Origin of the sequence: Micromonospora sp. NBRC 110009 (assembly GCF_030518795.1) — a bacterium.
Taxonomy (GTDB): domain Bacteria; phylum Actinomycetota; class Actinomycetes; order Mycobacteriales; family Micromonosporaceae; genus Micromonospora.
In genome coordinates, this window is sequence record NZ_CP130427.1 from 2,824,456 (window position 1) to 2,934,683 (window position 110,228).

The 110,228-nt window shown below is 74.0% G+C and carries 114 protein-coding genes, 1 pseudogene and 1 riboswitch (2 of these 116 only partly in view); of the genes and pseudogenes, 70 read left to right on the forward strand and 45 right to left on the reverse strand.

Annotated elements, in window-relative coordinates; all coding sequences use genetic code 11:
* On the reverse strand, positions 1-896 hold the beginning of the coding sequence (locus tag Q2K19_RS13510) for a S8 family serine peptidase (RefSeq protein WP_302771161.1). 1,549 nt of this gene lie to the left of the window's left edge; 896 of the gene's 2,445 nt are visible here — the first part of the coding sequence; the start codon lies at positions 894-896; the stop codon falls past the left edge of the window.
* 78 nt (positions 897-974) lie between these two features.
* Here Q2K19_RS13510 and Q2K19_RS13515 point away from each other — a divergent pair, with 78 nt between their 5' ends.
* Both Q2K19_RS13515 and Q2K19_RS13520 read left to right on the forward strand, forming a co-directional pair.
* Entirely contained in the window at positions 975-2,807 is a 1,833-nt protein-coding gene (locus Q2K19_RS13515; protein ID WP_302772469.1) for a glycerol-3-phosphate dehydrogenase/oxidase, read from the forward strand.
* Positions 2,808-2,892: 85 nt separating this feature from the next.
* Positions 2,893-3,369 (forward strand): hypothetical protein, encoded by a 477-nt coding sequence (locus tag Q2K19_RS13520; RefSeq protein ID WP_302771162.1) that lies wholly within the window; start codon positions 2,893-2,895, stop codon positions 3,367-3,369.
* A 3-nt stretch (positions 3,370-3,372) separates the two neighbouring features.
* Here Q2K19_RS13520 and Q2K19_RS13525 read toward each other — a convergent pair whose 3' ends face one another.
* A complete protein-coding gene (locus Q2K19_RS13525) occupies positions 3,373-4,773 on the reverse strand; it encodes an FAD-binding oxidoreductase (protein WP_302771164.1) in 1,401 nt (466 codons plus the stop codon).
* A gap of 58 nt (positions 4,774-4,831) precedes the next feature.
* Here Q2K19_RS13525 and Q2K19_RS13530 point away from each other — a divergent pair, with 58 nt between their 5' ends.
* Positions 4,832-5,164 carry a DUF4031 domain-containing protein gene (locus Q2K19_RS13530; protein ID WP_302771166.1) on the forward strand — a complete coding sequence of 111 codons (333 nt, stop codon included), beginning with the start codon at positions 4,832-4,834 and terminating at the stop codon, positions 5,162-5,164.
* Between the two features lie 50 nt (positions 5,165-5,214).
* Here Q2K19_RS13530 and Q2K19_RS13535 read toward each other — a convergent pair whose 3' ends face one another.
* Positions 5,215-5,850 (reverse strand): HD domain-containing protein, encoded by a 636-nt coding sequence (locus Q2K19_RS13535; RefSeq protein WP_302771167.1) that lies wholly within the window; start codon positions 5,848-5,850, stop codon positions 5,215-5,217.
* 74 nt (positions 5,851-5,924) lie between these two features.
* Between Q2K19_RS13535 and Q2K19_RS13540 the strand changes: the two genes are divergently transcribed.
* Positions 5,925-7,184 (forward strand): FUSC family protein, encoded by a 1,260-nt coding sequence (locus tag Q2K19_RS13540; protein ID WP_302772470.1) that lies wholly within the window; start codon positions 5,925-5,927, stop codon positions 7,182-7,184.
* Positions 7,185-7,197: 13 nt separating this feature from the next.
* Here Q2K19_RS13540 and Q2K19_RS13545 read toward each other — a convergent pair whose 3' ends face one another.
* Positions 7,198-8,460, reverse strand: a complete 1,263-nt coding sequence (locus Q2K19_RS13545; protein WP_302771169.1) for an aminotransferase class V-fold PLP-dependent enzyme — start codon at positions 8,458-8,460, stop codon at positions 7,198-7,200.
* A gap of 50 nt (positions 8,461-8,510) precedes the next feature.
* Positions 8,511-8,631: riboswitch (SAM riboswitch) on the reverse strand.
* Positions 8,632-8,653: 22 nt separating this feature from the next.
* Between Q2K19_RS13545 and Q2K19_RS13550 the strand changes: the two genes are divergently transcribed.
* Positions 8,654-10,144, forward strand: a complete 1,491-nt coding sequence (locus Q2K19_RS13550; RefSeq protein WP_302771171.1) for a PrsW family intramembrane metalloprotease — start codon at positions 8,654-8,656, stop codon at positions 10,142-10,144.
* A 21-nt stretch (positions 10,145-10,165) separates the two neighbouring features.
* Here Q2K19_RS13550 and Q2K19_RS13555 read toward each other — a convergent pair whose 3' ends face one another.
* Positions 10,166-10,333, reverse strand: coding sequence for a hypothetical protein (locus tag Q2K19_RS13555; protein ID WP_302771173.1), 168 nt, complete (start codon positions 10,331-10,333; stop codon positions 10,166-10,168).
* Positions 10,334-10,414: 81 nt separating this feature from the next.
* Entirely contained in the window at positions 10,415-10,762 is a 348-nt protein-coding gene (locus Q2K19_RS13560; protein ID WP_302771174.1) for a GroES family chaperonin, read from the reverse strand.
* Between the two features lie 88 nt (positions 10,763-10,850).
* Here Q2K19_RS13560 and Q2K19_RS13565 point away from each other — a divergent pair, with 88 nt between their 5' ends.
* Positions 10,851-12,215, forward strand: a complete 1,365-nt coding sequence (locus tag Q2K19_RS13565) for an AI-2E family transporter (RefSeq protein ID WP_368046134.1) — start codon at positions 10,851-10,853, stop codon at positions 12,213-12,215.
* A gap of 48 nt (positions 12,216-12,263) precedes the next feature.
* On the opposite strand, the gene Q2K19_RS13570 is transcribed toward Q2K19_RS13565, so the two are convergent.
* Complete coding sequence (locus Q2K19_RS13570; RefSeq protein WP_302771177.1) at positions 12,264-14,411, reverse strand: ATP-dependent DNA helicase; 2,148 nt, start codon at positions 14,409-14,411, stop codon at positions 12,264-12,266.
* A 127-nt stretch (positions 14,412-14,538) separates the two neighbouring features.
* On the opposite strand from Q2K19_RS13570, the gene Q2K19_RS13575 reads away from it, so the two are divergent.
* Positions 14,539-15,045, forward strand: a complete 507-nt coding sequence (locus Q2K19_RS13575) for a DUF402 domain-containing protein (RefSeq protein WP_302771178.1) — start codon at positions 14,539-14,541, stop codon at positions 15,043-15,045.
* A 10-nt stretch (positions 15,046-15,055) separates the two neighbouring features.
* On the opposite strand, the gene sigJ is transcribed toward Q2K19_RS13575, so the two are convergent.
* Complete coding sequence (sigJ, locus tag Q2K19_RS13580) at positions 15,056-16,009, reverse strand: RNA polymerase sigma factor SigJ (protein ID WP_302771180.1); 954 nt, start codon at positions 16,007-16,009, stop codon at positions 15,056-15,058.
* Between the two features lie 151 nt (positions 16,010-16,160).
* Between sigJ and Q2K19_RS13585 the strand changes: the two genes are divergently transcribed.
* The 3 genes from Q2K19_RS13585 (at position 16,161) to Q2K19_RS13595 (ending at position 18,903) form a co-directional block, all read left to right on the forward strand.
* Positions 16,161-17,138: a PPK2 family polyphosphate kinase gene (locus tag Q2K19_RS13585; RefSeq protein WP_302771182.1), complete on the forward strand. Its 978-nt coding sequence runs from the start codon at positions 16,161-16,163 to the stop codon at positions 17,136-17,138.
* A 132-nt stretch (positions 17,139-17,270) separates the two neighbouring features.
* Positions 17,271-17,897: a DUF47 domain-containing protein gene (locus Q2K19_RS13590; protein WP_302771184.1), complete on the forward strand. Its 627-nt coding sequence runs from the start codon at positions 17,271-17,273 to the stop codon at positions 17,895-17,897.
* A gap of 4 nt (positions 17,898-17,901) precedes the next feature.
* Positions 17,902-18,903 carry an inorganic phosphate transporter gene (locus tag Q2K19_RS13595; protein ID WP_302771186.1) on the forward strand — a complete coding sequence of 334 codons (1,002 nt, stop codon included), beginning with the start codon at positions 17,902-17,904 and terminating at the stop codon, positions 18,901-18,903.
* Between the two features lie 38 nt (positions 18,904-18,941).
* Here the strand turns inward: Q2K19_RS13595 and Q2K19_RS13600 are convergent, their stop codons facing one another.
* Positions 18,942-19,895: a Gfo/Idh/MocA family protein gene (locus tag Q2K19_RS13600; RefSeq protein WP_302772472.1), complete on the reverse strand. Its 954-nt coding sequence runs from the start codon at positions 19,893-19,895 to the stop codon at positions 18,942-18,944.
* A gap of 86 nt (positions 19,896-19,981) precedes the next feature.
* On the opposite strand from Q2K19_RS13600, the gene Q2K19_RS13605 reads away from it, so the two are divergent.
* Positions 19,982-20,812: an NUDIX hydrolase gene (locus Q2K19_RS13605; protein ID WP_302771188.1), complete on the forward strand. Its 831-nt coding sequence runs from the start codon at positions 19,982-19,984 to the stop codon at positions 20,810-20,812.
* Positions 20,813-20,877: 65 nt separating this feature from the next.
* Here Q2K19_RS13605 and pstB read toward each other — a convergent pair whose 3' ends face one another.
* The 7 genes from pstB to Q2K19_RS13640 form a co-directional block, all read right to left on the reverse strand.
* Positions 20,878-21,654 (reverse strand): phosphate ABC transporter ATP-binding protein PstB, encoded by a 777-nt coding sequence (gene pstB / locus Q2K19_RS13610; protein WP_302771189.1) that lies wholly within the window; start codon positions 21,652-21,654, stop codon positions 20,878-20,880.
* A gap of 20 nt (positions 21,655-21,674) precedes the next feature.
* Positions 21,675-22,766, reverse strand: a complete 1,092-nt coding sequence (gene pstA, locus Q2K19_RS13615; protein WP_302771191.1) for a phosphate ABC transporter permease PstA — start codon at positions 22,764-22,766, stop codon at positions 21,675-21,677.
* The gene (gene pstC / locus Q2K19_RS13620; protein ID WP_302771192.1) at positions 22,763-23,851 is read right to left on the reverse strand and encodes a phosphate ABC transporter permease subunit PstC; all 1,089 of its coding nucleotides are present in this window, start codon (positions 23,849-23,851) and stop codon (positions 22,763-22,765) included. Before pstC ends, pstA begins: the two co-directional genes overlap by 4 nt.
* A 32-nt stretch (positions 23,852-23,883) precedes the next feature.
* Positions 23,884-24,987 carry a phosphate ABC transporter substrate-binding protein PstS gene (gene pstS / locus Q2K19_RS13625; protein WP_302771193.1) on the reverse strand — a complete coding sequence of 368 codons (1,104 nt, stop codon included), beginning with the start codon at positions 24,985-24,987 and terminating at the stop codon, positions 23,884-23,886.
* 299 nt (positions 24,988-25,286) lie between these two features.
* Positions 25,287-26,213: a mycothiol synthase gene (gene mshD / locus Q2K19_RS13630; protein ID WP_302771195.1), complete on the reverse strand. Its 927-nt coding sequence runs from the start codon at positions 26,211-26,213 to the stop codon at positions 25,287-25,289.
* Between the two features lie 66 nt (positions 26,214-26,279).
* Positions 26,280-27,125 carry a polysaccharide deacetylase family protein gene (locus Q2K19_RS13635; RefSeq protein ID WP_302772474.1) on the reverse strand — a complete coding sequence of 282 codons (846 nt, stop codon included), beginning with the start codon at positions 27,123-27,125 and terminating at the stop codon, positions 26,280-26,282.
* A 170-nt stretch (positions 27,126-27,295) separates the two neighbouring features.
* Positions 27,296-28,009, reverse strand: coding sequence for a winged helix-turn-helix transcriptional regulator (locus tag Q2K19_RS13640; RefSeq protein WP_200210793.1), 714 nt, complete (start codon positions 28,007-28,009; stop codon positions 27,296-27,298).
* A gap of 252 nt (positions 28,010-28,261) precedes the next feature.
* Here Q2K19_RS13640 and Q2K19_RS13645 point away from each other — a divergent pair, with 252 nt between their 5' ends.
* From Q2K19_RS13645 to Q2K19_RS13665, 6 genes are all read left to right on the forward strand, one after another.
* Positions 28,262-29,311, forward strand: coding sequence for a hypothetical protein (locus tag Q2K19_RS13645; protein WP_302771199.1), 1,050 nt, complete (start codon positions 28,262-28,264; stop codon positions 29,309-29,311).
* Positions 29,312-29,416: 105 nt separating this feature from the next.
* Entirely contained in the window at positions 29,417-30,202 is a 786-nt protein-coding gene (locus Q2K19_RS13650; protein WP_302771200.1) for an LmeA family phospholipid-binding protein, read from the forward strand.
* A 122-nt stretch (positions 30,203-30,324) separates the two neighbouring features.
* Entirely contained in the window at positions 30,325-30,402 is a 78-nt protein-coding gene (locus tag Q2K19_RS33330) for an Ms5788A family Cys-rich leader peptide (RefSeq protein WP_368046146.1), read from the forward strand.
* 203 nt (positions 30,403-30,605) lie between these two features.
* Entirely contained in the window at positions 30,606-31,454 is an 849-nt protein-coding gene (locus tag Q2K19_RS13655) for a sulfurtransferase (protein WP_302771201.1), read from the forward strand.
* Positions 31,455-31,456: 2 nt separating this feature from the next.
* The gene (locus Q2K19_RS13660) at positions 31,457-31,798 is read left to right on the forward strand and encodes a DUF1416 domain-containing protein (protein ID WP_302771203.1); all 342 of its coding nucleotides are present in this window, start codon (positions 31,457-31,459) and stop codon (positions 31,796-31,798) included.
* Positions 31,799-31,934: 136 nt separating this feature from the next.
* Positions 31,935-32,798, forward strand: a complete 864-nt coding sequence (locus tag Q2K19_RS13665) for a hypothetical protein (RefSeq protein WP_302771204.1) — start codon at positions 31,935-31,937, stop codon at positions 32,796-32,798.
* A 9-nt stretch (positions 32,799-32,807) separates the two neighbouring features.
* Here Q2K19_RS13665 and Q2K19_RS13670 read toward each other — a convergent pair whose 3' ends face one another.
* From Q2K19_RS13670 to Q2K19_RS13680, 3 genes are all read right to left on the reverse strand, one after another.
* The gene (locus Q2K19_RS13670; RefSeq protein ID WP_302771205.1) at positions 32,808-34,862 is read right to left on the reverse strand and encodes an amylo-alpha-1,6-glucosidase; all 2,055 of its coding nucleotides are present in this window, start codon (positions 34,860-34,862) and stop codon (positions 32,808-32,810) included.
* Positions 34,859-35,239 (reverse strand): SCP2 sterol-binding domain-containing protein, encoded by a 381-nt coding sequence (locus Q2K19_RS13675; RefSeq protein ID WP_302771206.1) that lies wholly within the window; start codon positions 35,237-35,239, stop codon positions 34,859-34,861. The genes Q2K19_RS13670 and Q2K19_RS13675 overlap by 4 nt, the downstream gene beginning before the upstream one ends.
* A gap of 84 nt (positions 35,240-35,323) precedes the next feature.
* Positions 35,324-35,686 carry a DsrE family protein gene (locus Q2K19_RS13680; RefSeq protein ID WP_302771207.1) on the reverse strand — a complete coding sequence of 121 codons (363 nt, stop codon included), beginning with the start codon at positions 35,684-35,686 and terminating at the stop codon, positions 35,324-35,326.
* A 23-nt stretch (positions 35,687-35,709) separates the two neighbouring features.
* Between Q2K19_RS13680 and mtfM the strand changes: the two genes are divergently transcribed.
* A complete protein-coding gene (gene mtfM, locus Q2K19_RS13685) occupies positions 35,710-35,814 on the forward strand; it encodes a small membrane protein MtfM (RefSeq protein ID WP_046570768.1) in 105 nt (34 codons plus the stop codon).
* Entirely contained in the window at positions 35,808-36,398 is a 591-nt protein-coding gene (locus Q2K19_RS13690) for a heme-binding beta-barrel domain-containing protein (protein WP_302771208.1), read from the forward strand. Before mtfM ends, Q2K19_RS13690 begins: the two co-directional genes overlap by 7 nt.
* 87 nt (positions 36,399-36,485) lie before the next feature.
* On the opposite strand, the gene Q2K19_RS13695 is transcribed toward Q2K19_RS13690, so the two are convergent.
* Positions 36,486-37,349: an aminotransferase class IV gene (locus Q2K19_RS13695; RefSeq protein WP_302771210.1), complete on the reverse strand. Its 864-nt coding sequence runs from the start codon at positions 37,347-37,349 to the stop codon at positions 36,486-36,488.
* Positions 37,350-37,418: 69 nt separating this feature from the next.
* Between Q2K19_RS13695 and Q2K19_RS13700 the strand changes: the two genes are divergently transcribed.
* From Q2K19_RS13700 to Q2K19_RS13715, 4 genes are all read left to right on the forward strand, one after another.
* Positions 37,419-37,847: a Fur family transcriptional regulator gene (locus Q2K19_RS13700; RefSeq protein ID WP_302771212.1), complete on the forward strand. Its 429-nt coding sequence runs from the start codon at positions 37,419-37,421 to the stop codon at positions 37,845-37,847.
* Positions 37,844-38,956 (forward strand): CAF17-like 4Fe-4S cluster assembly/insertion protein YgfZ, encoded by a 1,113-nt coding sequence (ygfZ, locus tag Q2K19_RS13705; protein WP_302771214.1) that lies wholly within the window; start codon positions 37,844-37,846, stop codon positions 38,954-38,956. The genes Q2K19_RS13700 and ygfZ overlap by 4 nt, the downstream gene beginning before the upstream one ends.
* 118 nt (positions 38,957-39,074) lie before the next feature.
* A complete protein-coding gene (locus Q2K19_RS13710) occupies positions 39,075-39,902 on the forward strand; it encodes a beta-keto acid cleavage family enzyme (protein ID WP_302771216.1) in 828 nt (275 codons plus the stop codon).
* Positions 39,903-39,996: 94 nt separating this feature from the next.
* Positions 39,997-40,956, forward strand: a complete 960-nt coding sequence (locus Q2K19_RS13715; protein ID WP_302771218.1) for an asparaginase — start codon at positions 39,997-39,999, stop codon at positions 40,954-40,956.
* 96 nt (positions 40,957-41,052) lie between these two features.
* Here the strand turns inward: Q2K19_RS13715 and Q2K19_RS13720 are convergent, their stop codons facing one another.
* Positions 41,053-41,850: an alpha/beta fold hydrolase gene (locus Q2K19_RS13720; protein WP_302771220.1), complete on the reverse strand. Its 798-nt coding sequence runs from the start codon at positions 41,848-41,850 to the stop codon at positions 41,053-41,055.
* Between the two features lie 111 nt (positions 41,851-41,961).
* On the opposite strand from Q2K19_RS13720, the gene Q2K19_RS13725 reads away from it, so the two are divergent.
* From Q2K19_RS13725 to Q2K19_RS13745, 5 genes are all read left to right on the forward strand, one after another.
* Complete coding sequence (locus Q2K19_RS13725) at positions 41,962-42,576, forward strand: helix-turn-helix domain-containing protein (RefSeq protein ID WP_302771222.1); 615 nt, start codon at positions 41,962-41,964, stop codon at positions 42,574-42,576.
* Positions 42,573-43,196 carry a hypothetical protein gene (locus tag Q2K19_RS13730; protein ID WP_302771224.1) on the forward strand — a complete coding sequence of 208 codons (624 nt, stop codon included), beginning with the start codon at positions 42,573-42,575 and terminating at the stop codon, positions 43,194-43,196. Before Q2K19_RS13725 ends, Q2K19_RS13730 begins: the two co-directional genes overlap by 4 nt.
* 72 nt (positions 43,197-43,268) lie before the next feature.
* Positions 43,269-43,583, forward strand: a complete 315-nt coding sequence (locus tag Q2K19_RS13735) for a DUF2516 family protein (RefSeq protein ID WP_302771225.1) — start codon at positions 43,269-43,271, stop codon at positions 43,581-43,583.
* Positions 43,580-44,467 (forward strand): alpha/beta fold hydrolase, encoded by an 888-nt coding sequence (locus tag Q2K19_RS13740; RefSeq protein WP_302771227.1) that lies wholly within the window; start codon positions 43,580-43,582, stop codon positions 44,465-44,467. The genes Q2K19_RS13735 and Q2K19_RS13740 overlap by 4 nt, the downstream gene beginning before the upstream one ends.
* Positions 44,468-44,478: 11 nt before the next feature.
* Positions 44,479-45,216: an alanyl-tRNA editing protein gene (locus tag Q2K19_RS13745; RefSeq protein WP_302771229.1), complete on the forward strand. Its 738-nt coding sequence runs from the start codon at positions 44,479-44,481 to the stop codon at positions 45,214-45,216.
* 16 nt (positions 45,217-45,232) lie between these two features.
* On the opposite strand, the gene Q2K19_RS13750 is transcribed toward Q2K19_RS13745, so the two are convergent.
* Positions 45,233-45,904, reverse strand: a complete 672-nt coding sequence (locus Q2K19_RS13750) for a nucleotidyltransferase domain-containing protein (RefSeq protein WP_302772476.1) — start codon at positions 45,902-45,904, stop codon at positions 45,233-45,235.
* A gap of 76 nt (positions 45,905-45,980) precedes the next feature.
* Between Q2K19_RS13750 and Q2K19_RS13755 the strand changes: the two genes are divergently transcribed.
* Entirely contained in the window at positions 45,981-46,895 is a 915-nt protein-coding gene (locus Q2K19_RS13755; protein WP_302771231.1) for an SDR family oxidoreductase, read from the forward strand.
* Here the strand turns inward: Q2K19_RS13755 and Q2K19_RS13760 are convergent.
* Complete coding sequence (locus Q2K19_RS13760) at positions 46,886-47,875, reverse strand: helix-turn-helix transcriptional regulator (protein WP_302771233.1); 990 nt, start codon at positions 47,873-47,875, stop codon at positions 46,886-46,888. The two genes, Q2K19_RS13755 and Q2K19_RS13760, sit on opposite strands and share 10 nt — an antisense overlap.
* Before the next feature lie 171 nt (positions 47,876-48,046).
* Here Q2K19_RS13760 and Q2K19_RS13765 point away from each other — a divergent pair.
* From Q2K19_RS13765 to Q2K19_RS13775, 3 genes and pseudogenes are all read left to right on the forward strand, one after another.
* Positions 48,047-48,442: pseudogene (locus Q2K19_RS13765) on the forward strand (LuxR C-terminal-related transcriptional regulator); the annotation flags it as partial.
* A 24-nt stretch (positions 48,443-48,466) separates the two neighbouring features.
* Complete coding sequence (locus Q2K19_RS13770) at positions 48,467-49,258, forward strand: EI24 domain-containing protein (protein WP_302771235.1); 792 nt, start codon at positions 48,467-48,469, stop codon at positions 49,256-49,258.
* 1 nt (position 49,259) lies between these two features.
* Entirely contained in the window at positions 49,260-49,775 is a 516-nt protein-coding gene (locus Q2K19_RS13775; RefSeq protein ID WP_302771237.1) for an O-acetyl-ADP-ribose deacetylase, read from the forward strand.
* 173 nt (positions 49,776-49,948) lie between these two features.
* On the opposite strand, the gene Q2K19_RS13785 is transcribed toward Q2K19_RS13775, so the two are convergent.
* The 3 genes from Q2K19_RS13785 to Q2K19_RS13795 form a co-directional block, all read right to left on the reverse strand.
* On the reverse strand, positions 49,949-50,365 hold the full coding sequence (locus Q2K19_RS13785) for a RidA family protein (RefSeq protein WP_302771239.1): 417 nt from the start codon (positions 50,363-50,365) through the stop codon (positions 49,949-49,951).
* Positions 50,366-50,436: 71 nt separating this feature from the next.
* Complete coding sequence (locus Q2K19_RS13790; RefSeq protein WP_302771240.1) at positions 50,437-51,444, reverse strand: LacI family DNA-binding transcriptional regulator; 1,008 nt, start codon at positions 51,442-51,444, stop codon at positions 50,437-50,439.
* 15 nt (positions 51,445-51,459) lie between these two features.
* Positions 51,460-52,215, reverse strand: coding sequence for a maleylpyruvate isomerase family mycothiol-dependent enzyme (locus Q2K19_RS13795; RefSeq protein ID WP_302771242.1), 756 nt, complete (start codon positions 52,213-52,215; stop codon positions 51,460-51,462).
* A gap of 127 nt (positions 52,216-52,342) precedes the next feature.
* Between Q2K19_RS13795 and Q2K19_RS13800 the strand changes: the two genes are divergently transcribed.
* Complete coding sequence (locus tag Q2K19_RS13800; protein WP_302772478.1) at positions 52,343-53,377, forward strand: UDP-N-acetylmuramate dehydrogenase; 1,035 nt, start codon at positions 52,343-52,345, stop codon at positions 53,375-53,377.
* 84 nt (positions 53,378-53,461) lie between these two features.
* On the opposite strand, the gene Q2K19_RS13805 is transcribed toward Q2K19_RS13800, so the two are convergent.
* Together Q2K19_RS13805 and Q2K19_RS13810 are read right to left on the reverse strand one after the other, a co-directional pair.
* Positions 53,462-54,238, reverse strand: a complete 777-nt coding sequence (locus Q2K19_RS13805) for a class I SAM-dependent methyltransferase (protein ID WP_302771243.1) — start codon at positions 54,236-54,238, stop codon at positions 53,462-53,464.
* Entirely contained in the window at positions 54,238-55,002 is a 765-nt protein-coding gene (locus Q2K19_RS13810; protein WP_302771244.1) for an SDR family NAD(P)-dependent oxidoreductase, read from the reverse strand. Before Q2K19_RS13810 ends, Q2K19_RS13805 begins: the two co-directional genes overlap by 1 nt.
* 171 nt (positions 55,003-55,173) lie before the next feature.
* On the opposite strand from Q2K19_RS13810, the gene mshA reads away from it, so the two are divergent.
* From mshA to Q2K19_RS33335, 3 genes are all read left to right on the forward strand, one after another.
* Positions 55,174-56,538: a D-inositol-3-phosphate glycosyltransferase gene (mshA, locus tag Q2K19_RS13815; RefSeq protein ID WP_302771245.1), complete on the forward strand. Its 1,365-nt coding sequence runs from the start codon at positions 55,174-55,176 to the stop codon at positions 56,536-56,538.
* A 48-nt stretch (positions 56,539-56,586) separates the two neighbouring features.
* Positions 56,587-57,120: a type III secretion system chaperone family protein gene (locus Q2K19_RS13820; RefSeq protein ID WP_302771247.1), complete on the forward strand. Its 534-nt coding sequence runs from the start codon at positions 56,587-56,589 to the stop codon at positions 57,118-57,120.
* Positions 57,121-57,306: 186 nt separating this feature from the next.
* A complete protein-coding gene (locus Q2K19_RS33335) occupies positions 57,307-58,251 on the forward strand; it encodes a hypothetical protein (protein ID WP_368046135.1) in 945 nt (314 codons plus the stop codon).
* A gap of 376 nt (positions 58,252-58,627) precedes the next feature.
* Here the strand turns inward: Q2K19_RS33335 and Q2K19_RS13835 are convergent, their stop codons facing one another.
* Both Q2K19_RS13835 and Q2K19_RS13840 read right to left on the reverse strand, forming a co-directional pair.
* Positions 58,628-59,884 carry an MFS transporter gene (locus Q2K19_RS13835; protein WP_302771253.1) on the reverse strand — a complete coding sequence of 419 codons (1,257 nt, stop codon included), beginning with the start codon at positions 59,882-59,884 and terminating at the stop codon, positions 58,628-58,630.
* A 360-nt stretch (positions 59,885-60,244) separates the two neighbouring features.
* A complete protein-coding gene (locus Q2K19_RS13840) occupies positions 60,245-61,570 on the reverse strand; it encodes an MDR family MFS transporter (protein ID WP_302771255.1) in 1,326 nt (441 codons plus the stop codon).
* Positions 61,571-61,721: 151 nt separating this feature from the next.
* Between Q2K19_RS13840 and Q2K19_RS13845 the strand changes: the two genes are divergently transcribed.
* Complete coding sequence (locus tag Q2K19_RS13845) at positions 61,722-62,489, forward strand: phosphoglyceromutase (RefSeq protein WP_302771257.1); 768 nt, start codon at positions 61,722-61,724, stop codon at positions 62,487-62,489.
* Between the two features lie 56 nt (positions 62,490-62,545).
* On the opposite strand, the gene phoU is transcribed toward Q2K19_RS13845, so the two are convergent.
* Positions 62,546-63,193: a phosphate signaling complex protein PhoU gene (phoU, locus tag Q2K19_RS13850; RefSeq protein ID WP_302771258.1), complete on the reverse strand. Its 648-nt coding sequence runs from the start codon at positions 63,191-63,193 to the stop codon at positions 62,546-62,548.
* A gap of 212 nt (positions 63,194-63,405) precedes the next feature.
* On the opposite strand from phoU, the gene Q2K19_RS13855 reads away from it, so the two are divergent.
* From Q2K19_RS13855 to Q2K19_RS13865, 3 genes are all read left to right on the forward strand, one after another.
* A complete protein-coding gene (locus Q2K19_RS13855; RefSeq protein ID WP_302771259.1) occupies positions 63,406-64,698 on the forward strand; it encodes a sensor histidine kinase in 1,293 nt (430 codons plus the stop codon).
* Positions 64,699-64,720: 22 nt separating this feature from the next.
* Positions 64,721-65,404, forward strand: coding sequence for a response regulator transcription factor (locus Q2K19_RS13860; RefSeq protein ID WP_302771260.1), 684 nt, complete (start codon positions 64,721-64,723; stop codon positions 65,402-65,404).
* A gap of 848 nt (positions 65,405-66,252) precedes the next feature.
* Positions 66,253-66,840: a hypothetical protein gene (locus Q2K19_RS13865; RefSeq protein WP_302771261.1), complete on the forward strand. Its 588-nt coding sequence runs from the start codon at positions 66,253-66,255 to the stop codon at positions 66,838-66,840.
* A 70-nt stretch (positions 66,841-66,910) separates the two neighbouring features.
* Here the strand turns inward: Q2K19_RS13865 and Q2K19_RS13870 are convergent, their stop codons facing one another.
* Positions 66,911-67,564 carry an NADPH-dependent F420 reductase gene (locus Q2K19_RS13870; RefSeq protein ID WP_302771263.1) on the reverse strand — a complete coding sequence of 218 codons (654 nt, stop codon included), beginning with the start codon at positions 67,562-67,564 and terminating at the stop codon, positions 66,911-66,913.
* Between the two features lie 175 nt (positions 67,565-67,739).
* Here Q2K19_RS13870 and Q2K19_RS13875 point away from each other — a divergent pair, with 175 nt between their 5' ends.
* Positions 67,740-68,312, forward strand: a complete 573-nt coding sequence (locus Q2K19_RS13875; protein ID WP_302771264.1) for a TetR/AcrR family transcriptional regulator — start codon at positions 67,740-67,742, stop codon at positions 68,310-68,312.
* A 28-nt stretch (positions 68,313-68,340) separates the two neighbouring features.
* Here Q2K19_RS13875 and Q2K19_RS13880 read toward each other — a convergent pair whose 3' ends face one another.
* Both Q2K19_RS13880 and Q2K19_RS13885 read right to left on the reverse strand, forming a co-directional pair.
* Positions 68,341-69,015: a response regulator gene (locus Q2K19_RS13880; protein WP_302771265.1), complete on the reverse strand. Its 675-nt coding sequence runs from the start codon at positions 69,013-69,015 to the stop codon at positions 68,341-68,343.
* Positions 69,012-70,652 carry a sensor histidine kinase gene (locus Q2K19_RS13885; RefSeq protein ID WP_302771266.1) on the reverse strand — a complete coding sequence of 547 codons (1,641 nt, stop codon included), beginning with the start codon at positions 70,650-70,652 and terminating at the stop codon, positions 69,012-69,014. Before Q2K19_RS13885 ends, Q2K19_RS13880 begins: the two co-directional genes overlap by 4 nt.
* A 99-nt stretch (positions 70,653-70,751) precedes the next feature.
* Between Q2K19_RS13885 and Q2K19_RS13890 the strand changes: the two genes are divergently transcribed.
* Genes Q2K19_RS13890 through rraA form a run of 6 tightly spaced genes read left to right on the forward strand, consistent with a single transcriptional unit; the run spans position 70,752 to position 76,076 of the window.
* Positions 70,752-71,759 (forward strand): Bug family tripartite tricarboxylate transporter substrate binding protein, encoded by a 1,008-nt coding sequence (locus Q2K19_RS13890; protein WP_302771267.1) that lies wholly within the window; start codon positions 70,752-70,754, stop codon positions 71,757-71,759.
* The gene (locus Q2K19_RS13895; RefSeq protein WP_302771268.1) at positions 71,756-72,481 is read left to right on the forward strand and encodes a tripartite tricarboxylate transporter TctB family protein; all 726 of its coding nucleotides are present in this window, start codon (positions 71,756-71,758) and stop codon (positions 72,479-72,481) included. Before Q2K19_RS13890 ends, Q2K19_RS13895 begins: the two co-directional genes overlap by 4 nt.
* On the forward strand, positions 72,482-73,984 hold the full coding sequence (locus tag Q2K19_RS13900; RefSeq protein ID WP_302771269.1) for a tripartite tricarboxylate transporter permease: 1,503 nt from the start codon (positions 72,482-72,484) through the stop codon (positions 73,982-73,984).
* On the forward strand, positions 73,981-74,373 hold the full coding sequence (locus Q2K19_RS13905; RefSeq protein ID WP_302771270.1) for a universal stress protein: 393 nt from the start codon (positions 73,981-73,983) through the stop codon (positions 74,371-74,373). Before Q2K19_RS13900 ends, Q2K19_RS13905 begins: the two co-directional genes overlap by 4 nt.
* Positions 74,374-75,573 (forward strand): MFS transporter, encoded by a 1,200-nt coding sequence (locus Q2K19_RS13910; RefSeq protein WP_302771271.1) that lies wholly within the window; start codon positions 74,374-74,376, stop codon positions 75,571-75,573. It begins immediately after the preceding gene.
* Between the two features lie 17 nt (positions 75,574-75,590).
* Complete coding sequence (rraA, locus tag Q2K19_RS13915; RefSeq protein ID WP_302771273.1) at positions 75,591-76,076, forward strand: ribonuclease E activity regulator RraA; 486 nt, start codon at positions 75,591-75,593, stop codon at positions 76,074-76,076.
* Here rraA and Q2K19_RS13920 read toward each other — a convergent pair.
* Positions 76,073-76,882 carry a hypothetical protein gene (locus Q2K19_RS13920; RefSeq protein WP_302771274.1) on the reverse strand — a complete coding sequence of 270 codons (810 nt, stop codon included), beginning with the start codon at positions 76,880-76,882 and terminating at the stop codon, positions 76,073-76,075. The genes rraA and Q2K19_RS13920 overlap by 4 nt on opposite strands.
* A 73-nt stretch (positions 76,883-76,955) precedes the next feature.
* On the opposite strand from Q2K19_RS13920, the gene Q2K19_RS13925 reads away from it, so the two are divergent.
* Together Q2K19_RS13925 and Q2K19_RS13930 are read left to right on the forward strand one after the other, a co-directional pair.
* On the forward strand, positions 76,956-77,900 hold the full coding sequence (locus Q2K19_RS13925) for a Ppx/GppA phosphatase family protein (protein WP_302771275.1): 945 nt from the start codon (positions 76,956-76,958) through the stop codon (positions 77,898-77,900).
* Between the two features lie 77 nt (positions 77,901-77,977).
* Entirely contained in the window at positions 77,978-78,784 is an 807-nt protein-coding gene (locus Q2K19_RS13930) for a sugar phosphate isomerase/epimerase family protein (RefSeq protein ID WP_302771276.1), read from the forward strand.
* 43 nt (positions 78,785-78,827) lie between these two features.
* Here the strand turns inward: Q2K19_RS13930 and Q2K19_RS13935 are convergent, their stop codons facing one another.
* The gene (locus Q2K19_RS13935; protein WP_302771277.1) at positions 78,828-79,406 is read right to left on the reverse strand and encodes a CGNR zinc finger domain-containing protein; all 579 of its coding nucleotides are present in this window, start codon (positions 79,404-79,406) and stop codon (positions 78,828-78,830) included.
* Positions 79,407-79,609: 203 nt separating this feature from the next.
* Here Q2K19_RS13935 and Q2K19_RS13940 point away from each other — a divergent pair, with 203 nt between their 5' ends.
* Positions 79,610-80,530, forward strand: coding sequence for a proline dehydrogenase family protein (locus Q2K19_RS13940; RefSeq protein WP_302771279.1), 921 nt, complete (start codon positions 79,610-79,612; stop codon positions 80,528-80,530).
* A gap of 1 nt (position 80,531) precedes the next feature.
* Here Q2K19_RS13940 and Q2K19_RS13945 read toward each other — a convergent pair whose 3' ends face one another.
* Positions 80,532-80,936, reverse strand: coding sequence for a VOC family protein (locus Q2K19_RS13945; RefSeq protein WP_302771281.1), 405 nt, complete (start codon positions 80,934-80,936; stop codon positions 80,532-80,534).
* Between the two features lie 77 nt (positions 80,937-81,013).
* On the opposite strand from Q2K19_RS13945, the gene Q2K19_RS13950 reads away from it, so the two are divergent.
* From Q2K19_RS13950 to Q2K19_RS14000, 11 genes are all read left to right on the forward strand, one after another.
* Positions 81,014-81,808, forward strand: coding sequence for an alpha/beta fold hydrolase (locus tag Q2K19_RS13950; protein WP_302771282.1), 795 nt, complete (start codon positions 81,014-81,016; stop codon positions 81,806-81,808).
* Positions 81,801-82,370, forward strand: a complete 570-nt coding sequence (locus Q2K19_RS13955; RefSeq protein WP_302771283.1) for a TetR/AcrR family transcriptional regulator — start codon at positions 81,801-81,803, stop codon at positions 82,368-82,370. Before Q2K19_RS13950 ends, Q2K19_RS13955 begins: the two co-directional genes overlap by 8 nt.
* Positions 82,367-82,702 carry a YrdB family protein gene (locus tag Q2K19_RS13960; RefSeq protein ID WP_302771285.1) on the forward strand — a complete coding sequence of 112 codons (336 nt, stop codon included), beginning with the start codon at positions 82,367-82,369 and terminating at the stop codon, positions 82,700-82,702. Before Q2K19_RS13955 ends, Q2K19_RS13960 begins: the two co-directional genes overlap by 4 nt.
* Before the next feature lie 147 nt (positions 82,703-82,849).
* Positions 82,850-84,247 (forward strand): hypothetical protein, encoded by a 1,398-nt coding sequence (locus Q2K19_RS13965; RefSeq protein WP_302771287.1) that lies wholly within the window; start codon positions 82,850-82,852, stop codon positions 84,245-84,247.
* A 64-nt stretch (positions 84,248-84,311) separates the two neighbouring features.
* Positions 84,312-85,706, forward strand: coding sequence for an efflux RND transporter periplasmic adaptor subunit (locus tag Q2K19_RS13970; RefSeq protein ID WP_302771289.1), 1,395 nt, complete (start codon positions 84,312-84,314; stop codon positions 85,704-85,706).
* A gap of 74 nt (positions 85,707-85,780) precedes the next feature.
* Positions 85,781-86,698, forward strand: coding sequence for an ABC transporter ATP-binding protein (locus Q2K19_RS13975; RefSeq protein WP_302772481.1), 918 nt, complete (start codon positions 85,781-85,783; stop codon positions 86,696-86,698).
* Complete coding sequence (locus tag Q2K19_RS13980; RefSeq protein ID WP_302771291.1) at positions 86,695-87,879, forward strand: ABC transporter permease; 1,185 nt, start codon at positions 86,695-86,697, stop codon at positions 87,877-87,879. The genes Q2K19_RS13975 and Q2K19_RS13980 overlap by 4 nt, the downstream gene beginning before the upstream one ends.
* Before the next feature lie 247 nt (positions 87,880-88,126).
* On the forward strand, positions 88,127-88,336 hold the full coding sequence (locus tag Q2K19_RS13985; protein ID WP_073834429.1) for a helix-turn-helix domain-containing protein: 210 nt from the start codon (positions 88,127-88,129) through the stop codon (positions 88,334-88,336).
* A 219-nt stretch (positions 88,337-88,555) separates the two neighbouring features.
* The gene (locus Q2K19_RS13990; RefSeq protein WP_007465623.1) at positions 88,556-88,657 is read left to right on the forward strand and encodes a 30S ribosomal protein bS22; all 102 of its coding nucleotides are present in this window, start codon (positions 88,556-88,558) and stop codon (positions 88,655-88,657) included.
* A 120-nt stretch (positions 88,658-88,777) separates the two neighbouring features.
* Positions 88,778-89,851, forward strand: coding sequence for an NAD-dependent epimerase/dehydratase family protein (locus Q2K19_RS13995; protein WP_302771293.1), 1,074 nt, complete (start codon positions 88,778-88,780; stop codon positions 89,849-89,851).
* A gap of 416 nt (positions 89,852-90,267) precedes the next feature.
* On the forward strand, positions 90,268-91,068 hold the full coding sequence (locus Q2K19_RS14000; RefSeq protein WP_302772482.1) for a lysophospholipid acyltransferase family protein: 801 nt from the start codon (positions 90,268-90,270) through the stop codon (positions 91,066-91,068).
* 16 nt (positions 91,069-91,084) lie between these two features.
* Here Q2K19_RS14000 and Q2K19_RS14005 read toward each other — a convergent pair whose 3' ends face one another.
* The 3 genes from Q2K19_RS14005 to Q2K19_RS14015 all read right to left on the reverse strand — a co-directional run bounded on the left by Q2K19_RS14005 (position 91,085) and on the right by Q2K19_RS14015 (position 94,259).
* A complete protein-coding gene (locus tag Q2K19_RS14005) occupies positions 91,085-91,963 on the reverse strand; it encodes an HAD family hydrolase (protein WP_302771295.1) in 879 nt (292 codons plus the stop codon).
* Positions 91,964-92,071: 108 nt separating this feature from the next.
* Entirely contained in the window at positions 92,072-92,941 is an 870-nt protein-coding gene (locus Q2K19_RS14010) for a DUF5667 domain-containing protein (RefSeq protein ID WP_302771296.1), read from the reverse strand.
* 286 nt (positions 92,942-93,227) lie between these two features.
* Complete coding sequence (locus tag Q2K19_RS14015; protein ID WP_302771297.1) at positions 93,228-94,259, reverse strand: ECF subfamily RNA polymerase sigma factor, BldN family; 1,032 nt, start codon at positions 94,257-94,259, stop codon at positions 93,228-93,230.
* A gap of 484 nt (positions 94,260-94,743) precedes the next feature.
* Between Q2K19_RS14015 and Q2K19_RS14020 the strand changes: the two genes are divergently transcribed.
* From Q2K19_RS14020 to Q2K19_RS14030, 3 genes are read left to right on the forward strand one after another with little or no spacing between them, the layout of a single operon-like run.
* Complete coding sequence (locus Q2K19_RS14020) at positions 94,744-96,471, forward strand: AMP-binding protein (protein ID WP_302771298.1); 1,728 nt, start codon at positions 94,744-94,746, stop codon at positions 96,469-96,471.
* Positions 96,458-96,715, forward strand: coding sequence for a glutaredoxin family protein (locus Q2K19_RS14025; RefSeq protein WP_302771299.1), 258 nt, complete (start codon positions 96,458-96,460; stop codon positions 96,713-96,715). The genes Q2K19_RS14020 and Q2K19_RS14025 overlap by 14 nt, the downstream gene beginning before the upstream one ends.
* Positions 96,716-96,735: 20 nt before the next feature.
* Positions 96,736-97,386, forward strand: a complete 651-nt coding sequence (locus Q2K19_RS14030) for an HAD family hydrolase (RefSeq protein WP_302771301.1) — start codon at positions 96,736-96,738, stop codon at positions 97,384-97,386.
* 29 nt (positions 97,387-97,415) lie between these two features.
* Here Q2K19_RS14030 and Q2K19_RS14035 read toward each other — a convergent pair whose 3' ends face one another.
* Complete coding sequence (locus Q2K19_RS14035; protein ID WP_302772483.1) at positions 97,416-98,075, reverse strand: response regulator transcription factor; 660 nt, start codon at positions 98,073-98,075, stop codon at positions 97,416-97,418.
* A 32-nt stretch (positions 98,076-98,107) separates the two neighbouring features.
* Positions 98,108-99,412, reverse strand: coding sequence for a sensor histidine kinase (locus Q2K19_RS14040; RefSeq protein ID WP_302771303.1), 1,305 nt, complete (start codon positions 99,410-99,412; stop codon positions 98,108-98,110).
* 388 nt (positions 99,413-99,800) lie between these two features.
* Between Q2K19_RS14040 and Q2K19_RS14045 the strand changes: the two genes are divergently transcribed.
* The 5 genes from Q2K19_RS14045 to hemB are packed head-to-tail and all read left to right on the forward strand — an operon-like array spanning position 99,801 to position 105,485.
* Positions 99,801-100,571 carry a redox-sensing transcriptional repressor Rex gene (locus Q2K19_RS14045; RefSeq protein ID WP_302771304.1) on the forward strand — a complete coding sequence of 257 codons (771 nt, stop codon included), beginning with the start codon at positions 99,801-99,803 and terminating at the stop codon, positions 100,569-100,571.
* Positions 100,568-101,941, forward strand: coding sequence for a glutamyl-tRNA reductase (locus Q2K19_RS14050; RefSeq protein WP_302771306.1), 1,374 nt, complete (start codon positions 100,568-100,570; stop codon positions 101,939-101,941). Before Q2K19_RS14045 ends, Q2K19_RS14050 begins: the two co-directional genes overlap by 4 nt.
* Positions 101,938-102,906, forward strand: coding sequence for a hydroxymethylbilane synthase (gene hemC / locus Q2K19_RS14055; protein WP_302771308.1), 969 nt, complete (start codon positions 101,938-101,940; stop codon positions 102,904-102,906). Before Q2K19_RS14050 ends, hemC begins: the two co-directional genes overlap by 4 nt.
* Positions 102,903-104,483 (forward strand): bifunctional uroporphyrinogen-III C-methyltransferase/uroporphyrinogen-III synthase, encoded by a 1,581-nt coding sequence (locus Q2K19_RS14060; protein ID WP_302771310.1) that lies wholly within the window; start codon positions 102,903-102,905, stop codon positions 104,481-104,483. The genes hemC and Q2K19_RS14060 overlap by 4 nt, the downstream gene beginning before the upstream one ends.
* An 18-nt stretch (positions 104,484-104,501) precedes the next feature.
* Positions 104,502-105,485 carry a porphobilinogen synthase gene (gene hemB, locus Q2K19_RS14065; protein ID WP_302771311.1) on the forward strand — a complete coding sequence of 328 codons (984 nt, stop codon included), beginning with the start codon at positions 104,502-104,504 and terminating at the stop codon, positions 105,483-105,485.
* Here the strand turns inward: hemB and Q2K19_RS14070 are convergent.
* Together Q2K19_RS14070 and Q2K19_RS14075 are read right to left on the reverse strand one after the other, a co-directional pair.
* Complete coding sequence (locus Q2K19_RS14070; protein WP_302771313.1) at positions 105,479-106,642, reverse strand: hypothetical protein; 1,164 nt, start codon at positions 106,640-106,642, stop codon at positions 105,479-105,481. The two genes, hemB and Q2K19_RS14070, sit on opposite strands and share 7 nt — an antisense overlap.
* A 2-nt stretch (positions 106,643-106,644) precedes the next feature.
* Positions 106,645-107,178, reverse strand: a complete 534-nt coding sequence (locus Q2K19_RS14075) for an RNA polymerase sigma factor (protein WP_302771315.1) — start codon at positions 107,176-107,178, stop codon at positions 106,645-106,647.
* A gap of 551 nt (positions 107,179-107,729) precedes the next feature.
* On the opposite strand from Q2K19_RS14075, the gene Q2K19_RS14080 reads away from it, so the two are divergent.
* Positions 107,730-108,272, forward strand: a complete 543-nt coding sequence (locus Q2K19_RS14080) for a helix-turn-helix transcriptional regulator (protein ID WP_302771316.1) — start codon at positions 107,730-107,732, stop codon at positions 108,270-108,272.
* 32 nt (positions 108,273-108,304) lie between these two features.
* Here the strand turns inward: Q2K19_RS14080 and Q2K19_RS14085 are convergent, their stop codons facing one another.
* Positions 108,305-110,228, reverse strand: partial view of a lamin tail domain-containing protein gene (locus Q2K19_RS14085; protein WP_302771317.1) — the 3' portion only. The gene runs 1,349 nt beyond the window's last position; only the last 1,924 of its 3,273 coding nucleotides appear in the window; its start codon lies off the right edge, out of view; the stop codon is at positions 108,305-108,307.

Here is a 110,228-nt window from a genome sequence, read left to right on the forward strand (position 1 = left end):
AGCGCGAGGCCGACCAGCCAGCGCACCGGGCGCCGGCCGGCCGGCACGCCGGAGCGGCGGGCCGCGGCCTCCAGGGCGCCCAGCGCGAACCCCAGCGGCGGCAGCAGGAACAGGGCGGGCAGCTGCGCCCCGGACTGCCCGGCCCCGGCGGCGAGCAGGACCAGCGTGACCCCCGCGACCAGGCCGCCGACCAGCACCAGCCGGGCCGGCCGGGGTGGCTCGCCGACCGCGAACCCGGCCCAGAACGCCGGGTCGAGCAGGGTCCCGGCGAGCGCGCCGAGCGCGGCCGCGGCGAGGACGGCGAGCAGCGTCTCCAGGGCGCCGCCGAGCGCGCCGACCCAGGCCCAGGGCAGCAGCGAGGCCAGGCCGGCGGCGACCGCCAGCAGCGTGACCGGCCCGAACCGTCGCCCACCGGTCGGTGGGGGAACGGGGGGCCGGGCATCCGCCGGCGCGACGGCCCCGCGCCGGCGGGACAGCCGGCCGAGGACCGCCGCGAGCAGCGCGGCGGTGCCGGCCAGCGCCGCCAGGTACGCCTCCTCGTGCACCGGTGGCAGGGCCCGGAGCAGGGTCAGCGCGCCGAGCGCCAGGGTGCCGGCGAACCAGGCCCGGCCGGTGACCCGGACCGCCGGCGAGCGGGGCAGCAGCGCGAGCGCCAGCGTGGGCGCGCCCACCAGGAGCACCGTGCCCAGCGCGACCACCGGCCAGACCGGCACCACCCGGTCCAGGCCGGCGACCAGCACCGCCTGGTCCACCGCCCAGCCGACCAGCTGACCCAGCACGGTGACCAGCACCGCCCAGACCCCGGTGAGGGCGGCCGCGACCACCGGCCACGGCCCGGTCCCCGCGGGGCCGGGAACCGGCGGTGCGAGCGGGGCTGCGGGGGGACCGACCGTCATGACCAACACGGTACGGGCGGGCGCCCGCTGCGGGCGGAGCGCCGGGACGGTTACCGTGGACAGGTGCGCGACCCCAACGTGTCCCGATCCGTGGCCGGTCAGCTCTCTCCCGAGCGCCGTGCCGGCGACCTCCGCAAACTCCGCGCCGAGCGGTTCGACGTCCTGGTCATCGGCGGTGGGGTGACCGGGGCGGGCGCCGCGCTCGACGCCGCGTCCCGCGGGCTGAAGGTGGCCCTGGTGGAGGCGCGGGACTACGCCGCCGGCACGTCCAGCCGGTCCAGCAAGCTGATCCACGGCGGCCTGCGCTACCTGGAGCAGCTGGAGTTCCACCTGGTGCACGAGGCGTTGACCGAGCGCGGCCTGCTCGCCACCCGGCTCGCCCCGCACCTGGTCCGCCCGGTGCCGATCCTGGTCCCGCTCCCCGCCGAGGGCCGGCTGAGTGACCTGCCCGGGCGCTTCTTCCGCCGGTCCTACTACGGCGCCGGCGTGGCTGCCTACGACGCGTTCGCCGGGGTCTTCGGCGGCGGGCGCGGCATGCCGCTGCACCGGCACCTGACCCGGGAGGGCGCCCGCCGGGTCTTCCCCAGCCTGCGCGCCGACAAGCTGGCCGGGGCGATCCGCTACTTCGACGGGCAGGTCGACGACGCCCGCCTGGTGGTGACGCTGGCCCGCACGGCGGCCAGCCTCGGGGCCACCGTGGTGACCAGCGCCCGCGCGGTCGGGCTGATCCGGCAGGCCCGCGAGGTCACCGGGGTCCGGGTCCGCGACCTGGAGGCTCCCGCCGGCTCGCCGGACGCCGAGTTCGAGGTACGCGCCCGTACGGTGATCGCCGCCACCGGCGTGTGGAGCGACGACATGTCCCGGATGCTCAACGACGTCGGGCTGCGGCCCGGCATGCGGGTCCGGGCCTCCAAGGGCGTCCACCTGGTGGTGCCCCGCTCGGCGATCACCGGCGAGGCCGGCCTGATCCTGCGTACGGCGACCAGCGTGCTCTTCGTCATCCCGTGGGGCGGCCACTGGATCATCGGCACCACGGACACCGACTGGCGGCTGGACCGGTCCCACCCGGCGGCCACCGCGAAGGACATCGACTACCTGCTGGCGCAGGTCAACGCGGTGCTGGACCGGCCGCTGACCACCGACGACATCGAGGGCGTCTACGCCGGGCTGCGCCCGCTGCTGGCCGGCGAGGCGGACTCCACCTCAAAGCTCTCCCGGGAGCACGCGGTGGTGGAGCCGATGCTCGGGCTGCTGCTGGTGGCCGGCGGCAAGTACACGACGTACCGGGTGATGGCGTCGGACGTGGTCGACCGCGCGGTCCACCGGCTCGGCTGGACCCGTCCGTCGCGTACCGCCGACCTGCCGCTGCTCGGCGCCGACGGGTACGCGGCGATGTGGCGGGACCGGGCCGACCTGGCCCGCCGGCACGGCATGCCCGTCGGGGTGGTCGAGCACCTGCTGGAGCGGTACGGCACGCTCACCCGCGACCTGCTCGCCCTGGTCGACGCCGACCCGCTGCTCGGCTCCCCGCTCGCCGGGGCCCCGGAGTACCTGGCCGCCGAGGTGACGTACGCGGCCCGGGCCGAGGGGGCGCTGCACCTGGAGGACGTGCTGACCCGGCGTACCCGGATCTCCATCGAGACCAGCCATCGCGGCCTGGAGTCGGCCGAGCACACCGCGGAGCTGATGGGCGCGGTGCTGGGCTGGGACGCGGCGACGCGCGCCCGCGAGGTGGCCCACTACCGGGCCCGGGTGGAGGCGGAGCGGCTGTCGCAGGCGATGCCCGACGACGTGGCCGCCGACGCGGCCCGGCTCGGCGCGCCGGACGTGCGCGGCTTCGCCGCCGACCGGGGTGCCGACGGCGGCAGCGCCGCCGGGCTGCCGCCGTCTTCGCAGGTGACCGGCGGGTAACGTCGTTCCGGAGGGTACCGGGCGCTACCTACGGAAGTGTAGGTTTCCGTGCGTGGTTCGCCCCTCCTGGTCGCGCATGGTTCCGATGACCGCCGGCGTCCTGTTGGCGCTCGCGCTGACCGGCTGTTCCCTGTTCGGTCGGGCCGAGGGTGCCACCACACCGGGTAGCCCGGGCCCGACCGTGTCGGCGGAGGCGGGGCGGCGGGTCTCGCTGGTGCAGCGGGTCGGGGCGGACGGTGCGCCCCGCACCCTCGACGTGGATCCGAGCGGCCGGTGGCAGTGCCGGGACTGCGCGGGCGACGGGGTCGACTCCACCGGCCAGCTCACCGCCGAGCAGACCCAGCGGTTGCAGCGGATGCTCGCCGATCCGGCCCTGGCGACCGAGACCGACGAGGCCCGCCAGTACAAGCAGGGCTGCATCGACGCGCTGACCTCCACCCTGCTGATCCCGCCGGGGCTGACCATCACCTCGCAGGACTGCCCGGGCGAGGAGCGGCCAGCGGTGGGCTACCAGGTCCTGCTGCTGCTCACCCAGGCCACGCCCGCCGAGGACAAAAGCTGAGCGTCAGCACACCTTGCCGGGGTTGAGCAGCCCCGCCGGGTCCAGGGCCGCCTTGATCGCCTGGTGCACCCGTACCCCGACCGGGCCGATCTCCCGGGCCAGCCAGTCCCGCTTGAGCAGCCCGACGCCGTGCTCGCCGGTGCAGGTGCCGCCGAGTTCCAGGCCGAGCCGCATGATCTCGTCGAAGGCCCGCCGGCCCCGCGCCACGCTGGCCGGGTCGGCCCGGTCGACCACGATGTTCGGGTGCATGTTGCCGTCGCCGGCGTGCCCCACCACGCCGATCGGCACGGCACACTCCGCGGCGATCCGGGCCACCCCGTCCAGCAGCGCCGCGAGCGCCCCCCGGGGCACCGCCACGTCATCGATGACCAGGCCACCGTTGCCGTTCGGGAAGGCCTCGGCGGCGAACCTCTCCATCGCCGGGTGGGCGAGCCGGCGGGCCTGGAGCAGGGCGGCCGCCTCCGCCGCGTCGGTGGCCGCGTAGACCTCGTCGGCCCCGGCCGCCTCGCACACCTCGGCGAGCCGGGCCAGGTCGTCGGCCGCCCGTACGCCGGTGTCCACGGCCGCCAGCAGCAGCGCCTGCGCGTCGGTGCGCAGCCCCATCGGCCGGTACGTTTCGATGGCCCGCAGGTGCGTCCGGTCCAGCAGCTCCAGCAGGCTGGGGGTCAGCCCGCGCTCGGCGAGCCCGGCGACCGCCGTGCCGGCCGCCGCCGTGGTGGGGAAGACGGCGACCAGGGTCAGCGACTCCTCCGGTGCCGGCCGCAGCGAGAGGGTCACCTCGGTGATCACGCCGAGGGTGCCCTCGGAGCCGACGAAGAGCCGGGTCAGGTCGTATCCGGCGACCCCCTTGGCGGTGCGCCGGCCGGTCCGCAGCACCTCGCCGGAGGCCAGCACCACCTCCAGGCCGAGCACGTACTCGGTGGTCACGCCGTACTTGACGCAGCACATGCCGCCAGCGTTGGTGGCGACGTTGCCGCCGATGGTGGAGGACTCCCAGGAGCCCGGGTCCGGCGGGTAGTACAGCTGGTGTTTCCGGACCGCGCCGGCCAGCGTCGCGTTCACCACGCCGGGCTGCACCACGGCGATCCGGCTCACCGGGTCGATCTCCAGGATCCGGTCCATCGCCACGGTGCTCAGCAGCACGGCGCCGTCGACCGCGTTCGCCGCGCCGGCCAGCCCGGTCCGCGCCCCCTGCGGCACCACCGGTACGCCGTGCCGGCCCGCCGCCCGGACCACCGCCGCGACCTCCTCGGTGCTCCGCGGGCGCACCACGACCAGCGGGCTGCCGGCGTCGCAGAGGTCGGCCTCGTCCCGCGCGTGGATCCGCAGCAGGTCCGGGTCGGTGAGCACGGCGGTGTCACCGAGCGCGGCCCGCAGTTCGTCGAGGAGGAGGTTGGCGGTCATGCCGGGAAGGCTAGGCCGTGCGGATCGTGATCATCAACCGGGCGTACCGTTGCTGAACGTGCTCTACCTGGACCGCCCCTCGGTGCCCTGGCGGGGCCGGCTCTGGTCGCACCTGATCAGCGACGTCTCCTACGCCGAGCTGCACGCGTTCGCCGAGGCGTTGGGTGCGCCCCGACGCGGCTTCGACCGGGACCACTACGACCTGCCCGCCGAACGCTTCGCGATGGCCGTCTGGCTCGGTGCCCGGGTCGTCCCGTCCCGCGAGATCGTCCGCCTCCTTCGCGCCGCCGACCTCCGCCGCCCCAAACACCTCCACCGTCCCCGCCCCGTCGCACCCCGCACCCCCGCCGACCCGCGCGATCTTGCACTTTCCGCCCGCACCTCGGACTGATTCGCCCCCTTTGCCCGGGCAGGAACTGCAAGATCGCGCGGGTGGGGGGGTCAGGTCAGGGTGGTTAGTTCGCGGGTGAGGTTGGCGCGGGCGGGGGGTTCCCAGCGGGTGTGCGGTTCGGGTAGGCGGTAGAGGGCGGGGAGGGCCAGGAGAGCGGTCAGCACCCGGGCGCGGCCGGTGCGGAAGTCCGGGTCGGGCACGTGGGCGTACTCGCGGCGGATGGCGGCGGCGTACCGGTCGTACTCCTCGGCCGGGGCGGCCAGGATCGCCAGGTCCGCGTCGCAGAGCAGGGCGCCGTCCGGGTCGCCGGCCGGCACCAGATGTCCGGCGGTGAGCAGCACCAGCCGGCGTACCTCGGTCACCGCCTCCGCCGGCAGCCCGGCGTCCGTGAGCAGCTCGCCGGCCAGGTCGGCGCTGGCCCGCTCGTTGGCGTCGCCGCCGGCCCGCGGGTCGTAGACCGCGTCGTGGCACCACGCCGCCAGCCGGACCAGCTCCGGCCGGCGCGCCGACCCGGCGTACGCGTCGACGACGTCCAGCACCGCCCGCAGGTGCGGCACGGCGTGGTAGCGCCGGTGCGGCTCCCGCCAGGCGGCCAGCAGCCGCGCCCCGGCCCGCTGCACGCCGGCCGGGTCTGCCGCCCCCGCCGCCCGGGCCGCGTCCCGCCACCGCTCGATCAGCTCGTCCACCCGGAGCAGTCTGCCCCACCGCCACCGGACGGGAGGATTCACCGGATGCGGGACGGGTAGTCCCGGCCATGGCCGTGGCCCGGGACCGACGACCGCCGTTCCTGCGGCGCGCCCCCCTGCGTGAGGGGCTGGTCGACCTCGACGGACCCCGGATCGCGGAGGCGATGGACGAACTCCGGGACCGCAGCAAGGCCACCCTGCACGACCGCCTCCACCGGGTCCGGACGGCCACCGGCCTGGCGGTCCAGGCCGGTCTCGCCGCCGGGCTGGCCTACCTGGTCTCCCACCGCCTGCTCGGGAACCCGCAACCGGTGTTCGCGCCGATCTCCGCGGTCGGCACCCTGGCCGCCTCGGTCGGCCAGCGGTTCCGCCGGACCGTGGAGCTGATCATCGGGGTGGCGGTCGGGGTGGCCGTCGGCGACTTCCTGATCTACCTCCTCGGCACCGGGGCCTGGCAACTCGGCCTGGTGGTGACCGCGGCCATCCTGCTGACCATCTTCGCCGGGGCGAGCGTGGCCATCGTCATCCAGGCGGCGGCCACCGCCGTGCTGATCGTGACGCTCAGCCCGTCCACGCAGAACCTGGAGATCCCACGCTTCGTGGACGCGTTCATCGGCGGCGGCATCGCCCTGCTGGTGACCGCGATCCTGTTGCCGCTCAACCCGTTGCGCGTGATCAACCGGGCCGCCCGGCCGGCGCTGGACCTGCTCGCCGGTCAGCTCGACATCTGTGCGGAGGCGCTGCGAAAACGGGACCGCCGCACCGCGCAGCAGGCGCTGTACCGGCTGCGGGAGAACAAGGACGAGCTGGCCGCGCTCTCCGAGGCGATCGAGGGCGCCAAGGAGACCATCACCATCTCCCCGGCCCGCTGGCACCGGCGCAGCGAGCTCACCCACTACGCCGACGCGGCCGACCCGATCGACCGCGCGATGCGCAACAGCGGCACCCTCATCCGGCGTTCCGTGACCATGATCGAGGACGAGGAGCCCGTCCCCGACCCGATGCCCGACTCCATCTCCCACCTGGCCGAGGCGGTACGCCTGCTCCGGCACGAGTTCGCCGCCGGGGAGGAGCCGGACCAGGCCCGGGAACGGACGCTCCGCGCGGTCAGCGAGGCCGGCCGGGCGTACGGCGAGGGGGTCGGCTTCTCCGGCAGCGTGGTGATCGCCCAGGTGCGGACCACCGCCAGCGACCTGATGGTCGCCTCCGGCATCGACCAGGAGGAGGCGAACCGGCTGGTCCGGCAGGCGTTCGGCGAGCGGGAGCAGCGCGGCGGCGGCGCCACCGAGCAGAGCCCCGCCCCCAAACCCCCCACCGCGCCCCCCGTCGGCTGACCCCCAGCGGGGTTCAGCGGAGGGCGGCGAGGGCGGTGAGGAGGGCGTCGACGTCGAACCGGGTGGTGCCGAGGCCGAGGCTGGCGCGCAGCGCGGTGGGCGGCAGGTCGTCCCGGCCGCTGCGGGCCGCCGCCTCGGACAGCAGTCGCCGGGCCAGCGGGTGGGCGCAGAAGAGCCCGTCGCGTACCCCGATCCGGTGCTCGGCCGCCAGCCGGGCCGCCACGTCGGCGGAGTCCCAGCCGGCGACCACGAAGGAGACGATGCCGACCCGTGGCGCGGCCGGCCCGAACGTCCGCAGCTCCACCACGTGCGGCAGGGCGGCGATGCCGTCCCGCAGCCGGGCCAGCAGCGCCTGCTCCCGGGCGTGCAGCGCGTCCCGGTCGGCGTCGGCCAGCGCGGCGCAGACCGCCGCGAGGGCCACCGCGCCGAGCAGGTTCGGGGTGCCCGCCTCGTGCCGGGCCGGCCCGGTGGCCCAGCGCACCTCGTGGGTGGCCGCGCCGACGTGGCTGGTGGCCCCGCCCCCGGCCAGGTACGGCGGGGCCGCGTCCAGCCAGTCGCCCCGCCCGACCAGCACGCCGGCGCCGAACGGGGCGTACAGCTTGTGGCCGGAGAGGGCCAGGTAGTCCACGTCCAGCGCGGCCAGGTCCACCGGGGCGTGCGGGGCGAGCTGGGCGGCGTCCACCAGGATCCGGGCACCGTGCCGGCGGGCCACCCGGGCCAGCTCGGCCACCGGCCAGCGCTCCCCGGTCACGTTGCTCGCACCGGTCACCGCGACCAGCACCGGCAGGCCGGGCCGGGCGTCGCGGGACAGCTCGGCGAGGGCGGCGTCGAGCGCGCGGACCGCCGCGCCGGGGCTGTCGGGGACCGGGAGCCGGACCGAGCCACGCGGCCAGGGCAGCAGGTTGGCGTGGTGCTCGCCGGCGAAGGTGACCACGGTGGTGCCGGCGGGCAGCGCCCGGGCCAGCAGGTTGATCGCGTCGGTGGTGTTCCGGGTGAAGATCACGTGGTCGCCCGGGCGGGCGCCGAGGAAGTCGCCGACCGTCTGCCGGGCCCGCTCGTAGGCCAGCGTGCAGCGCCGCGACAGCGCCCCGGCGCCCCGGTGCACACTCGCGTACCAGGGCAGCAGCTCGGCCACCGCGTCGGCCGCGGCCCGCGCGCACGGCGCGCTGGCGGCATGGTCCAGGTTGATCTGCCCCGGCACGCCGAGGACGCCGAGCGGGTCCGGCCCGGTCGGCGCCGGCAGCACGGGCAGCGAGGGTACGAGGGTGACGGTCATGCCGGAACCTCCCGGGTCCAGGGGACCCCGGGGTATGGGCACCGGGACGGGGTCCGCGCTTGCCCAGCACGCGGTTCGGGCTGGGCCCGGTCATCACCCGGGGCACCCCACCGCGAACTCGACGAGGGTTGCCGGCCAGCAAGCCGGGGCTTGACGCTGGCGCTCGTGACCTGCCCGGAGCATAGCGGGCGGAATGCGGCCGGACCAGAGGGCCACGGGTGACTACGCTGACCGCATGGCCGACACCCCGCCCGGCGGAGCCCTGCCGCCGCCGCCGACCGCGCCCGCCGCCTCCTCGCCGGCCCCGTCGACCCCCACGATGCCGGTGCGCCGGCTCGGTTGGCGACGGTTCCTGGCGCTCGCCGGGGTGGTGCTGCTGATCGCCGCCGGCGCGGTCTTCATGGTCTTCACCCTCGGCGAGAGCCTCGGCGCGGCGGCCCTGCTGGTCGGCGTGATCGCGGCGATCCTGCCGGTGCCGGTGCTGGTCTCCTGCTTCCTCTGGCTGGACCGGTACGAGCCGGAGCCGATGAAGTATCTGATCTTCTGCTTCGCCTGGGGGGCGTTCGTCTCCACCGCGATCTCGCTGAACGTCAACGAGTTCTTCGCCGGCCTGTTCAAGCACCAGGGGCTGCCCACGGCGCTGACCGCGGTGCTGGTCGCCCCGTTCATCGAGGAGCTGACCAAGGCGGCCGGGCCGATCCTGCTGCTGATCTTCCGGCGGCGGGAGTTCTCCGGGATCACCGACGCGCTGGTCTACTGCGGGCTCTCCGCGATCGGCTTCGCCATGGTGGAGAACATCCTCTACCTCGGCGGGTACGGCTACCGCACCGGCGTCGAGGAGTACGGGCCGGCCACCGGCGCCCAGCAGGTGATCGCCATCTTCATCGTGCGGATCCTGCTCTTCGGCTTCGCCCACCCGCTGTTCACCTCGATGACCGGGGTGGGGCTCGGCATCGCCGCACGTACCGCCGACCGGCGGGTGCGCTTCCTCGCCCCGATCGCCGGCCTGCTGCTGGCCATGATGCTGCACGGCACCTGGAACCTGCTGCCCTCGCTGGCCGCGGCCACCGGGCAGCCGGTGATCGTCCTGTACGGCTACATCGGCGTGATGGTGCCGATCTTCTTCGGCATGGTCGGGCTGGCGATCTGGCTGCGGGCCTGGGAGGGGCGGCTCACCGAGCGCACCCTGCCGGACTACGTCCGGGCCGGCTGGCTCACCCCGCCGGAGGTGGCCGCGCTGGGCAGTCTCGGCCGGCGGCACGCGGCCCGGACGTGGGCCCGCCGGGTGGCCGGCGACGGCGGGGTGAAGGCGATGCGGGGATACCAGTTCGCGGCCACCCGGTTGGCGCTGCTGCGGGACGGGATGCGCCGGGGGCTGGACCGCAAGCCGGCCGAGCGGGACCGGACGGCGCGGGAGGAACGGGAGTTGCTGGAGGCGATCGGGGCGTACCGGGCGTTCTTCGTGGGCCGCGACCCGCAGACGCCGGTCGGGGTGTGGGACGGGCAGCGCTACCACCTGCGGTTCCCGGACGGGTCGCGTCGGGCGGTGGAGGCCCCGGACGAGCCGGTGGTGCCGATCCCGGTGGTGCTGGCCCCGCCGCCGCCCCCGGCCTTCCCGGCCGGCTACGGCCCGCCCGGCTGGTACGGCCCGCGCCCGGCCGCACCCTGGCCCCCGGGCGCCTGACGGCGGCCCGCCGGGCGGCGGTCAGGTCATCAGGCCGGTCATGAAGTCGCCGAGGCCCTGGAAGATGGCCATCAGCGCGGCCCCGATCGACTTGAACGTCTGGGCCGCGCCGTCTGGTCGGAAGGCCATGAAGTAGATGATGAACGCCAGGAACCCCCAGGCGAGAATCTTCTTGATGACTACCGGCATGGTCCCTCCCCAGGGCGCGCTGAGGTGCCTGGGCTTCCCGCCGGAAAGCGGTGCAAACGACGCCGGGGTGCGGCGGCGGCGCTAGAGGTAGAGGCCGGTCGAGCCGGTCGGCTCCTTCTCCACCCGCTCGGCGGCGACGGCGTGCACGTCCCGCTCGCGCAGCAGCACGTACGCCCGGCCGTGCAGTTCGACCTCCGAGCGGTCGTCGGGGTCGAAGAGCACCCGGTCGCCGGCGACGATGGAGCGCACGTGCGGGCCCACTCCCACGGCGGTGGCCCAGGCCAGCCGCTTGCCCACCGCAGCGGTGGCGGGGATGACGATGCCGGCGGTGGATCGGCGCTCACCCTCGCCGTTCTCCGTCCGCACCAGCACGCGGTCGTGCAGCAGGCGGATGGGCAGCCCGGAGTCGAGGTTCTGGTCGGCGGTCACGCGAAGACGCTACCCCGTGCCCCGGGGGCGGTCGTGCGGTGGTTGAGCCCGGACGCGCGGGGGCAATGTGTGGCGACGCCGCTCTAGGGTGGTGCGGACAGACGTATCCTGTCCCCCCTGTGACGTGGGCGGGCCAAGTTTGCGGGAGGTGCGCTTGAGCCGCTTCGAGGAGCTGCGCGGACGGCTCCGCCGCGCGTACGAGTCCGGCCGGGAGTCGGCGCGGGCCAACCGGTTCGACCCGGACGACGCGCCGGGCGAGTCGGGGGTGGCCTCGCCCTCCTCGCCGGGCCCGGCGGCCCCGGCCGCGGCGACGGTGGTCGGCGCGGAGCCGCCCGCCGCCATGCACGCCACCACCGCCAGCCGGGACGACGCCGAGGTGCCGCACGCGCTGCGGATGGCCGCGGCCTGGTCCTGGCGGCTGATCGTGGTCGGCATCGTGACCTGGTCGCTGCTCAAGATCGTCGGCACGATCCGCATCGTGATCCTCCCGTTGGCGGTGGCCCTGCTGCTCTCGGCGCTGCTCGCCCCGGCGGTCGGCTGGCTGCTCAAGGCCCGCTTCCCCCGGTCGCTGGCGACCGGTGTGGTGCTGGTCGGCGGCCTGGCCGCGGTGATCGGCACGCTGACCCTGGTGGTGAACGAGTTCATCCAGGGCGTGCCGGAGCTGAGCGAGAAGTCCTCGCAGGGCGTCCGGCAGATCCAGAACTGGCTCAAGACCGGCCCGCTGCACCTCTCCGACAGCCAGCTCAACCGCTACATCGACGAGGCGCAGAGCTGGGTCGACGCCAACACCAAGACCGTCACCAGCGGTGCTCTCTCCACCGCCGCCACCCTGGCCGAGGTGCTCACCGGCACCATCCTGGTGCTCTTCGCCACGTTCTTCTTCCTCCGCGACGGCAACAAGATCTGGCGCTTCCTGGTCCGGCTGCTGCCGGTGGCCGCCCGCTGGAAGGTGGACGACGCGGGCCGGGCGTCCTGGTCGACGCTCGGCGCGTACGTCCGGGCCACCGTGCTGGTCGCCTTCATCGACGCCGTCGGCATCGGGATCTTCCTCGTCATCTTCGACATCCCGTTCGCGTTTCCCCTGGCCGCGCTGGTCTTCCTCGGGGCGTTCATCCCGATCGTCGGGGCCGCGCTCTCCGGCGGCGTGGCCGTGCTGGTCGCGCTGGTCGACAGCGGCCCGGTGACCGCGTTGATCATCCTGGGCGTGGTGATCGGCGTGCAGCAGCTCGAGGGGCACGTGCTCCAGCCGCTGATCATGGGCCGGGCGGTGGCCATCCACCCGCTCGCCGTGATCATCGGCATCGCCGCCGGGGTGGTGCTCGCCGGGATCGCCGGCGCGCTCGTCGCGGTGCCGCTGATCGCGGTACTCAACACCGCCATCCGCCGGCTCGCCGCGCGGACCGTGCCGGACACCCCGCCGGACGCCGTGGTGGTCGCCTCCCAGGCGCCCTGAGGCCGGCCGTCCGACGCCCGCGCGGCCCCGCCCGGGGCGGCGCGGGCGTCAGCTCTTCCCGAGCCGCTCCAACGCGCCCCGGGCCACGTCGGGGCGGGTGGTGTACCAGAACGGCGGCAGGCTGCGCCGCAGGAACGGGCCGTAGCCGCGGGCGGTCTCCAGCCGGGAGTCGAGCACCGCGACCACGCCCCGGTCGCCGGTGGCCCGGATCAGCCGGCCGACGCCCTGGGCCAGCCGGACCGCGGCGATCGGCACGCTGACCGCCGCGAAGCCGGAACCGCCGTTGGCGTCGACCGCGGCCGCCCGGGCCGCGGCCAGGGGCTCGTCCGGCCGGGGGAAGGGCAGCCGGTCGATCACCACGAGCTGGCAGGAGTCACCGGGCACGTCCACCCCCTGCCAGAGCGACATCACCCCGAACAGGCAGCTCGCCCGCTCCTCCCGGAACCGCCGGACCAGCAGCGGCAGCGCCTCCTCGCCCTGGAGCAGCACCGGCAGGTCGGTCCGCGCGCGGAGCAGCTCCGCGGCCTGCTGCGCGGCCCGTCGCGAGGAGAAGAGCCCGAGGGTACGCCCACCGAGCGCCTCGACCAGCCCCAGCAGCTCCTCGCCGGCCGCCGTGGGCAGCCCCGAGACGCTCGGCCGGGGCAGGTGCGCGGCCACGTACAGGATGCCCTGCCGGGCGTAGTCGAACGGCGAACCGACGTCGAGCGAACTCCAACCGGGCCCCTCGGTGGCCGGCACGGTGCCGACGGCGGCCCGGCTGCCCTCGGTGCTCGCCACCGGGGCGCGGCCGGCGGCGGTCGCCCGGCCGGCGGCGGCCGCGGTGGCCAGCGCGGCCGCGGCGGGGGACGGCGGGGCGGGCGGCGGCGCCTCCAGCCCCAGCGCCCGGGCCACCGTGTCGAAGCGGCCGCCCAGCGCCAGGGTGGCCGAGGTGGCGACCACCGTCCGCTCGTCGTACAGGTGGGTGGCGAGGGTGCCGGCGACCGAGAGCGGCGCGACCACCAGCGCCCGCCGGCTGCCGTTCTCCGGCTTCTCCACCCAGGCGACGTCGTGGTCGGCCTCCTCCAGCAGCCGCTGCGCGGTCGTGGAGAGCTCGTCCAGGACCGCCTTCGCCTGCTGCTTGCGGACCGGATCCGGGTCGTCGGCCTTGACCTCGCCGATCGCCTCCAGGGCGGCCCGGGTCGCCGAGTCGAGCAGCGTGCACGCCTCGCGCAGCGCCGGGGGCAGCCCGGCGGTGAGCCGCCCGGCCGGCGCCTCGGCCAGCCCCACGGCGAGGGCGTCGCCCGCCTCGGTGAGCCGCTCGGCGACCTCCGGGCGCAGCAGCGGGCGGGCCCGGCGGGCGGACCGGTCGATCAGCTCGGGGACCAGCTCGGCCTGCGCCGCCGAGGAGACCCGGTCGGCCAGCTCGTGCGCCTCGTCGACGACGAGCAGCTTGTGCGGCGGCACGATGTGCCGGCCGGCGAGCATGTCGACCGCGAGCAGGCTGTGGTTGGTGACCACGATGTCCGCCTCGCGGGCCCGGGCCCGCGACGCCTCGGCGAAGCATTCCTGCCCGAAGGAGCAGCGGGTGGCGCCGACGCACTCCCGCGCCGGCATCGAGACGGTCCGCCAGACCTGGTCGTCGACCCCCGGGTCCAGCTCGTCCCGGTCGCCGGTGGCGGTCTCCTCCGCCCAGTCGCGGACCCGCTGGATCTGCTTGCCCAGCCGGCCCGCCTCGCCCAGCCACTTCGTCCCGCCGCCGGGCCGGGGCGCGTCGAAGAGGCTGTCCTTCGGCTCCTCCTCCGTGGAGTTGTCCAGCCGGGCCAGGCACAGGTAGTGGTGCCGCCCCTTCAGCACCGCGAAGGTGGGGCGGCGGCCGAGCAGCGGCTCCACCGCGTCGGCCAGCCGGGGCAGGTCGTGGTCGACCAGCTGGGACTGCAACGCCAGGGTGGCGGTGGAGACGACCACCGGCCCGTCCACGGTCAACGACGGGGCCAGGTAGGCCAGCGACTTGCCGGTGCCCGTGCCGGCCTGGACCAGCAGGTGCTCGCCGGAGGCGACGCTCCGCTCGATCGCCTCGGCCATCTGCTGCTGACCCGGGCGGGCCGCCCCGCCGGGAACCGCGCCGACCGCCGCGGTCAGCAGCTCCTCGCCGCTGGGCCGGCCGCTTCGGCGCTTCTTTCCGACGGCGGGACCGGTGGCGGTGCGGGGCGGGGTCACCGTGCGACCGTACCCGCCGGGCCCGACACGGGCCGCGTCGCGCCACCGCGTGGCGCGGTTCCGATCGGGTCGCGTCCGGTTACCTGCCGATCGCGTCGCGTGGCCGGAATCGGCTAGGGTGCCAGTCATGCCGAGCGACGTGGTCCGCGTGATCTACCGCAAGTACGACGGCAGCGCTCACCGCGACTACCCGGCCCGCCGGCTCGCCGAGGACGATCTCGGCGTGTGGCTCGGCGTACCGGCCGGCACCGAGTCGGTCTACCACGGCCGGCCCTCGGTCGAGCAGATCCCGTTCGTCCTGCTGGTGCCCCGGCACAGCTGGTGGACCGGCATGTTCAACCCGCCGCCCCGGACCAGCGAGGTCTACTGCGACATCACCACCCCGGCCCGCTGGCAGGGGGAGGACACGGTCCACCTGATCGACCTCGACCTCGACGTGGTTCGCCGCCGGGCCACCGGCCTGGTGGAGCTGCGCGACGAGGACGAGTTCGCCGAGCACCGCGAGCGTTTCGGCTACCCCGACGACGTGGTCGCCGAGGCCGAGGCGGCGGCCGGCTGGCTGTTCGGCGCGCTCGCCGACGGCACCGAGCCGTTCGCCACCTCCTACCGGAAGTGGCTGGCCCTGGTGGTCTGAGCCAGCTCACCTAGTGCGGCGGCCAGCCGGCCTGCGCTCCGATCGCCGGCAGTCGGGTCACCTTCTCCGGGTTGAGCTGGTTGAAGACCCCGGTGACCCGGCCCTCGTGCATGGCGAACGAGGTGACCATGCGGATCAGCCGCCCGTCCCGGTAGACGGTCTCCGCCTGCCAGCCCAACGTGCCGTCCACCAGCACGGGCCGGGCCAGCACCCGCTCGCCGTACCGGGCGGCCTGGCCGAACAGACCGAGGATGAACCGGCCCACCATCTCCGCGCCGACCACCGGCCGGCGGGCCGCCGGGAAGTGCCCGCCGCTGTCGCCGATCAGCACCACGTCCGGGGCGAGCACCTGGACCAGCCGGTCCAGCTCGCCGGACTCCACCGCGGCGGTGAAGGCGGCCAGCACCCGCCGCTGCTCGGCCAGGTCGGCGGTGTGCCGGGGGACGTCGGGGCCGCTCACCGCCCGGCGACCGCGCGAGGCGAGCTGCCGGGCCGCCTCCGGCGTGGTGCCGAGCACGTCGGCGACCGTGGCGAACGGCACCGCGAAGACGTCGTGCAGCACGAACGCCACCCGCTGCTCCGGGGTCAGCCGCTCGAGCACCACCAGCAGCGCGGTGCCGAGCTGGTCGGCGCGCACCGCCCGCTCGGCCGGGTCGGGGGCGAACCCGTCCGCCGTGGGCAGCTGGCTGACCACCGGCTCCGGCAGCCACTGGCCGGGGTACGCCTCCCGGCGGACCCGGGCGGAGCGGAGCACGTCGAGGCAGATCCGTGAGCAGGTGGTGGTCAGCCAGGCGCGCAGCTCCCGGACCTGGGCGCGGGCGGCCGGGTCGGCCAGCGCGGACGCGTACCGGAGCCAGGTCTCCTGCACCGCGTCCTCGGCCTCGCTCCGGCTGCCCAGCATCCGGTACGCGACCGCCAGCAGGTGCGCGCGTTCCGCCTCGAACTCCGCCGCCAGATCCGTCACGATCCACACCCTCCCCGTCGGAGCTCACATTCTCCCCACACCTCTGGACGCTTCGCCGCCCCGACATGTGACATCGCGTGGTGCCACTCGGCGGTTCCGGGCGCGAGGTGCTCGGGAGGCGGGGCGGCGCGGGGTGGGCGAGGATCGGAGGATGAGCGCAGTCGACGAGGTGGTCCCGCCGGCGGGCGGGTCGATGCGGGAGCTGCTGCGGGTGGCGCCCGTGGGAGCGGACCTGACGGCGATCGACCCCCGGTCGACCCCGGGCCTGCCGGTGGCGGCCGGCCGGGGAAAGGAACGGAAGGAGTGGGCGCGGGGGCAGGTCGAGCTGCTCGGCGCGGAACTCGGCCGCCAGCAGGAGATGCTGTACGCCGCCGCGAAGAGCGCGGCCGGGCCGGACGTGCCGGCCAGTGCCCCCACCCAGGCCGGCGCGGACCTGGACGGCCACCGCCCGCGGCGGCTGCTGCTCGTGCTCCAGGCGATGGACTGCGGCGGCAAGGACGGCACGATCAAGCGGGTGGCCGGCGCCATGAACCCGCTGGGTCTGCACATCCGGTCGTTCGGCCCGCCCACCGAGGAGGAGCGGCGGCACGACTTCCTCTGGCGGATCCGGCGCGCCCTGCCGCCCCCCGGGTACGTGGGCGTCTTCAACCGCTCGCACTACGAGGACGTGCTGATCGGCCGGGTCGAGGAGCTCGTCGACGAGCCCACCTGGCGGGCCCGGTACGACATGATCAACGACTTCGAGCGGGAACTGACCGATCATGGGGTCACCCTGGTGAAGGTGATGTTGCACATCTCCTACGCCGAGCAGGGCGAGCGGCTGGCGGAGCGGCTCAGCGACTCGACGAAGTACTGGAAGTACAACCCCAGCGACCTGGACACCCGGGCCCGCTGGGACGACTACCAGGCCGCGTACGGGGACGCCCTGCGCCGCTGCGGCACGGACGCCGCGCCCTGGTTCGTGGTGCCGGCGGACCGGAAGTGGTACCGCGACTGGGCGGTGGCGCACCTGCTGCGGGAGACGTTCGACGGGTGGCATCTGGGGTATCCGGCTGCCGATTTTGACGTGGAACGGGAGCGCCAGCGGTTGCGGAGCGCGAACGAGAAGGTCAAGGTGAACGGCGGGTGAACAAGCGGTGAATCGGGCCTGACCAGGGGTGGGCCGGCGGATGCCCGGTTCCGCGGGGTACCTAGCATGCCCAGAGCACGCGCCCTTCGGGGCGACGGCCACCCTTCCACCGACACTGACGAGGTCCGTGCTGTGAAGTTTTCCTTCCGTCCCACCGAGGGCGCTTTCTACGAGCTCTTCACCAGGGCCGCGCAGAACCTGGTGCGGGGTACCGAGCTGCTCAACGAGCTGGCGCTGCCCGGCGTCGACGTGCAGTCGGTCAGCGAGCGGCTGACCGAGGTCGAGCACGACAGCGACCAGATCACCCACGAGCTGTTCAAGAAGATCAACTCTACCTTCATCACCCCGTTCGACCGGGAGGACATCTACCGGTTGGGCTCGCTGCTCGACGACGTGATGGACCACCTGGAGGCGGTCGGCAACCTGCTCTACCTGTACGGCCTGACCAAGCTCCCGGCGCTGCCGCGCGAGCTGCACGACCTGGTCAACGTGCTGGACCAGCAGGCCAAGCTGACCGCCGACGCGATGCCGCAGCTGCGGTCGATGAAGAACCTCGAGGACTACTGGATCGAGTGCAACCGCCTCGAGAACGACGGCGACCAGGTGTACCGGATGCTGCTCGTCCGCCTCTTCTCCGGCGAGTACGACGCGCTCACCGTGCTGAAGATGAAGGAGGTGGCCGACGAGCTGGAGGCCGCCTGCGACGCCTTCGAGCACGTGGCGAACACCGTCGAGACCATCGCGGTCAAGGAGTCCTGATCCCGTGACTCCCGAACTCATCGCCGTGCTGGCGGTGATCGTGGTCGCCATGGCGTTCGACTACACGAACGGCTTCCATGACGCGGCCAACGCGATCGCCACCAGCGTCTCCACCCGGGCGCTGACCCCCCGGTTCGCCCTCGCGCTGGCCGCCGTCGGCAACTTCGTCGGCGCGCACTTCGGCGCCGGGGTGGCCAAGACCGTCGGCGACGGACTGGTCACCCTGCCCACCGGGGTGACCAGCCTCGGGGTGGTCTTCGCCGGCGTGCTCGGCGCCATCGCCTGGAACCTGATCACCTGGTACTTCGGCCTGCCGTCGTCCTCCTCGCACGCCCTCTTCGGCGGCCTGGTCGGCGCCACCCTCTTCTCCGGCGGCGTCGTGCAGTGGGGCAACATCATCGACAAGGTCATCATCCCGATGGTGCTCTCGCCGGTGGTCGGCCTCGTGCTCGGCTTCCTGGTGATGCTGGCGATCCTCTGGCTGTTCCGGAAGGGCCAGCCGGGCAAGCTGAACCGCGGCTTCCGCGTGGCGCAGACCGTCTCGGCCGCCGCCATGTCCGTCGGCCACGGCATGCAGGACGCCGCCAAGACCATGGGCATCATCGTCCTGGCCCTGTACACCGGCGGCTTCCAGCACGACAAGACGCACATCCCCGGCTGGGTGTTCTGGACCTCGGCGGCCATGCTGGCGGCCGGCACCTACGCGGGCGGCTGGCGCATCATCCGGACCCTCGGCCGGAAGATCATCGACCTGGGCCCGCCGGAGGGCTTCGCGGCCGAGACGGTGGCCAGCGCGGTGCTCTACTTCAACGCCCTGGTGCTGAAGGCCCCGATCTCCACCACGCACACGATCACCTCGGCGATCATGGGCGTGGGCGCGACCAAGCGGCTCACCGCGGTCCGCTGGAACGTGGCCGGCAACATCGTGATCGCCTGGATCATCACGTTCCCCGCGGCCGCGGCCATCGCCTGCCTGGCGTACCTGCTGGTCCGCCCGCTGTTCTGAGCTGACCGGAGGGGCCCCTTCCGACGGGGCCCCTCCGGTCACGCGTACGAGAGGCCGATCCGGGCCCGGATGTCGTCGAGCAGGGCCATCACCTCCAGGGTGGCGGCGTGCGGCACCAGCGGGCTCTCGCTCAGTCCGGCGGCCAGGCAGCGCTGCACCTCGATCGCCTCGTACTGGTAGCCGCCGCCGGTCAGGTCGGCCGGGATGGTCTGCGGCTCCGCGCCGAGCCGATGCAGCACCGCGGCGCCCGGCCGGTAGAACGGCTCGGGCAGGTCGATCCGGCCGGTCGTGCCGGTGATCGACGCGGTGACCGCGGCGGGGCCGATCATCCCGCAGCCCAGCGTCGCCACCGCGCCGGAGTCCCAGCCGAGCACGACGCCGGTGTTCTCGTCCACGCCCTCCGGGCTCAGCTTCGCCCAGGCCCGCACCTGCTGCGGCACGCCGAGCAGCAGGTGGGCCAGGCTCACCGGGTAGACCCCCAGGTCGAGCAGCGCGCCCCCGCCCAGCGTCCGGGCCCGCATCCGGTGCTCCGGCGGGAACGGCCCGGCCACCCCGAAGTCGGCCCGCACGCCGGTCACCTCGCCGATGGCGCCGTCCGCGATCAGCTCCAGGACCCGGAGGATCAGCGGGTTGGTCCGCATCCACATGGCCTCCATCAGGAAGAGGCCCCGCGCGCGGGCGGTCTCGACCAGCTCGGTGGTGGTCGCCAGGTCGAGCGTGCACGGCTTCTCGACCAGCACCGCCTTCTCGCCGGCCAGGCAGGTCAGGGTCGCCTCGTGGTGGGCGGCGTGCGGGGTGGCCACGTAGACCACGTCCACGTCCGGGTCCCGGGCCAGCTCCGCCCAGGAGGCGTACGCCCGGGGGACGTCGTGCCGGGCGGCGAAGAGCTCGGCGCTCTCCCGGGTCCGGGAGCCGACCGCGACCAGCTCCGCCCCCGGCACCCGCCGCAGGTCCTCGGCGAAACGGCCGGCGATGTGCCCGGTGGCGAGGATTCCTCAACGCGTCATGCCGGCACGCTATCCCGGACCGCCCGGCCGTCGGGCGGATGATCCACCGGTCGGGAACTAGGCTGCTCAGAATGACGATCGACGGCTTCGCCGCACCCCCCGCCCTGGTGGAGCACGCCCGCCGGTTCCAGGCCGAGGGCGGGGTCCCGGCCGTGCCGCGGGTCGCGGCCACCGTGCTGCTGCTCCGCCCGTCCGGCGCCGGGTTCGAGGTGTACCTGATCCGCCGGGTCGCCGCGATGACCTTCGGCGGGATGTACGCCTTCCCCGGCGGCGGGGTGGACCGTTCCGACTCGCAGGCGCACCTGGACTGGGCCGGCCCGGAGCCGGCCGCCTGGGGTGACCGACTCGGCCTCGCCCCGGACGCCGCCCAGGCGGTGGTCTGCGCGGCCGCGCGGGAGGTCTTCGAGGAGGCCGGGGTGCTGCTGGCCGGCCCGGACGCGGCGACCGTGGTCGGCGACGTCAGCGGGGACGACTGGGAGAGCGCGCGGCAGGACCTGGAGGCCCGCCGGACCGGCTTCGCCGGCCTCCTGGCCGGACGACGGCTCACCCTCCGCTCGGATCTGCTGCTGCCCTGGAGCCGGTGGATCACCCCGGAGTTCGAGCCGCGCCGCTTCGACACGTACTTCTTCGTGGCCCTGCTGCCGGAGGGGCAGCGGACCCGGGACGTCTCCGGCGAGGCCGACCACACCTTGTGGCTCCGCCCGGCGGACGCCCTCGCCCGGGCGTCGGCCGGCGAGCTGACCATGCTGCCGCCGACGATGGTCACCCTGGCCGAGGTCGCCGCCGCCGGCGACCTGGCCGGCGTGGCGGAACTCGCGGCGTCCCGCGACGCGGCCACCCCGGTCACCCCCCGCCTCGACCTTCCCGACGACGGTGAGCCGCGCTTCGTCCTCGGCGGCTGACCACGGATACGCGGAGGGCCCCGGTCGGGATCGACCGGGGCCCTCGCGGACCGGGAACCAGCGGCTCAGCCGAAGCGGCCGGTGATGTAGTCCTCGGTCTTCTTCACGCTCGGGTTGCTGAAGATCTTCTGGGTGTTGTCGTACTCGATCAGCCGGCCCGGGTCGCCGGTCTTCTCGATCGAGAAGAACGCGGTCCGGTCCGACACCCGGGCGGCCTGCTGCATGTTGTGCGTGACGATGATGATGGTGAACTTGTCCTTGAGCTGGAACATCAGGTCCTCGATGGCCAGCGTGGAGATCGGGTCGAGGGCCGAGCAGGGCTCGTCCATCAGCACCACCTGCGGCTCGACCGCGATCGTGCGGGCGATGCAGAGCCGCTGCTGCTGACCGCCGGAGAGGCCGGCGCCCGGCTTGCCCAGCCGGTCCTTCACCTCGTCCCAGAGGTTCGCCGAGCGGAGCGCCTTCTCGGCCGCCTCCTCCAGGATGGACTTCCGCTTCACCCCGTTGAGCCGCAGCCCGGCCACCACGTTCTCGAAGATGCTCATGGTGGGGAACGGGTTGGGCCGCTGGAAGACCATGCCGATCATCCGCCGGACCGCGGTGACGTCGACGTCCCGGTCGTAGATGTCCTGGTTGTCGATCGTCAGGCTGCCCTCGACCCGGGCGCCGGGGAGCACCTCGTGCATCCGGTTGATCGAGCGCAGGAAGGTCGACTTGCCGCAGCCGGACGGGCCGATCAGGGCGGTCACCGTCTTCGGCTCGACGGTCAGGTTGATGTTCTCGATCGCCTTGAAGCCCCCGTAGTACGCGGTGACGTTCGTGGCTTCGATGCGCTTGGCCATGGTGGCGGTACCTCCGGGGTTCATCGGGCGAGCCGGTTGCGACGGGCCAGCAACTTCGCCGCGATGGTCAGGATGAGAACGAGGGCGACCAGGGTCAGCGCCGCGGTCCACGCCCGCGCCGGCGAGTACTTCGAGGCATCGCCGGCCTGCTGGTAGACGAAGAGAGCCAGCGACGACTGGTTGTTCTCGAACGGGTTGAAGTTGATCGCGGCGCCGCCGCCGGCGACGAGCAGCACCGGGGCGGTCTCGCCGGCGGCCCGCGCGATGGCGAGCATCACGCCGGTGACGATGCCCGGCAATGCCGTCGGCAAAACGACCCGCAGGATGGTCTTCCACTTCGGCACGCCGAGGGCGTACGCGCCCTCGCGCAGCGGCGCCGGGACGAGGCGGAGCATCTCCTCGGTGGAGCGGACCACGGTCGGCAGCATGAGCACGCTCAGCGCCAGCGCGGCGGCGAAGCCGGAGAAGCCCGGCCGGCCGTCGTTGAACACCGGGGAGACGATCAGCACCCAGAAGGCCAGGATGAAGAGGCCGGAGACGATCGACGGGATGCCGGTCATCACGTCCACGAAGAAGCGGATCGTGAAGGCGAACCGGCCCCGGCCGTACTCCACCACGTAGATCGCGCAGAGCACCCCGAGCGGGACGGTGATCAGGGTGGCGATGCCGACCTGCTCCAGCGTGCCGACGATGGCGTGGTAGGCGCCGCCGTTGGCGTCCCGGGCCCCGATGTTGTTCATCGAGGTGCCGAAGAAGTTGCCATCCAGCCGCTCGACACCCTTGCTGACCAGGGTCCAGACCACCGAGGCCAGCGGCAGCACCGCCAGCACGAAGGCGGAGTGGATCAGCGCGCTCCAGGTGCGGTTGCGGGCGGCCCGCCGGCCCTCCACCGCGTTGGCCGCGAGGAAGAGGCCGGTCAGGTAGAGCAGGGCGGCGACGACCACGACCAGGACCGGGCCGCCGATGCCGGCGCCGTAGACGATGCCGGCGGCGGCCAGCAGGGCCACGACCGCGATCGTGGGCGCGGCGTACGCCGGAAGCCGCCGGGCCCGCAGCGTGGCCGGCTGCGCCGGCGGCCGCGGGCGGTGGTTGGTGACGGTGGTGGTGGTCATGCGGCCGACTCCGTGAACTCGCGGCGGCGGTAGATGATCGCCCGCGCAGTGATGTTGACGATCAGCGTGATCGCGAAGAGCACCAGGCCGGAGGCGATGAGCGCGCCGCGACCGGTGTCGTTCGCCTCGCCGAAGGCGTTGGCGATGTTCGCGGCGATGGTGTTGCCGCCGTTCTGGATCACGTTGAAGGAGATGCCGAAGGTGATGCCGAGGGTCATCGCCAGGGCGATGGTCTCGCCGAGCGCCCGGCCGAGGCCGAGCATGACCGCGGCGATGATGCCGGGCCGGCCGTACGGCAGCACGGCGGTGCGGATCATCTCCCAGCGGGTGGCGCCGAGCGCCAGGGCGGCCTCCTCGTTGGCCTGCGGCGTCTGGAGGAAGACCTCGCGGGAGAGTGAGGTGATGATCGGCAGCACCATGATCGCCAGGACCAGGGCGCCCAGCAGGATCGACCTTCCGAACGGGCCGTCGCCGCCGAAGATCGGGATCCAGCTGAAGTACTTGTTCAGCCAGACCGAGAAGTCCCGCACCGGGTTGATGAAGATGTCCCGTCCCCAGAGACCGAAGACCACGCTGGGCACGGCGGCCAGCAGGTCGATCAGGAAGCCGAGCGCGGTGCCCAGCCGGCGGGGTGCGTAGTGGGACAGGTAGAGGGCGATGCCCAGGGCCACCGGCACGGCCATGAGCAGCGCGAGGGCCGAGCTGAGGACGGTGCCGAAGGCGAGCGTGCCGATGCCGAACTTCGGCTGGGCCTGGTTCGGCGACCAGCCCTCGTAGGTCCAGAAGTTCTCGGTGTTCGCGCGCAGCGCCGGCACGGCTTTGGAGATCAGGAAGACCGCGATGGCCGCGATGATGACCAGCACGGCGGTGCCGGCGGCCACGGTGAGGCCACGGAAGGCCTTCTCCGCGCCGAACGCCCGGGCCCGTGGCAGCGCGCCGCCGCCGCCGAGGCCGTTGTCAGGCGTACGAGGGGTTCCGGGGATCTCGGCCACACGCGCCGAGGCACCGGCGGACCACCCGTCACTCCTGGTGACGGTGTGGCCGCCGGTGCCGGCGTGCGCCGAGCGTTGAGGGGTCTGACCCATCTGCTCGCTCGCTTCGAAAGTGGTGGTTACGGTCAGGAGAGGTTCTTGACCGCGGCCTCGACCTTGGTGCGGACCGAGTCGGGCAGCGGGGCGTAGCCGAGCTCGGAGAGCTGGGTCTGACCCTCGCTGCTGGCCGCGTAGCCGAGCAGGCCCTTGACCAGGGGGAGCTTGTCGGCCGCGAGGCCCTTGCTGCAGGCGATCTCGTAGGTCACCAGGACGATCGGGTACGCCCCGGCCTCCGTGGTGTTGTAGTCGATCGACATCTTCAGGTCGTCGCCCTGGCCCTCGACCTTGGCGCCGGCGATGGTCTTGCCGGCGGCCTCGCCGGTCAGCTCGGTGAACTCACCGGCGCCGTTCTTGATCTTGGCCTTCTTCAGCCCGGAGTTGTCGGCGAAGGAGAGCTCCATGTAGCCGATCGAGCCGTCCGCGCCCTTGACCGCGCTGGCCACGCCGTCCGAGCCCTTGGCGCCGGTGCCGCCCGGGGCCTTCCAGGCCTTGGCGTTCTCGAAGGTCCAGTCCGCGCCGGCGGTCTTCGCCAGGTACTTGGTGAAGTTGTCGGTGGTGCCCGACTCGTCCGAGCGGTGGACGGTCTGGATGGTGGTCGACGGGAGCTTGGCGTTCGGGTTGTCGGCCTTGATCGCGGCGTCGTCCCACTTGGTGACCTTGCCAGCGAAGATCTTGGCCAGGGTGGCCGGGCCGAGCTGGAGGTTGTCCACGCCGCTCACGTTGTAGGCGACCGCGATCGGGCCGATGACCATCGGCAGGTGGATGGCCTGGCCGCCGGCGCACTTGGCGTCGGCCTGCGGCTGCTCCTCCGGCTTGAGGGCCGAGTCGGAGCCGGCGAAGTCGGCGGTGCCGGCGATGAAGGCCTGGATGCCGGCGCCCGAGCCGGAGGGCTCGTAGTTGATCGTGGTGCCGGCGCACTTCTGCTGGTACGCCTTGATCCACTCGGCCATCGCGTTCTTCTGCGCGGAGGAGCCCTGCGCGTTCAGCGTGCCCTTGCCGCAGTCGGCGGCGGCGGCGGAGCCAGAGGCGGAGGTGCCGGTCGGCTCGTTGTTGTCCGAGCCGCAGGCGCTGAGACCGAGCACCGCGGTAAGAGCGAGGCAGGCAATGGCGCCGTGCCGCTGGAGCTTCACCTGAAAGGTTTCCCTTCACGTCTTTGGTCAGGTCGCCCGGGGCTCGCCCGGGTGCCGGCGCTGACCGGCTGACACGAAAGGTAGAAGTGCCAGGTAGACGGTTCGCCGGTCGGAAGTGAACGGGAGATGAACAGGTGCGGCCGGCGGGGTGGCCGTGGGCTGAGGAGGGGTTGTCCGTTACGTGAACTCGCGGCCGGCTATCGCTAATAATACGATTTATCCGGGCGGTTGTTACTCGGCCGAGTCCACCGCGTGACGCTGCCGTGACCGCTGCACGGGACGGGGATCGGCGGTCGGGCTCAGCCGAGCTGGTAGTTGACGTGGGCCGACCAGCGGGCGAAACCGAGCCGCTCGTAGAGCGCCACCGCGGCGGTGTTGGACTCGTCGACGTAGAGCATCACCCGGTCCAGCCCGCGCCGGTCCCGCAGGTATGCCAGCCCGGCCGTGGTGAGCGCCCGCCCGAGCCCACCCCGGTGCGCGGTCGGCGCCACCCCGAGCACGTAGACCTCGCCGATCCGGGCCGAGCCGGGCCGTTCGTGCACCTTGGTCCAGTGGAAGCCGAGCAGCCGGCCGGTCGCGGACTCCACCGCGAGCAGGAAGCCGGCCGGGTCGAACCACGGCTCGGCGAGGCGTACCCGGAGGTCGGCGAGGGTCCACCGGCCCTGCTCCGGGTGTTCGGCGAAGGCGGCGTTGTTGACCGCGAGCCACGCCTCGTCGTCCTCGCCGGGGCGGAAGGCGCGCAGCTCGACGCCGTCCGGCAGGCCCGGCTCGCCGACGGCGGCGGTCAGCGGCCGGCGTAGCTGCCAGAGCACCCGGGCCCGGGCGAAGCCCAGGTCGACCGCGAGCGCGGCGGCCGACGGGTGATTGCCGTGCGCCCAGGCCCGCAGCGGCCCGGACGCCGCGGCCAGCACGCCGCGGGCCAGCGCCCGCCCGGTGCCCCGCCGCCGGTACGCCGGATGCACCACCAACTCGACCCCGATGCCGCCGGTCGGGTCGGTGGTGTCGAGGTGGGCGTAGCCGGTGAGGGTGTTGTCGGTGGCCCGGGCGGTGAGGTGCACCGCCGGCGCCTCCGGGTCGCGCAGCCGCAGCAGCACGTGCTCGTCGAGCGGGTCCGCGCCGTCGGCGTCGCCGGCGGTGCGGGCCAGCGCCAGCACCTCGGCCACCTCGACCGGCGCCAGCCGGTCGGCGCGGGCGACCCGATCGGCGGTCGGCGGGGTGCTGCTCATCCCGTCACCGTAGCGGCCGGCGGGCCGCCGATCATGCCGGACGCGGGGACGGCCGGGTGGTGGTCGTCACGTGGTGCCGGTGGGCAGGGCCTCCAACTGGAACCGGTCCAGCAGCGCGGGCAGGAGGTAGTGCAACGCCGCGACCGTGCCCGACCGGTCGCCGCCGGCGTCGTGCATCAGCACGATCGAACCCGGCCGGGTCTCGGTCAGCACCGTCGTAATGATCTTCTGAGGGCCCGGGAGCTGCCAGTCGGTCGGGTCGACCGCCCAGTGCAGCGGGGTCATGCCCAGCTCCTCGGCGACCGACACCACCGGGTGGGTCCAGTTCCCGCCCGGCTGCCGGAAGTACGCGATCCGCGCGTTCGGCACCGCGGCCCGGATCGCGTCGCTGGTCCGCAGCAGGTCGGCCCGGATCGTGTCGGGGGAGCGGCTGCCCAGGTCGACGTCGTGGCTCCAGGAGTGGTTGCAGACGGTGTGCCCCTCGGCGACGATCGCCTGGATGAGGTCGGGGTGCTCCTGGGCGTTCTGCCCCACCACACAGAAGGTGGCCTTGACGCCGTACTCGTTGAGCAGGGCGAGGACCTGCGGGGTGTACTGCGGGTCCGGTCCGTCGTCGAAGGTCAGCGCGACCCGGGAGGTGCCGGTGGTGATCCAGCTGCCGTCGGGTCCGTCGCCGTCGCCGCCCGCCTGCTGCGGCTCCGCGGACCGGCTCGGGCTCACCGTGGCCGGGGCGGGAAAGTCGGTGGCGGGCGGCTGCTCGGCGTAGTGCTGTTGGTTCCGGCTGGCCGTGACCCCATTGCTCCGCTGCGGCTGCTCGGGGACCAGGCTGCGGCCGAGCGCGTACGCCGAGCCGAGCAGCGCGGCCAACACCAGGATCACCGTCCCGGACGCCCGAACCTTGGTGGCCCGCATCACCGGGCCCGTCCGTTCGGGTCCCGGCACGGACCTGTCATCGCCCCCGTGGTCACCGCACGCACCGTCGCCCCCTTTGCGCCCGTCCAGTCCGGCACCGAGAATAGAACCGGCCGATAGGGCGAAAAGGGGCGAATGGTGAAGAGCCCTCCGAAGAGGGAGGGGAGCGCTCAGACCGGCAGCGGGGCGGGCTCCGACTCCGGCAGCGAACGCGACGGCGGCACGACGAACTTGTAGCCGACCTGGCGCACCGTGCCGATCATCGACTCGTACTCCGAGCCGAGCTTGGCGCGCAGCCGCCGGACGTGCACGTCGACGGTGCGGGTGCCGCCGAAGTAGTCGTACCCCCAGACCTCGCGGAGCAGCTGGTCCCGGGTGAACACCCGGCCCGGGTGCTGGGCCAGGAACTTCAGCAGCTCGAACTCCTTGTAGGTGAGATCGAGCGGGCGCCCCTTGAGCTTCGCCGCGTAGGTGTCCGGGTCGATGGTCAGCTCGCCGGCCCGGATCGAGCCGCCGGCGCCGGCCGTCGCGTTGCTCAGCCGGCCGACCGCGAGCCGCAGCCGGGCCTCCACCTCGGCCGGCCCCGCCCCGGCCAGGATGACGTCGTCCACGCCCCAGTCCGCGTTCAGCGCGATCAGGCCGGCCTCGGTGACCACCGCGACCAGCGGGACACCGAGCCCGGTGGCGTGCAGCATCCGGCAGGTGGCGCGGGCCTCGCTCAGCTCGGAGCGGGCGTCCACCAGCACGGCGTCCGGGCTCGGGCCGGAGACCAGCGTGCGCACGTCGCGCGGCGCGGTGCGGACCGAGTGCGGCAGCAGGTCGAGCGCCGGCAGCACCGCCGAGGGTTCACCTGCGCGCGCGGTCACCAGCAGCAGGAGCTCCACACGATCACCTCCGTCCCGGCGGCCCTCCGGCCGCGCGCGACCAGCGGCACTCCTGGCAGGGGTGGCGCTGAGCACTAGCGTGGGTCCCGGCGTCGCTGACGGGCGGGTAACGGCTTGAGCGTAACCGATTGCCCGCCCTTCACCTCCGTGCGCCTTCCTGTTTGTCCGATCTGCCCCCGATCACGGCGCAGGTTTTAACGTTGCCGAAACCGTGACCTCCGCCCGGGCGACCCGGTCTGGCACGATCGGGGCGTGTTTCCCTCGACCTCGCCCGAGACCGGCCGCGACCCGTGGACCGACGACGCGCGCCCGGGGCCGGCCGGCCCCTCCCATGGCTACCCGCCGGGTCCGCGTACCGGTCCGGCCGACGACGGTGGGGAGCGGCCCGAGCGGAAGGGCCCGCGCCGGCTCCGCAAGGGCGGCCCGGGGCGGCGCCCCGACGACGAGACCGACGAGGCGCCCGAGGAGGAGGTGCCGCCGGTCCCGGTCCGCCGCCCGCTGGCCCTCGCCGTGGCCGGCTTCGCCGCGCTGCTGGGCGTCGGCCTGGTGCTCGGCGCGCAGACCGCCGGCCCGGGGCACCGGCTGCCCTTCGCGTTCATCATCTTCGGCGTCCAACTGCTCTTCGTGCTCGCCTGGACGATGGCCATGCGCCCGCCCGCGCTGCTGGTGGTCGCGCTGGTCAGCGCGGGGGCGGCGGCCATCGCCGACGCCGCGGCGGTGCAGTCCGAGATCGCCGGGCTGGCCCCGCTCGGCTACGCGGCGGCCGCGGGCTTCGTGCTCGGCGTGCTCGGCCAACTGGTCCGCCGGGTGGACCGGGTCCGGGTGACCGACTCGCTCGGCGGCACCCTGCTGATCGTGGTCGGCGTGGTCGCCTTCGCCACGCTGATCGTGCTCAGCCGGATCCCGAAGGGCACCCAGGCGATCACCGTCTGCCTCACCGCCACCGGCGTCGCCCTCCTGGCGGCCCGGCTGACCGACGCGATCGCGCCCTGGCCGCGGCTCGCCCCGCAGGTGCCCCGGGGCGCCGCCGGCGTGGTCGCGGGCGCCATGCTCGGCACCCTGACCAGCGCGCTGCTCGGCAGCTACCTGGTCGGCTTCACCCCGACCAGCGCCGCCCTGGTCGGGCTGGTCACGGCGGCCACCGCCGTGCTGGCCGACCTCGCGGTCGGCTATGCGGAGGCAGGTCGGCTGATGGCCGGCGAGCCGCCCACCATGTGGGTCGCCCGGCACATGCAGGGCCCGCTCGGCGGGTTCGCCCTCGCCGCGCCGGCCGCGTACGTCATGTGCGTGCTCTTCCTCTGAGCGCACGGTTGGGGAATCGACGCCTCGGGTAAGTACCGTTGCGCCGGGAGGCGGCCACGAGGTCGCCCCGCCGGACGGTGACCGGCAGCGTGGACAGGAGGCGACGTGGCAGAGGCCTACCCGGCGTACGAGGAGCGGCCCCGGCGGCGTGGCCGGAAGTTGCTGATCGGTTTCGTCGTGCTGCTCCTGGTCCTGGCCGGGCTGCTGGTCGTCGCCGACCGGGTGGCGGTCGGGGTGGCCGAGCGGGCCATCGCCGACCAGGTGAAGCAGCAGGTCGCCAAGCAGGACGCGCAGTCCGCCCCACCCAAGGTCGAGGTGGGCGGCTTCCCGTTCCTCACCCAGGTGCTCGCCGGGAAGTACCAGCACATCTCGATCGTGCTGACCGACGTGCAGGGCAAGGTGCAGGGCGACGCGGTCAGCGTGCCCCGGCTCGACGTGGACGCCCGCGACGTGAAGGCCTCGCTGGACACCCTGCGTTCCGGGCGGGGGGACGTGGTCGCGGAGCGCGTCGACGGTCGCGGCACCGTCACGTACGACAGCCTGGCGAAGCTGCTCGACCGGCCCGGCCTGAAGCTGGCCGAGCAGAACGGCAAGCTGGCGGTCACCGCGCCGGCGGACATCCTCGGCGTGAAACTCACGATCAACGGCACGGCCGACGTGACGGTCGCCAACGGCAAGGTGGCCCTGCGCTTCAACGATCTCAGCGCGGAGGGCCTGCCGAACCTGCCGCTGGCCAAGACGATGCTGGCCAACTACGCCAAGGGCATCTCGATCGACGTGCCCCTGCCGGCGTTGCCGTTCCAGCTCAACGTCCGCAAGGTGGAACCGAAGCCGGAGGGGCTGGTGGTCACCGCCGACGCGAAGAACGTGCCGATCAACTCCGTACGCTGACGGAATCCCTGCTCACGGCCCGGCCACCGGTCGGGCCGTCGGCATCCTCCGGGCCGGTGGGCCGTCCCGGATGCTGGTCGGCCCGGTGGCTTGGTCCGGACGGGCTGGTAGTGTCCCTCCCCATGGGGACGCTCCTCACCAAGCGGCGCGCGGTCGACCTGTGCCGCGTGACCACCTGCCTGTGTCGCCCCGTCATCTGACGGCGGGGCTGTCCTCGGCCGCCTAGGCGGCCACCGGCACGCAGGGTCCGCGTACCCTCCGGTGTCTCCCTTCTCGCCCGGCAGCGGCGCCGTCGCACGTACCCGTGATCCGTTCCTAGTCCTGGGTCCCGCGCGTGGTGCGACAGTCATCAATTTCGATCTCCGCGCGCAGGCTCACCTCCATCCTCACAGGGAGTGATCTGATGAGTCGCGACACCGCACTCGTCTCGGCCGAGTGGGCCGAGAAGAACATCGACGCCGCGGGCGTCGTCTTCGTCGAGGTCGACGAGGACACCTCGGCCTACGACACCGGCCACATCGCCGGCGCCGTCAAGCTCGACTGGCGCACCGACCTGCAGGACCCGGTCCGCCGGGACTTCGTCAACCAGGCGCAGTTCGAGGCGCTGCTCTCCGCGCGCGGCATCGGCAACGACGACACCGTCATCCTCTACGGCGGCAACAACAACTGGTTCGCCGCCTACGCGTACTGGTACTTCAAGCTCTACGGCCACCGCGACGTGAAGCTGCTCGACGGCGGCCGCAAGAAGTGGGAGCTGGACGCGCGCCCGCTGGTCACCGACGCGGTGCAGCGCCCGGCGACGACCTACGTCGCGCAGGAGCCGGACGCCTCGATCCGCGCCTTCCGCGACGAGGTGGTCGCCGCGATCGGCACCAAGAACCTGGTCGACGTGCGCAGCCCCGACGAGTACGCCGGCCGGCTGCTCGCCCCCGCCCACCTGCCGCAGGAGCAGGCCCAGCGGGCCGGCCACGTGCCGACCGCGATCAGCGTGCCGTGGTCCAAGGCGGCCAACGAGGACGGCACCTTCAAGTCCGACGACGAGCTGCGCAAGATCTACGCCGCCGCCGGGCTGGACGACAGCAGGGAGACCATCGCCTACTGCCGGATCGGCGAGCGCTCCTCGCACACCTGGTTCGTGCTCCAGGAGCTGCTCGGCCACCGCAACGTGAAGAACTACGACGGCTCCTGGACCGAGTACGGCTCGCTGGTCGGCGTGCCGGTCGCGCTCGGCGACGAGCCGGGGGAGGCGTGATCATGACTGCTCCCATCGCAGCGGCAGCTGCCACCGCCGCCGGTTGCGCCGCTCCGGACCAGGCCGCCCCGCTGCCGGCCAGCCTGGACCTGGAGAAGGAAACCGTCATCACCGGCCTGGTCAAGGCCGAGTCCGGCGAGACCGTCCCGGGCGCGTACGTCCGGCTGCTCGACTCGACCGGCGAGTTCACCGCCGAGGTGGTGACCTCCCCGGCGGGCCAGTTCCGGTTCTTCGCCGCGCCGGGCTCGTGGACCCTGCGGGCGCTCTCCCGGCACGGCAACGGCGACATCGCCGTCACCGCCGCCCGCGGGATCAACGAGCTGACCGTCACGGTCGCCGACTGACCCACGCTCTGATCGTGGCCCGTCACCCCGTCCGGGGTGGCGGGCCACGGGTCTGTCCGGGCCCCGGCGGAGCGGGTGACGACGGCGGACCCGAGGGGCGGCCGGGCGGGTCGTCGCCGCGTGACACGATGGCCCGGTGAGTGGTGCCGTCCAGACCGGGTACGCCCCGCCGTTCCGTCCCGACCAGCCGGCGTCGGGCCGGCGCTGGCTGCGCTGGCTGGTGGCCGCGACGGTGGCGTGGGCGGTGCTGCTCGCCGGGGTGACCTGGTGGTCGGTGCGGCACGACCCGCCGACCGTGAAGGAGCAGCGCGCGCTGGACCAGGCCGGGCCGGTGGTGGACCGGGCGATCGGCCGGCTGACCGCGGCCGTCGGGCGGGACGGGGTGCCGGCGATCGTGCCGGACCGGATCGAGCGCGGCTGCCGGGTCACGCCGCTGGCGGACGGCGCCGAGCTGATCCGCGGCGTGGAGGTCGTCGTTGCCGGCGACGACGTACGTGATCTGCTCCAGCGGGTGGCCGACCGGCTGCCGGCGGACTGGCGGGCGGGCGTCGCGGCGTCCGCCGGCGGGCCGGTGCTGCGCGCGGACGCCGGCGAGTTCGTCGCGGTCGAGGGCCGCGCCGGCGCGGCCGGCCGGGTGCTGCTCACCGTCGCCACCGGCTGCCGGCCGGTGGGCGCGGGCTACCGGCCTCCGCCGGCCGACGCCGGGGCCGAGACCGCGGAAGCCCGCCGGGCGCTGCGCCGCTGGGGCGGTGCGGCCGGGCCGGTCCAGGTGCTCGTGGCGTCCTGCCCCGACGGCGGTACGGCCCGCACGGCGCGGGCGGAGACGGCCGGCGGGCCGACCGGGTCCCCGCTGTCGGCGGCCTTCGTGGACGCCGCCGACGGCTTCCCGGTGCTGCTTGACTCCGCGGCGGAGTACGCCCTGCGGGGCACCTTCGGGGTGCTGGCCGAGCGGGTCGACGACCGGGTCCGGGTGGCCGTCACCAGCCCCTGCCGGGCCTGAGCCGGCCGGTCAGTGCCCGCGACTTTCGTCGTGCGGGCTTCGGCTGCGGCCCAGCGCGTCCACCCGGCCCCATCGGCCCGGGATGTCGAGCAGCTCCACCCGGCCCATCCCGTCCGGCACCGCGGGGTCGATGATCAGGTGCTCGCCCTGCGGTTCCAGGCCGAGCATCACCCGGAGCAGCAGCAGCGGGGTGCCGGCGGACCAGGCCTGCGGGCTGCACGCGGTCGGATACTGCACCGGGTAGTCGGTGAGTTCGCGCTCGTAGCCGGCGAACGCCTCGGGGAGCCGTCCCTGGAAGTAGCGGGAGGCGCCGAGCATCCCGTCACAGAGCCGGCCGGCCTCCACGCGGAAGCCGTACTTCGAGAGTCCCCACGCGATGATCGAGTTGTCGAACGGCCAGACGGTGCCGACGTGGTAGCCGATCGGGTTGTAGCGGCCCTGGTCGTCGGCGAGGGTCCGCACGCCCCAGCCGGAGAAGAGCCGCGGCCCCAGCAGGTGCCGGGCGACCGCGGGCGCCCGCGCCTCGTCGACGATGCCGCTCCACAGCAGATGCCCGATGTTGGAGGAGAGGGCGTCCACCTGCCGCCCGTCCGGGTCCAGGGCCAGCGCGTAGTACTCCCGGTCCGCGATCCAGAAGTCCCGGTTGAACCGCTCCTTCAGCGCCGCCGCCTCGCGTTCCAGCCGGTCGGCGTACGCGGGGTCGTTCCAGAACGTCCGGGCCAGCCGGGCGCCGCGCAGCTTGGCGTCGTACGCGTACCCCTGGAGTTCACAGGTGGCCCGGGGGAAGGCCGGCAGCCGGCCGTCGGAGAAGGAGATCGAGTCCCAGGAGTCCTTCCAGCACTGGTTCGGCAGGCCGGTCTCCGGGTTGCGGGTCAGGTACGAGACGTAGCCGGTGCCGAGCAGGTCCCCGTACGTGTCGAGCCAGGCCAGCGCCGCCCGGGTCTCGTGCTCCAGCATCCGGACCAGCTTGCCGTCGCCGGTCCACCGCTCGTACTCGTCGAGCAGGATCACGAAGAGCGCGGTGGAGTCGGCCGAGCCGTAGTACGGGGAGTGCGGCTGCTCCTCGAAGCCGGCGGTCTCGCCGTACCGCAGTTCGTGCAGGATCTTGCCCGGCTCCTCGTCCCGGAAGTCGTCCAGTCGGCTGCCCTGCAGGCCGGCCAGCATCAGGATGGTGGGCGGCACCAGCTCGGGCAGGAAGGGCAGCACCTGGAGCGAGGTGAAGATGCTGTCCCGCCCGAAGAGGGTCATGAACCAGGGCAGGCCGGCGGCGAGCAGCCGTACGCCGAGCGCGATCGACTCGTAGCGGAGGGCGGCCAGGTCGTTGAGGCTGCGCCGGTACGCCCCGGCCAGCGGCTCGCAGTCGCAGCCCAGCTTCGGGGCCCGCTCGATCAGCTCGTTCTGCTCGGCGTGGATGTCCGCGACCGAGCGGTGCCCGCCCAGCGGCAGGGTGGCCCGGATGTCCTCGCCCCGGGCGCCGTAGATGACCGTGGCGATGTGCAGCCGGGTGGTCCATTCGCCGTGCGGCCCGACCCGGATCCGGTAGGTCATGCCGCCCTCGTCGATGTCGGCCGGCGTGGTCGTGCTGACGACGGCCTCCCGGTGGAAGCCTTCCCGGCGGTAGGTGAGCCGTAGCTCGTTCTCCCCGACGGTGGGGGTGGTGCGGCCCTTCTTCTGCCGCTGGTGCTTGATCTCGAACAGGTCGGCGAAGTCGGCGCCGATCTCGAGCCGAAGGACGAACTCGACCTCCTGCTCCGCGTGGTTGAGCAGGGTCAGTTCCTCGTCGAAGCTGCCGCCGATCGACCGGCTGCGGATGACCGAGACCTTGGCGTCCAGGTAGTGCGTGGGTTCGCCGGGGACCATGAAGAACCGCGTCCGGTACGACTGCGAGTCGTCGATGGAGAGGGCGTGCAGCCTCTCCCCGTTGAGGGTGAGGATCCAGGTGGAGATGAACCGGGTGTCGAAGGAGAAGAGCCCGGTGGGGAAGTCGAAGGACGGCTCGATGTTGCCGCGGCGGTCGCTGACCAGGAACGTGTTGCCGTCCAGGATGCTGACCCGCTCCTTCATTCCGACCGTCCGACGTGCTCGCGAGCGATCTCCCGGGGGTCACGGGTGCCGGGCGGGTCGGGGAAGAAGCGGCGGAAGAGCAGGAACAGCAGGACGTTGCCGCTGAACGTGGCCTCGTTGCGGAACACCGCCGCCACGCCGGCCTCGCGCCCGTCGGCCAGTTCCTCGAACAGTTTGGCGCTGACCGTGAAGGTGGCGTCGGCCGGGCACCGCTCGCGGGTGACCTGGACGGAGCCGGGGGCCAGCCGCACGTACCAATGTTCGGTCCGGTTACCTTCGGTCAGGTCGACCTGGAGGGTGCCGCTGGCCGGGCCGCGCAGCACCGCCGGGGCACGCACCGGCAGCGACGCGAAGAACTCCTCGATGGCCCCACCCACAGGGGAATCGTAGGCAGCGGTCGGACATGTCGGGCCAATATCGGCGCTCCGCCCAGACCGGACAGGCTGCGCGGTCGGCCCGGGTCAGTAGACCAGGGCCTGGGCGCCCTCGGCCATCGCCTCCTCGACGAAGACCGCGGCGCCGGCGATGCGTACGCCCTGGATGACGTCGTCCTGGCCGATGTCCCGGCGGGCGGCGCACTGGGTGCAGGCGGTCACCTTGCCGGTGGTGAGGATCACGTGCAGCAGTTCGCCGAGCGGCGCGGAGTGCGGCAGCTCGAACTCCTGGGCCCGGCCGGGCAGCGCGAACCAGGTCGACTCCCCGGTCAGCCAGAGCGACACGTCGACGCCGGCGGCGGCGGCGGTGGCGGCGACGGTGAAGGCCTGTGCGCAGCGCTCGGGGGCGTCCGCGCCGGCGGTGGCCTTGACGACGAGAGTGCGGGACATGGGGCCAGCATAGGATGACCGGGATGGTTACCGAGATCGGGTTCGTCAGCCTGCTGGTCGCCGGCCTGGGCGCGCTCGCCGGTGGCCTGGTCTATCTCGCAGTCCGCATTTCGAGAGGTAAGTGGTGAGTGAGAACCCGCTGCAGCCGCCGTGGCTGAACGCGCCGCCGGTCGACCCGTACCCGTACGAGGAGAGCCACGACCTGCGCGTCGGCCCGAAGCTGCACCGGAGCCTGGACGGCCTGCTGCCGTACATCGGGGTGTGGCGCGGGCGGGGTCGGGGCGGATTCCCCACCATCGAGGACTTCGACTTCGCGCAGGAGATCCGGATCAGCCACGACGGCCGGCCCTTCCTGTTCTACGAGTCCCGCGCCTGGATCCTGGACGAGCAGAGCCGCCCGGTCCGCCCGGCCGGTCGTGAGGTGGGCTGGTGGCGTCCGGTGTTGGACGGCGACCGGGTCACCGACGAGCTGGAAGCGCTGATGACCACGCCGACCGGCGTGATGGAGCTGCACATCGGCAAGCGCACGGGCACCCAGATCGAGTTCGCCACCGACGCGGTGGTCCGGACGGCCACCGCCAAGGAGGTCACCTCCGGCGCCCGCCTCTTCGGCATCGTCGAGGGCGCCCTGCTCTACGCCCAGGAGATGGCGGCCATGGGTCAACCCCTCAGCCCGCACCTCTCCGCCCGCCTCACCCGCGTAGCCGGCTGACCTCCCAACCCCGGCCCCACCCGCTGGGCAATGTTGATCAAGAGGTTTGCGGCGGAATCGATCTCCCGGCAGACGCAGACCTCCTGATCAACGCGCGCCGGTGTCGGGCCGGGGGAAGCCGAGGAGGGTGAGTAGGGCCGGGGTCAGGGGCGAGGAGGAGTGGGGGACGCCGTCGAGGGAGCGGACCTGCGCGAGGCCGCGGAGCGACGAGGTGAGCCAGGCGGCGTCCGCCGTTTGCAGCGCCGCCGGGGTGATCAGGCGTTCCTCCGCCGTCAGGCCCAGGTCGCCGGCGTGGTCGAGGAGCCAGCGGGCGGTCACCCCGGGCAGCACCCCGGTCTCCGCCGCCGGCACCGTGCGGAGCGTCGTGCCGGTCAGCCACACCACGTTGGCGCTCGGCGCCTCCAGCACGAACCCGTCGGTGGAGACCCAGAGCACGTCGTCCACGCCGTGGCCGGCCGCCCAGCGGCGGGCGGCGGTGCTCACCCCGTACGAGGTGGACTTCACCCCGGCCGGGAGCCAGCCCAGCCCGGGGCGGGACCGGGCGGCCACCCCGAGCGGCAGGGTGGCCACCGTCACCCCGTCCCGCCGGGCCCGCTTCGCCGCCGCCGGCACCTCGCCCAGCGTGGCGTAGACGGTCGGCGACCCGCCGCCCTCCGGGCCCCGGGTGCAGACCAGCCGCAGCGCCCCCTCCACCTCGGGCGGCCACCCGGCGCGGATGGCGTCGAGCAGCTCGACCAGCGCGTCGGTGGGCGGCAGGTCCAGCTCCACGGCCGCCGCGCCGGCCCGCAGCCGGGCCAGGTGCGCGTCCCGCAGCCAGGGCTCCCCGCCGCGCAGGTGCAGGGTCTCGAAGAGGCCGTCGCCGTGCAACACCCCCCGGTCGTCGCCGCGCAGCACCGCCTCCCCGGCCGGTACGACGCCCCGGCCCAGCACGGCCACCCGCGATGCCACCACGAGCGTCGAGCGTAGTGGCGTACCACCGCGGCGGCCGGTCCGGCGCGGCGGCCGAACTATGATCGGACGGTGTCCGAATCCTCGCTCGCGGAACTGCTCCGCTCCCGTGGGCTGCGGCTGACGGCGCAGCGGCAGCTGGTCCTCCAAGCGGTCCTGGACCTGGGGCACGCCACGCCGGAGCAGGTCCACTCGGCGGTCCGCGAGGTGGCCGCCGGGGTCAACATCACGACCATCTACCGCACGCTGGAGCTGCTGGAACGGCTCGGCCTGGTGACCCACACCCACCTGTCGCACGGCTCGCCGACCTATCACGCGGCGGGCGAGCACCAGCACGTCCACCTGGTCTGCCGGGAGTGCGGCGCGATCGACGAGATCGAGCCCGAGCTGCTCCGCCCGCTGGCCGACCAGTTGGCCGCGCAGCGGGGATTCCAGGTGGACATCGGGCACGTGGCGCTGTTCGGGGTCTGCGGCAGGTGCGAGGACGGGGGAGAGAAATGATCGACATCGCGGGTGCGGTGGCCGCCGAGGCGATCGACGAGGAGACCCGGGACCAGCCCGAGCCGGCCCACCGGGCGGCCGGGGTCGGCCCGGTCGCCGCGCACTACGGCGACCCGATGCGCGAGCAGCGCACGCTCGCCACCGGCGTCGGCCTGGTGGACCGCTCGCACCGGGGCGTGGTGGCGGTGCCGGGCGAGGACCGGATCAGCTGGCTGCACACCCTGACCAGCCAGCACCTCGCCGGGCTGCGCCCCTGGCAGGGCACCGAGCTGCTGGTGCTCTCCCCGCACGGGCACGTCGAGCAGCACGCCATGGTCGCCGAGGACGGCGAGACCACCTGGTTGGACACCGAGCCGGGGATGACCACCGGGCTGCTGTCGTACCTGGAGAAGATGCGGTTCTTCAGCAAGGTCGAGCCGCGCGACGTCACCGCCGACCACGCCCTGCTCTCGCTGGTCGGGCCGGAGGCCACCGGCGCGCTCGACACCCTCGGCGTCACCGGGCTGGCCGCGCCCGACCTGGTCGCGGTGCCGGGCCCGAAGTTCCGCTCCGGCGAGCTGCCACCCCGGCCCGGCGTGGTGTACGACGTGAAGCCGCTGCCGGGCGGCGGGTGGGCCCGGCGGGTGGCGCTCGGCGTGGACCTGCTGGTGCCCCGGGACGCGATGGGCCGGCTGGTGGACGAACTGCGCGGGGCGGGCGTGCCGGTCGCCGGGCTGTGGGCGTACGAGGCGGTCCGGGTGGCCGCCCGGCGGGCCCGGGTCGGGGTGGACACGGACCACCGCACCATCCCGGCCGAGGTGGACCTGATCGCTCCGGCCGTCCACCTGGACAAGGGCTGCTACCGGGGGCAGGAGACGGTGGCCCGGGTGCACAACCTGGGCAAGCCGCCGCGCCGCCTGGTCCTGCTGCACCTGGACGGGGTGACCACCGACCAGCCGCCGGTGGTCGGGACGCCGGTCACCCTCGACGGCCGGGCGGTCGGCTTCGTCGGCACCGCGGTGCACCACCACGAGCTGGGCCAGATCGCCCTGGCCGTGGTCAAGCGCAACGTCGCCGACGACGCCCGGCTGATGGTCGGGGAGACGGCCGCCGCCATCGATCCTGCGTAAGGGATACCGTCGCGACGGCCAGAAGGCGGAAAATTTTCCGTTTTTCGGGGTCGGTGCGCCGGATTCTGTTGGACTCCGCCTGTCGACCGAAGGGGAGTCGGCGGTCTAGGATCCCGGCATGAGCACAGGGACGTTGATCACGGTTGCCCCGACCGGCGCGGAGTCGGCCAAGGCGGAGGTGCCGGCGCTGCCGGTGACCCTCGACGAGTTGCTGCTGACCGCCAAGGAGTGCGAGGCGCTGGGCGCCGCGGTGATCCACGTCCACATCCGCGACGACGAGGCGAAGCCGACCCTCGACCAGGGCCGGCTGCGGGAGACCGTGGTCGCGCTGCGGGAGAGCACCGACCTGATCGTGCAGCTCTCCTCGGGCGGCGCGGTGACCGACCCGGAGGCCGACCGGCTCGCCGTGCTGGACGCCGGTCCGGACATGGCCTCCTGCACGATGGGGACGGTCAACTTCGGCGACGACGTCTTCCTGAACCGCTGGGAGTTCATCGTCGACCTGCACACCCGGATGCAGGACAAGGGCGTCGTCCCCGAGTACGAGATCTTCGAGCTGGGCCACCTCACCGCCCTCCAGCGGCTGCTCGGCAAGTACGGCCTGCCGCACGGCGGGCACGTGCACGTCGACTTCGTGATGGGCGTGCCGGGCGGCATGCCGGGCACCACCGCGACCCTGGTCGCCGCCGAGCAGATGCTGCGCGACCTGCCGGAGGGCACCACCTTCTCGGCCACCGGGATCGGCCGCAGCACCATCCCGGTGATGCTGGCCTCCCTCTCGGCCGGTGGTCACCTCCGGGTCGGCATGGAGGACACGGTCACCTACGCCAAGGGTCGGCCGGTCGAGTCCAACATGCAGCTGGTGGCCCGCGCGGTCGGCTTCGCCCAGCTCGCCCAGCGTCCGCCGCTGACCACCAGCGAGGCTCGGCAGCTGCTCGGCCTGTAAGTCTCGGCCCGCGCGGCACCCCTGTACGCCCGGGGCCGACATCGCTGGTCACCCCGCTGCCGGGCCCGCCGAGCCCGTCGGTACCGTCCACCTCGTGGGAAAGACGTACGAGGGCGGCGTGCCGCTCGCCGAGGTGGTCCGGTCCGGGTTCGTGGAGGGTGTCCACCGTGGTTCGGTGGTGGTGCTCGACGCCACCGGCGCGCCGGTGGCCGGGGCGGGGGACGTCACCTCGCCGATCTTCCCGCGCTCGTCCAACAAGCCGATGCAGGCGATCGGGATGCTCCGGTCCGGGCTGCCGCTGACCGACCCGGCCGACGTGGCGCTGATCTCCGCCAGCCACGCCGGCGAGGAGTTCCACGTGGAGCGGGTCGGCGCCCTGCTGCGCCGGGCCGGCCTCGACGAGGAGGCCCTGCACTGCCCGCCGGACCTGCCGGTCGGCGAGGCGGCCCGGGAGGCCGTGCTGCGGGCCGGGGGCGGGGCGCGGCGGATCCAGATGAACTGCTCCGGCAAGCACACCGGGATGCTGCTGACCTGCCTCGCCGCAGGCTGGCCGCTGAACGGCTACTGGCAGCCCGAGCACCCGCTCCAGCAGCGGCTGAGCGCCGCGATCGAGGAGTGCACCGGGGAGCCCGCGGCGGCGGTGGGGGTGGACGGCTGCGGCGCGCCCGTGCTGGCCGTCTCGCTGACCGGGCTGGCCGGGGCGTATCTGCGGCTGGTCTCCGCTGAGCCGGGCACCGTCGAGCGGACGGTGGCCGACGCCATGCGGACGTACCCGGAGTTGGTCGGCGGCACCCAGGCGGACGACACCCGGCTGATGCGCGGCGTACCCGGGCTGCTGGCGAAGGTGGGCGCGGAGGGCGTCATCGCCGCGGCGGTCCCCGGCGTCGGGGCGGTGGCCCTCAAGATCGACGACGGCGCCGGACGGGCCCGGATGCCGGTGCTGGTCGCGGCGCTGCGCCGGCTCGGCGTCGAGGCCCCGGTGCTGACGGAGTACGAAGACGTGCCGCTGCTCGGCGGCGGCCTCCCGGTGGGTGCGGTTCGCCCGGTCTGGTGACCCGGGCGCCGGTTGCGGTGGTGGCGCCCGCGCGGTCGCGGGCCCCGGTCTCCGTCGCCCGGGTCAGCCGGGCGGACCAGGGCCCGCCGAGTTCGCTCAGGGGAGGAAGTCGAGCAGGGCCGCGTTGACCGGCTCGGGCTTCTCCAGCGGCAGCAGGTGGGCGGCGTCCGGGACGTCCGGCAGGCGGATGCCGTGCGGCGCCTCCGCGGCGATCCGGTCGGCCAGCCGGCGGATGTCCGCGAGATCGTCCGCCCCGGCGCCGGCCAGCACCGGCATCCGCAGCTCGCCCAGCCGCTCGATCGCCGGCGGGTCGAGCTCGCCCACCTCCACCGCGCTGAGGGCCAGCTCGGCGGCGAGCGCGCGGCGGTCCATCTCCTCGGCGAACCGGATCAGCTCCGGGTCGACGTCCGCCGGCTCGCGGGTCGGGCCGACCACCCAGAACCGGACCTCGCCGGCCGCGGTGGCGGTGAAGTCCTCCGGGTCCACGTCGCCGACCAGCTCCTCCCAGAGCTGCTCGGTCTCCTCGGACCACTCGTTGCCGGAGACCGGGGCGCCGAGCAGGGCCAGCGCGGAGACCCGCTCCGGGTACGCCAGCGCGGTGTCCACCGCCACCTTGCCGCCGAACGAGCAACCGACCAGGGCGGCCCGCTCGACGCCCAGGGCGTCCAGCAGCCCGATCACGTCGTCGTGGTGCGCGAAGGCGGCGGGCGGCAGCTCGGAGTCACCGTAGCCGCGCAGGTCGGGAACGATCACGCGGTGCCGGGCGGCGAGCGCGTCGAGCTGTCCACGCCACATCCGCCGGTCCGCGATGCCGGCGTGCAGCAGCACCACCGCGCTGCCGCTGCCGGCCTCGTCGTACGCGAGCTGGGCGCCGTTGACTTCGATCTTGGCCACGGGGGAACGGTACGGACCCGGCACCCGGTATGCAACCGGCCGTTCGTGACCTCGCTAACTCCGGCAAGCATTCTGCTTGCAGCAGCTAGCACCGCGCGCTAGCGTGGAGTCATGGCCACCGGTAAGGACCTTCCCGACGTCGGCGGGTTCATTCGCGATCTGCGCCGCAACGCGAAGATCTCGCTGCGCCAGCTCGCCGAGCAGGCGGGCGTCAGCAACCCGTACCTCAGCCAGATCGAGCGCGGCCTGCGCAAGCCGAGCGCCGAGGTGCTCCAGCAGCTCGCCAGCGCCCTGCGCGTCTCCACCCCGGCCATGTACCTGCGGGCCGGGCTGCTGGACGACAAGGAGGGGCAGGGCGTGCTCGCCGCGATCGCCGTCGACCCCGAGCTGACCATGGCCCAGAAGCAGTCGCTCACCCAGATCTACGAGACGTTCCGCCGGGAGAACGCCCGGCTCGCCGAGGCCACCGCGGCGGCGCAGGCCGCCGCCGAGCCCGCCCCGCCGGCCACCGAGCCGGCGAGCGCGCCGCAGGCCCCGGCCACCGTCACGCCGGCCGCGACCGGCCCCACGACACCGGACGGCACCCCGACCGAGGCGGTCCTCGAGTCGGTCGCCGTCACCGAGGCGGGGGCCGCCCCCGCCCCGACCACCACCGCCCCCCGGAAGAAGACCGCCCGCAGGGTGGTCCGTGAGGCCGCCGGTGCGGCCGAAGAGGAGAAGTCATGACGCAGCCGAAGACCAACCGCATCCCGGCCCCGATCTACGCCGCCGCCGGCGCCGGTGAGCTGGCGCTCCAGCAGCTCCGCAAGCTCCCCACCGTGGTCAGCGACCTCGGCACCCGGGTCGTCGCCGAGTTCGGCGGCAAGGCCGTGGTCACCGGTGTCGAGCTGCGCCAGAAGGCGACCGAGACGCTGAAGACCGCCAACCTGACCGCGACCGGGCTGCGGGAGAAGGCCGGTTCGACCGACCTCGACGTGGACAAGCTCCGCGAGGCCGCGGCCCGCAACGCCGCCGCCGTGCTGGCCGGCGCCCAGGCCGCGCAGGCCCGGGCCCTCGCCACCTACGCTGAGCTGGTTGCCCGCGGTGAGCGGGTCGTCGGTGCCGGCGTGCTGGAGGCCGCCGACACGGTGAACGCCGACATCGAGGCCACCGAGGCCAGCCCGGTCGCGAAGCCGGCCGAGGCGCCGAGCCCGGTCGAGGTGGCCGAGGCCGCCGAGGCGAAGCCGGCCGCCGTGAAGCGGACCCGGGCCACCAAGGCCACCGCCGCGAAGGCCGCCGAGAAGTCCGCCACCCCGTCGGCGAAGCTGCCGAAGACCACCAAGCGGACCCGCCCGTCCGCCGAGTGAGTCGAGCCTGGACCGAGACCCCGGACGGCGTCCTGTCGGACGTTGCCGGGGTCTCGGCATAAGCTTGCCGACATGGCCTACGCCGCGCCGCTGTTCTACCACGACGTCCGCTTCGTGATCGAGCTGATCCTGCTCGTCTTCGCCCTGATCATCGAGGGGGTGGCGCTGGTGCACGCGATCACCCAGCGGTCGGACGCGTTCGCCGCGATCGGCACCCTGCCCAAGGGCGCCTGGATCGCCATCCTCGGGGTCTGCCTGCTTCTCACGCTGCTCGGCTTCGGTGTGCTCAGCCTCTTCGGCCTGATCGGCATCGCGGCCGGCCTGATCTACCTGCTGGACGTCCGGGTCGGGCTGCGCGACCTGCACGACGGCCGAGGCTTCTGGTGAGAAGCTTCCGCTGGCCACCGCCGCCGGACGGCGGCCCGCGCACCTGGGGCCCCGGCCCCGGCGCCCCGCGCACCGGTCGGCCGGCACTGCCCGAGCCGGAGACCGAACTGATCACCACCCCGCACGGGGTACGGCTGGAGCGGCTGGTCACCGGCACCGGCGACCCGGTGACGGTGTTCGCCCACGGGCTGGGCAACGGCATCGCCACCACCCGCCCGTTCGGCAGCGCGGTGACCGGCCGCAAGGTCTTCTTCCAGTTCCGGGGCCACGGCCGCTCCGACTCGCCGCCCGGTCCGTGGACCTATCTGGACCTGGCCCGCGACCTGCGGGCGATCGCGGACCTCGGCGGTGCGAGCCGGGCCTTCGGGGCCAGCCTCGGCGCGGGCGCGCTGTGCCGGCTGCTCGTGGAGAGCCCGGAACGCTTCGACAAGCTGGTCTTCTTCCTCCCCGCCGTGCTGGACACCCCGCGCGGCGAGGTCGCCCGGGCCCGGCTGACCGACCTGCTCGACGCGGTGGCCGACGGCGACGCCTCCGCGCTGGCCGACGTGGTGTCGCTGGAGCTGCCGCCGTCGGTCCGTAACACCCCGGCCGGCTGGGCGTACCTGCGGCAGCGGCTGGACCAGCTGCTCCGGGACGGGCTCGCGCCGGGGCTGGCCAGCCTGCCGGAGCAGGCCCCGCTGCGGGACGCGAAGGCGCTCGCCGCGGTCACCGCGCCGGCGCTGGTGATCGGCTGCGCCGGCGACGACCTGCACCCGGCGGCGGTCGCCGAGCAGTTGGCCGCCGCGCTCCCGCACGCCACCCTGCACGTCTACGACCGGCCGGGCGTGCTCTGGTCGGAACGCGCCGACCTCCGGGAGCGGATCTCGACGTTCCTGAACGGGTAACGTCCCCGGTCATGGGCGTCACACATCACGGCCGTACGCACCGCCTCGACCTCGCCGACCCCACCCTGCGGGAGTGGGAGTGCACGGTGCTGGCGGCCGACCCCGAGCAGGGCATCGTGCTGGACCGGTCGGCCTTCTACCCGGGCGGTGGCGGGCAGCCGCCGGACCACGGGGTGTTGCTCTGGCAGGGGGTGCAGACCCGGATCGTGGGCACCCGCAAGGGCGACGACCTCTGGCTCATCCCGGCCGAGGGTGACCCCGTGCCGCCGGTCGGCACCGCCGTCACCGGCGCGGTCGAGGACGCCCGGCGCACCATGCTGATGCGGACGCACTCCGGGCTGCACGTGCTCTGCGGGGTGGTGTTCCGCGACTTCGGCGCGCTGGTCACCGGCGGCAACATGGAACCCGGCGAGGCCAGGATGGACTTCAACCTTCCCGAGGTGCCGCCGGACTTCAAGTCCCGGATCGAGGAGCTGGTCAACGCCGAGGTGACCGCCGACCGCTCGGTCGCCGTCCGGGTGCTGCCCCGGGCCGAGGCGCTGGCCCTGCCGGACATCATCCGTACCCAGTCGAACCTGATCCCGCCGGACGAGCAGGAGGTGCGGATCGTCGACATCGTCGGGCTGGACGTGCAGGCCGACGGCGGCACCCACGTCGCCTCCACCGCCCAGATCGGCAAGGTCCAGGTGGTCAAGGTGGAGAGCAAGGGCCGGGCCAACCGCCGGGTCCGCGTCCGCCTGGCCGACTGAGGTCAGCAGTGGCGGGTCAACCCGGCAGGTGAGCCGCCCGGACGTCGAGCAGCCAACGTTCCACGGTCTCCTCGTCCGGGCGCTCCGGCAGCGGCGAACGGACCCGGTCGAAGTCCCGCTCCGCCGCCGCCACCAGCGCCTCCGCCTCGGCCAGGGCACCGCCCGCGACCCGCTCGCCGAAGGTCCGGAACCACTCCGGGTCGGCCAGCCGGATCTCCAGCACGCCGGTCTCGTAGAGCACTCGCCCCTGGTGCAGCAGCCGGGCCAGGTGCCGGGCGTGCTTCGCCGACCGGCGCCGGCCACCCTGCGACGAGTCACGGGTGGTCAGCTTCCGGAACTGTTGGGTGGCGTACCCGAGGTAGGCGTCGCGGACCCGGGGCGCGCTGAGGAAGGCCCGGCGGATCTCGATCAGCCGCTCGCCGAACTCGGTCCGGGTCTCGTAGCAGTCGTCGGGCAGCCACATCAGCTCGGTCGCCGTGGGGTTGCCGCTCAGCGCCAGCCGGCAGTACTTCGCACACTCGTGCAGAGTCAGGTCGGGCTCGGTGGTGACCACCGACTCCCGGGGCGGATGCAGGCCGTGGAAGGCCACCGTCGGCGCGGCGAAGACGCCGATCCGGTCCACGTCTGAGCCGGGGCCGGCCAGCCCGTAGGCGACCGAGCCGACGATCCCGGAGAGCAGCAGGTGCATGCCGGCCATGATGGCGGATCCGGATCACCCGGAAAACCGGACTTCGGCTGTCAGGTATCGGTGCCACGGTGGCCACATGACAAAACCGCTGACAGGGAAGATCGCGCTCGTCGCCGGGGCGACCCGGGGCGCCGGCCGGCAGATCGCCGTCCAGCTCGGCGCGGCCGGGGCCACCGTATACGCCACCGGCCGCTCGACCCGGCAGGGCCGCTCCGAGATGGACCGGCCGGAGACCATCGAGGAGACCGCCGAGCTGGTCACCGCGGCCGGCGGCACCGGCATCGCCGTGGCGGTCGACCACCTCGACCCCGACCAGGTACGCCGCCTGGTCGAGCGGATCGACGCCGAACAGGGCCGGCTGGACGTGCTGGTCAACGACGTCTGGGGTGGCGACCCGCTGACCACCTGGGAGAAGCCCGTCTGGGAGCAGCCCCTCGACGCCGGCTTCCACCTGCTCCGGCTGGCCGTGGACACCCACATCATCACCAGCCACTTCGCCCTGCCGCTGCTGATCCGCAACCCGGGCGGCCTGGTCGTCGAGATCGGGGACGGGACCAAGGAGTACAACGACGCCACGTACCGGCTCTCGGTCTTCTACGACCTGGCCAAGGTGTCGGTGAACCGGCTCGCCTTCAGCCAGGCGCACGAGCTGGCGCCGCACGGCGGCACGGCGGTGGCGCTGACCCCGGGCTGGCTCCGCTCGGAGGCGATGCTGGAGCACTTCGGGGTCACCGAGGCCAACTGGCGCGACGGCGCGGCGAAGGACCCGCACTTCGTCATGTCGGAGACGCCGGCCTTCGTCGGGCGCGCGGTGGCCGCCCTGGCCGCCGACCCGGACCGGGCCCGCTGGACCGGGAAGTCCGTGGACAGCGGCGGGCTGGCCCAGGTGTACGGCTTCACCGACCTCGACGGCACCCGCCCGAACTGGGCGCGGTACCACGAGGAGGTGGTCAAGCCCGGGAAGCCGGCGGGCGACACCGGTTACCGCTGAGCCTCCGACCCCACGTCGTAGAGCGCCGCCGAGCGACGGGCCGCCTCGGCGAAGCGCGCCCGCAGCTCGGGCGGGTCGAGCACCTCCACCTCCGGGCCGAGCCCGAGCAGCACGGTGTACGCCACCGGCACGGACTCGACGGGCAGGTGGGTCACCACCCACCCCTGCCCGTCGGGTTCGCCGGCGCGGGCCACCGCCTCCACGTACGCGAAGGGGGCCTCCGCCACGTGCCGCAGCGCGCGCAGGCCGGCGGGGCTGAGCCGGACGGTGACCTCGGCCCGCAGCATGCTCCGCAGGAACGCCTCCGCCTGCTGCCGCCAGTACGCCCCGAGGTCGAAGCCCTCGTCCCGGGCGAAGGTCTCGTCGCCCGCCGCCACGCCGATCACCCGGTCCACCCGGTACGTCCGGTACCCGTCGCCGACCCGGCCGACCAGGTACCAGACGCCGCTCTTCAGCACCAGCCCGTACGGCTCGACCGTGCGGGTCACCTCCCGGTCGCCGCGCCGGTAGCGGAGCCCGACCACCCGGTCCCGCCAGACGGCCTGGGCCAGCTCGGCCAGCCACGCCGGCGGCGCCGACTCCCGGAACCAGCCGGGCACGTCCAGGTGGAACCGCTGCCCGGTCCGGGCGGGCGCGTCCCGCAGGCTCGGTGGCAGCGCGGCGAGCACCTTGAGCTCGGCGGCGGCGACCGCGTCGGCCAACCCCATGTCGCCGGCCGGCCCCGGGAGCCCGGCCAGGAAGAGCGCCTCCGCCTCGTCCCGGGTCAACCCGGTCAGCCGGGTCCGGTAGCCGCCGAGCAGGCGGTAGCCGCCGGCCCGGCCCCGGTCCGCGTAGACCGGCACCCCGGCCGCGGAGAGCGCCAGCACGTCCCGGTAGACGGTGCGTTCGGAGACCTCCAGCTCTCGGGCCAGCTCGGCGGCGGTCATCGTCTCCCGCGACTGGAGCAGCAGGACCAACGAGATCAGCCGGGACGCGCGCACCCGACCATCCTGCCGCGCGCCGGCCACGGTAGGGCTGTCCCCACCCCGCAGATACGGGGCGACCGTGTGTCGCCCGGGCCGCCCGGTGACGAGGCTGAGGACATGCGAATTCACGGAGCGGGGCGGCCGGTCGTCGAACTGGTCGATGTGGTGCGGAGATACGGCGGCGGCCAGTACGTCGAGCGGGCGTACGCCGCCGACCTGCTGGCCGACGGCCGGGGCGGAGTGGGTTACCTGCTCAAGGACCGGGTGACCGCGCTCGACGACTTCCTGGACGCGGTGGACCGGGTGGCGGCCGGCGGAACGGTGATGGACCCGGAGGTGGTGCGGCAGCTCTTCACCCGCAACAGCCGGCGTTCCGGCGTGGACGCGCTCACCCCGCGCGAACGCGAGGTGCTGGGGCTGATGGCGCAGGGCATGTCGAACTCGGCGATCTGCGCGGCGTTGGTGCTCGCCCCGGTGAGCGTGGAGAAGCACATCACCAACATCTTCGCCAAGCTCGACCTGCCGCCCGCCGACGACGCGCACCGCCGGGTACGCGCCGTGCTCGCCTACCTGAACGGCTGATCCGCCCGACTAGGCTGTCCGCTCGTGGACGTACCCCGCCTCGCCGCGCCGGTGACCGGCGCCGCCACCCGTTTCCTCTCCGGCGCCGGCCTGCTGCTACGCGGCCTCGGCCTGTACGTCCGCAGCCCCGGGCTGATGCTGCTCGGGATCGTGCCGGCGCTGATCTCCGGCGCGCTCTTCGTCGCCGCGTTCGCCACCCTGCTGTACTTCGTGGACGACCTGGCCGCGCTGGTCACCCCGTTCGCCGACGACTGGTCGGCGACCTGGCGGGCACTGGTCCGGGTGGTTGCCGGGCTGGCCGTCGTCGGGCTGGCCGGGCTGCTCGGGGTGCTCACCTTCACCGCGGTCACCCTGGCCATCGGCGACCCGTTCTACGAGAAGATCTCCGAGCGGGTGGAGGACCGGCTCGGCGGCACCCCGGGCGCCGTCGAGGTGCCGTTCTGGGCCTCGCTGCGGCGCAGCATCCGCGACTCGCTGCGGCTGGTGGCCCTCTCCGCGCTGGTCGGCGTACCCCTCTTCGCGGCCGGCTTCATCCCGGTGGTCGGTCAGACGGTCGTCCCGGTGATCGGCGCGGTGGTGGGTGGCTGGTTCCTCGCCCTCGAGCTGGTCGGCGCCCCCTTCTACCGGCGTGGCATGCGGCTGCCGGAGCGGCGGTCGATACTCAAGGCGGATCGGCCGACCACCCTGGGCTTCGGGACCGCGGTCTTCGTCTGCTTCCTGATCCCGCTCGGCGCGGTGCTGGTCATGCCGGCGGCCGTCGCCGGCGCCACGCTGCTGGCCCGCCGGTCGCTCGGGCAGTCCATCGAGGAGGGCTGACATGGAGATCATGCTGGTCGAGGGGGACATCACCGCCCAGCCCGTCGACGCGATCGTCAACGCGGCGAATTCCTCGCTGCTGGGCGGCGGGGGAGTGGACGGCGCGATCCACCGCAAGGGCGGCCCGGCGATCCTGGAGGCGTGCCGATCGCTGCGCGCCACCCGCTACCCGGACGGCCTGGGGGCGGGCCAGGCGGCCGCCACGGTCGCCGGTCGGCTGCCGGCCCGCTGGGTCATCCACACCGTGGGGCCGGTCTTCTCGGCGGCGGAGGACCGGTCGGCGCTGCTGCGCGGCTGCTACGCGAACAGCCTGGCGGTCGCCGACCAGCTGGGGGCGGTGGCGGTCGCCTTCCCGCTGATCTCGGCCGGCGTCTACGGCTGGCCGGTCGACGACGCGGTCCGCCAGGCGCTCGCCGTGCTGCGCGGCGCCACGCCGACGCACGTCACCGAGGCCCGGCTGGTGCTCTTCGGCGCCGAGACGTACGAGGTCGCCGCGCGGGTCGCCGCGGCGGGCTGAGCCTCGTTCAACGGCCGGAGTCGGGTGAGCTCGCGCAGGCAGGACCACTGGGTGGCGACCGGGCGGTAGCCGAGCCGGGTGCCCTCGACGCCGTGCACCAGATACGGGTGGACCAGCGCGCGCAGCGCCACCACGGCGGGCGCGTCCGCGGGGCGGGCCGGACGGACGGCCACTCAGCTCACCTCCGCCCGGACCGCGGCGACCGCCTCGACCTCGACGAGCTGGTCGGGGTAGCCGAGCACGGCCACCCCCAGCAGGGTGCTGGGCGCATCGTGGTCCCCGAACGCGTCCCGGACCACCTGCCAGACGGCCACCAGGTCGGCGCGGTCACCGCTGGCCACGTACACCGTGGTCTTGACGACGTCGGTGAGCCGGGCCCCGGCGGCGGCCAGGGCCACCGCCAGGTTGGCCATCACCTGCCGGGCCTGGGCGACGGGGTCGCCGGGCGCGACCGTCCGCCCCTCGGCGTCCAGCGGGCAGGCGCCGGCGGCGAAGACCAGCCGGGCCGGCGGGGCGACCTCGGCCGCGTACGCGTACTCGGCGACGTCGGAGAGCTGGGGCGCCCGGATCAGGCGCACGATGCCGGTCACCGGGCGACCGTAGCGCCCGGGCCATGTCGTCGCGACCGGTTAACCGCCCCGGCCGCGGCCGGCGCCGACGCTCAGGCGGAGTCGCGGATCACCAGCTCGGTCGGCAGCATCAGCGCCAGCTCGACCGCCTCGCCCGCGGCGATCCGCAGCAGCTGCCGGGTCATCGCCCGACCCAGCTCCACTATCGGCTGCCGGATCGTGGTCAGCGGGGGCTCGGTGTACGCCGCCGTCTCGATGTCGTCGAACCCGACCACCGCGACGTCGGCCGGCACCCGCCGCCCCGCCTCGCGGAGGGTGCGCAGGGCAGCGTGCGCCATCAGGTCGGACGCGGCGAAGACCGCGTCCAGGTCCGGGTGCGCGGCGAGCAGTTGCCGCATCGCCGCGGTGCCCGACTCCCGGGTGAAGTCGCCGTACGCCACCAGCTCCGGCAGCCCGGCCTCGGCGACGGTGTTCCGGTAGCCCTGCAGCCGCTCGATGCCGGCGACCATGTCCTGCGGCCCGGCGATGGTGGCGATCCGCCGCCGGCCGCTTTCGATCAGGTACCGCACCGCCCTGGCCACCCCGCCGACGTGGTCGATGTCGACGTACGGCACCTCAACGCCGTCCAGCGGCCGGCCGCTGCACACCACTGGGATGCCCAGCCGGGCCAGCTTGCCGGGGAGCGGATCCGCGCCGTGCAGCGAGGCGAAGAGCACCCCGTCCACGTGCCGGCCGGTGGTGTACCGCTCGACCCGTTCGTGGCCGGCCGGCGAGCCGGCCAGCATCAGCACGAGCTGCTTGTCCGCCGCCTCCAGCTCCTGCGCCGCGCCCCGGATGATGCCCGGGAAGACCTGGTCGTCGGAGAAGACCCGGGTGGCCGCCTCGGGCAGGACCAGGGCCACCGAGTCGGTGCGCTGGGTGACCAGGCTGCGGGCGGCGAGGTTCGGGACGTACCCCAGCTCCTCGACCGCCCGGCGGACCGCCTGCTGGATCGGTGCCGCCACGGTGGTGGCGCCGTTGACCACCCGGGAGACCGTGGCCCGGGACACTCCCGCCCGCCGGGCCACCGCCTCCAGGGTCGGTCGCTGTGCCGTCGTCATCCCCGTTCCCACCGGTCAGCCCACCCGCAGCCCGTCCAGCAGGCTGCGGTCGCCGGCCACCCCGAGGGCGTCGAAGCTGATCCGGCCCATGGCCGCCAGCAGGAGGTCGCTGGCGGTGCCGGTGACCTGCACCCGGGCCCGGTGGTCGTCGTGGTCGAGGATGGTCGCGGTGTCCAGCAGGGCCACCCCCTCGCCGCGCAGCCGCAGGTACCACTGCTGGGCCGCGTCGGTCGCGGTCAACTGCACCACCCCGTGCCACTGACCCGGCGCGATCCGGCGCCCCGCCGGCAGCCAGGTGTCCAGCACCTCGCTCACCCCGTCGGCCGCGAGCTTGGCCTCGATCGGCTCCCCGGCGCCGATCGCGAGCTGGGCGTCCCAGCGGTGCACCGCCGTCTCGTGGGCCATCCGGCGCGGCCAGAACCCCGCCTTCTTCGGCTGCGGCGCGAAGTTCCACGCCGGGGCCTCCGGGTCCAGCCCCTCGAACAGCGTCATCAGCCGGTCGTGCTCGCGGCGGAACGACTCGACGGGGGTGAGGTCGGCCGCCGGCTCCGGGTCGTGCCGCTCCGGCCGGGTGGCGGTCCCGGCGGTCACCACCGTGCGGGCCCAGACGTAGACCCGGGTGAGGTGACGGGCGAGGTCGGAGACCGTCCAGCCGGGACACGAGAGCACCGGAGTCTCCGGGGGTGCCTCAGCGACGGCCGCGGCGAAGGCGGGGCCCTCCGTCCGCAGCGCGCCGATCCAGAAGTCCTTCGTGCCGTGCAGTCTGCTCATCGCAATCCTCCCGGGGGTGACCGGGCCACCAGTGGGTGCCGCGGCTACCCCTCAGCCTAGGGTGAAGGGCGTGTCAGACGTCTACGCCGAACCGGCGACCGGAGCCGACCCGACCGACCCGGCCACCCTGGCGCGCTACACCACGCTCCGCCTCGGTGGCCCCGCCGGCCGACTGGAGACCGCCACCAGCGCCGAGGAAATCGTACAGAAGGTGCAGGAAGCGGAATCGCGGGACGAAGCGGTCCTCGTCCTCGCTGGCGGCAGCAACGTGGTGATCGGTGACCAGGGCTTCCCCGGCACCGTCGTGCTGATCCGCTCCCGGGGCTACCGGGTGGTCGCGGAGGACGCCGGCACCGTCACCGTACGTGTCGAGGCGGGTGAGCCCTGGGACGATCTGGTGGCCGCCACCGTCGCGCAGGGCTGGTCGGGGCTGGAGTGCCTCTCCGGCGTCCCCGGCTCGGCCGGCGCCACCCCCATCCAGAACGTCGGGGCGTACGGCCAGGAGGTGGCCGAGACGATCACCGCCGTGCAGGCGTACGACCGCACCCAGCGGAAGGTGGTCCTGGTCGCCGCCGCCGACTGCGGGTTCGCCTACCGGGGCAGCATCTTCAAGTACAGCGACCGGTGGGTGGTGCTCTCGGTCGACTTCCGGCTCACCCGCTCCCCGCTCTCCGCTCCGGTGCGCTACGCCGAGCTGGGCCGCGCGCTCGGCGTCGAGGTGGGCGACCGGGTGCCGCTGGCCGACGCCCGGGCCGCCGTGCTGCGGCTGCGCGCCGGCAAGGGCATGGTGCTCGACGCGGACGACCCGGACACCTGGTCGGTGGGCTCGTTCTTCACCAACCCGGTGCTCGAGCGAGAGGCGTACGAGGTGCTCCGGGAACGGGCGGCCGACCTCGGTGAGCCGCCCTCCTGGCCCTGCCCGGGGGACCGGGTCAAGCTCAGCGCCGCCTGGCTGATCGACAAGGCCGGCTTCGGCAAGGGCTACGCCGGCCCGGAGGGCGTGGCGATCTCCAGCAAGCACACCCTCGCCCTGACCAACCGCAGCGGCACGGCCCGTACCGCCGACCTGGTCGCCCTGGCCCGGGAGATCCGCGACGGCGTCCACGACCGCTTCGCCGTCACCCTCCACCCCGAACCCGTCCTCATCAACTGCGTCATCTGACCCACCCTCCCTTTCGCCCCGTTGATCGTGAAGTTGGCGGCGACAAATCGGGCAGAACGCGCGGCCGGCAGGCGGCAGGGTGGGTCAGGTGGGGGCGATGGTGGGCCAGGGGACGGTGAGTTCGCCGTGGCGCAAGCGGCGGGGGCGGGTCAGCACGGGCCAGTCCTGTTTGAGTGACTTGACCGTTTCCAGCCAGCGCTGCCGGGGGCCGAAGGGGGCGTAGCCGGCGGCCGACTGCCAGGCGCTCTCCAGGGCGCGGAGCAGGTCGTGGATCGGCTCGCCCGGGACGTTGCGGTGGATCAGCGCCTTCGGCAGCCGCTCGGCGAGCTGGGCCGGACTCTCCAGCGTGGTCAGCTTCGCGGCCAGGGTCAGGGTTTGCGGGCCGGCCGCGTCGAGCAGCACCCAGCTGCCGAGCCGCCCCAGCTCGTCGCAGGTCCCCTCGACCAGCAGCCCGCCCGGGGCCAGCCGCTCGGTGACCGTACGCCAGACGGCCGCGACCTCGCCCTCGTCGTACTGGCGCAGCACGTTGAACGCCCGCACCAGGGCGGGACGCAGCCCGGCCAGCTCGAAGCCGCCCCGGGCGAAGGTCAGCCCGGGCGGGTCGGCGGCCGGCTGGGCGGCGGCCACGCGGACCGGATCGATCTCCAGCCCGACGACGCGGACGTCGGCGCGGACCCCGGCCGCGAGCCGGGCCCGCAGCTCGACGGCGGTGATCGGGGTGGCGCCGTAGCCGAGATCGACCACCAGCGGGTCGGCGGCGGCGCGCAGCGCGTCCCCGCAGGTCTCGACGATCCAGTTGTCCACCCGCCGGAGTCGGTTGGGATTCGTCGTCCCGCGGGTGACGACGCCCAGCGGTTTCATCAGCTCACCCGGTGCACCTTGTGCTGGGCGGCCTGGGCCAGCGGACGGACCACCAGCTGGTCGATGTTCACGTGGTGCGGGCGGGTGGCGCACCAGGCGACGCAGTCGGCGATGTCCTCGGCGACCAGCGGCTCGGCCACCCCGGCGTAGACGGCCGCCGCCTTGTCGGCGTCGCCGCCGAACCGGACCAGGCCGAACTCCTCGGTGCGCACCATGCCGGGGTCGATCTCGATCACCCGCACCGGTCGGCCGCACAGCTCCAGCCGGAGGGTGCCGGCGACCGCCGTCTGCGCGTGCTTGGCCGCGGTGTAGCCGCCCCCGCCCTCGTAGACGACCTGACCGGCGGTGGAGCTGATGATCACGATGGTGCCGGCGCCGGACGCCTCCAGCGCGGGCAGCAGCGCCTGGGTGACCCGGACCGTTCCCAGCACGTTCACCTCGTACATCCACTGCCAGTCGCCCACCGAGGCGGACTCCACCGGGTCCAGGCCGCGGGCCCCGCCGGCATTGTTGACCAGCAGGGTGACCGGGCCGGGCGCGGCGGCGGCCGCGGCGGCGAGGCCGGCGACCGACTCGTCCGAGGTGACGTCGCACTCCACCGCGGTGGCCGCGCCGCCGGCCGCCGCGATCTCGGCGACCAGGCCGGTCAGCCGGTCGGTACGCCGCGCGGCGGCGAGCACGTGGAAACCCTCGGCGGCGAGGCGGCGGGCGGTGGCGGCGCCGATCCCGCTGGAGGCACCGGTGACGATGGCGACAGAGGTCATCCGGTCATTGTCTCCCGGCCCCCGCCCGGGCGCGGTGATGAGGTCCGTCACGCCCGGACCCGGCAGTGGCGCATTTCCGAAGCCCGATGGGGAAGATGACATCCGGCGCGGAGGTTGACCGAGAAGCGCCGGTCGTGCGGGACGGCATCAACCGTGACAGAGGGAGCGGACGTGGCGGAGTTGCACACCGGTGTCGGTCGTCAGCGAGGTGCCCTGCCGTGGCCGCGGCCACGGCGGATCGCCACCCTCTCCGTGCACACCTCGCCGCTGCACCAGCCCGGCACGGGCGATGCCGGCGGCATGAACGTCTACATCCTCGAGGTCGCCCGGCGGCTGGCCGAGGCGGACGTCGAGGTGGAGATCTTCACCCGGGCCACCTCCGGTGACCTGCCGCCGGTGGTCGAGATGGCGCCCGGCGTGCACGTCCGGCACGTCACCTCCGGCCCCCTGGAAGGGCTGACCAAGGAGGAGCTGCCCGGCCAGCTCTGCGCCTTCACCGCCGGCGTGCTGCGCGCCGAGGCGGCCCGCCCGCCCGGCCACTACGACCTGATCCACTCGCACTACTGGCTCTCCGGGCAGGTCGGCTGGCTGGCCAAGGAGCGGTGGGGTGTGCCCCTGGTGCACACCGCGCACACCCTGGCGAAGGTCAAGAACGCCCAGCTCGCCGCCGGGGACCGGCCCGAGCCCAAGGCCCGCGTGATCGGCGAGGAGCAGGTGGTCGCCGAGGCGAACCGGTTGGTCGCCAACACCCGGGTCGAGGCCCGTGACCTGATCGACCGGTACGAAGCCGACCCCGGCCGGGTGGCCGTGGTGGAGCCCGGCGTCGACCTGGACCGGTTCCGCCCGGCGGCCGGCGACCGGGACGCCGCCGTACGCGCCGCCCGCCGCCGTCTCGGCCTCCCCACCTCCGGCTACGTGGTGGCCTTCGTCGGCCGGATCCAGCCGCTCAAGGCTCCCGACGTGCTGATCCGGGCGGTCGCCGCGCTGCGCGAGCGGGATCCCGCGCTCGCCGACGAGGTGACTGTGGTGATCTGCGGCGGCCCCAGCGGCAGCGGCCTCGACCGGCCCACCGCGCTGATCGAGCTGGCCGATTCGCTCGGCGTCGCCGATCGGGTGCGTTTCCTGCCGCCGCGCACCGGCGAGGATCTGCCCGCCCTCTACCGCGCCGCGGATCTGGTCGCGGTGCCGTCGCACAACGAGTCGTTCGGGCTGGTCGCGCTGGAGGCGCAGGCCTGTGGCACGCCGGTCCTGGCCGCTGCCGTGGGCGGTCTGGTGACCGCCGTGAAGGACGGGGTCAGCGGCGTGCTCATCGACGGCCACGACCCGGTCGACTGGGCCCGTACGCTGGCCCGCCTGTTGCCGGACCGGCTGCGCCGGCTGGCCCTGGCCCGGGGCGCCGAGCGGCACGCCCGCGACTTTTCCTGGCACCGCACGGCCGCCGGGCTGCTGGCCGTCTACGGCGAGGCGATCGCCGAGCAGCGGGCGCGGCTGGCCGGCCAGCTCTCCGGCGACCCGGCGCTCTCCTGTTCCTGGTGACCGGTCGCGGCACGGCGGGGCCGGGGCAGCGACCGTAGAGTGGGTGCGATGAGCCGCAGGAGTGAGGTCGCCGCGCTTATCGAGTCGGTCTGCGCCGAGCGTGAGCTGGAGTGGGAGTCCACCGGCGAGACGTCGTACGCGGTCACCCTGCCGGGGACGCACAAGCTCAAGACGATCTGCAACCTGATCGTCGGCGAGCACGCGCTGCGGGTCGAGGCGTTCGTGATGCGCCAGCCGGACGAGCGCCGCGAGGAGCTCTGGGCCTGGCTGCTCCAGCGCAACGCCCGGATGTACGGGGTGTCCTTCTCCATCGACGCGGTCGGCGACGTCTACCTGACCGGGCGGGTCAACCTGGCCGGGGTGGACGAGGAGGAGCTGGACCGCCTCCTCGGCGCCGTGCTCACCTACGCCGACGAGTCCTTCGACAGCATGCTGGAGATCGGCTTCGGCACCGCCATCCGCCGCGAGTGGGAGTGGCGGGTCAAGCGGGGCGAGTCGACGGCCAACCTCGCCGCCTTCGCGCACCTGTTCCCGCCGTCGGCCGGCGCGACCTCGGGCCTCGGAGGTTCGGACCCGTCCTGACGGGTATGCCGCACCGCGCGGTGCGGCACTGGGACCCACCGCGGGCCGAGGACGGACTGTCGAGGAGCGTGTCCCATGGCTCAGCGCATCAGCTCAGGTCGCGGCACGACTGCGACCAGGACCAAGCGGCAAGCCGGCAACCAGGCTCCGAACACGCCGGAAATCTCCGAATCCGCGATCTCCCGGATGAAGGTCGACGACCTCCGGGGCCAGCTCCGCCGACGCGGGGTCTCCGGGATCTCCGCGCTGCGTAAGCCGGAACTGGTGAAGACCCTGGCCCGGACCCTCCGGGCGGAGAGCCGTGGTGGCGGCGCGGCACGCCGGGCCACCGGGCCGGCCGGGCGGCCCGCGGCCACGAAGAAGGCGGCGGCCAAGAAGGCGCCGGCCAAGCGGGCCGCCGCGGCCAAGGCGGCACCCACCGCGAAGGCCACGGGTGCGCGGGCCAAGAAGGCCGCCCCCGCGAAGCGGGCCCCGGCGAAGAAGGCCCCGGCGGCGAGGAAGACGGTCGCCGCGAAGAAGGCCCCGGCGGCGAGGAAGACGGCCGCTGCGAAGAAGGCGCCGGCGGCGAGGAAGACGGCCGCTGCGAAGAGGGTGCCGGCGGCGAAGAGGGCGCCGGCGGCGAAGAAGGCGCCGGCCGCGAAGAGGGCCCCGGCGGCGAAGAAGGCGCCCGCCGCGAAGAGGGCGGTCCCGGCGCGGAAGGCGGCCGCCGCGAAGGCCGCGCCCGCCAGGGGCGCCGGTACGGCGGCCGCGCCGGCGACGGGCATCCGTGGCGGCCGGTCGTCGTCCCGTTCGGTGCTGTCGTCCCAGCAGATCACGTCGCTGGCGGATCGTCCGGAGCGTCCCGGCCGGAGCCTGGTGACCGCAAACCACGAGGTGATCCAGCGTTGGGCGCGGGCGCGGGGGGCCAGGCCGGCCACCATCGCCGGCACCGAGCGCGAGGGCCGGGCGGGCGTGCTCACGTTCAACATCCCGGGTTACCGGGAGAGCAGCCGGATCCGGGAGATCAGCTGGGATGACTGGTTCCGGACCTTCGACCTGCGCGGCCTGAACCTGATCTACCAGGAGCAGATGCGGGACGGCCGGCAGAGCAACTTTTTCCGGACCGAGAACCCAAATCGCGAGGACGGCTGAGGTTTACGGGAATGGCTGGCGGGGATCCACTGTTGGCCATCCCGAGGCCCGGAGTAGGGACAGCTGGATTTCCGACACAGGGGCTGTGACGGGCAAGACAGCGAACTGGGTTGAATCCGGAATCCGGGCGAACTAACTTTATTGCACCGCGCCACGCTTGGAATCGTTCGGGGGAGCGGCGGATCGATCAGATCCGCGCAAGCGAGGCGCGAGGGATCGGGTGGAGCACACCGTTGGGGGACGGTGCCACCCGTGGAACCGGCGGCGCGAGCGGGCGACGCTTACGGGGGTGAGTGTCGCCCGCCGCCGCCGGGCGTACGGTGCGAGCGCCCATCCTGACGGGGGTCAGGGTGGGCGCTCGACGCCGTTTACGAGCTCAGCGGCCCCTGGCCAGCGCCTCCTCGCGGTCCGCGGCGGCGGCCCGCAGCGCGGCGACCCGGCGCTCCCGGGACGGACCGGCCAGCAGGTGGCCGGCCGCCGCCACCAGACCCAACCCGCCCACCACGAGCCAGTGCCGCTCGCCCAGGTGTTCAAGGCTGAGCCCGCCCAGTGCCGGCGCCACGAACGACGCCGCCGGGAAGGTCAGGTAGAAGACCGACTGGTAGCGGGCGCGCAGCTCCGGCGGCGCGAGGTCCGCGTTGATCTGGGCGTTCGGCGGCGCGGCGAGCATCTGCCCAACCGTCCAGACCACCGCCGCGCCCAGGTAGACCGGCAGGTGGTCGGCGACGGTCAGCGCGCCGAAGCCGAGCGCCATCAGGCCGGTGGAGACCGACAGCACGGTCGCCTTCCGGTAGGGCGCGATCAGCCGGGGCACGAAGAGTTGCCCGGCGACGATGAGCGCCCCGCCGAGCGCCACCACCACGCCGTACGCCGACGGGCGCAGGCCGTCGGCCCGCATCGCCAGCGGCATGATCGTCGAGGTCTGCATGGTGAGCACGGCCAGCAGGAAGGTCAGCCCGACGAAGACGAGGAAGACGCGGTCGGTCAGCGCGGTGTGCAGCCCCGGCCGCCGGCCGCCGGAGGGGACGCGGATCCTGGTGCGGCTGGTGAGAGTCTCGGGGACCTTCAGGGCGATCACCGCCGCCGCCGCCAGGGTCGCGGCGGCGTCGACCAGGAAGAGCGCGAGGAAGCTCGCCTCGGCGAGCACGCCCGCCAGCAGCGAGGCCACCGCCATCCCCAGGTTGAACGCCCAGAACTGGAGGTTGAACGCGCGGGCCCGGCGGTCCTCGGGCACCACGTCGACGATGGCCGCCACGAAGGCCGGGCTGGGCATCGAGTGCACCACGCCGACCAGCGCGGCCAGCACGGCGATCACCGCCAGGTGCCGGCTGAACGCCAGCGCCACCATCAGCCCGGCCGCGCCGAGGTGGGCGGCGAGCAGGGTGGCCCGGCGTCCCCAGCGGTCGGCGAGCACCCCGCCGAGCAGGGTGCCGACCGCGCCGCCCGCCCCGTACGCCCCGACCACCAATCCGGCGAGCGACGCCGAGGCGCCCCGCGCGGCGGTCAGGTAGAGCGAGAGGAAGAGCATCGCGAAGGCGCCGGCCCGGTTGATGAGCAGGCCGGACCAGAGGTACCAGAAGGTGGCGGGGAGCCCGCCGGCCGTGTCGTCCCACCAGCGCCGCAGGCCGCGCACCCGTCCTCCAGAAAGGTTTGTTAACTGCTCCCTCCCGGACCCTAGGGAGCGGGGCCGTCGGGCGCCAGCGTGGCCCTGGTCACCAGGGCCGGCAGGCTGCTCGCGAGCGCCTGTGGAGCTGATGTCGCCACCGAATCATCTCGGAGCGAGCGGCAGGGACGAATCAGACAAGGCCCGATCAACCGGGGGTACGCCGTCTCCGGCCCGCCCGGTGGCTGTCGGGGTGTTGAGTCGTTTGCGACATCAGCTCCACAGCCGATGTCAGGCCAGGTGCCGGCCGCGGCGGGAGCGGTGCGTCGTCGGTGCCGGTGGGCCTGTGGCGGTGTCGGAGCAGGTGCCGGGCGGGCGTCGGGCCGTACGTCAGGAGGCGGCGGGGACCGGCTCGGCGGGTGCGGTGGCCGCGGCCTCGCCGGCCTCGGGGGCCGGCGTCCGGGCCACCGTGACCGGTCGGACCGGGGTGCCGGCGGTGCGGAGTTGCGCGGCGCGGCGCTCCCGGGCCGGGCCGGAGACCAGGTGGGCCACCGCCATCACGCCGCCGATCGCGGCGCAGCCGAACCAGAGCGCGGTGTTGCCGGCGTGTTCCCGGACCAGGCCGCCGAGAATCGGGGCGGCCGCCCCGGCGACCTGCCAGGAGAGCGAGAAGACGCCCTGGTAGCGGCCGCGCAGCGCGCCGGGGGAGAGCTCCGCGATGAGGGTGGCGTTGGAGGGCGAGTTGAGCATTTCGCCGACGGTCCAGATCAGCACGGTGAGGCCGTAGAGCCAGGCGGCGTCGGCGAACGCGGTGAGCCCGAAACCGACGCCCGTCACGAGCGCGGCCAGGGCCAGCACGTGCGATCGGCTCCGACCCTTGATGAGCTTGGGTACGAAGAGTTGACCGATCACGATCAGCACGCCGTTGAGCGCGATCACCGAGCCGTACGTGGCGGGGCTGAGGCCGGAGTCGCCCATCGCGATCGGCAGCATCGAGATGTGCTGGAGGAAGACCAGCGCGGCGAACAGGTTGAGCGCCACGAAGCCGAGGTAGACCCGGTCGGTGAGGATGGTCCGCAGGGCGCCGGCGGGGGCGCTCCCGTCCTTGTGGACCGCGGCGGCCGTGGTCGACCGGGTCTCGCCCACCCGGGTGAAGATGATCAGCGCGGTGACCAGGGTGGTGGCCGCGTCCACCACGAAGAGCAGCAGGTAGCCGGCCTGGGCGGCGAACCCGGCGAGGACCGCGGCGCAGGCGAACCCGAGGTTGATCGCCCAGTAGTTCAGGGAGAAGGCACGCAGCCGGTCCTTCTCCGGCACCACGTCGATCATCATGGCGCCGAACGCCGGTCGGGCGGCCTCGGCGAAGGTCCCCAGCAGCAGCGCGCCGAGGGCCACCGCCCAGAGCGGCCGGGCCAGGCCGAGCGCGAGCATCATGGTGGCCGCGCCGACGTGTGCGGTCAGGAGGGTCGGCCGGCGCCCCCACCGGTCGGTCAGGGTGCCGCCGACCGTGGTGCCGAACGCGCCGCCGACGCCCCAGAGCCCGATGACCAGGCCGGCCTGCGACGCCGAGAAGCCGCGCGCCTGGGTGAGGTAGATGGCCAGGAAGACCAGCACGAACGAGCCGAGCCGGTTGATCAGCGTGCCGGTCCAGAGGTACCAGAAGGCCCGTGGCAGCCCGCCTGTCGTGTCCCGGAACCAGCCCCGCACCGTCCGCATCCCGACGCCCCCGTTTCGGTAATGACCGATCTATCTCGGACGCCTTACAACCTAGTGCCGCCCGGGAGGCCGGGTCATCAGCTTTTCCACGTGGTGGTCGTCACCACCGGTCCCCGCGTGTCCGTCCGCGACGTACGGCAGGATGATCCGCATGACTGCGAGCGAGGGGCCCACCGTCGGGACGCTGGTCCTGCTGCGGCACGGCGAGAGCGACTGGAACGCCAAGAACCTCTTCACCGGCTGGGTCGACGTCGACCTGACCGCCAAGGGGGAGGGCGAGGCGCGGCGCGGCGGCGAGCTGCTCCGCGAGCACAACCTGCTGCCCGACGTGGTGCACACCAGCGTGCTGCGCCGCGCGATCCGCACCGCCGAGCTGGCGCTGAACGCCGCCGACCGGCACTGGATCGCGGTGCGCCGGTCCTGGCGGCTCAACGAGCGGCACTACGGCGCCCTCCAGGGCAAGAACAAGAAGCAGACCCTGGACGAGTACGGCGAGGACCAGTTCATGCTCTGGCGCCGCTCGTACGACACGCCGCCGCCGCCGATCGACGACAACGACGAGTGGTCGCAGGTCGGCGACCCCCGGTACGCGCTGCTCCCCACCGAGCTGATGCCGCGCACCGAGTGCCTGAAGGACGTCGTCGAGCGGATGCTTCCCTACTGGTACGACTCGATCGTGCCGGACATCCTGGCCGGCCGGACGGTGCTGGTGGCCGCGCACGGCAACTCGCTGCGCGCCCTGGTCAAGCACCTCGACGAGATCTCCGACGAGGCGATCGCCAAGCTGAACATCCCGACCGGCATCCCGCTGCGCTACGACCTCGACCCCGACCTGCGCCCGCAGGTCCTCGGCGGGACCTACCTGGACCCGGAGGCCGCCAAGGAGGCCGCCGCCGCGGTCGCCAACCAGGGCCGCTGAGCGAGACGGCAGGGCCCTGGTCGACGCCCGGCGCCGACCGGGGCCCTGCCCGACGCTCAGGACTGCGCGGTCTGGCCGGTGATCAGGTAGACCACGTGCTCGCCGGCGTTCACCGCGTGGTCGGCGAAGCGCTCGTAGAAGCGGCCCAGCAGGGTGGCGTCGATTGCGGTCTCCACCCCGTACGGCCAGTCGTCGCCGAGCAGCACGCCGAACAGGCTCTTGTGCAGGTCGTCCATGGCGTCGTCGTCACGGTCCAGCTCGGCGGCGAGGTCGGCGTCGGGCTTGGCCAGCACCGAGGCGATCTTCTCCGCCATCCGGTCCGCGATGGCGGCCATGTCGGTGAAGACCGACCGCAGCTCGGCCGGCACGGCGGGCGAGGGGTGCCGGCGCAGCGCGGTCTTGGCGACGTGGTCGGCCAGGTCGCCCATCCGCTCCAGGTCGGCCGCCACGTGCAGTGCGGTGATCATGGCGCGCAGGTCGGAGGCGACCGGCGCCTGTCGGGCCAGCAGGTCGCAGACCCGCTCCTCCACGTGCCGGTAGAGGTCGTCGATCTCGGCGTCCCGCGCGATCACGGTCTCGGACGCCGCCCGGTCGGCGGTGAGCAGGCCCTTGGTGGCCTGGCGCATCGCGGCGCGGACCCCCTCCGCCATGTCGACCAGCAACTGGCTGACAATCTGCAGATCGGCCCGGAACTCGTCGCGCATCGTCACTTCCTGGGGTCGGTGGCCGCCGGCGGCCGGGAGGGCGCGCGCGTGCGGCGTGAGCAGGTGCGCGACCCACGGTAGGCCGGGGGAACCGGCGTCAAGGTGAACGCCGGTTAACGACGCGGGACCCGGGAGTGAACTTCTCCGAAAGTGAGAGTGGTTCGTCCCGTTCTGCCCGATAGCCAGGTAAACAATGACTCTACGATCGCCGGGTGGAATGGGCGGTGGCGGTCGTGGTGGCCCTGGCTCTGGTGGCCGGACTGGTCGCCGGGTTACTGCTGTCCCGGCCCTTCCGGGAGTGGCGGCGCCGGTCGGTGTCGCCGGGGAGCAGGGGCTCCCGTTGGAGTGCAGGGAGGCCCGCGATTCCGGACGACCAGCAGGGCGGGCTCTCCGGGCTCGGCCGCAAGACGGTGGACGCGCTGCGCGCCGGCGTGGTCGTGCTCGGCCCGGACGACGTGCCGGTGCTGGTGAACCCGGCCGCGCGGGCGATGGGCCTGCTCCGCACCGGGGCGACGCCCGGGTCGATCGCGGCCCACCCGTTGATCCGCACCCTGGCCGGGCAGGTCCGCCGCACGGGCGTGCGCCGCGAGATCGAGCTGGACCTGCCGCGCGGCCGCGACAGCGCGGGAGACAACCCGCTCGGCGTGCACCTGCGGGCGATGGGACTCGGTGGCGGCTACATCTCGATCGAGGCGGCCGACGTCACCGAGTCGCACCGCCTGGCCCGGGTGCGGCGGGACTTCGTGGCCAACGTCAGTCACGAGCTGAAGACGCCGATCGGCGCCCTCCAGCTGCTCGCCGAGGCGCTGGTGGACGCCACCGAGCCGGCCGGCGAGGCCGCCGCCGACCTCTCCGAGGACATGATCGCCGCCCGGCGGTTCGCCGAGCGGATCCAGCACGAGTCCACCCGGCTCGGCCGCCTGGTCCAGGAGCTGCTGGAACTCACCCGGCTCCAGGGCGCCGAGCCGCAACCCGCGCCGGAGCCGGTGTCGGTGGACTGGGTGATCGCCGAGGTGATCGACCGGACCCGGACCGCGGCCACCGCCCGCGGGGTGGAGATCGTCGTGGACGGCCAGCGCGGCCTCACCGCGTACGGCAGTGACAGCCAGCTCGCCACCGCCGTGGCGAACCTGGTGGAGAACGCGATCAACTACTCGGGCGAGGACACCCGCGTCCGGGTGACCGCGCGCACCACCGACGAGCACGTCGAGATCGCCGTGGCGGACCAGGGCATCGGCATCGCGCCGAACGAGGTGGACCGGATCTTCGAACGGTTCTACCGGGCCGACCAGGCCCGCTCCCGCGCCACCGGTGGCACCGGCCTGGGCCTGGCCATCGTCAAGCACATCGCCAACAACCATGGCGGTCGGGTGGAGGTGTCGAGCACTCTTGGTGGGGGGTCGACGTTCACCCTGCGGCTGCCCGCCAGCCCCCCGGACGACCTGGAGGCGACACTCTCCTCCGCTGGGATCGAGGCCGGCCCGGCCGAGCTCCGGCAGGCCTGACCGACAGGAAAGGAAACACCCGTTGAGCCGCGTACTGGTGGTCGAGGACGAGGAATCGTTCTCCGACGCCCTGTCCTACATGCTCCGCAAGGAGGGCTTCGAGGTGTCCGTCGCCGCGACGGGTCCCTCCGCCCTCACCGAGTTCGACCGGGCCGGCGCCGACATCGTGCTGCTCGACCTGATGCTGCCGGAGATGTCGGGCACCGAGGTCTGCCGCCAGCTCCGCCAGCGGTCGCACGTCCCGATCATCATGGTGACCGCCCGGGACAGTGAGATCGACAAGGTGGTCGGCCTGGAGATCGGGGCCGACGACTACGTGACCAAGCCGTACTCCCCGCGCGAGCTGGTGGCCCGGATCCGGGCGGTGCTGCGCCGACAGAGCACCGAGGCGAGCGAATCCGGCGCGCCGACCCTGGCCGCCGGCCCGGTCCGGATGGACATCGAACGGCACGTGGTGACCGTCGAGGGTGCCGCCGTCCAGCTGCCGCTCAAGGAGTTCGAGCTGCTGGAGCTGCTGCTGCGCAACGCCGGCCGGGTGCTCACCCGGGGGCAGCTCATCGACCGGGTCTGGGGCGCCGACTACGTGGGCGACACCAAGACGCTGGACGTGCACGTCAAGCGGCTGCGCTCGAAGGTCGAGCCGGAGCCGTCGGCGCCGCGCTACATCGTCACCGTGCGGGGGCTGGGTTACAAGTTCGAGCCGTGACCTGTGGTGGTTGCGGTTGTCGCTGGTCGCTGTTGTCGGGTGTGGGCCGCCGTGCCCGGCTCCGGGCGGTCAGGCTTGATCGCTGCGCCGGTCGCGGCGGGCCGCCACCCGCGTCGTGGTCCGGCGGCGTTCCGGACCGTGCGGCCTGCGCGGTCGGCCCGGACTGTACGGCCTGCACGGTCCGCCCGGACCATGCGGCCTGCGCGGTCGGCGTCGGATGTACGGCGGAATGTCCGTTTCCAGGATGTCCGGCTCCAGGTCCTCAGGCGGCGGGCGCACGCCGCGCGGCGTTCGGCCGGCGGGCGCAACTCTCCCAGCGCCGCCACGATGGTCAGGCGCCCCGGCCCGTCATGCCGCTGCTTTCCTCCGCCCCCGGCGCTGCTGCCGCCCTGCTCCGCACGGGGCGCGGGCCGTTTTGTCCGGTTGTGGGCTGGCTGGGTGGGCTGGGTGGAACGTCATGGCTGTCTCCGGGCTCCGGTGACCTCCATGGTGTTCCACTGACCGCGCCGCAGCCTGCGCGGCCGCTGGCTGTGACTGGGTGGTGTGTCCGGTTTCCGGGTGTGACCGGCGGCATCCCGGGGCCGGAATCGTGGGCGGGCCGGGGTCGTTGAACCGGGTGAACGACCGAGGAAGACGCCCCGCCGAGGCGGGTGCGTGGCCGCCGGAATGATGGTGGGCCGCCGGTCGTTACACATGGTCCCGGCGCCGCGAAGAGGCGTTCCCCCGATGCCCCGCGGGCCTGCCGGTCGAAGACTTTCCCCCTTTGCTTGTGGGCGCCTGACGGTGCTTGCGCACGATGCCGACCCCCCCCTCGGCGTGTGCGCCAAACCCCCGAATGGAGCTTTGTGATGAACTCGATGCTGCGTAAGAGCGTGCTGGGTGTTGCTGGTCTGGCTTTCACCGGTGGTGTGTTCGCCGGTCCGATCGCCGCTCACGCCGGCACCCCGACGGTTGCCGGCAAGCCGGTCGCGGCCGTGCAGGCCGACAAGCCGGATATGGGCAAGCTGGTTCCGCATGGTGTGCAGGGCGCCCAGTCGCGCATCGACCTGTCGGATGAGCAGGTCGGTAATGCGAAGGCGATCATTGCGGCGACGAAGAAGGCGGGTCTGCCGGAGCGGGCCGCGGTGATCTCGATCGCCACGAGCCTGCAGGAGTCGAAGCTGGAGAACCTGGGCCACCTCGGCGACGCCAACGACCATGACTCGCTGGGCCTGTTCCAGCAGCGCCCGTCCAGTGGTTGGGGTACGCCGGAGCAGATCACCAACCCCGAGTACTCGACGGTTGCGTTCGAGAAGGGTCTGAAGCAGGTCGACGGGTGGCAGGACATGCCGCTGACCGAGGCCGCCCAGACCGTGCAGGTCTCGGCCTACCCGGACGCCTACGCCCAGTGGGAGCAGCAGGCCGCCGACCTCGTCGCCCAGCACTGGAACAGCTGACAACCACACAAGCGCACCAAGCCGCTGGCCGGCACCCGAACACGGGTGCCGGCCAGCGGCATCTCCACGATCAGCGGACGATCTTGAAGTTGAAGTCGGCGGTGCCGAGCCGGCCGTAGAGGCGCAGCCAGACCGGCAGCAGCATCTCGGTGCCCCGGGCGGTGGTGATGTCGCCCAGGTCGATCACGTCGGTGTGGCCGAAGCTGGTCAGCAGTTCGGTCACGACCTTCTTGGCCTCCGCGTCGTCGCCGGAGACGAAGACGCTGTGGTCGCCGTCGGCGAGCTGCCGGGGGTGCGCCATCAGGTCGGCGGTCAGCGTGTTGAGCGCCTTCACCACCCGGGTGCGCGGGAACGCCCGCTGGATCCGCTCGCCCAGCGAGTCGTCGTTGAGCACGGACAAGGTGGGCGGGAGGCCCTTGCTGAAGTCGAGCGGGTTGGCGATGTCGAGGAGCACCTTGCCGGCCAGGTTCTCCTCGCCGGCCGCGGTCAGCGCGGGCAGGGAGCCGTCCCCGCTGGTCGCGTTCACCACCAGTTCGGCGTCGGCGGCGGCCTCGGCGTAGCCGGCCAGGCCGACCTGCGGGTGGGACGCGGCCCAGTCGGACCAGTCACCGGCCCGGGTGGCCGCCGCGTCACGGGTGCCGACGACGACCTCGTGTCCCAGCTCGGCCGCCCGGGCGGCGATCGTCCGGCCGACCATGCCAGTGCCCAGTACTGCGATGCGCATGTCGTTTCCGTCCTCCGCTGATCGCGCGACGCCGATGCACCGCGCTCGATGCAGCGAGACTAACAGACAGGTCTGTCTGCTGCGCCAGCCCTGACCGGGGTGAGTGGCGTCACGCGCTGCGGGGAGGGTGGACGGACCAGTCTGTAGACTCTGCTGGTCAACCCAGGGAGGACTGATGACGCGTACGCCCGCCGGGTCCGCCCGGGAGCGCATCCTGGACACCGCGTTCCGACTCTTCTACGCGCACGGGCCGCGCGGCGTCGGCGTGGACACCGTGATCGCCGAGTCGGGGGTCGCCAAGGCCACCCTGTACAAGCACTTCCCGAGCAAGGACGACCTCGTGCTGGCGTACCTGGACAAGGTCGACCAGGCGTGGTTCGGGGCGCTGCGCGCCGCCGCCCGGGACGCCGGTGACGACCCCCGGGAGCAGCTCGTCGGCATGTTCGACGCCCTGGTCGGGGCCTGCCGCCGGGACGGGTACCACGGCTGCGCGTTCATCAACACCGCCGCCGAGTCACCCGCCGGCAGCCCGGTGCACGCCCGTACCGTCGAGCACAAGAACGTGGTTCGGGCCTGGGTGACCGACCTGGCCCGGCGGGCCGGTGCGGGCGAGCCGGAGCTGCTGGCCCGCCAGCTCACTCTGCTGCTCGACGGCGGCCTGGCCGGCGGGGTGCTCGACGGCGACCCGGCGGTCGCCGAGGCCGCCAAGCGTTCCGCCCGCGCCCTCGTCGACGCCGCGCTCGGCTGAGCCGGGCCGCAGCGACGGGGCGGCCCGGTCAGGCCACCCAGGCGTAGCGGCGCTCCGGGCGGCCCGCCGCGCCGTACTTCAGGCTCACCTCGGCCCGGCCGGTGCCGGCGTAGTGCTCCAGGTAGCGGCGGGCGCTGACCCGGGAGATGCCGACCCGGTCGGCGCACTCGCTGGCCGACAGCGTCCCCTCGTGCTCGCGCAGGGCGCGTTCCACCAGCTCGGCGGTCTCCGGGCTGAGGCCCCGGGGCAGCGCCGGGGCGGTGGCCACCGAGCCGCTGCGGGAGAGCACCCGGTCCACGTCCGCCTGGTCGGCGACGACCGCCGCGCGCAGTGCGGCCCGGCGGGCGGCGTACTGCTCCAGCCGGGTGCGCAGCTCGTCGAAGCCGAACGGCTTGAGCAGGTAGTTGACCGCGCCGTAGCGGACCGCCCGGCGGACCGCCTCGGCCTCCCGGGCGGCGCTGATCACCAGCACGTCGCAGTCGTGCCGAGCGGCGCGGATCCGGGTCACCACGTCCAGGCCGAACATGTCCGGCAGGTAGAGGTCGAGCAGGACCAGGTCGGGGCGGAGCTGGTCCACCGCGGCCACGGCCTGTTCGCCGGTGCTGGCGGTGCCGACCACGCGGAAGCCGTCGATCCGCTCGACGAAACCGCGGTGGATCCGCGCCACCATGAAGTCGTCGTCGACGACCAGTACGTCGATCATCGCGCCTCCTCCATCATGCTGGCCAGCACGGACATCCGCGCGGTGAACATGGCGCCCTCGTCGGTGTTGGTCACCGCCACCTCACCGCCGCGACGGTGACACACCAGCCGGGTGAGCGCCAGGCCGATGCCGCGCTCGCCGCTGTGGGCCGCCTTGGTGGTGAAGCCGTGGGTGAAGACCTCCTGCGCCAGTTCCGGCGCGACGCCGGGGCCGGAGTCGCGGACCACGATCTCCACCGAGGAGGCGTCCTGGCGCAGCTCGACCTCCACCCAGGCGGGGCGGTCGGACGAGTCCCCGGCCACCGCCTCGACCGCGTTGTCGACCAGGTTGCCCAGCACGGTGGCGACGTCCGCCGCCAGCTCGGGCGGCAGCCGGTCCAGCCCGGTCCGCTCGGAGATCCGCAGTTGCACCCGGCGCTCCGCGGCGACCGCCGACTTGGCCATCACCAGCGCCGCCACCGCGGTGTCGTGGATCCGGCTGGTGACCGTGAGGTCCAGCGACGCCCGGTGCCGGCTCAGCGCGTCGACGTAGCGGACCACCTCGTCGTGCTCGCCGATCTGGATCAGCCCGGAGATGGTGTGCAGCTGGTTGGCGAACTCGTGGGTCTGCGCCCGGAGCAGCTCCGTGGTGCTGCGGAACCCGCCGATCTCCTGCTCCAGCCGGGCCAGCTCGGTCCGGTCCCGCAGCGTGGTGACCGAGCCGAGCCGGCGGCCGTCCTTGCGGACCGTCATCCGGTTCATCACCAGCACCCGGCCGCCCCGGACCACCACCTGGTCCCGGGCCTCCGGGCCGCCGCCCGCGCCGGCCAGGACGTCCCGCAGTCGGCCGTTGATCCGCAGCTCGGCGAGGCTGCGGCCGAGGCAGTGCTCGGGCAGGTCGAGCAGCCGCCGGCCGACCGCGTTGACCAGGGTGACCCGGTGCTGCGGGTCGAGCGCGATCACCCCCTCGGCGATGCCGTGCAGCAGTGCCTCCCGGTGCTCGGCCAGCCCGGCGATCTCGCGTGGCTCCAGGCCGAGGGTCTGCCGCTTGATCCGCCGGGCCAGCAGCCACGACCCGACCACCCCGAGGCCGCAGGCGATGCCCAGGTAGGTGAGCAGGTATGACGACGCCCCGACCAGCCGCTGCGACCAGGTACGGGACGCCTCGCCGACCACCACCACGCCGAGGTTCCGGCCCAGGGTGGTGCCGGGGTCGTCGCCGAGCACCGGCACCTGCGCCACCAGCTCCCGTGACCCGTCCACCTCCAGCTCGCCGGACCAGCTCCGGCCCCGCGCCACGGCCGGGTCGCCGAGCCTCACCGGGCTGCCCACCAGCGTCGGGTTGGTGGAGGCCACCACCCGGCCCCGGGCGTCCGCCACGGTCACCGAGGTCACCCCGGACTGGTTGAAGATGTTCTGCACCAGCGGGGCGATCGCCTCGGCGGGCGCCGGCTGGTCGAGCTGGTCGCGGAGCAGCGGGCTGCCGGCGAGCTGTTCGCCCAGGGCGGCGACCCGACGCCCCTCGACCCGGTTGAAGGTCGCCGCCGACTGGGCCAGCGACACGGCGGCCACCGCCACCAGCACCACGACGATGATCGCGAGCTGGAGAACGAGCAGCTGCCCGGCGAGGGTACGACGCCGGGACGTGACCGCGACCACAAAGACCTCAACTTCCGCTGGTGACACAACGCAGACAAGCTGCCCACGTGGAGGCCACCATCTTGCCGCTGGACTCATTCGAAACGGAAGAGAAACAAGATGGCAACTAGGAGAAACGTGCTGGTCATGGGGGTCGCCGCCGCCACGGCGCTGGCCCTGGCTGCCTGTGGCGCCACCGCCGACAAGAACGAGGGCGGCTCCAGCAACGACGGCAAGCCGGTGACCGGTCTGCGGATCATGGTCCCGAACACCCCGGGTGGCGGATACGACACCACGGCCCGGACCGCCGCGAAGGTGATGGAGGACGCCAAGATCGCCACCGGCGTGCAGGTGTTCAACCTGCCCGGCGCGGGCGGCACGGTCGGCCTCCAGCGGACCGTGAACGAGAAGGGCAACGGCAAGCTCGCCATGCAGATGGGCCTGGGCGTGGTCGGTGCCTCGTACACCTCCAAGTCCGCGGCGACGCTGACCCAGACCACCCCGCTCGCGAAGATGATCGAGGAGGCCGGCGCCATCGTGGTGCCGAAGGACTCCCCGTACAAGACCATCAATGACCTGGTCGCGGCCTGGAAGGCCAACCCCAAGGGCATCGCGGTCGGCGGCGGCTCGTCGCCGGGCGGCCCGGACCACCTGCTGCCGATGCAGCTCGCGAAGACCGTCGGGATCGACCCCCGCCAGGTCAACTTCGTCTCGTACGACGGCGGCGGCGAGCTGCTGCCGGCCGTGCTCGGCGGCAAGGTGGCCTTCGGCGCCAGCGGCTTCGGCGAGTTCCTCGACCAGGTCGAGGCCGGCCAGATCCGCGTCCTCGCGGTGACCAGCGAGGCGCCGATCGAGGCCCTCAAGGACGTGCCGACCCTGAAGTCGTCCGGCATCGACCTGGTCTTCACCAACTGGCGGGGCATCGTCGCGCCCCCCGGCATCAGCGACGCCGACAAGAAGGTCTGGATCGACGTGCTGACCAAGATGCACGAGTCGGAGGAGTGGAAGGCCGAGCTGAAGAAGCGCGGCTGGACCGACGCGTTCGTCACCGGCGACGAGTTCGGCACCTTCCTGACCGAGCAGGACAAGGCAGTCGCCGACGTGCTCAAGCAGCTCGGGTTGGCATGACCGGGATGACGACCCGGCCGGACCGGGGCGGCGACCCGCCGTCCCGGCCCCCGGCCGTACCGAACGTGCCGGAACAGGCGGCGCCGCCGGACCGGGAGACGGGCGGCCTGCCCCCCGCGCCCGCCCCGGTCGCGGACCCGCCGGCCGTCGACCCGGCGGGGCAACCCGCCGGGTCGGCGGCACCACCGGCGGACACCGGGCCGGACGGTGAAGGGGCGGCGGAGAGCCCAGCGCCCAAGCGGGACCGGGCGCAGTACGGCGTGTGCGCCTTCCTGGCCCTGGTCGGCGGGCTGGTCATCTTCGACGCGACGACCCGGATCGGGAGCGCGATCAACACCGCCGACCCGATCGGCCCGAAGCCGGTGCCGATCCTGCTCGGCGTGCTGCTGCTGATCATCGCGGCGATCTACGCGGTGGACGTGGCCCGCGGCGGCGCCGGCGAGCCGGAGGCCGGCGAGGACGTCGACCTGACCATGCCCATCGACTGGCGGACCGTGCTGCTGCTGATCGGCGCGTTCCTGGTCAACGCCGTGCTGATCGAACCGCTCGGCTGGGTGATCAGCGGGACGATCCTCTTCTGGGGCTCGGCCTACGCGCTCGGCAACCGCCACTACGTCCGGAATCTGCTGATCGCCGTCGCGCTGTCGCTGATCACGTTCTACACCTTCGCCATCGGGCTCGGCGTCGACCTGCCCGCCGGCGTACTGCAAGGGATCCTGTAGATGGACAACCTCGCCAACCTGCTCGACGGGTTCGGCCATGTGCTGACCCCGATGAACCTGCTGTTCGCGCTGCTCGGCGTGACCATCGGCACCGCCGTCGGGGTGCTCCCCGGTATCGGGCCGGCGATGACCGTGGCGCTGCTGCTGCCGGTCACCTACGGGATGGAGCCGGCCCAGGCGTTCATCATGTTCGCCGGCATCTTCTACGGCGGCATGTACGGCGGCTCGACCACCTCGATCCTGCTGAACACCCCGGGCGAGTCGTCGTCGGTGGTGACCGCGATCGAGGGCAACAAGATGGCGAAGGCCGGCCGGGCCGCGCAGGCCCTGGCCACGGCGGCGATCGGCTCGTTCGTCGCCGGCACCATCGCCACCCTGCTGCTCGTGGTGGTCACGCCGCCGGTGGTGTCGTTCGCGATCAGCCTCGGCTCGCCCGACTACTTCGCGCTGATGCTGCTGTCGTTCGTGTCGGTCACCGCGGTGCTCGGCGCGTCCCGGGTACGCGGGTTCGCCTCGCTGCTGCTCGGCCTGGTGATCGGCGTGATCGGCATCGACCAGTCCGGTCAGCAGCGGCTCACCTTCGGGTTGCCGCAGCTCGCCGACGGCATCGACATCGTCGTGGTCGCGGTCGGCATCTTCGCCGTCGGCGAGGCGCTCTGGATCGCCGCGCACCTGCGCCGCAAGGCCGGCGAGGTGATCCCGGTGGGCCAGCCGTGGATTGGGCGGCAGGACTGGAAGCGGTCCTGGAAGCCGTGGCTGCGCGGCACCGCGTACGGCTTCCCGTTCGGTGCGGTGCCCGCCGGTGGGGCGGAGATCCCGACCTTCCTGTCGTACGTCACCGAGAAGAAGCTGTCGAAGCACCCGGAGGAGTTCGGTCGGGGTGCGATCGAGGGAGTCGCCGGCCCGGAGGCGGCCAACAACGCCTCGGCCGCCGGCACGCTGGTGCCGATGCTGGCGCTCGGCCTGCCCACCAACGCCACCGCCGCGGTGATGCTCGCCGCCTTCGAGGGGTACGGCATCCAGCCGGGGCCGCTGCTCTTCTCGAAGGAGTCCACCCTGGTGTGGACGCTGATCGCCAGCCTTTTCATCGGCAACCTGCTGCTGCTGGTGCTCAACCTGCCGCTCGCCCCGGCCTGGGCGCGCCTGCTGCGGATCCCGCGCCCGTACCTCTACGCCGGGATCCTCTTCTTCGCGTCGATGGGCGCGTACGCGGTCAACGCCCAACCGTTCGACCTGTTCCTGCTGCTCGCCCTAGGTCTGCTCGGCTTCGGCATGCGACGCTTCGGGCTGCCGATCCTGCCGCTGATCGTCGGCATCATCCTCGGCCCGCGCGCCGAGCTGCACGGCCGGCGGGCGCTGCAGCTCTCCGGCGGTGAGCTGCACGGGCTGATCGGCGGCTGGGTGTCCTGGGTCATCTACGCCACGATCGCGGTGGTGCTCCTCTGGCCGCTGATCGGTCGGTTCGTGGTCCGTCCGCTGCGCGGAAAGGTGGTGACCGCATGACGGTGCTGGTGGGATACGTGCCCTCCCCGCTCGGTGAGGCGGCCCTGCAGGCCGCCATCGAGCAGGCCCGGTTCCGCGACGAGCCGTTGCTGGTGGTGAACACCTCGCGCGGCGACGCGTACGTCGATCCGCGCTTCGCCCAGGAGCCCGACCTGGAGCGGCTGACCCGCGAGCTGGTCGCCGCCGGGGTGCCGCACAACGTCCGGCAGCTCATGCGCGGGCGGGACGCGGCCGAGGAGATCGCCGAGATCGTCGAGGCGGAGGAGATCTCGCTGGTCGTCATCGGGATCCGGCACCGCACCCCGGTCGGCAAGCTGATCATGGGGTCGACCGCGCAGGAGATCCTGCTCCGGGTGCCCTGCCCGGTCCTCGCGGTGAAGGCCGACTGAGTGGCGCCCGGGGACCTCGCCGGCCCCGGGCGCGCCCAGACCGTGCTGCTGCTCGTACACACCGTCGTGGTGCAGGCGGTCACTTTCATGCTCCGGCCGGCGTCCGCCTACCGGGCGTTGGAGCTGGACGTTCCGGGGGCCTGGCTGGGCGTGCTCGGCGCCAGCTTCGCGGTCGTACCGCTGCTGCTGGCCGTCCCGTCCGGACACGCGGTCGACCGGTTCGGCGAGCGCCGGATCGCGCTCGCCGGGTCGACCCTGCTCGCCGCCGCCGGCCTCGGCTTCGTGCTGCTGGCCGGCTCGGTGATCGGGCTGGTGGTGGCCAGCATGCTGCTCGGCACCGCGCACCTGTGTGCGGTGGTGGCCCAGCAGGCGCTGGTCGCCAACCGCACCCCGGCCGACCGGTACGACGCCGCCTTCGGCTACTACACCTTCGCCGCGTCGCTGGGTCAGGCGCTTGGCCCCGGCCTGATCGTGCTCTTCGGCGGGGACCGCTCGATCCCGGACACCCGGGCCATCTTCCTCGGCGCCACCGCGGTGGCGGTGCCGCTGCTCGTCGTCGCCCTGTTCCTGCGCCCCTCCGGACACCACCGGGAGGCCGCCGCCGGGCCCGGCGCGGGCGGGCTGCGCGACCTGCTGCGCCAGCCCGGCCTGGTCCGCGCCCTCACGGTCAGCTGCGTGGCCCTGGCGGCGGTCGACATCAGCCTGGTCTACCTGCCCGCCCTCGGCACGGAACGCGGTATCGCCGCCGGTTCGATCGGCGTGCTGCTCGGCGTCCGGGCGGTCGCCTCGATGGCGTCCCGGCTGCTGCTCGGCCGGCTGGTCGCGGCCCTCGGGCGGCGGGTCGTGCTGGTCGGCACCGTGGCGCTCTCCGCCGTCGGAATCGGCCTGCTGCTGCCGCCGCTGCCGTTCCCGGTGCTCGTCCTCGTGGTGACCGTCGCCGGGCTGGGACTCGGTGCGGGCCAGCCGCTGACCATGTCGTTCCTGGCCGAGGTGGCCCCGCCCGGGCTGCGGGGCCGGGCCATGTCGCTGCGGCTCACCGGCAACCGGCTCGGCCAGGTCCTCATCCCCAGCGCCGCCGGGGTGCTCGCTGCGGGAGCCGGCGCGGCCGGCGTCCTCGGCTGCACCGCCGCCGGCCTCGGCGCGGCGGCCGTGGCCGCCACCCGCCTGCACCGCCCACCGCCCGCGAGTCCCAGCCCCTGACGGAGAGAAGGACGCCCATGGAGACACCGACGACCGCCGACCTCTACGACCGGTACGGCGAGGCCCTCGGCTCGTGCGACACGCAACTGCGCCAGTTCGGTGCGGTGCGCGCCTTCGGCGGACCGGCCGTCACGGTGCGCTGCTTCGAGGACAACGCCCTGGTCAAGTCGATCGTCTCGGAGCCCGGGGAGGGCCGGGTCCTGGTGGTGGACGGCGGCGGCTCCCGGCACACCGCCCTGATGGGCGACCTCATCGCCGGCACGGCGGCGGAGAACGGCTGGGCGGGCGTGGTGATCAACGGCGCGGTGCGCGACGTCGCCGCCCTGCGCACCCTTTCGATCGGCATCAAGGCGCTCGGCACGAACCCGCGCAAGAGCGCCAAGACCGGTGCCGGTGAGCGGGACGTGCCGGTGTTCTTCGGCAACTGCGTCTTCACGCCCGGCGCCGAGGTCTACAGCGACGACGATGGCGTGGTGGTCCTGCCGGTGGTCGGGCGGGACTAGCCCTCGCTGGCCGGGTGCGGGGCGACCTGGCCCTGGCGGAGGCGGGCGGCGCAGAGTTCGGCCAGCTTCGCGTACGCGGGGGCGCCGATCAGCGCGGTCAGCTCCGGGCCGTACGAGACGTACATCGGCTCGGCGCCGACGTGCGCGTCCGTGGAGGAGGTGCACCACCAGTCCAGGTCGTGCCCGCCCGCACCCCAGCCCCGCCGGTCGAACTCGCTCAGGGTGGAGATCAGCACCTTGGTGTTGTCCGGCCGCTTGTGCCACTCCTGGTCCCGGCGGATCGGGAGCTGCCAGCAGACGTCCGGCTTGTACTCCAGCGGGTGCACCCCGTCCCGCAGCGCCTGGGCGTGCAGCGCGCAGCCGCCCCCGCCGGGGAAGTCGGCGTCGTTGAGGAAGACGCACGGCGCGTCGACGTCCCGGGTGGCCGTACGCCGGGCCGGGTTCTTCCCGTCGATCGTGTCGTTTTCGGTCCAGTTCTTGAAGCCCCGGCGGAAGTGCTGCCAGGTCTGCGGGGTGAGCCGCTTGACCGCCGCCCGGACCCGCTTCTCGTCGTCGGCGTCGGTGAAGAACGCCCCGTGCGAGCAGCAGCCGTCGGCGGCCCGGCCGGCGATGATGCCGTGGCAGCCCTTGCCGAAGATGCACGTCCACCGGGAGAGCAGCCAGGTCAGGTCGGCCCGGACCAGGTGCTTCTCGTCCGCCGGGTCGAGGAACTCGATCCACTCCCGGGGGAAGTCCAGCTCCACCTCCCGGCTCCGCGGGTCGTCCGGGTCGTCCACCAGCACCTGCAGCTCGATCTGCCCTGTCACCCGGACCAGCGTACGCGGGGTGACCCGGGCCGGCCGGCGAGCCGGCAAAACGTGTTGGCCCTAGGGTCGACACATGCGACTGGGTGTCCTCGACGTCGGTTCCAACACGGTGCACCTGCTGGTGGTCGACGCCCACCACGGCGCCCACCCCTGGCCGGCGCACTCGGAGAAGGTGGTGCTGCGGCTGGCCGAGCAGATCGGCCCGGACGGCGCGCTCACCGACGCGGGCGCCGACGGGCTGGTCAAGGCGGTCGGCATGGCCCGGGCGGCGGCGGACGGGCTGGCCGCCGACGATCTGCTGGCCTTCGCCACCAGCGCGGTCCGCGAGGCCACCAACGCCGGCGAGGTGCTGGCCCGGGTCCGCGACGAGACCGGCGTACGCCTGGAGGTGCTCTCCGGCGCGGACGAGGCGCGGATGACCTTCCTGGCGGTGCGGCGGTGGTTCGGCTGGTCCGCCGGCCGGCTGCTGGGGATGGACATCGGCGGCGGCTCGCTGGAGCTGGCCGCCGGCATCGACGAGGACCCGGGCGTGGCGATCTCGCTGCCGCTGGGCGCGGGGCGGTTGAGCCGGGAGTGGCTCAGGGTCGACCCGGCTGGCGCCGTGCCGCCGCCCGCCGAGGCGGTGGAGGAGCTCCGGGAGTACGTCGACGCCCAGCTCGAACCGGTGGTGAAGCAGCTCACCGAGGTCGGCTGGGAGCGCCCGGTGGCCACCTCGAAGACGTTCCGGATGTTGGCCCGGCTGGCCGGTGCGGCCCCCTCCGGCGCCGGGCTGTGGGCCCGGCGCAGCCTGACCCGGACGGGGCTGCGGCAGGTGCTCGGGTTCATCCGGCACATCCCGCCGGCCCAGCTGCCCGAGCTGGAGGGGGTCAGCGCGCAGCGGGCCCACCAGCTCCTCGCCGGGGCGGTGGTGGCCGAGGCGGTGATGCGCCGGCTCGACGTGGACTGCCTGGACATCTGCCCGTGGGCGCTGCGCGAGGGGGTCATCCTCCGCCGGCTTGATCAACTTGCCCCGATGTGATCCCGGCGGGCCGATGTCGTCCGCTTTGCGGATGCTCGTCCCGATGCTCGGTGGCGGGTGCGGTTACCCTGAGGGACGTGACTTCGCGCGTCCCGGTGCTCCTGTCCAGTTCCTCGGTCTTCCCTGAGCGGACCGCGGCGGCGTTCCAGTTGGCCGCCGCGCTCGGCTACGACGGCGTCGAGGTGATGGTCTGGACCGACGTGGTGAGCCAGGACCCGGGCGCCCTGCGCGGCCTGGCCGACCACTACGGCGTGCCGGTCCTCTCGGTGCACGCGCCCTGCCTGCTGGTCACCCAGCGGGTGTGGAGCCCGGACCCGTGGGAGCGGCTCCGCAAGGCCGCCGAGCTGGCCGAGACCCTCGAGGCGCCCACCGTCGTGGTGCACCCGCCGTTCACCTGGCAGCGCGACTACGCCCGCAACTTCGCCGAGGGCCTGGCGACGATCGAGGAGCAGTTCGGCGGGCTGCGGTTCGCGGTGGAGAACATGTACCCGGTGCGGATGGCCGGCCGGCAGTTCGTCCCGTACGTCCCGGGCTGGGACCCGACCGACACCGGCTACGCCTCCTACACCCTGGACCTGTCGCACTGCGCCGCCTCGCACACCGGCGCCCTGGCGATGGCCGACCGGATGGGCGCCGGGCTGGCGCACGTGCACCTGGGTGACGGCACCGGCGAGGGACGCGACGAGCACCTGGTGCCCGGGCGGGGCGGGCAGCCCTGCGCGGAGCTGCTCCGCTCGCTGGCCGGCCGCGGGTTCACCGGCTCGGTCGCGGTGGAGGTGACCACGCGGGGCGCCAAGAGCCGCGCCGTGCGCGAGGACGACCTGCGCGAGGCGCTGGAATTCGCCCGCGCCAACCTCACCGCCCCCTCCCCGGTCGACGCCTGACCGGCGACGGCGCCAGGTCGCCGGGCTGGAGTCCTCGGGCGGGTCAGCTCACCGGGGTGAGGGTCTCGGCCGCCTGGGCGGGCACCGCCACCTGCTCGCCGATCGCGGCCCGCTTGCGGGCCCGGTGGGCGGCCACGTGGGAGCGGGTCGCGCAGCGCTCCGAGCAGAACCGCCGGCAGCAGTTGGAGGACGTGTCCAGGTAGACGTTCCCGCAGCGCTCGTCGGCGCAGACGCCGAACCGGGCGCTGCCGTATTCGCAGAGCCAGACCGACAGGCCCCAGACCGCGCCGGCCAGGTATTCCGAGCTGACCGAGGCACCCCGGCTGGTCACGTGCATGTGCCAGTCGCTCGAGTCGTGGCCGGAGATGCGCGGCTGCACCGGGAACGCCTCCAGCAGCGTGTTCAGCTCGGACACCGCCTCGGTGTCCCGGCCCGAGGTGCCGTACTCGAAGATGTCACGCAGGCGCTTCTGCGCCCGCCGGAAGATCGCCAGGTCCCGCTCCGCGACCTCGTCCCGCATCCACGCGTTGTCGTCGGGGAAGAGGGCCCGCAGGTCGTCGAGGTCGTCCAGGCGGGCGTTGACAAGATCAACGCCGGTCCGGGCGTACGCGTCGAAGTTCACGACACCAACGGTAGACGACTCACGGCGTGTGCGGCGCGTCGATGTAGTGGGGCAGGAACCGCGCGTAACCGTCCGTGATGAGGCTCTCGCTCTCGCGTTGATCGTTTGTCGTCGACCGCCGCCCCGATGCCTGTCCGAACGCTGGGTGACGGTTGGCCGCCGCCCCCCGGCGCGGGGCCACGGCCGGGCGTTACGCTCAGCTCATGCTCCGTTCCGTCATCCTCGCCGCCTCCCGGTCATCCCAGGTCGAGCGGCTCGTCGCGACGGCCCCGTTCACCCGGGACGTCGTCCGCCGGTTCGTCGCCGGCGCCGGCACCGACGACGCGCTGCGCGCGACCCGCGCGCTCGTCGCCGACGGCCAGACGGTCACCCTCGACTACCTCGGCGAGGACACCGTCACCCCCGAGCAGGCGAACGCCACCCGGGACGAATACCTCAAGCTGCTGCGGCTGCTCGGCGCCGCCGAGCTCACCCCGGCGGCCGAGGTGAGCGTGAAACTCTCCGCCCTCGGGCAGATGTTCGACGAGCAGCTCGCGTACGACAACGCGCGGGCGATCTGCGCGGCGGCCGACGCGGCGGGCACCACGGTCACCCTGGACATGGAGGACCACACCACCACCGACTCGACCCTGGACATCCTCGCCAAGCTGCGCAAGGACTACCCGTCGACCGGCGCGGTGCTCCAGGCGTACCTGCGGCGGACCGAGTCGGACTGCCGGGAGCTCTCCGGCGCGGGGTCCCGGGTGCGGCTGTGCAAGGGCGCCTACAAGGAGCCGGAGTCGGTGGCCTACCAGTCCGCCCGCGAGGTGGACAAGTCCTACGTGCGCTGCATGAACGTGCTGATGGCCGGGGACGGTTACCCGATGCTGGCCACTCACGACCCGCGGCTGATCGCGATCGGCGAGGACCGGGCCCGCTGGTTCGACCGCGGCCCGGAGCGGTTCGAGTTCCAGATGCTGTACGGCATCCGCCCCGAGGAGCAGCGGCGGCTCGTCGGCGAGGGCTACACGGTGCGCACCTACGTCCCCTACGGCGACGAGTGGTACGGCTACCTGATGCGCCGGCTGGCCGAGCGCCCGGCGAACCTGATGTTCTTCGGCCGCGCGCTGGTCTCCAAGAAGTGACTCAGCCGTTCGACCAGGCCCGGGTGCAGAGCACCAGGCGGTAGCCGTCCGGGTCGGCGAACGTGATCCCCCAGCGGTCCCAGTACGGGCCGGCGGAGACCCTGGTCCCGCCGGCCCGTTCCAGTCTCGCGACCAGGTCGTCGTCGGCCGGCCCGTCGAGGTAGAGCACGAACAGGTCCTCCGCGGTCGGGCTCGGCGCGACGATGAGGTGCTCCCCACCGACCAGTTCCAGGTGCCAGGCCGCGCCCGGCCAGCCCAGCATCACCAGGTCGTGCTCGCCGGGACCGTCGGCCGCCCCTCGGTACAGGACGTCCAGGCCCAGGCCGTCGGCCCAGAACCGTTCGGCGGCGGCCAGGTCCTGGCTGGGGCGGGCGAGGCGGACATGGGTGTCTGCGGTGAGGGGCATGGGCAAGATCGTCCGACCTCGACCCGGCTTCAGGTCAACCCTTGACGCGTAAAGCTAATAGTATTAGCTTTACGGCTATGACGATTAGCCAGGTGTCGCGGGACGGCGGAAGCATCGCGTACGAGGTGCACGGCGAGGGGCCGCTCGTGCTCCTCTCGCACGGCATGGGGGAGAACCGGGCCGCCTTCCGGCACCTGGTGCCCCGGCTGGTGGCGGCCGGCTACCGGGTGGCCTCGGTCGACGTCCGCGGCCACGGCGATTCCAGCGCCCACTGGCCCACGTACGCCCCGGCCGAGGTGGGTGCCGACCTGCTCGCCGTGGTCCGGGCGCTCGGCGGTGGCCCGGCCACCCTGGTGGGCAGCTCGTCCAGCGCCGCCGCCGTGGTCTTCGCCGCCGCCGACGCGCCCGAGCTGGTCAGCGGCGTCGTGCAGGTCAGCCCGTTCGTGGCGCAGCTCAAGCCGAACCCGATGATGCGGCTGGCCCAGGCGGTGGTGCTGCGCAGCCCCCGGCTGTTCGGCATGTTCCACCGCACGCTCTTCCCGTCCGGGCGGCCGGCGGACGACGCCGCGTACCGCCGCGAGCTGGTCGCCAAGCTGCGCGGCCGGATGGCCGCGGTGCGCGGGGTGGTCGCGCCGGTGGACCCGCATTGGACCGCGCGGGCGCGCGACGTGCGGCAGCCGGTGCTGGTGCTGATGGGCACGAAGGACCCGGACTTCCCCGACCCGGGCGCCGAGGCGCGGGCCGCCCGGCGGCTCTTCGCCACCGCCGAGGCCCGCATGATCGCCGACTCCGGCCACTACCCGCACGCCGACCAGCCCGACGCCGCCGCCGCGGACCTCGTCGAGTTCCTGGCGGTGACCACCCGTGCCTAGGGCCGGCCTGACCCCGCAGACCGTGGTCCGGGAGGCGGCCGTGCTCGCCGACGAGGTCGGTCACGACCGGCTCACCCTGGCCGCCCTCGCCGGCCGGCTCGGTGTCGCGCTGCCCAGCCTCTACAAGCACGTCAAGGGCGTGGACGCGCTGCACCAGAAGCTGGCGGTGCTGGCCACCGCCGAGGTCGCCACCGAGCTGACCACGGCCGCCGCGGGCCGGGCCGGCGGCGACGCCCTGCGCGCGGTCGCCGCGGCGTTCCGCGACTACGCCCGCCGGCACCCCGGCCGCTACCCGGCCACCCAGCGCGCCCCCGACCCGGAGGATCCCGAGCACGTCGCCGCCGCTGAGCGGGCGGTCGGCGCGATCTACGCGATCCTGCGCGGGTACGGCCTCGACGGCGACGCGGCCGTCGACGCCACCCGGATGTTCCGGGCCGCGGTCCACGGCTTCATCAGCCTCGAGGCGGCCGGCGGGTTCGGGCTGCCCCGGGACATCGACCGCTCCTTCGACCAGATGGTGGCCGCGCTGGACACCGCCTACCGGGACTGGAGGTCCTCATGAAGGGCGCCCTGCTCGCCGTCATCTTCCTGCTGGAGCTGGCGCTGCTCGTCGCGGTCGGCTGGTGGGGCTTCACCCTCGACGCCGGCTGGCCGGTACGCCTGCTCGCCGGCCTCGGGGCGCCGCTGCTGATCGCCGTCGGGTGGGGTCTGTTCTGCTCGCCGAAGGCCAGCGTGCCGCTGCCCGCGCCGGCCAAGCTCGCCGCCCAGGCCGCCTGCTTCCTCACCGGCGGGGTGCTCCTCGCGCTGGCCGGGCGGCCGGTGCCCGGCGCCGTGCTGGTGGCCCTCTGGGCGGTCGACAAGGCCCTGCTCACCGCCCTCGGCGACCCGGTCTGACCGACCGCCGCGCCGGCCACCCCGGAGATCGTGGCAGGATCCGGCCCCGCCCGGGGCCATGCGCTGCCAGGATCTGCTCGTGGTGATGCCCCGTCGACGCGCGGATGGGCTCTGGCCGGAACGCCCGGTTGGCCGTACCCTTCGCCGGTGACCGACGGTGACGTGCGGCCCCCTGGCCCGGCGGTGAGCAGCGGCGAGCCCGCCACCGCGACCGCGGGGTGTGACGAGCCGGCCACCCAGCCGGCGCCGGAGGTCGGCGGCGCGCCGGCCGCCGTCCCGTCCGCTCCGCCGCGTGGCCGGCGACGTCGGCCGCTCTGGATCGCGATCGCCCTGGTCCTCGTGCTGGTGGCGTGCGGTGTTCCCGGCGTACTCCTGCTCGGCCTGGTGGGGGACGCGGTCGGACGTCCCGCCGCCGGCCGGGCCGACGACCCGGCCGCGGCGACCGCGCGGCGCCTCGGCCAGCGAATGACCGCCCAGCTCGACCGCCAGGCCGCGGCGCTGCTCGGCGGCGACCGCACCGGCTTCCTCGCCGTCGCCGATCCGGCAGCCCGACCCGCCCTCACCCGCCGGTACGCCGCGCTGCGTGCGCTGCGGGTGACGGTGTGGCGGCCGGCGGCCGACGGCCTGCCGACGGCCGTCGACGGCCGGCCGGGGGAGTGGCGGCTGCCGGTCCGGGTCGGCTACTGCTTCGTGGTGCCGGGCTGCACCCCGAGCACCGTGGCGATCGGCACCCGGTGGCGGCTGGCGGGGGAGGAGGAGCCCCGGCTGGTCGCCGTCGAGGAGTCCGCGGCCCGGCCGGCCGGCGCCCGGCCGTGGGAGGTGAGCGACCTGGCGGTGGCGGTGGGGAAGCGGACCCTGGTGGCCACCACGCCGACGCTGCGGGGCAAGCTTCCCGGCCTGCTCGTGCAAGCCGAGGCCGCCGCGAGGGTCGCCGACCGGTACGCGGTCGGCACCGCCCCACCGGACCGCTACCTCGTCTTCTACGCCGGGCGGGCCGAGTGGCAGCGCTGGTACGGCGGCGGCCGCCCGAAGTGGACGGCCGGGTACGCGGTCGGCGTCGGCGGCGGGCACCACGACGTCGTGCTGAACGCGCAGAGCCTCTCGCCGGCCGGGGTCGACGACCTGCTCCGGCACGAGCTGACCCACGCCGCGTCGCTGCCCGACCGGGGCTACGCGGACCGGTCGAGCTGGTGGCTGGTGGAGGGCCTGGCCGAGTACGCGGGCGCCGACGGTCAGCCGGTGGGCCGCTACGAGGGCCTGGCCGAGGTGCGCAAACTCCTGCACGGCGGGTGGGCCGGCCGGCTCGACGCGCTGGCCCCCGCCGACGACGCGGCCGACGACCGGGTCGGCGGTGCCTACGGCGTCGGCTACCTGGCCGTCCGGCACCTGGTGGACCGGTACGGCGAGCAGCGGGTGCTCGACTTCTTCCGGGTCGTGGTGCACGAACGCCGGCCGGTGGCCGCCGCCGCCGAGGAGGTGTTCGGCGACCCGTGGCCCGCCCTGCACGACGACTGCGTCGGATACGTCCGCGCGGTGGCCGGCTGACGCCGGTGGCGGCCTGACCGGCCGGTGCCGGCGGGCAGGTCGACGGTCGCCGGCGGGTCGTAGCATGAGCCGCGTGCGCCGCCCCCACCCGCCGCGGCTGCCCGCGGCCACCCGCCCCCGCCTGCTCACCGCCCTGCTCGCCGTCGTCGCCCTGACCGGCACCACCGCCGCCTCCTGCGGTGACGACAGCTCCCCGGTCACCGTGGCCGAGGTGGGCCGCGCCGAGGTGGCCGAGGTGATCGACGCGCCCGCCACGGTGGCCGCCCGGGCCGCCGCCACCCTCACCGCCCCCGCCGACGGCACCCTGACCAGCCTGCGCGTCCCACCCGGACATCGGGTCGCCCGGGGCCAGGTGCTCGCCGTCATCGACTCGCCGGCGGCGCAGGACCGGCTCCGGCAGGCGCGGGAGGCGCTGCGCGCGGTGAAGCGGGCCGGCCGGGGCGTCGGCGCCGGCGACCTGGGCGGCCGGCTGCGCGGCACCGACCAGGCGGCCGCCGAGGCGTTCGACGCGGCGCGCCGGGCCGCCGGGAAGATCGGCGACCCGCAGCTGAGGTCGGCGCTGCTGCTCCAGGTCGAGTCCGCGCAGCGGCAGTACGAGTCCGCCGCCCGCGCCGCCGACCGGGCGGTCGCCGCCGTGCAGCGCGGGCTGGCCGGGCTGAACAGCGCCGTCGGCGCGCTGTCGACCGCGCAGCGCCTCCAGGCCCAGCAGGCGTACGACCTGGCGAAGGCGACGGTCGACGCGTTGACCCTGCGCGCCCCGATCGCGGGGGTGGTGCAGCCGGGCGGGACGCGAGCCGGCGGGTCGACGGACCTGTCGGCGCTGCTCGGGGCGGCCGGCGGCGCCGCGGCGGGGGTCGGCCCGTCGGCGGTCGGGTCGGCCGGGCAGGGCGGGCCGCCGCCCGGGGTGGACGACGCGGTGCCGCAGGGCGGCCGGGTCACCGCCGGGACGCCGGTGCTGACCGTCGTGGACACCGCTCAGCTCGGTCTGCTCGCCGAGGTCGACGAGACCGACGTGCTGCTGGTCCGGGCCGGCCTGACCGCCGCGGTGGAACTGGACGCGGTGACCGGCGCGAGCTACGACGCCACGGTTCGCTCGGTGGACCTGCTGCCCACCACCTCCGCCCGGGGCGGGGTGAGCTACCGGGTCCGGCTCAGCCTCGGCGCCGGCCGGCTCGGCGAGGGGGAGCCCGCGCCGGCGCCCCGGCCCGGCATGAACGCCGTGGTCCACCTCCGGGTCCGCGCGGCCACCGACGCGGTGGCCGTACCCGCCTCGGCGGTCTTCTCCGCCGACGGCCGGGACGCGGTGTGGGTGCTGCGCGACGGCCACGCGGACCGGGTGCCGGTCACCGTCGGCGTGCAGGGGCAGGACCTGGTGCAGATCGTCGACGGGGTGCAGGCCGGTGACCGGGTCGTGGTGCGCGGCGCCGACCAGGTGCACGACGGCCAGGAACTCCGGTGAGCGCGAGGAGTGAGCCGGTCCTGCCAGACCCGCGGTCGGGACCGAAGACCGGCTCGGTGACCCCGGCCGCCGGGGTGCCGGCGATCGAGGCGGTCGACGTGTCCCGCACGTACGAGCTGGACGGGGTGTCGGTGCCGGCCCTGCGCGGGGTGTCGCTCACCATCGACCCGGGCGAGTACGTGGCGGTGGTCGGCCCCTCCGGCTCGGGCAAGTCCACGTTGATGCACCTGCTCGGCGGGCTGGACCGGCCGACCGGCGGCCGGCTGGTGATCGGTGGCCGGGACGTCGCGACCCTCGCCGCACCGGAGCTGGCCGCGCTGCGCAACCGGACCATCGGCTTCGTCTTCCAGGCGTTCCACCTGCTGCCCCGGACGTCCGCCGTGGACAACGTGGCGCTGCCCCTGGTCTACCGGGGGATCGGGGCGCGGCAGCGGCGCGAACGCGCCGCGGCGGTGCTCGGCCGGGTCGGGCTGGGGCACCGGCTGGACCACCGCCCCAACCAGCTCTCCGGCGGCGAGCAGCAGCGGGTGGCGATCGCCCGGGCACTGGTCACCGACCCGGCGGTGCTGCTCGCCGACGAGCCCACCGGCAATCTCGACACCGCCACCGGCGAGGCGGTGCTGGAGCTGCTGGAGCGGTTGAACGCCGAGTCCGGGGTGGCGCTGGTGATGGTGACGCACGACCAGGAGGTGGCCGCCCGGGCCCGCCGGCGGATCGCGGTACGCGACGGTCTCATCCGGTCGGACACCCTTCATGATCGACCGCTGTCCGGCGCCGGCGGCCGACCTGAGACACTGGACGACGCTCCCAGCGCGGAGCCCCGGTCCGTGTCCGGAAACGGCCCGGGGCACCCGTCCGGTGGCTCCGGTGGCGCCACCGGAGCCACCGGACGCCTTCCGCGTACGACGGGCGCGGGCCGGTCCGGCGACGAGCCGGACCGTGCGGACGCTCCGCAACCCGACGCGGAGGCGGCGCCCGGGGGTGCCGGATGAGGGTCGCCGAGGCCTGGCGGGTGGCGCTGGACGCGTTGCGGGCCAACCGGATGCGCAGCGCGCTGACCATGCTCGGGGTGATCATCGGGGTCGCCTCGGTGGTGGTCCTGATCGCCATCGGCACCGGCACCAAGCAGCAGGTCGAACGGCAGGTGGAGGGGCTCGGCTCGAACCTGCTCCTGGTGGTCCCGGGCAAGATCGACGTGGGCACCGCCCCGGTGGTCTCGCCGCTCGACCTGAAGGACGTGGACGCCGTGTCCCGGGTGGTCGGCGACCCCGGCCGGGTGGCGGTCACCATCGCCTCCGGTGCCACCGCCCGGGCCGGCAACCGCTCCGACTTCACCACCGTGCAGGGGGTGCTGGAGACCACCCCGCGGGTCTTCACCCGCTCGCTCGCCCGGGGCCGTTACCTCACCGGGGCCGACGTGGACACCAGTCGCCGGGTGGCGGTGCTCGGGGCGTCGGTGGCGCGGGCGCTCTTCCCGGACCGGGACCCGCTCGGCCAGCAGGTCGCCCTGGCCGGGGTGCGGTTCCGGGTGATCGGGGTCTTCGCCCCGCTCGGCCAGAGCCTCGGCGTGGACCGGGACGACGAGGTGCACATCCCGGTGACGGCGGCGCAGCGGCTCTGGGGCACCCAGCGGATCGACGGCATCGCGGTCAAGGCCCCCGACCGGGAGCGGATCGACCAGCTCGGCGACCGGATCGTCGCGGAGCTGTCCCGCCGGCACCCGGACACCGAGTTCAGCGCCGTCACCCAGCAGCAGATCCTCGGCGTGCTCGGCGACATCCTCGGCGTGCTGACCGGGGTGCTGGCCGCCATCGCCGGCATCTCGCTGCTGGTCGGCGGGGTCGGCGTCTCCAACATCATGCTCGTCTCGGTACGCGAGCGGACCCGGGAGATCGGCCTGCGCAAGGCGGTCGGGGCGCGACCCCGGGACATCGGCGTGCAGTTCCTGCTGGAGGCGATGCTGCTCACCTCGCTCGGCGGGTTGACCGGGATGGCGCTCGGCGTGGGCACGGCGCTGCTGGTCGACGCGGTCTCGCCGATCCCGGCGGCGATCACCTGGTGGTCGCTGGCGCTCGCGTTCGGGGTCTCGGCGGCGGTGGGCATCGTCTTCGGCGTGGTGCCGGCCCAGCGCGCCGGCCGGCTCGATCCGGTGGTGGCGCTGCGGGCCGAGTGACGCGGGGAGACCGGTGCGACCGTCCCGGCCGCGGGGCAGCCTCCCGTGAACGGGACGCGGCGCTCCCGCGGAAGGAAAACGGCAGGTCAACGCCGGGGAAACGGCTGATCTCCCATGATCATTCACAGGAAGGGATCGCGCCGGTCACAGGCGTCCCGCTACCGTACTGGTAACACGCGCGTTGCCCGTCGTGGCCGGATCAACCTGCCCGGTGGCACGCGCCGGGCATGGGATGGGTCGGTGAGCCATGGCCGGGTCGCAGTCCGACGGTCGGCTGTCGGATGTCAGGTTCCTGACCGTCGCCGAGGTGGCGACGGTCATGCGGGTCTCCAAGATGACGGTCTACCGTCTCGTGCACAGCGGTGAGCTGACCGCGGTGCGGGTCGGCCGGTCGTTCCGGGTGCCCGAGCACGCGGTGCACGAATACCTCCGGGGCGCGTTCCAGGAATCCGCCTGACGCACCGGTGGCCAGGCCGTCGAGTGCGACGAAAGGGGCATCGACGGGGGCGCGTTGGTCCTGCTGACGCACTCCGGCTACCCTGGACCCCGACCGTGACCGCACCCTGGTGTGCCCTGCCCACCACGCTGGTCCGGTCCGTTGTCCGCAAGCGGTCACGACGCCACCCCCGGTGGTGTCTCCCGGTCCGCCCCGCACGTTGCATCGAAAGGCTGTCGTATGGGCTCGGTGGTCAAGAAGCGCCGCAAGCGCATGGCTAAGAAGAAGCACCGCAAGCTGCTGCGCAAGACCCGCGTCCAGCGTCGCCGTCTCGGCAAGTGACCGGGGCCGGGCCCTGGCCCGGCACCCGGCACCACCTGCCAACTGTCGACCCTCGGAGGCTCAGGTGATCAGGCCGTGGACGTCCCGGCTCGATCCCGCCTGCCGCGCAAGGCGCACGACATGACCCCCGGTGGCACCACAGGTGCTCCGGGGGTCGTCGTCGTGACTGGCGTCGGCCGCTACCTGGGCGCGCACGTCGCCGCCCGCCTCGCCGCCGACCCCCGCATCGACCGGGTCATCGGCGTCGACCCGGCCACCCCCAATCCCGAGTTCACCGACCTGCTGAGCGGGGTCGAGCGGGTCCGCCTCGACCTCGACTCGCTCGGCGGCCTGCTGGTCGACCTCGACGTCGACGCCGTGGTGCACCTGGCCCTGGTCACCGCCCCCGACCCGCAGCACGGCGGCCGGGCGGCGATGAAGGAACAGAACGTCATCGGCACCATGCAGCTGCTCGCCGCCTGCCAGCGGGCGCCCCGGCTGCGCAAGCTCGTGGTGCGCTCCTCGACCGCCGCGTACGGGGTGTCGTTCCGCGACCCGGCCGTCTTCACCGAGGAGACCGAACCGCGCGAGGTGCCGCGCGGCGGTTTCGGCCGCGACATCCTCGACCTCGAGGGGTACGTCCGCGGGTTCCGCCGCCGGCGCCCCGACGTCACCGCGACCGTGCTGCGCTTCGCGCCGTTCATCGGCTCCACCGCGGACACCACGCTCACCCGCTACTTCTCCCAGCCGGTCGTGCCGACGGTTTTCGGCCGGGACCCGCGCCTGCAGTTCGTCCACATCGACGACGCCCTGGAGGTGCTGCACCGCTCGGTCGCCGAGGACCACCCGGGCACGTACAACGTCGCCGGTCCGGGGGTGCTCTCGCTGTCCCAGGCGATCCGCCGGGCCGGCCGGGTCGGCTTGCCGGTGCTCGAACCGGGCCTCTCCGGGGCCGCCGCGATCGCGCGCAGCCTCGGCTTCGGCCGCTACGGGCTGGACCAGGTCGACCTCTTCGTGCACGGTCGGGTGGTGGACACCACCAGACTGGAGCGGGAGTACGCCTTCACGCCCCGCTCGACGGCCGCCGCCTTCGACGACTTCATCCGGGCCCACCACGGTGGGGTGGTGGTGACGCGGTCGCAGCTCGCCGCCGCCGAGCATTTGGTGCTGGAGAGCATCCGGCAGGTCCGGGCCGCCGTGCGGGAGCGCTCGTGAGCGGGGCGGAGGAGCGGGGCGAGGCCCGCTACGACGTACCGCTGCCCACGCCCGCGCCGGACGCGGAGCCGGCGCGGCGCAACGGGCACCGGCGGGCCACGGCGACCGCCGCCGACCCGGTGGCGGCGGGCGACCCGGCCGCCGACGAGCCGGACACCTCCACCGACGAGCCGGCGCGGGCCACGACCGACGACCCGGGCGCCGCCGGTCCGCCGCCGGTCGCGAAGAAGGCCGTCGCCAAGAAGGCGGTCGCCAAGAAGGCGGTCGCCAAGAAGGCGGACGCGGCGGCGACGAGCGGGCCGGGCCACCGCGCGGCGGACGAGCGGCAGGGAACGGCCGGGACGCCGACCGGCCGGGCGGTCGCGGACCGGCCGGGGGACCACTGGGACCGCAAGGTCGCCAAGGGGCTCGCCTTCCTGCGTCGGCGGCTCTCCGGCGACTACGAGGTCGACGAGTTCGGCTTCGACCCCGACCTGACCGCCGCCGTCTTCCACCCGCTGGTCCGGCTGCTCTACCGGGACTGGTTCCGCACCGAGGTCTTCGGGGTGGAGCACATCCCCGACGCCGGTGCCGGCCTGGTGGTCGGCAACCACTCCGGCACCGTGGCGCTGGACGCGCTGGTGCTGGCCACCGCGCTGCACGACCGGCACCCGGCCCACCGCTACCTGCGGCTGCTCGGCGCCGACCTGGTCTTCCGGATGCCGGTCGTCTCCGAGCTCGCCCGCAAGACGGGCGGCACGGTGGCCTGCAACCCGGACGCGGAGCGGCTGCTCGGCAACGGCGAGCTGGTCGGCGTCTTCCCGGAGGGCTTCAAGGGCGTCGGCAAGCTCTACGCCGACCGCTACAAGCTCCAGCGGTTCGGGCGGGGCGGGTTCGTCTCGGCGGCGCTGCGTACCGGCACGCCGATCGTGCCGGTGGCGATCGTCGGCGGCGAGGAGATCTACCCGATGCTCGCCGACATCAAGCCGCTGGCCCGGCTGCTCAAGCTGCCGTACTTCCCGGTGACGCCGACCTTCCCCTGGTTGGGGCCGCTGGGCATGGTGCCGCTGCCGAGCAAGTGGCTGATCGAGTTCTGCCCGCCGATCCCCACCGCGCACCTGCGCGACTCGGCCGACGATCCGCTGGTCGTGTTCAACCTCGCCGACCAGGTGCGGGAGACCATCCAGCAGACCCTGCACAAGCTGCTCGAACGCCGCCCCGACCCGTTCGGCCCCTGACCCGGCGGTCGCGCGGTCAGTCGGCGCGCTGGCGGCGGCGGTGCAGCGCCAGGCCGGCGGTGACGGCGCCGGCGAGCAGCCCGGCAGCGGCCGTCGACGGTACGGCGATCTTGACGGCCCGGCGGCCGGTGCGGAAGTCGCGGACGTCCCAGCCCCGCTCGCGGGCCCGGCGGAGCAGCGCCGGATCCGGGTTGATCGCCACCGGGTGACCCACCGTGGAGAGCATCGGCAGGTCGTTGGCCGAGTCGCTGTAGGCGGCGCAACGAGCCAGGTCCAGCCCTTCGACCGCGGCGAGCTGGGTGATCGCCTCGGCCTTGGCCGGCCCATGCATCAGGTCGCCGACCAGCCGTCCGGTGTACGCCCCGTCGACCACCTCGGCGACCGTGCCGATCGCCCCGGTCAGGCCGAGCCGGGCCGCGATCACCCGGCCGATCTCCACCGGGGCGGCGCTGACCAGCCACACCCGCTGCCCCCCGGCCAGGTGCCGCTCCGCCAGCTTGCGGGTGCCGGCCCAGATCCGCGGGGCCATCAGCTCGTCGAAGATCTCCTCCGTCAGCCGCTCCACATCGTCCACCCGCCAGCCCTCGATGAAAGCGAGCGCCGCCTCCTTGGCCTGCGACATGTGCCCGGCGTGCTCGGTGGCGAGCAGCCGGAACTTGGCCTGCTGCCAGGCGAACCGGGCCAGGTCACCGGTGGTGAAGTAGTTGCGGGCGGCCAGCCCGCGGGCGAACCAGTAGATGGACGCGCCCTGCATCATCGTGTTGTCCACATCGAAGAAGGCGGCGGCGGTGCGGTCGGGCGTCGGGGTGATCGGGGGTGCCTCCGGGGTCTCCGACCAGCCGGCGGTGTGCCCGTGGACGTCGGAGCTGACCGTCACCTTGCGGGTCCGGGCCACGGCCGCCTCCCTCCCCTCCCGATCGGGTACGCCTCCCACCGAGCCTATCCGGCGGTGTGTGACGGACGGATGTCCGCCGGGAGAAGTGTGGCGGCTCTCGCCCCGCGGTCAGCGGCCCGCGGGGCAGGAGACCGGGGCGGGACCGAGGGCGTCGCTGGCCACCGGGGCCGGCAGCCCGCAGGCGATCGCCGCCCGCAGCCCGTCGGCCCGTCGGCCGACGGCGTCGAGCAGGGCCAGCGACCGGCGGGTCCGGTCCTGCTCGACGTGGTCCGCCCGGTCGAGCAGGCCGCTGACCGCCTGCCGCTGGCCGGTGACGAACCCGTCGATCGCGTCCAGGCCGGCCGGGTCGGAGCGCTCGGCCGCCACGGTGGTCAGCAGGCGTACGCCCTGCCGGGTGTCGGCGTCCATGTCGTCGAGGACCGCGCCGAAACCGAGCCGGTCACCACGGACGGTGGCCGCCTCGTCGAGCCGGGTCCGGGCGAAGTCCAGGAATAGCTGGCCGCGGCTGATGTCCGAACTGGTCAGGGCGAGCTGGGCGCGTTCCGTGGAGCGCTTCATGCCGTAGAGGGCGTCGCCGGGCAGCGCGTTCTCGCTGGCGGCGGAGATGCCGGAGAGGGCCACCGCCCCGGCGGCCACGCCGACCAGGATGGCGCCCCGGGCCCGGGCCCGCCGCCCGGTCACCGCCGGCAGCAGGGAGCCGCGCAGCCCGCTCGACGTCGTGGCCGCCTCGGTCTTCGCCGCGGCCCCGACGCCCTCCCGCTCGGCGGTGGCGACCAGCATGGCGCGCAGGCCGGTGCGGAACTCCGCCTCGACCTCGACGGTCGGCTGGTCGGCGGTGAGTCGCCTGCTCACCGCCACGAGGGCGGCGAGTTCGTCGTCGGACCGGGAACGGGCGTGGTGCCGCCGGCCGCCGTTGGCCTCGTCGAGGAGTTGCGCGAAGCGTTCGGCACGCCGACGGGAGAAGAGGTTGCTGTCCACCGCAGGCACCCCCTCTCGCTGGTGACGGCCGGTTGGCCGTCGTCGTCACCAGCGACCGGTGGCAGCGTGACGCCGACGGTCGGCCGAGGCGGCCGACCATGCCCGCCGGACGGGTGGCCCGGGAGACGCCGGACAACCACTGGTCGCACCCGGAGAAACGGACCGCGGCGGGTACCGGTTACGGGGCGGGCCGGGGCGAAATCACCAAGCGTGATCGTCGTCACGGGACGGCGGAGGTGCGTATACCCGCCCGACGAATGGCCGGGCGGGTCGGATGGCGGAGGGCTCAGGGCTGGAAGCCGTCGGGCAGGAGCCGGGCCAGGGCCCGGACCGCCCGGTACTGCAGGGCCTTGATGGCGCCCTCGTTCTTGCCCATCGCCCGGGCCGTCTCGGCCACCGAGAAGCCCTGGAGGAAGCGGAGCACGATGCACTCCTGCTGCTCCGGGTTGAGCTGCTTGACCGCGGTGAGCAGTGCGACGTTGGTGATGTGCTCGACGACCGCCGCCTCCGGGCTGCCCTCCGGCCCCCGGTCCTCCCGGTCGGCGTCGAGCACGTCGCCGGTGGTGACCTCCAGGCGGTAGCGCCCGGACTTGAAGTGGTCGGCGACCAGGTTCCGGGCGATGGTGACCAGCCAGGCGCCGAGGTCGCGGCCCTGCCAGGTGAAGCTGCCGATCCGCTTGAGCGCCCGGAGGAAGGTGTCGGAGGTGAGGTCCTCGGCGAGCTGCCGGTTGCCGACCCGGAAGTAGACGAAGCGGAAGACCGTGTCGACGTACCGGTCGTAGATCAGGCCGAACGCCTCGGCCTCGCCGGCCTGCGCCCGCTCCACCAGCGCCCAGACCTCGGTGGCCGGGTCGGACGGGTCGGGCCGGCTCGGGAAGCCGGTGGCGGGGGCCTCGGCGGGCACCTTCGGCAGGACGGCCGTGTCGGCGGCCGGGATGGCCGGCAGCACGGCGGTCTCGGCGGCCGACGGCTCGGGGTTGGCCGGGGTCTCACCGCGGCGACCCTGCGCCGGCATGGTCGGCCGGGCCGGCGCGCCCAGCCGGCCGGCGGCGGGCTTCGCGTTGCTCCCGGGCACCGCCGGGCGCGGCGGCGCCTCGTTGTGGTGCGGGCGGTTGCGGCCCCGCCGCGTCCCCTCACCCCGCACCGCGAGGCTCCACATCCCCTCGGCGGAGGCGCGCGGGGCCTCCGACAACTCCAACTCGGTGCGTCTGACGCCGCGCGGCCGGGAACCGTCGGCTTCCAGCCGCTCGTTGACCGGCGTGCGCTGGATCGGACCGGTCACCCCGGCCGGGCGTTCGGCGTAACCGAAGGTGGTCACCGCGCCTCCCCGGTCCAGGCGGGGCGCGGCCGCGCCGGCTGCCGCGGCGTCGCGGCGGGACCGGGTGCACCCCGGCCGGGCAGGGCCGTTCCGGGACGTGCCGACGGGCGGCAGATCCCCTTGAGGTGCTGGTCCAATGCGCTCACAGGCACGGGGAGCCTCCTCGGGCTGAGGGGTGTCGACTCACGGCGAACGGGGTGAGCCGACCGCCTGATGATAGGGCCAACGTCACCCGCGCGTGGCAAGTCCGTTACACAGAGCGGAAGTATTTCCCGCCCTGTCGCACGGATGGCGGACCCGTTGTCCGTCGTGTGCGGTTGACTTTCAGGCCAAAAGCTGGTCCGGAGTGGAAAGTCCTGGTCGGAGCTAATTTGGTACCCCGTTCGGCGTGTCGCGGCGACCGTGTCGCGGCACCACTTCCGGCTGTCCGGAGCGGACGCGTCGCGCCGTCGCGGGGGCCGGCTCCCGGGAACGGGAATCCCGGATGGACCGGCGCGCGGTCCCGTGCGGGGGACGGCCCGACCGGACCGGCGGGGCCGTCGGGCGTGGCCCGGCGGACCGGGCTGTGCCAGACTCAGCCACCGTGCAGGACGCAGCCGACAGCTCCGCGCCGAACCTCGCCGACCGGCTCCGCCGGGCGGCCGACACTCAGGGTGATCGCCCCGCGCTGCACTGGCGCGACCGGACGATGACCTGGTCCCAACTGGACGCCGCGGTCACCGCCACCGCCCGGGCGCTGGCCGTCACGGCGCCACCGGCGCCCGGTGATGCCCACCCGCCGCGGGTCGCGATCGCCTTCGGCAACACCCCGGACTTCGTGGTCACGTACCTCGCCGTGCTGCGTGCCGGCCTGGTGGCGGTGCCGGTGAACCCCGGCTTCACCGCCCGGGAGCTGCGGCACGTGCTGGCCGACTCGGGCGCCGCCGTGCTGGTCTGCGCCCAGGAGGTCCGGGACCGGGTCGCCGCCGACGAACTGCCCGCGCTGGCCGCCGTGCACACCGCCCCGCCGGTCACCGACGGTGACGGCCCGGCCGGGTTCCCGGTGCGGGCCGGGGACGACCTCGCCGTCCTGCTCTACACCTCCGGCACCGAGGGCCGGCCCAAGGGCGCGATGCTGTCGCACCGCGCCCTGGCCGCCAACCACGAGCAGGTCGGCCGGATCGACCCGCCGGTGGTCGGCCCCGACGACACCGTGCTGCTCGCCCTCCCGCTCTTCCACGCGTACGGGTTGAACTCCGGGCTGGGGGCCGTCGTGCACCACGGGGCGACCGGGGTGCTCGTGGCCGAGCCGGGCCCGACCGGGGCGCTCGACGAGATCGCCCGGCACCGGGTCAGCGTGCTCGTCGGCGTACCGTCGATGTTCCTGACCTGGGCCGAGGCGGACGGCGCGGCGGCGCTTGCCTCGGTGCGGGTCGCGGTGTGCGGCGCGGCGCCGCTGCCGCCGCCGGTCGCGGCCCGCTTCACCGAGGCCACCGGGCATCCGGTGCACGTCGGGTACGGGCTCACCGAGACCGCGCCGGTGCTCACCTCCACCCTGGTCGACGGGGAACCCAGGCCCGGTTCCATCGGCCGCCCGCTCCCCGGGGTCGAGCTGCGCCTGGTCGGGGCGGACGGCACGGAGCTGTGGCGGGACGGCGTGCCGGCGGCCGAGGAGGACGGCGACGAGCTGGACCTCTCCGACGACGCCTCGGGCACCGACCCCGGGCAGATCGTGGTGCGTGGCGACAACCTCTTCGCCGGCTACTGGCCGGACGGGCGGGGCGGGCCGGACGCGGACGGCTGGTGGGCCACCGGCGACGTCGCCTACGCGGACGAGGACGGGGACCTCTACCTGGTCGACCGGCTCGGCGAGCTGATCCTGGTGAACGGCTTCAACGTCTACCCGCACGAGGTGGAGCTGGTGCTCCAGGCGCATCCCGGGGTGGCCGAGTCGGCCGTCCTGGGGGTGCCGCACCCGCGGACCGGCGAGACTGTCCGGGCGTACGTGGTGCGGGCGGCCGGCTCGACGGTGACGGGGGAGGAGCTGCTGGGCCACTGCGCGCGTAACCTGGCCCGGTTCAAGTGCCCGACCGCCGTCGAGTTCGTCGACAGCCTGCCCCACTCGGCGATCGGCAAGGTACGCAAGACCGAGCTCCGCCCGGCGGCGCCTCCGGTGCCGTCACCGGCGCCGCCGACCGAGATCCGCACGGAGGTACCCGATGTCCAGCAGTGACGCCCGGCTCACCCTGATCACCCGGCCCGGCTGCCACCTCTGCGAGGACGCGAAGGCGGCACTCGACCGGGTGGTGGCCGTCACCGGCGACCGGTGGATCGAGAAGGACGTCACCGGCGACGTCGAACTGGAGCGCGAGTACGGCGACCGCCTGCCGGTGGTGCTGCTCGACGGCAAGGAGCACGGCTACTGGCGGGTCGAGGAGGACCGGCTGCTGCGGGACCTCACCACCCCGCAGCTCTGACCGGCCCTTATCGTGCAGCGATGACCTCTGTGCGCCGCCACCTGGTGTGGGACTGGAACGGGACCCTCCTCGACGACCTCGACCTGGTGGTCTCGGCCACCAACGTGGCCTTCGCCAGCGCCGGCGGCCCGGTGGTCAGCGCCGACGAGCACCGGGTACGGTTCCGCCGGCCGATCGCCGACTACTACGCCGAGATGCTGGGGCGGGCGATCGACGACGAGGCGTTCGGCGCCCTGGACGGGATCTTCCACGACGCGTACCGGGCCGGGCTGACCAGCTGCGCGCTGGCCGCCGACGCGACCACCGCGATCGCCGCCTGGCCGGGCAGCCAGTCGCTGCTGTCCATGTGGTTCCACGACGAGCTGGTCCCGACGGTCCGGACGTACGGGCTGACGCCGCACTTCACCCGGGTGGACGGGCTGCGGTCCGCGGTCGGCGGCGGGCACAAGGCCGAGTGGCTGGAGAAGCACCTCGCCGAGCTGGGCCTGGACGGCCGCGAGGTGGTGCTGATCGGCGACTCGCTCGACGACGCCGACGCCGCCGGCTCGGTCGGCGCCGCCTGCGTCCTCTACACCGGCGGCCTCTCCGACCCGGCCCGCCTGCGCGCCTCCGGCCACCCCGTCGCCGACACCCTCACCGAAGCCGTGACCCTCGCCCGCACCCTCCCCTGACGCCCCGCCCCGGCGAGGCGGGTGGCGGGTCAGGCGCGGAGGTGGGTGAGGACCGCGAGGACGCGGCGGTGGTGGGTGGCGGCGTCGGCGGGAAGGTCGAGCTTGGTGAAGATGTTGCGGACGTGCTTCTCCACCGCGCCGTCGCTGACCACGAGCGCGCGGGCGATGGCGGTGTTCGAGCGGCCCTCGGCCATCAGGGCCAGCACCTCCCGCTCGCGCGGGGTCAGCGCCGCCAGCGGGTCGTCGCGCCGGCGGCGGACCAGCAGCTGGCCGATCACCTCCGGGTCGAGCACCGTGCCGCCGGCGGCCACCCGGTTCAGCGCGTCCAGGAACTCGTCGATCGCGGCCACCCGGTCCTTGAGCAGGTAGCCGATCCCGCCCCCGCCGGCCCCGCCGGTGGTGGCGAGCAGGTCGTCCGCGTACGAGACCTCGACGTACTGGGAGAGCACCAGGACGGGCGTACGCGGCACCCGGCGGCGCGCCTCCACCGCGGCCCGCAGCCCCTCGTCGGTGTGCGAGGGCGGCATCCGCACGTCGACCACCGACACGTCCGGTCGGTGCGTCACCACCGCCTCGACCAGGGCGTCGCCGTCGCCGACGGCCGCCACCACCTCGTGCCCCGACTCGGTCAGCAGCCGGACCAGCCCCTCCCGGAGCAGCACGGCGTCGTCCGCGATCACCACCCGCATAGGTCCGGTGTCTACCACGTCCCCGTCGGGATTCATCGCGGCAGCTCGGCGTGGACCACGGTCGGGCCGCCGGCCGGGCTGGTCACCTCCAGCGCGCCCCCGATGGCCCGGACCCGGTCGGCGATGCCGCTCAGGCCGTGTCCCTTGGCCAGATGGGCCCCGCCCACCCCGTCGTCCCGGACGCTGATCTCCAGCCGGCCGACCCGGCGGGTCACCGCGACCCGGCAGGTGCCGGCGTGGCTGTGCTTGGCGACGTTGGTCAACGCCTCGGCCACCACGAAGTACGCGGTGCTCTCCAGCGCCGGGTCCAGCCGGCCGCCGGGCGTACCCAGGTCGTCGTCGACCACCAATTCGGTGGGGATCAGGGCGCGGGCGGCGAGGGCGGCCAGGGCGCTGGGCAGGCCCCGGTCGACCAGGATCGGCGGCGCGATGCCCCGGGACAGGGCGCGCAGCTCGTCGAGGGTCTCCCGGGTCTGGGTGACCGCCTCGTCCAGGGTCCGCCGGGCCGCCTCCGGGTCCGCGGCGAGCTGCTGGCGGGCCCGGCTGAGGTCCATGGCGAGCCGGACGAGGCGCTGCTGCGGGCCGTCGTGGATGTCCCGCTCCAGGCGGCGCAGGGCGGACGCCTCGGCGGAGGCGGCGGCCCGCTTCTGCTCCTCAAGGGTGCTGATCCGGCTGCGCATCTCGGCCACCCCGGTGAGCAGGGAGCGGGCCAGGCCGGCCTGGAGCCGCGCGCCGGCCCGGGCCACCAGCGGCAGGGTGAGCAGGCAGAACAGCCCGATCGAGGTGTTCAGGGCGACCCGCGCCCCGGCCCCGTCGCCCATCCCGAGGAGCTGGCTCAGGTCCTGGTCGTCCGGCCCGCGCGGGATGGCCCAGTCGTACGTGACGTAGAGGGTGCCCGCGACCGCGACCGCCCACCAGACCAGCACCACGACGAACGTGGGGAGGGTCACCAGCAGCTTGACGAAGGCGTGCAACAGGTCCAGCCACGACTGCAGGTCGCGCACCGGCGTGAGGATCCGGCGCCAGTAACCCGCCCGCGGCGCCGGGGCCAGGTAGACGGGGCGGACCCGGGGCTGGCGGAGCACGGCCGGGAGCCGGAACCGTTCGAGGTCGGCCAGCGCGCGGGCCGCGTACAGGGTGCCGGCCAGGACGGGCAGGCCGAGGGTGGTGACCAGCAGGCCGGCGGTGAGGGAGATCCCGGCCACCGCCACCACGAAGCCGACCAACGCCAGCGGCAGGCCGAACAGCACGTAGCCGGAGTCGCGCAGGAGCTGCCGGGCGAGGCCCGGGGCGGGGGTGGTGGGGGCGGGCGCGGTGGCCAGCGGCACGGCGGTCATGTCCCGAGGCTATGGCCCGGCACTCCCCGGACCCATCCCGTGCACCGGCCTCTCCGGGGTGGGGTTGTCCCTACCCGGGCGTGACCCGCGCCTCGCCACGCCGATGACACAGCGCGACTGGGCGCGTGCGATTGGTCAGAGAAGTCGGGATTGAGCAATAATCGCCGGGCGCGCCGAGGAAGCGCGGTCTATCGATCTTGTCGGGCTGGAGGTGCAGGTGGCGGCGCGTCGCGGGTCAGCAAGATCGCGATTTGTGCACCTCTTCACAAGCGCCTACTCTGTAGTTCCGACGCGCCCTGCTAGCACAGCCGGCAACATCGGTCGCCAGCGGGAGTCCCGAAACGACCCGCCACCGTCGCTGGTCGAGGATCGCACCGCACGGAGTCTCATGAGTCAGCACCGTCACCCAGGCGCGCCCGGCCGCGCCGGTGCCGTACCGGCGCTCCCGGACCTGCCCGAGGCCACCGTGGCGCGGCTCCCGGAATATCTCCGTGCCCTGCACGCGCTCGCCGAGACCGGCCACGAGACGGTTTCCAGCGAGGGGCTGGCCAACGCCGCCGGGGTCAACTCCGCGAAGCTCCGCAAGGACCTCTCCCACCTCGGCTCGTACGGCACCCGGGGCGTCGGCTACGACCTCGCGCTGCTGATCGAACAGATCGAGTTCGTGCTCGGGCTGACCCAGCGGCGGGCCGTCGCGCTGGTCGGCGTGGGTAATCTCGGTCACGCCCTGGCCGGCTACGACGGCTTCGCCAGCCGCGGCTTCCGGATCGCCGCGCTGCTCGACGCGGACCCGTCGCGGGTCGGCGAGGAGATCAACGGGCTGGTCGTGCGGCACATCGAGGAGCTGCCGCAGGTCGCCGCCGAGGAGTCGATCTCGATCGGCGTGATCGCCACCCCGGCCCCGGCCGCCCAGGCGGTGGCCGATCAGCTGGTCGCCGTCGGCGTGACGAGCATCCTGAACTTCGCGCCGTGCGTACTCTCGGTTCCGGAGGGGGTCGACGTGCGCAAGGTCGACCTCGCGATCGAGCTGCAGATCCTGTCCTTCCACGAGCACCGCAAGGCGTCGCTGACCGCGCTCCCCGCCACCGGCGGGTCCGCCCTCACCGCCCTGCCCGGCGGGCTCGCGACCACCGACAACCAGGAGGCGATCGGCACGTGAAACTGCTCGTCGTCGGCGCGTCCTACCGCACCGCCCCGGTCGCGACGCTGGAGCAGCTGGCGGTCCCGCCCGCGGACCTCACCCGCACCCTGGACCGCCTGGTCGCCCAGCCGTACGTCGCCGAGGCCGTGCTCGTCTCCACCTGTAACCGGGTGGAGGTGTACGCGGCCGTCTCCGGTTTCCACGGCGGCCTCGGGGACATCTGCGCCGTCCTGGCCGAGCAGGCCGGCTGCGCGCCGGCGGCGCTGGCCAACCACCTCTACGTGCACTACGACGCCGCCGCCGTGGACCACGTCTTCCGGGTCGGCGCCGGGCTCGACTCGATGGTGGTCGGCGAGGCGCAGATCCTCGGCCAGCTCCGGGACGCCTACCACTCGGCGTCCGGCGCCGACTCGGCCGGGCGGCTGCTGCACGAGCTGATGCAGCAGGCGCTGCGGGTCGGCAAGCGGGCGCACGCCGAGACCAACATCGACCGGGCCGGGCAGAGCGTGGTCACCGCCGCCCTCGACCTGGCCGCCGGGCTGCTCGACGGCGACCTGGCCGGCCGCCCCGCGATGGTGGTCGGCGCGGGCGCGATGGGCTCGCTGGGCGTGGCCACCCTCTCCCGGCTGGGCGCCGGGCCGCTCACCGTCACCAACCGGGGCGCCGACCGGGCCGTCCGGCTGGCCGAGTCGTACGGCGCGACCGCCGTGCCGATGACCGAGCTGGTCGACGCCCTCGCGACGGTGGACGTCGTCGTGGCCGCCACCGCGGCTACCGAGCCGGTCCTCACCCTCGACGTGGTGACCCGGGCGTCGGCCCGGCGGGGCGCCGACCGCGGCCCGCTGGTCCTGCTCGACCTGGCCGTCCCGCGCGACGTCGAGGCGGGCGTGGCCGCGCTGCCCGGCGTCGAGGTGATCGACATCGACCGGATGGCGGCGATCCTCGCCGACGGCCCCGCCGCCGCCGACGCCGCCGAGGTGGGCCGGATCGTGGCCGCCGAGGTCGAGGCGTTCCTCAGCTGGCTGCGCGGCGCCGACGTGGCGCCCACCGTGGCCGCGCTGCGCGGGCGCGCCGACGACGTGGTCACCGCCGAGCTGGGCCGGCTCGCCCAGCGCCGCCCCGACTTCAGCGACGACCAGCGCGCGGAGGTCGCCCGCACCGTGCACCGGGTGGTGCAGCGGCTGCTGCACCAGCCGACCGTCCGGGTCCGGCAGCTCGCCGCCGAGCCGGGCGGCGACCAGTACGCCGCCCTGCTGCGCGAGCTGTTCGACCTGGAGGTGCCGCAGACCTCCCCGGTCGACACCGTCCCCGACGTGGTGGCGTCCGACAGCGACGGCCGGCCGTCGTTCGACGCCGCGGACGTCCCGCCCACCGGAGGTGTGCGATGACCGCCCCCCTGCGCCTCGGCACCCGGGGCAGCGCCCTGGCGATGGCCCAGTCCGGCCACGTCGCCGCGGCCCTCACCGAGGCCACCGGCCGTGCCGTCGAGCTGGTCGAGGTGGTGACCGCCGGGGACCGCTCCACGGCCCCGGTGCACCGCCTCGGCGTCGGCGTCTTCGTCTCCGCGCTGCGGGACGCGCTGACCGCCGGCACCATCGACTTCGCCGTCCACTCGTACAAGGACCTGCCCACGGCGGCGGCTCCCGGGCTGCACATCGCCGCGGTGCCGCCCCGGCAGGACCCGCGGGACGCGCTGGTCGCCCGGGACGGCCGGACGCTCGCCGAGCTGTCGCCCGGCGCGCGGGTCGGCACCGGCGCGCTGCGCCGCATCGCCCAGCTGCACGCGCTCGGGATGCAGCTGGAGGTCACCCCGGTCCGGGGCAACGTGGACACCCGCCTCGGGCGGGTGCTCGGCCCGGACGCCGACCTCGACGCCGTCGTCCTGGCCCGGGCGGGGCTCGCCCGCCTCGGCCGGACCGACGTGATCACCGAGACGCTCGACCCGATGCTGATGCTGCCGGCGCCCGCCCAGGGTGCGCTGGCGGTGGAGTGCCGGGTCGACGACCAGGACCTGGTCGAGCTGCTCGCAGTGCTCGACCACGCACCGTCCCGCGCCGCGGTCGTCGCGGAGCGGGCACTGCTGGCCACCCTGGAGGCCGGGTGCAGCGCACCCGTCGCCGCCTACGGCGAACTCGCCGAGGGTGACGCCGGCGAGGAGATCTACCTGCGCGGGGCGGTGATCAGCCCGGACGGTACCCGTGACCTCCGGCTGTCCCGCACCGGAACGCCCGCCGACGCGGCGGAGATCGGCAAGGCACTCGCCGCCGAACTCCTCGAACTCGGCGCCGACTCGATCCTCGGCCAAGAAGGACACGCCGGCCCGGGGACCCAGCAATTTGGGAGCACAGAATGACCCGCACCCGTAAGCCCGTAGGCCGGATCGCGTTCGTCGGGGCCGGACCCGGCGACCCGGGCCTGCTGACCCGTCGGGCGTTGGACGCCCTGGTCGACGCCGACCAGGTGGTGTACGACCGGGGAGTCCCCGAGTCGCTGCTCGAGCACGTCCGCGCCCAGGCCAGGTCCGACGCCGAGTTCAGCCCCGCCGAGGGCGTACCGGGGGACGTGGCGAAGGTGCTGATCTCCGCGGCCCGCTCCGGGCAGAACGCGGTGCACCTGGTCGCCGGGGACCCGTTCGGCCACGACTCGGTGGTCAAGGAGGTGCAGGCGGTCGCGCGTACCGCCGCGCACTTCGAGGTGGTCCCGGGCATCGGCCAGGCCGAGGGGGTGGCCACCTACGCGGGTGTGCCGCTGCCGGGGGTGCGGACCGCCGCCGACGTCGAGGACGTCACCACGCTGGACTTCGACGCGCTCGCCGCGGCCGTCAACCGGGGCTCGCTGGCCCTGGCCGTGGACGCCGGTGACCTGGCCGCCGTCCGGGACGGCCTGCTGGCCGCCGGGGTGGACGGCGCCACCGGCGTCGGGGTGACCGGCGACGGCACCGGCGAGACGCAGTACACCACCACGTCGACCGTGGACTCCTTCGTCGCGGCGGCGCTCGGCTTCACCGGCCGGGTCGTGCTCACCGTCGGTGCGGGCGTCCCCGACCGCGACAAGCTGAGCTGGTGGGAGAACCGCCCGCTGTACGGCTGGAAGGTGCTCGTCCCCCGGACCAAGGAGCAGGCCGGCGTGATGAGCGCCCGGCTGCGCGCGTACGGGGCCATCCCGTGCGAGGTGCCGACCATCGCCGTCGAGCCGCCGCGCACCCCCGCCCAGATGGAGCGGGCGGTCAAGGGCCTGGTCGACGGCCGGTACGCCTGGGTGATCTTCACCTCGGTGAACGCGGTCCGGGCGGTCTGGGAGAAGTTCGCCGAGCACGGCCTGGACGCCCGCCACTTCGGCGGCGTCAAGATCGCCTGCATCGGCGAGGCCACCGCCGACGCGGTGCGCGCCTTCGGCATCCAGCCGGAGCTGGTCCCCTCGGGCGAGCAGTCCTCCGAGGGCCTGCTGGCCGAGTTCTCGCCCCACGACGAGATCCTCGACCCGGTCGGCCGGGTGCTGCTGCCGCGCGCCGACATCGCCACCGAGACCCTCGCCGCCGGGCTCACCGAGCGCGGCTGGGAGGTCGACGACGTGACCGCGTACCGGACCGTCCGGGCGGCGCCGCCGCCGGCCGAGATCCGCGACGCGATCAAGTCGGGCGGGTTCGACGCGGTGCTCTTCACCTCGTCCTCCACCGTCCGGAACCTGGTCGGCATCGCCGGGAAGCCGCACGCGCGTACCGTTGTTGCTGTCATCGGGCCCAAGACGGCGGAGACCGCCACCGAGTTCGGCCTGCGGGTCGACGTGCAGCCTCAGCACGCCTCGGTGCCCGACCTGGTGGAGGCGCTCGCCGCCTACGCCGTCGAGCTGCGCGAGAAGCTCGCCGCCATGCCGGCCAAGCAGCGCCGGGGCTCGAAGGTGCAGGGGCCGACCGCCCTGCGGTTCCGGTAATCGCCAAGGAGGCTCGTCATGCCGTACCCCGAGATCCGGCCCCGCCGGCTGCGCCGTAACGCGGCCGTGCGGCGGCTGGTCGCCGAGACCCGCGTCGACCCGGCCGAGCTGGTCGTGCCGATGTTCGTCAAGGAGGGGCTGACCGAGCCGCGGGCCATCGCGTCGCTCCCGGGAGTGCTCCAGCACTCCCGGGACTCGCTCCGCAAGGCCGCAGTCGAGGCGGTCCAGGCGAGCGTCGGCGGGATCATGCTCTTCGCGGTGCCGGCCGAGCGGGACGCCACCGGCTCGGGCGGCATCGACCCGGACGGCATCCTCAACGTGGCCATCCGGGACGTGGTCGCGGAGGTGGGCGACGCCACCGTGGTGATGAGCGACCTCTGCCTGGACGAGTTCACCTCGCACGGGCACTGCGGCCTGCTCACCCCCGACGGCGCGGTGGACAACGACGCCACCCTGGAGGCGTACGCCCGGATGGCGGTCGCCCAGGCCGACGCCGGGGTCCACATGGTCGGGCCGTCCGGGATGATGGACGGCCAGGTCGGCGTGGTCCGGCGAGCCCTGGACGCCGCCGGCCACCAGGACGTGTCGGTGCTCGCCTACGCCGTGAAGTACGCCTCCGCGTTCTACGGCCCGTTCCGGGACGCCGTCGAGTCGGCCCTGGAGGGCGACCGGCGCACCTACCAGCAGGACCCGGCGAACCTGCGGGAGTCGCTGCGCGAGGTGGAGCTGGACGTCGCCGAGGGTGCCGACCTGGTGATGGTCAAGCCGGCCCTGCCGTACCTCGACGTGGTGTCGGCGGTCCGGGCCGCGGTGGACGTCCCGGTCGCCGCCTACCAGGTCTCCGGCGAGTACGCGATGGTCGAGGCGGCCGCCGCGAACGGCTGGATCGACCGCGAGCGGGTGATGCTGGAGACGCTCACCTCGATCCGCCGGGCCGGCGCGCAGATCATCCTCACCTACTGGGCGGTCGAGGCGGCCCAGCTGCTCCGCGAGCGCTACTGAGCGGTCACCGTGACCACCCGGGCCAGCTCCGCGACGGTGTAGACCTTCCGGGGCGGGTCCGGTAGCTGCGCCCACACCACGCGGACGGTGGTGCCGTCGACCCAGGCGGCACCGCAGGTCCCGCCGGCCGTGAGGCCGTAGACGGTGTCCGCCGCCCCGATCAGCCGGTCGGCCCGGCGCTCGCCGGTCGCGGTGTCCAGGATCGCCAGCCGGTACTCGAGCGTCCGCCGGCCGCTGGGGCGGCGGTAGGGGACCGCGACCAGGCTGCCGTCGGGGGAGAGTCGGATCGACGCCGCGCACTCCCCGTCCACCGTGAGCCGGGACAGTCCGCCCCCACCGGCCAGCCGGCGTACGTCGAGCTGGCAGCGGGTCATGTCGGGCGGGCCGGTCACCGACACCACCCGGCCGGCCGCCACGTCGGCCTCGCGGAACGGCAGTTCGCCGTCGACCTTCGCCGGCACCCGGATCAGGGTCTTCTCCCGTCCGCTGGTCAGCTCGTGGGACACCAGGCCCACTCCGTCCCGGACCAGGTAGGCGTATCGCGCGTCGGCGCCGACCAGCTTGAGGGCCTGCCCCCGGACCCGGACCTCCCGGCTGATGTCCACCCGATCGTCCGCGCCGAGCACGGTGAGCCGGATGGAGAGGCCCGCGACGTTCGGGCCGTCCGTCCGCCGCACGCCGGGCATGAGGTCGGTGAACTCGAGGCCGACCAGCCGCCCGTCGGGCAGCGCCACGGTCTCCTGCCAACCGGCGGGCACCCGGTGCCCGACCACCGAGCCGTCGGCGGCCAGCTCGTCCGCGGGGCCGCCGAGCAGGCCGATCTCGGGTCCGCCCCGCTGGGGCCGGACGGTGCCGCCGTCACCGGTGAGGATCAGCCGCTGCGCCGGCACGGGAGGTGGCGTCGGCGAGGCGGAAACGGGCGGTGGCACCGGCGGTGCCGACGCCGGGACGGTTGCCCGGTCGTCGCGGGTGAGCAGCGGGACGGCGCCGCCGGTGAGGGCGACCAGCACGGCCAGGCCGCCCGAGGCCACCGCCGCCCGCCGGCGTCGTCGGGCACGGGCCCGCCCGCGTACGGTCGCCAGGTCCGCCGGGTGCGCCGCCGTCGTGCTGGCGGCGCGGTGGACCAGGTCGGTCAGGTCCTCGGGTATGACGTCCACGGTCACTCCTTCTCGGCCAGCGCGGCCCGCAGCTCGGCCAGCCCTCGGGAGAGGCGGCTGCGGACGGTGCCCTCGGTCAGGTCCAGCACGGCGGCGGTCTCGGCGGTGGAGAGGTCCAGCAGCACCCGGCAGACGATCACGGTGCGCCGGCTCGCGGGCAGCCGCTCCAGGGCCGACCGGGCGGCCAGCCCGGCCGGGTCCGGGGCGGCGGTCGCCGGTTGCCGGTCGTCGGCCGGCGGTCGTTCCCGGCGTACCTTGCGCCACCAGGAGGTGGCCCAGTTCAACCCGACCCGGAACACCCAGCCGCCCGGGTTGTCCAGCCGGCGCACCCGATCCCAGCGCGCGAACGCCCGGGCCATCGCCTCGTCGGTCGCCTCCCGGGCCACGCCGGCGTCGCCGACGGCCAGCGCGAGCGCCCGGTGGACCCGGTCCACGTGGTCCCGGTAGAACTGCTCGAACGGCAGTTCGGCGAGCGGAACGTCGCAGCGCATCAGCACGTCCGGCGGCGGTGCCGGTGCGGCGGGAGGGTTGCCCATGTCAAGTTCACGCCCGAGCCGCCCGGATCGTTCCCACCGAATTCGGATGATCGTCCGGGTCGTCGCCGACAGCCGCGCCGCGCCGCGCCGATCGTTGCTCGGCACCGACATGGTGCCGCGTCCACCCTGGCAATGCCGCCACGACGTCACACTCCGTACTGACGGCTCGTCCCGGCTACCCCACCCCTCGCCGCCTTTGCTCTGCAGCCATACACGCATCGGATACCGACAGTTGCCGTTGCGTCGATGGCTGCAGAGCAAAGGCGGCGAGTGGGTGGGTAGGTGGCCGGTGCCGCAGTGGAGGTTACGTCCGTTTTGTAGGCGTTGAGTGATGCGTTCTGGTGAAGCGCGGGCGAGAGGGAGTGACGCATCGTGACCTTCACGGTGTGTAGTGGTTCCGGCTGCCGAGGCGGGCGGCGAGCCGAGGACAGGTGCCTGCGGAACTTCGGCGGGGTATCGGTTGTCCACAGCCGGACCGGGCAGGGTTGCCGCGCGGGTGCCCCGGGCGAGACCGTGGCGGTGTGACCGACCCCGCCAACCCCGGAGACTCGGTGCCTGCGGCAGGAGAGGCCGCGGAGCCGCCCGCGCTGCTCACCGAGCCCCTCGACATTCCCTGGCCCGCCGCCGGGGTCGTCCGCGCGGTCCGCCGCCGGGCCGACGCCAGCCAGCGGGAGCTGGCCCGCTTCGCCCAGGTGCACCCGGCCACCATCGGGCGCATCGAGGCGGGCACCCTGACCCCGAGCCTCGCCATGTTGCTCCGGATCATCTCCGCGGCCGGGTTCCGGCTCGTCGTGGTCGACGAGGCCGGTCGGGTGCTCAAGCCGATGCGCGACCGAGCCGACCTGCGCGACGGCGCGGAGCGGCGCTACCCGTCCCACCTCGACGTCATCACCGATCCCGAGCCGGGGGAGTGGTGGGCCGACCGGTACGGCCTGGCGCGGCCGCCGGAGACCTTCTATCGGGACCGGGCCCACCGGGATGCCCTGCGGCGACGCAGCCAATGGGAGGTGCGGGTGGCTAAGTACCGCGGCGATCCGCCCCCGCCCGACCCGCAGCGCCGCGGATACCGGAACGGCCCGCCGCCCGGCTGGTGAGCCGGACGACGGGCCGTCGTGCCAACGGGTGGTCAGTCGTCGTTCAGGATGGTCCCGACGCCGACCGGGTCGGCGAGCCGGAGCCCCGGCACGCCCAGCACCAACAGGTTGAGCTGCTCGTCCGCCTCGACCTTCTTGTCACCGCGGACGGTCACCGGGAAGGCGAGCGACGTCTGGCCAGCGGCCAGCGTCCGGCAGCCCAGGTACGTGTCGTAGTCCGACCCGGCCTGCGCGGTGGTGGCGTAGGTGGCGGCGCAGAGGAGCACCGGCTCGGAGAGCGGCCGGGACACGGTCACCGTGAACGTCATGGTGGCGTCGCCCTTGTTGCCCTCGGCCACCGACGTGTCGGCCACGCTCACCGACGCCCGGGAGCGGAACCGGGCCACCTGCGGATCGTGGTCGCTGGCACCCCGGTCACCCAGACCTGCCGCGTCGGTCGGGTAGTCGGCATTGATGTGCGCCGCCCGTACCTGCACCAGGTCGCCGTGGAGCTTGTCGTTGACGAAGAGGTTGTCCAGGGTCTGCGCCATCCCGTTGAAGGTGTACGAGTAGGCCGCCGCCGGCACGTCCGCGACCAGGTCGTCCCAGAGGTTGTGCATGCCGGCCTGGTACAGCGGGCCGAGCTGGTCCGACGGGGTGGGGTTCGACGCCGTGGCGATCGGGTCGTCCGGCCGCGGGAAGACGTTCAGGTCGCCGCCGTAGACGACCCGTGCGTCCTGGTCGTACGCCTCGACCGCCTGCACCAGCGCGGCGCCGTACGCGGCCTGCTCCCGCCGCTGCCCGACCCGGGTGTCCGGGCCGGACGAGTAGTGGTTGCTGACCGCCCAGAGCGTGTAGTGCTCGCTCGATCCGGGAGCCGCCGCCACGGTGAACTTCGCCAGCTGCGCGGCCCGGGTGTAGACGTTCGACCCGTCCACGCCGGTGGAGCGGTCCACGTCGGCCGGCAGCACCGCGTTGAAGGCCTTCGGGTTCTGCACGTCCGCGTTGGACGGCAGGCCCGCCGAGCGGTACTGCACCGTCGGCGTGGAGCCCAGCAGCGGGTCGGCGGCGGTCGCCTCGGCCAGGGTCAGCCGGTCGGTGCGGTAGAGGAACGCCGAGGTGATGCCCCGGGCGTCCGCGCCGGTCCGGTCGTACGCCGTCGCGTAGGCGGGGCCGCCGTTGGCCGCGATGGCCAGCGCCAGCTCCTGGACGGTGTCCGGCGCGCCGTCGGCGTTGTTCGTGTCGCCGCAGACCAGCTGGCCGTCGACCACCGAGCAGATGTCCTGGTCCTCGGCCTCCTGCACCAGCACCAGGTCCGGGCTGTGCAGCGCGGTGACGATCTGCCGGGCCTCCACGTTCAGCCGCGCGGCGTATGCGGCCTCGCTGGCCGGCACGTAGTCGAACGGCGGGCTGACCCCGGTGCAGCCCGAGTTGCCGGCGAAGTCGCAGCCGTCGAACGGGTCGTCCCGGTAGTCGTACAGGTTCTCCAGGTTGTAGGTGGCGACCGCGACCTCGGAGTCGCGGTCCGCGGGCTGCGGCGGGTTGTTCTCCGCCGGGTCCGCGCCACCGGTCAGCGTGAGCTGTTCCGGCTGCACGCTGTACTTGCTGAACGCGTACGAGATGGCGCCGTAGGCGTCCTCGGTGAGCGTGTCGTAGGTGCGGGCCTCCGGCAGCAGCGCGGCGGAGTCACCGGCGGTCGCCTTCACGCCACCCGCGCCCAGCAGGATCCGCTGGTTGTTGCCGTTGTCGAAGAGGGTGCCGGGAATGTCGTCCAGCGGGTGCGCGTCCCGGAACACCCGGCGGGCGTACGGGTCGGAGCGCTTCATGATCGGGTCCTCGCGGTCCACCACGTAGATCTCGGAGTCCAGGGTGGAGGCGAAGATGTGCCGCGGGGCGGAGACGCCGCTGCCGGAGCGGACCCGCATCCGGGTGCCCTCGTGCCGCTCCCAGAACAGGTCGGCGGCGGCCGCGTCGGCC

Bases quoted from the DNA above. Each gene is read 5' to 3' on its own strand.
- Q2K19_RS13520 (WP_302771162.1), top strand. From the start codon at position 2,893: ATGACCGCCGGCGTCCTGTTGGCGCTCGCGCTGACCGGCTGTTCCCTG.
- Q2K19_RS13525 (WP_302771164.1), bottom strand. From the start codon at position 4,773: ATGACCGCCAACCTCCTCCTCGACGAACTGCGGGCCGCGCTCGGTGAC.
- Q2K19_RS13545 (WP_302771169.1), bottom strand. From the start codon at position 8,460: ATGACCGTCACCCTCGTACCCTCGCTGCCCGTGCTGCCGGCGCCGACC.
- Q2K19_RS13550 (WP_302771171.1), top strand. From the start codon at position 8,654: ATGCGGCCGGACCAGAGGGCCACGGGTGACTACGCTGACCGCATGGCC.
- Q2K19_RS13555 (WP_302771173.1), bottom strand. From the start codon at position 10,333: ATGCCGGTAGTCATCAAGAAGATTCTCGCCTGGGGGTTCCTGGCGTTC.
- Q2K19_RS13575 (WP_302771178.1), top strand. From the start codon at position 14,539: ATGCCGAGCGACGTGGTCCGCGTGATCTACCGCAAGTACGACGGCAGC.
- Q2K19_RS13585 (WP_302771182.1), top strand. From the start codon at position 16,161: ATGAGCGCAGTCGACGAGGTGGTCCCGCCGGCGGGCGGGTCGATGCGG.
- Q2K19_RS13605 (WP_302771188.1), top strand. From the start codon at position 19,982: ATGACGATCGACGGCTTCGCCGCACCCCCCGCCCTGGTGGAGCACGCC.
- pstB (WP_302771189.1), bottom strand. From the start codon at position 21,654: ATGGCCAAGCGCATCGAAGCCACGAACGTCACCGCGTACTACGGGGGC.
- pstA (WP_302771191.1), bottom strand. From the start codon at position 22,766: ATGACCACCACCACCGTCACCAACCACCGCCCGCGGCCGCCGGCGCAG.
- pstC (WP_302771192.1), bottom strand. From the start codon at position 23,851: ATGGGTCAGACCCCTCAACGCTCGGCGCACGCCGGCACCGGCGGCCAC.
- mshD (WP_302771195.1), bottom strand. From the start codon at position 26,213: ATGAGCAGCACCCCGCCGACCGCCGATCGGGTCGCCCGCGCCGACCGG.
- Q2K19_RS13635 (WP_302772474.1), bottom strand. From the start codon at position 27,125: ATGCGGGCCACCAAGGTTCGGGCGTCCGGGACGGTGATCCTGGTGTTG.
- Q2K19_RS33330 (WP_368046146.1), top strand. From the start codon at position 30,325: ATGGGGACGCTCCTCACCAAGCGGCGCGCGGTCGACCTGTGCCGCGTG.
- Q2K19_RS13655 (WP_302771201.1), top strand. From the start codon at position 30,606: ATGAGTCGCGACACCGCACTCGTCTCGGCCGAGTGGGCCGAGAAGAAC.
- Q2K19_RS13660 (WP_302771203.1), top strand. From the start codon at position 31,457: ATGACTGCTCCCATCGCAGCGGCAGCTGCCACCGCCGCCGGTTGCGCC.
- Q2K19_RS13670 (WP_302771205.1), bottom strand. From the start codon at position 34,862: ATGAAGGAGCGGGTCAGCATCCTGGACGGCAACACGTTCCTGGTCAGC.
- Q2K19_RS13680 (WP_302771207.1), bottom strand. From the start codon at position 35,686: ATGTCCCGCACTCTCGTCGTCAAGGCCACCGCCGGCGCGGACGCCCCC.
- mtfM (WP_046570768.1), top strand. From the start codon at position 35,710: ATGGTTACCGAGATCGGGTTCGTCAGCCTGCTGGTCGCCGGCCTGGGC.
- ygfZ (WP_302771214.1), top strand. From the start codon at position 37,844: ATGATCGACATCGCGGGTGCGGTGGCCGCCGAGGCGATCGACGAGGAG.
- Q2K19_RS13710 (WP_302771216.1), top strand. From the start codon at position 39,075: ATGAGCACAGGGACGTTGATCACGGTTGCCCCGACCGGCGCGGAGTCG.
- Q2K19_RS13725 (WP_302771222.1), top strand. From the start codon at position 41,962: ATGGCCACCGGTAAGGACCTTCCCGACGTCGGCGGGTTCATTCGCGAT.
- Q2K19_RS13730 (WP_302771224.1), top strand. From the start codon at position 42,573: ATGACGCAGCCGAAGACCAACCGCATCCCGGCCCCGATCTACGCCGCC.
- Q2K19_RS13735 (WP_302771225.1), top strand. From the start codon at position 43,269: ATGGCCTACGCCGCGCCGCTGTTCTACCACGACGTCCGCTTCGTGATC.
- Q2K19_RS13745 (WP_302771229.1), top strand. From the start codon at position 44,479: ATGGGCGTCACACATCACGGCCGTACGCACCGCCTCGACCTCGCCGAC.
- Q2K19_RS13750 (WP_302772476.1), bottom strand. From the start codon at position 45,904: ATGCACCTGCTGCTCTCCGGGATCGTCGGCTCGGTCGCCTACGGGCTG.
- Q2K19_RS13755 (WP_302771231.1), top strand. From the start codon at position 45,981: ATGACAAAACCGCTGACAGGGAAGATCGCGCTCGTCGCCGGGGCGACC.
- Q2K19_RS13775 (WP_302771237.1), top strand. From the start codon at position 49,260: ATGGAGATCATGCTGGTCGAGGGGGACATCACCGCCCAGCCCGTCGAC.
- Q2K19_RS13790 (WP_302771240.1), bottom strand. From the start codon at position 51,444: ATGACGACGGCACAGCGACCGACCCTGGAGGCGGTGGCCCGGCGGGCG.
- Q2K19_RS13795 (WP_302771242.1), bottom strand. From the start codon at position 52,215: ATGAGCAGACTGCACGGCACGAAGGACTTCTGGATCGGCGCGCTGCGG.
- Q2K19_RS13805 (WP_302771243.1), bottom strand. From the start codon at position 54,238: ATGAAACCGCTGGGCGTCGTCACCCGCGGGACGACGAATCCCAACCGA.
- Q2K19_RS13810 (WP_302771244.1), bottom strand. From the start codon at position 55,002: ATGACCTCTGTCGCCATCGTCACCGGTGCCTCCAGCGGGATCGGCGCC.
- Q2K19_RS13820 (WP_302771247.1), top strand. From the start codon at position 56,587: ATGAGCCGCAGGAGTGAGGTCGCCGCGCTTATCGAGTCGGTCTGCGCC.
- Q2K19_RS33335 (WP_368046135.1), top strand. From the start codon at position 57,307: ATGAAGGTCGACGACCTCCGGGGCCAGCTCCGCCGACGCGGGGTCTCC.
- Q2K19_RS13840 (WP_302771255.1), bottom strand. From the start codon at position 61,570: ATGCGGACGGTGCGGGGCTGGTTCCGGGACACGACAGGCGGGCTGCCA.
- Q2K19_RS13845 (WP_302771257.1), top strand. From the start codon at position 61,722: ATGACTGCGAGCGAGGGGCCCACCGTCGGGACGCTGGTCCTGCTGCGG.
- phoU (WP_302771258.1), bottom strand. From the start codon at position 63,193: ATGCGCGACGAGTTCCGGGCCGATCTGCAGATTGTCAGCCAGTTGCTG.
- Q2K19_RS13865 (WP_302771261.1), top strand. From the start codon at position 66,253: ATGAACTCGATGCTGCGTAAGAGCGTGCTGGGTGTTGCTGGTCTGGCT.
- Q2K19_RS13870 (WP_302771263.1), bottom strand. From the start codon at position 67,564: ATGCGCATCGCAGTACTGGGCACTGGCATGGTCGGCCGGACGATCGCC.
- Q2K19_RS13875 (WP_302771264.1), top strand. From the start codon at position 67,740: ATGACGCGTACGCCCGCCGGGTCCGCCCGGGAGCGCATCCTGGACACC.
- Q2K19_RS13880 (WP_302771265.1), bottom strand. From the start codon at position 69,015: ATGATCGACGTACTGGTCGTCGACGACGACTTCATGGTGGCGCGGATC.
- Q2K19_RS13890 (WP_302771267.1), top strand. From the start codon at position 70,752: ATGGCAACTAGGAGAAACGTGCTGGTCATGGGGGTCGCCGCCGCCACG.
- Q2K19_RS13895 (WP_302771268.1), top strand. From the start codon at position 71,756: ATGACCGGGATGACGACCCGGCCGGACCGGGGCGGCGACCCGCCGTCC.
- Q2K19_RS13900 (WP_302771269.1), top strand. From the start codon at position 72,482: ATGGACAACCTCGCCAACCTGCTCGACGGGTTCGGCCATGTGCTGACC.
- Q2K19_RS13905 (WP_302771270.1), top strand. From the start codon at position 73,981: ATGACGGTGCTGGTGGGATACGTGCCCTCCCCGCTCGGTGAGGCGGCC.
- rraA (WP_302771273.1), top strand. From the start codon at position 75,591: ATGGAGACACCGACGACCGCCGACCTCTACGACCGGTACGGCGAGGCC.
- Q2K19_RS13925 (WP_302771275.1), top strand. From the start codon at position 76,956: ATGCGACTGGGTGTCCTCGACGTCGGTTCCAACACGGTGCACCTGCTG.
- Q2K19_RS13940 (WP_302771279.1), top strand. From the start codon at position 79,610: ATGCTCCGTTCCGTCATCCTCGCCGCCTCCCGGTCATCCCAGGTCGAG.
- Q2K19_RS13945 (WP_302771281.1), bottom strand. From the start codon at position 80,936: ATGCCCCTCACCGCAGACACCCATGTCCGCCTCGCCCGCCCCAGCCAG.
- Q2K19_RS13950 (WP_302771282.1), top strand. From the start codon at position 81,014: ATGACGATTAGCCAGGTGTCGCGGGACGGCGGAAGCATCGCGTACGAG.
- Q2K19_RS13960 (WP_302771285.1), top strand. From the start codon at position 82,367: ATGAAGGGCGCCCTGCTCGCCGTCATCTTCCTGCTGGAGCTGGCGCTG.
- Q2K19_RS13970 (WP_302771289.1), top strand. From the start codon at position 84,312: ATGAGCCGCGTGCGCCGCCCCCACCCGCCGCGGCTGCCCGCGGCCACC.
- Q2K19_RS13980 (WP_302771291.1), top strand. From the start codon at position 86,695: ATGAGGGTCGCCGAGGCCTGGCGGGTGGCGCTGGACGCGTTGCGGGCC.
- Q2K19_RS13985 (WP_073834429.1), top strand. From the start codon at position 88,127: ATGGCCGGGTCGCAGTCCGACGGTCGGCTGTCGGATGTCAGGTTCCTG.
- Q2K19_RS13990 (WP_007465623.1), top strand. From the start codon at position 88,556: ATGGGCTCGGTGGTCAAGAAGCGCCGCAAGCGCATGGCTAAGAAGAAG.
- Q2K19_RS13995 (WP_302771293.1), top strand. From the start codon at position 88,778: ATGACCCCCGGTGGCACCACAGGTGCTCCGGGGGTCGTCGTCGTGACT.
- Q2K19_RS14020 (WP_302771298.1), top strand. From the start codon at position 94,744: ATGGACCGGCGCGCGGTCCCGTGCGGGGGACGGCCCGACCGGACCGGC.
- Q2K19_RS14025 (WP_302771299.1), top strand. From the start codon at position 96,458: ATGTCCAGCAGTGACGCCCGGCTCACCCTGATCACCCGGCCCGGCTGC.
- Q2K19_RS14030 (WP_302771301.1), top strand. From the start codon at position 96,736: ATGACCTCTGTGCGCCGCCACCTGGTGTGGGACTGGAACGGGACCCTC.
- Q2K19_RS14035 (WP_302772483.1), bottom strand. From the start codon at position 98,075: ATGCGGGTGGTGATCGCGGACGACGCCGTGCTGCTCCGGGAGGGGCTG.
- Q2K19_RS14040 (WP_302771303.1), bottom strand. From the start codon at position 99,412: ATGACCGCCGTGCCGCTGGCCACCGCGCCCGCCCCCACCACCCCCGCC.
- Q2K19_RS14045 (WP_302771304.1), top strand. From the start codon at position 99,801: ATGAGTCAGCACCGTCACCCAGGCGCGCCCGGCCGCGCCGGTGCCGTA.
- hemC (WP_302771308.1), top strand. From the start codon at position 101,938: ATGACCGCCCCCCTGCGCCTCGGCACCCGGGGCAGCGCCCTGGCGATG.
- Q2K19_RS14060 (WP_302771310.1), top strand. From the start codon at position 102,903: ATGACCCGCACCCGTAAGCCCGTAGGCCGGATCGCGTTCGTCGGGGCC.
- hemB (WP_302771311.1), top strand. From the start codon at position 104,502: ATGCCGTACCCCGAGATCCGGCCCCGCCGGCTGCGCCGTAACGCGGCC.
- Q2K19_RS14075 (WP_302771315.1), bottom strand. From the start codon at position 107,178: ATGGGCAACCCTCCCGCCGCACCGGCACCGCCGCCGGACGTGCTGATG.